This window comes from Vibrio sp. Vb1337 (assembly GCF_033338715.1).
Taxonomy (GTDB): Bacteria; Pseudomonadota; Gammaproteobacteria; order Enterobacterales; family Vibrionaceae; genus Vibrio; species Vibrio alginolyticus.
The window spans coordinates 227,703-312,555 of sequence record NZ_JAWOTD010000004.1 but is presented as its reverse complement, the minus strand read 5'-3'; the positions used below and the strand labels follow the sequence as shown (position 1 = coordinate 312,555).

Sequence of the window (84,853 nt, the reverse complement as noted above, 5' to 3'; positions counted from 1 at the left end):
TATGCGTTGCGTCTAGTGTTTAAGGTGGCATGCGGGAGCATCGGTATTGCGTTGCTCACACCTTAACAGGGCGTTATAAAGATAGAGGAACATGTTAAGTGACAGAAACAATAATGGCTTACCTTGATGCAGGAAACTATGGTTATGTTTTTCTGTTTATTGCTATATCAATCGTCATTAACTTTGAAAAGATTCTTTCTACGTATTCAACCCATAGAAAACGCCGCTTAGATTCATTGGAGCGTTCAGTATCAATTGAAAGTTTAGATGAAAGGCTAAAGCGTCATTTGCATTCGGAGATTGAGATAGAAACTTTTTATCTTACTCATGGTGTGAGAGTTAGCCGTGTACTCTTAAACGGGATGTTAGATCTTAACGAAATCATTGGCACTCGGGTTTCGTTTAAGCACATAATTCGTTGTAGCCGATTACTTCCCAACCTCAAAGATGTTCATAAAGAGAACTTTCAAATTGCTATCGATAAATTTGATAAACTATATGCATATTATAATTTGGGGCTAGGTTTGCCGGGTTTTATTGGAGGGATAATATGGTTTGCTTACAGCATATCTCAAATAGTTACGTCGCCAAATTACCCAAGTTTAATCGTCTCTTGTTTCACGGTATTAGTCAGTTTCGCCATGTTGTTCCAAGGTGCTCCGTATATATCAACCAAAATTATTAATAGAGAGCTGCGTGATTTACCCATGCGTGAGAGCGTTTAGTCATCTTTATAACAAACTGTTTAAGAGTGATTCGCAACGCGTGGCATTTTCACTATGCGTTGGTTTTGGTGTTTAAGGTGGTATGCGGTGGCTTTTGTATTGCGTTGCTCACACCTTAACAGGGCGTTATGTGAATTAGGAGTCGGCATGATAGAGGCTTTGATTGGTTTATCTGGTGTCATTATTGGTGTTCTTACTACAGGTCTAAAAGATTGGATTGTCTTCAAAATGACCTCAAGACAGAGAAAACAGTACTTAGCTACTCGCGTAGTAAGCATGCTAGAAATTTTCGTTGATAACTGTGCTCAGGTCGTTAAGGATGATGGAACTTATCGAGGGCTACCGGATAAAGACGGCTACTATTTACCACAAGTCGAAACTCCAAAGTTTGATCCTCTATCGTTAGAAGTAGATTGGTTGTCTATCAACTCTGAGCTAATGCATCAAATTTTGTACCTCCCGAATGAAATATATGTAGCTAATTCTAAGATTGAAAGCGTTTGGGACTATGTGGCTGAGCCACCCGATTATGCGGAGCTATTTGAAGAGCGACATTATCAGTATTCTTTACTAGCCATTAAAGCAACCAAGCTAATCCAAAATCTTTACAACGAGGCGAAGCTCAAAGAATGCAAAGGTAAATGGGAATGGTTCGAGCCAGAGCTATTCCAAAGTGTTGTGAAAAAAGTGGAACTCGGAAGAGGTCAAAAATTCACATAACAAACTGTTCAAGAGGGATTCGCAACGCGTGGTATTTTTACCATGTGTTGGTTTTAGTGTTTAAGGTGGTTTGCTGCGGCTTCGGTGTTGCGTTGCTCACCCCTTAACAGGGCGTTAGGTGCTTGAAGGAAAATGTAAGTATGGAAATTACTTTTCGGCAGATAAACATTGATGATTTCGAATTATGCGTTGCTGCAAGAAAAGATGCATACTTTTGTAGTTTTGGGCATTACGATGGTTTCGACGACTTCATCAGTGGTTATCGTGAACGAGTCTTAGACCGGTTAGCAACATCAGGATGGTTCTATATCCATATATTTGTGGATGGTCAGTTTGCAGGGCAGTTAGAGTTTCGTAGCTTTTCACCCGAGCCTGAGACTGGCTATGTGCATCTCATTTACTTAAAGCCGATTTTTCGTGGTTCAGGACTCGCTGTAAAATTGCAGGATTATATTGTAAGCACTTTGAGTAAAGCGGGTTGTTTGCGTGCTGTACTTTCAGTAAGCCGAACTAACCATCGAGCTCTCACATTCTATAAGCACCATGGTTGGGAGTTCGTGCGCAAGAATCCCAAGCACGATGAAACAGACTTTTACCAACTTTGGCTACGCACCTAACAAACTGTTCAAGAGGGATTCGCAACGCGTGGCATTTTCATTATGCGTTGGCTTTAGTGATTAAGGTGGTGTGCGGTGGCTTAGGTATTGCGTTGCTCACCCCTTAACAGGGCGTTAGGCGACATGAGACAAACGATAGAGTAGTGATAGTATCTTGGGGTGCATCTAGCTTCAGTTAACGGAAAAGGAACGGGTTAATGAATGGTAAAGCATTTGATAATTGGCAAAATCGCGAAAGAAAGGGTGTTTAAATTGGCTTTTCAGAACCACTTTCGTCACAGCCATTTTGTACATGATTTTTAATGTTATTTTCCTTTATCCATCTTCTGATGCGCCAAGCATTACGATTTTCTTATCGGATAATGCTCTTAATTACTCAATTTACACGATCGGGGTGTTTTTCGCATTTTGGGCTATTTGGCTATACAACGAGTCTTCGTATGAGAAAGAAGTTAAACGTAGAAATGTCGCCTAACAAACTGTTCAAGAGGGATTCGCAACGCGTGGCATTTTTACTATGCGTTGGTTTTGGTGATTAAGGTGGTATGCGCGGCTTTTGTATTGCGTTGCTCACCCCTTAACAGGGCGTTAGGCATCTTTTCGAACCTAAGGGAGTAGGTATGTCGAAATTATTAGTTTACTTAACTGCGCTATTCTTTTTGCTCTACGGAGCTATCTTTGCTGTGTTCCCTGTAGACATGGCAAACTTAATTACAGGCTCAAGCCCCAATTCTACCTCTGCAACTATTGATTTTAGGGCTACGTATAGTGGTGCCCAGTTTGCAATCGGTCTTGCTTTGATACTCGTCCTCAAGATTAAGCAAGATGTCACTTTGGCTTTAGTTATTGTAGCTATTACATTGTTATTTATGGCGTTTGGTCGTCTAATTGGTATCTTGTTTGACGGTCAACCTAATACACTAATGTATGTTTATTTAGTTGCAGAGTTAGTTTTTGGGTTATTAGCTCTATACCTGAGAAAGTCAGAGGCACCGGTAGCCAATGCCTAACAAACTGTTCAAGAGGGATTCGCAACGCTTGGCATTTTTACTATGCGTTGGTTTTAGTGTTTAAGGTGGTATGCGGCGGCTTTTGTATTGCGTTGCTCACCCCTTAACAGGGCGTTAGGCGACATGAGACAAACGATAGACTAGTGGATAGTATCTTGGCGTGAATCTAGCTTCAGTTAACAGAAAAGGAGTGGATTAATGAATGCTAAAGCATTTGATAATTGGCAAAAATCGCGAAAGAAAGGATGTTTAAATTGGCTTTTTAGAACAACTTTCGTCACAGCCATTTTGTACATGATTTTTAATGTTATTTTCCTTTACCCATCTTCTGATGCGGCAAGCATTACGATTTTCTTATCGGATAATGCTCTTAATTACTCAATTTACACGAGCGGGATGTTTTTCGCATTTTTGGTTATCTGGCTATATAACGAATCTTCGTATGAGAAAGAAGTTAAACGTAGAAATGTCGCCTAACAAACTGTTCAAGAGGGATTCGCAACGCGTGGCATTTTCACTATGCGTTGGTTTTAGTGTTTAAGGTGGCATGCGGCGGCATTGGTATTGCGTTGCTCACCCCTTAACAGGGCGTTAGCATACTTTGATAGGAGTTAAGATGACTACGATAGTCGAACAAATTGTTAATCGTGAAATTGACTCGGTCATCGTGTATGAATCTGACCAAGTTATAGCTTTTGCAGATCATGACCCAATCAACTTTGGACATATTTTAATCTGTCCTAAGACTCAATATCGTACTTTCATCGACCTGCCTGAGTCTGTGTTTTTAGAGATCACCGACGTTGCAAGAGATTTATATAAACGTATAGAAGCTAAGTTCAATCCTGATGGTATCGGCTTTATGCAAAATAATGGAGAGGCACCTCATTTCAACGAGCTCGATCACTACCATTTGCATATTTTCCCTAGGTTCCATGGCGACCAGTACGGTTGGGTTAGTAGTGAACTTGGAATTCAAACTATGGATAAACTAAGAGAATCACTTAAAGAACTATGAGCATTGAAAAAATATGCTAACAAATTGTTCAAGAGTGATTCGGCACGCGTGGCATTTTGACTATGCGTTGGTTTTAGTGGTTAAGGTGGTATGCAGAAGCTTCGGTATTGCGTGCCTCACACCTTAACAAGGCGTTAGGCGACGGGCAGGAAGTTCTTTGTTCTCATCTTTTTAGTTCTCTTTGAGCTTTCGTTTTTCTATGTCGGCAATTCAACATTGTCGGCTCAAATCCTTGAATCTCTCTGGCCGTAAAACATGCCAAGGTTTGCGGGTTGCCTCATTGGTTTTCATAGTCGGTTGGTTGTGAATTTCACTGGCTCAAAGTGTGGAAAGGTCAAGTTAATCGAGGTTTTCGTTCTCGCTTTAAGTTTGTAGCTTTCCGTTTCGCCTCCTCAAAAGCAACTTTATTGCTGAAAGTCTGTATTTTGTGGTTGTCGAAACTTCGGCTGAAACATAGTGGCTTATATGGTTCTTGAATCACAAAAAATCAGTGGGTGTTTGGTTGCTTATTTTGTTTCGGGTAATCTGCTTTCAAACAACCTTAAACATTGGTGGGAAACTTCGCCTAACAAGGCGTTTAAGACGGATTCACAACGCTTGGCGATTTCAGTTCAAGTTAGCTTAAGTGTTTAAGGTACAATGGTTTAGGTTTGGTGGTTGGCGTTGTTCACCACTTAACGCGGCGTTAGTACTGAATTGGCATCAAAGGTTAAAAGTTTCTGTGTTTATTGGTTTCTTTTCCTAACGTTACACCTGATCAAATGTGCCTTTCACGTTTGCCCCGGTGGCACTAGATGCGAAGTTTTCGCTTTGATTTCATCGTTTACGGTTTCTAACTTTGGGGGTATTTCTTTGGTGTGGCTTCTTTGGTGTTGGGAAATGTTTGGCAAAAACTGCGTTTCTTTGGCGCAGTTGTTAAAGTCTGAAGACCGAATCCTTTGCTAATTTGAAAACGGTGAAAAAGGGAAGTTTGGCACGTTTTTCTTCTAGCCAACTTTCGTCTTGAGGTCGGTTTTTAGATTGGCAGTTGTCCGTTAGGCTTCTGTGCTTTTAACCACAAGTTTCGTGCTATATTTCAGCATCTTGGCGTGTGCCAAAGACTTTAAGGGCAGCGTACTAACAAACAGTTCAAGTGGGATTCAGCACGCGAGGCATTTTTGGTATGCGTTGATTTTTGTGTTGAAGTGCCATGCAGAAACATCGGTATTGCGTGCTTCACCCCTTAACTGGGCGTTAGAGCGCAGGAGAAGAAATATGAATATGACCGATATAATTGAATACATGTCATATCTTATCGCCGGCATTATTATCGCTCCCTTCGGCTTTATATTGTTTAAAGAATTCATCGGTAAAGATCGTAAGACGGTCACAGATGAAGTGAAATCTACAGTTGGAGACGAATCGAGAAAGTTTCTGGGTGGTAGATATGGTGATGCAGTTGTAGGTCAGTTTGTAGAGTTTAAACTGATAATAGCGATAGGTTTGCCATTAGTTCTATTTCTAGGAATCTCTTCCTTGGTAAATTCTCTTTTGAACGTTCTGTTCAATCTGTGAGTTGCGCTCTAACAAACTGTTTAAGAGTGATTCGCAACGCGTGGCATTTTTGTTATGCGTTGGTTTTAGTGTTTAAGGTGGTATGCGGGAGCTTCGGTATTGCGTTGCTCACACCTTAACAGGGCGTTATATGCTTTCAAAATTTTTGAGCAAAAGGGAGTTTAAAATGATTTTAAATCACGTCTCAGTTGGTGTTTCAAATGTGGCATCTGCTGTGGGTTTTTACGACTCAGTTCTATCCGCTTTATCCATAAAACGTTCTCATTACATCGAAAATGTAGCGGCTGCCTACGGCGAAAATTTTGAATTTTGGGTCGGTTGTCCATGCGAAAATGTGGCATCTTCGGGTAATGGTACTCATATTGCTTTCAATGCGCCGAATCAAGATGCCGTTGACCAGTTTTATGCTACGGCATTGGAGCTTGGCGGTTCGTGTGCAGGCAAGCCAGGTTTACGGCCTGAGTACGGTGAAACTTACTATGCGGCGTTTGTCCGAGATGCTGATGGAAACAAACTAGAAGCAGTCTTTATGTAGTTGAAACTACGCATATAACAAAGCGTTTAAGACGGATTCACAACGCTTGGCAGTTTTGGTTTGATTCAGCTTTAGTGTTTACGGCACTATGGTTTAGGTTAGGTGGTCTGCGTTGCTCACCACTTAACGCGGCGTTAGCTTAAATCATTAACAAGGATGTGTAATGAGAAGTAAAAAATGGATATTTGCAGGTATTTTACTCATTGGTGGACCCTCATTATTGCCATTTAGTTTGGAAGTGATCTCAATAATTGAGCTGTTTGGTCTTTTCGGCTTGTGGACAATTTATTAATCTTACGCCGAATATTTGGTGAATCATCCTCGGTTTCAAAGAGGTCTGCGTTTAGCTACCAGTTGGGACTTTCAGCCTCAAATGTTGTTCTCGCTGAGAGATCTTAGGACATGTCCACAGTTAGTTTTTCATATGCTCCCTATTCAAAGTGTGATGGTCTGGACTTTGAATATTATGTTTTGGGGTAGTGTGGCTTGGTGCTACATAATTTAAGCTAACAAATTGTTCAAGAGGGATTCGCAACGCGTGGCATTTTTACTATGCGTTGGTTTTGGTGATTAAGGTGGTATGCGCGGCTTTTGTATTGCGTTGCTCACCCCTTAACAGGGCGTTAGAACTTTCAAAGGAACATATAGATGGAAGTAAATGAATGTATTTCCTTTATCATGCTTAATGGTTCAAAGGTACTGCTAGAAAAACGCAGTGAGCAAAAGGAAACTGATCCGGGCTTAATCACTATACCGGGTGGTCACATTGAATATGGTGAAACTCAAGTTCAGGCGTTGTTCCGAGAGTTAAATGAAGAGCTCAATGTTATTCCAACGGAATACAAATATTTATGTTCCCTTTACCACCCAACAAAAGAACTGCAGTTGATCCATTATTTCATTGTTACCAGTTGGGCAGGAGACATTACGGGTCACGAGGCTGATGAAGTTAAGTGGTATTCATTGCAGGCGAACCAAGTTGGAATCGCAGCTGACAGTATCGCTTTGAAAGAATTAGAACGGGTTAGTCGTTATATTTGAGTACAGTTCTAACAAAGCGTTCAAGGCGGATTCACAACGCTTGGCACTTTCAGTTCGAATCGGCTTTTGTATTTATGGCACAATGGTTTAGGTTGGGTGGTAGCGTTGCTCACCACTTAACGCGGCGTTATGCATCAGAGGGCTTCATGGAATTTATAGATAGACCTGTAGGCGCAAATCAGGAAGAAATACACAAGTTAGAAACTATATTTCAAATAACTCTTCCTGAAAGTATGTTGAATTGGTGGAGTGTTAGCGATGGCCCTATAGTCTATTTTGGGTTCAAAGAGTTACAGTTCTTTTCTTTGTCGGAGATATACGGCGAAGATATTTATGGGGTAAAGCACGATATGTCTGGCGCAATGCCAATTTGCTTAGATGGTAATGGAAATATTTGCGTGGCCAGAATTGCAGGTGGTGTTATATCTGGCTTTTATGTCGTTGATTCTAGTGATTTAGGTTGGGAACAAGCGAAAATTATAAGCTGTGAATTCTTAAAGTTTGTGAACGATAGTTTTTCACCCGAAGAACGACTAAATGCATAACAAAGCATTTAAGAGTGATTCCCAACGCTTGGCATTTTCAGTTCAAGGTTGGGTTTTGTGTTTACGGTGTAAAGGTTTAGGTTAGGTAGCGGCGTTGCTCACACCTTAATGCGGCGTTATGGCGCAGGGATAGAATCAGCTAAGGGAACTCTATGAGCGAGAAAGTAAAAGTAGCCTTGAACTGGCTCAAAGGTCTTTTGGAATCGGAGAATATCGAGTATCAAATAGTCGGTGGGTTGGCGGCAACGATTCATGGTGGCAGTCGTGAAGTCGCAGACATCGACCTCTATATCCACAATTTAGATGCAAAAAAAGTATTAGCTCACGTTCCACAGTATGTTTCTAAGCCACTTACTCGTTACTCGGAATATGGCTGGGACTTAGAGTATTTTCAGTTAATCTATCGAAATCAAAAAATTGAAATAGGTTTGGCTCAACATACCAAGATCCAATCTTCACTGGATGGTTCGTGGCACCAACTTGAAATCGACTTCTCAAAGTCAGTTGTCAAAAGCTATCAAGGTATTGAATTACAGGTCATTCCGGTTCATCAGTTGGTAGAATATAAGCGAATATTGGGTAGGGAAGTAGACCTCATAGACGTTCAGCAGTTAGCTTCAAGTTCAGCGCCATAACAAAGCATTTAAGGGTGATTCTCAACGCTTGGGATTTTTCATTCCATCGTTGAGTTCAGTGTTTACGGTGGTATGGTTAGGTTCAGTGGTCGCGTTGTTCACACCTTGATGCGGCGTTATGTTTCAATGGAGATTCTGTGTCAAATAGTAAACTAGTTGGTGGGGCGGGAGAGCACTATGTTGCATACGTGCTGTCATGCTTTAATTATGTATCCGCTTTGGTGCGGGAAGGTTCTCCCTCTGTGGACCTACTAGCATCAGATATTGATGGTAATAACACAATCAGTATCCAAGTAAAAACAAGTACATCTGCGCGACGAAAGAGAGGGAGAGGTGAAAACAGACACTGGAATCACTTGGAGTTTACTTTAGGCAAAAAAGCTATTCAGAATTCCAGCGACACATTTTTCTTCTGTTTCGTTGATCTTAAAGGCCTAGACCCGGCTAGTACGCCGGATGTTTACGTTATTCCTTCCACAGTAATTCAAGAGCATTATTCAAGCAGAGATGTCAAAGAAATAAAATGGCTAAGGCTTCATTGGAGTATAGAAAAAATGGAGCCATATAAAAATAATTGGAATCCAATTCGTGCAGTTTTGGAGTCTAAGGCAGTTGAAGCATAACAAATTGTTCAAGAGTGATTCGGCACGCGTGGCATTTTTACTATGCGTTGGTTTTAGTGGTTAAGGCGTTGTCCGTCGGCACTGGTATTGCGTGCCTCACACCTTAACAAGGCGTTATGATTTATCGGAGGTTTCATGAAAAAATCGACATCAAGAAAGCTTGTATCCTCCGGCTTAACTGGGGATAAACCTAATGAGTTGGTTCCTGCTTTTAAAGATCCAGAGTTTTACCTGCTAGAAAACTATGGTGAGAAGCAAAAACTCTCCATTTTGAACATTCGCCGAAGATCTGGCTGCTCGATATCTGAAGCCGTTGAGAAATTTGAGCTCCGAAACAAACCTATCAATAAAGCCAAAAAGAAGAAACGTAAAAAAAGTAAGAAATCTCACAACTCTTCGGGTGAGGTAGGAAACTCAGTTATTACTTCATTGGTTGGGAGAACATCCGCAAGGAATTGGAAAACCGTAAAATAAATCATAACAAAGCATTTAAGAGTGATTCGCAACGCTTGGCAGTTTCGCTTCGCTCAAGTATAGCCAAGCGCTGCTCACACCTTAATGCGGCGTTATGCAACTTTAATTTTAGTTAGGTAAGTAATGGATAAGTTTTTTAATTTTGTTCTTAAACTGATTGAGGCTTTGAAGCCAAAATTTTATAACAAAATCACGTGGTTAATAGTGGTATGTGGTTTGTCGATAATGAGTACTCCTTTGTGGATTACAATAGTTAATGAGATTTTTGAGAAAACACTCGAGTTATCAATAACCAATGATTCCGATACATTGTGGGGTTTTTTGTTATGCTGTCTCGGTTTGGTTTATCATTTGTTAAATACTGGGTTGCATGAAGTTGCATTATCTGTCACATCAAAAGCAGCTCTTGAGAAAAAAGAGCTACATGACAAGTTAATTTTCGAACAACTAAACGATATTGTTGAAGAAGATGCTTTAAATCATATCCTTTCAAATTTAAGAAGTGATCACTCGATTTATAGAAACAGTGACCAAAGTATACGTGACTTTATTGTCAAAGCTACTTCATCAAGTAGCTCTTTTGTATGCAAGGATATTAGTGAAAAGACTGCATTATTGTGTGAAGCACTAACTGAATTTATTTATTTTGTCGATGAACACTTTGATATGTATCCGTATACTCAGCCTCAAGATAATTATCGAATGTGCCTTGCTCCACAGTTAAATTGTGATCGAGCAGGATCTTGGAGTGATAGTGCTGCTTACGGACAATTGGCTGGCGAAATGGAACAGGCGGTAAATGCAGTAAAACTATCATATCAAGTCTGGCGGAAAATCGTAAAAGAAAAATTATACGTGTAAAGTGGCATAACAAAGCATTTAAGAGTGATTCCCAACGCTTAGCATTTTTGATGTCATCGTTGGGTTTTGTGTTTACGGTGGTAAAGTTAGGTTCAGTGGTAGCGTTGCTCACACCTTAATGCGGCGTTATGCTCTCAGGAGGGAGTTGTGTATCTCAGGGAAAAAGATAAAGCTTTGAATAAAGGTGCAATTTTAATCGGCACTATAGGTATTATCGTTATTTCTATTGCTTCAGGAAGCTTATTTGTAGCGCTAGGTTTGAGCTCGATAGCCGCAATTAGCTTATTGTTACAGCAAAAGTTTCCGGATAAAAATGGTCTTTACAGCATCGAGGTTCTAGGTGGGCGTATTACTCTTAAACTGGGAAATAGCGCACTTTGGCATTTGAGTGTATGTGATGTTGAGTCCTATGATACGACTTACTCAAGGGACGGTGCAGTGCTCAAAGAAATTACTTTAAAAACGTTGAACGATAGTTATGTCTTACCAAAACTAGATCGCTTTGAAACTACAGCAGTTTTGGAGCTTGTAAGTCTTTTACAAACCCTAAAAGAACGAGCATAACAAATTGTTCAAGAGTGATTCGGCACGCGTGGCATTTTTACTATGCGTTAGTTTTAGTGTTTAAGGTGGTATGCTGAGGCATCGGTATTGCGTTGCTCACACCTTAACAGGGCGTTAGCTAACAAGGAGATTTGAGTGTGTCGAGGAAATGTTTTCTTTGTTTCATTCTGATTCTATGGAGTAACTTTTCTTATGCCGAAGTTATTTCGTATCCTAACTGTGAGCGAAGTGAAAGTTTAAAAACGCCGATTCAACTCTATTTGTCCGAAAAAGTACTGGCAACTCGAACTAAGGATGCTGTTCACCAAATACTCAACAAATGGGTTAATTATTCGAATGTTGTATTGCGCAACTCATGTGTCCCAATCGAGCGTTATTTAAGTAAAGTTGAGTTTCTCGATGATATTGATGAGACTTGGTTTCAATCTTTAAGTGCAGCGAAAGTATTGCTTACTTTAAGCCTTGGCTACGAACCACCTGAATTGAATAGCAGATCTATACCAAGTTTTGTTGGTGTGGTTTTTGATAGCTATAAAGCTAGTTTTGGCGGGTCTAATTGCGGATTATCAAGCGATTCGGGTAACTTTTTCTTCGCTGCTTTAGATTGCGCAGACTTTGTTATGGAGCATGAAATAGGACACTTAAGCGGGGCTCATCATGATCACGAGTCAATTTTATCCTCTCACTCAACTTTAAATGCTTTTGAGCAAACGACTTATCCTCGGATACAGCCTTTTGCTTATGGTTGGCGCTGCGGTAATTACGGGACGGTAATGTCATTTGCACCCCAAAAGATCCCAGCTTACTCATCTCCAGAGTTATTTGTGGGTGACGTAGCATGTGGTGACCAACGTTTGGGTGATAATGCGCGTGTTATGAGAACATATGTGCTTCAACATATGCGAAAATTTGATTAACTAACAAACAGTTCAAGAGGGATTCGCAACGCGTGGCATTTTCACTATGCGTTGGTTTTTATGTTTAAGGTGGTATGCGGCGGCTTTGGTATTGCGTTGCTCACCCCTTAACAGGGCGTTATGCTCTAGGAGGGAATTTTGCTCAATTTACTGAAGAAAGTGGTGCTAATCAATCTTGTTGCAGCATTGATTATTATTCTCTTAGCTCAGTTTGTCCCCTTCTTTGCTACTACTCAGTCAGTCAACTTTCTGTTCTTCGTTGTTATCGTGAACTGGGTTTTAGCAAAGCTTATGTGGGAAGGTGGCGTATATAGTAAAACAGTGCATATGGATGATTCTAGAACAGATAAAGTTTACAAAATGGTAGAAGGTCATGATTTCGAAGAAGACCAACGAGAGCAGCATAGAATGAACTTCCAGACAGGTTTGGTTTTCTTTATTGCAGGGCTTCCAGCGTTTGTCACTTGCTTAATTCTCCAATTTCTTTGAGTACGAGCATAACCATTTGCCATACCTGCACTTATTGATTGTTTGCTAATTTAGCAAAAGCGCTGGCACGTTTCTGTCCAAAAGTGAGCAGTGCGATGTCGAGTGTGGGTGTACTATTAAGTCACACTGTATAATCAAATCTGTCAGACCGTGTATGAGTTAATACAACTTAGCAAAGACATATCAATCCCCCTTGAACGTTTCGATTGACCTCAAATCTCTCGATAGAATCTTTCTGATACGGCTTTAGTTCGAAATGTCTACACGCTTCGATAAAGCTAGTTAGGGTCGGTGCCTTATGTATAAAGTTGGCGTAGTGGTGCATGGCTTGCTGTACATAGTTCTATAAGGCGCGTGTTCCAGATTCAATTTTTGGTAGCTTCTCTTGGGTTTCCTTTCGCAACTCGAAGAGCGCTAACAAAGGCATTTCTTGTTGCGCCTTACATCACGCTGCTTTCTTCTCAAGTTGTTTGTATTCAACCTTGAGCGCATCAATCAAGAGTTGCTTTCTACTTCTAATAGTTCTTTTGTGCTTCTTTCTTGCGCTTAGGCTTCCATATTCAGCGTTTTGCGCCCAAACCAGTACCAGACAATGAACCTTGGATATAAGCGCCTCTGCGGCCTATATTGAGCGTTAACCAACGCCCGCCAATTGAAACGCTAGTAAAGCCAGGTTTGCCAAAGTTAATTCTTACCAAGCCAAGTAGTCGGAATGATTTGCGGTAAGTAATCTTCGTTTTTCGCATGATCAGATCATTCTCTTTAAAAGCGTATCTGACATATAGAAAACAAGGTAAAAAGCGATAACAAAGCTCAGGGTTCTAGGTAGTTTTAATGCTTCAAACACGTAGGCCATTGCAATGGCAATCAATACGGTTAATCCTATTGCAGGCCAGTTAATCATCTTCATTACTATCATTGTTCGATAAAGGGATTAGTCGTTTAGCCCAATGAGCGCAGTAGAAAACGCGATCGCATCTATCGAGGGTTTTCCATTGTCCTTTGTTGTTAATGTCCACCAGCTAGCGCTTAATGTCATGGTCAATGTCGCACGTTGATTTGCCGCCAACTCAAACAAAAGCTTCACACGTTATAGCTAACCTAGTGGGATGAATACGTTTTATGCCTTAATGTTGCTGCGTAGACCTAAAAAAATGAAGCTGCTACAACCGTGATTGGACACAACAACATAGTCGTCACTGATCATCATTAAAGATCCTAGTAGCATCAATAAAACGAAACTCATCCACAATAGGGAATTCCTGTTCGTCCTTGTGGCACTTGTTTTCACATAGACAAGGTTGGTTCTTATGAAATCCAACCGATACAACTCGTATTAGCTCACTCATCTGGTTAACTCTCTTAGTGTTGTCATTGCCGCTTCTACTTCTTCTTCGTTGGTAGCATTCATTAGGTCGTATGCTGCCTTTTTAATGCGAATCAGTGTGGCTGTTGGTGTTTGGCCGTTCTCCTCTTGAATAAAGATTGAGAGCTGCTGACTAAGATCGCTATCCATGTAATCCAGAAACCGGTGATTGTTCGATCTTTTATGTTTGAAGTAGCCCACGAACGCAGCTGCAAGGTTATGAAGTAGTGAGCGTTTAAGTTCCTCATCGATGTTTTCATCCTCCATTATTTGGCAGTATTTCGCTGCCGTACCAGCGTTTAGTTGATGCACAAGAGCGTGAAGTCGTTTGATTTCATTTTGTTGTTTTTTAATGATTGAGAATGGCCAAATATACATATTTTCTTTTCTCTTGCGCCAGGCCGAGGCTACGCCCTTATGTTGCCAAGCGAACTAGGATTTGAATCATTGGTTATTTGTTTAGCTGACGCTCAGTATTGCGGCGCAGTACCCAATATTGGGAATCTGAGACTGTCATTGCCCAAGCGTTGTAATGCGCGTTAATACGCTCAACTCGGCGGCGCTCTTTGATACGGCGAACTTTCTTGCTTAAGGCTCGGTGGATCGCCCAGGCGGACAGAATGAATATGGTTATTGCGCTAATCCAAAACGCAATAGACATGAATATGCTAAATGCAATGCTCATTTTTCTTCTACTGTGTGTTGGTGGTTTTGTATTCAGATACCGGCTTTCTCATGCTTGAAGCCGCAAGCTTTATATTAGGAGTACTTTATAATCAAAATACAATTAACTACAACATGTGTTCGGATAAATATTAAATCACTGCAACACTACTTAAGCTGTACGCTGCTGACCTTTTCAATGTGTAACAATACATCCATCACATCGCTGTGAGCTTTGAGTAACTTTCTCTTAGCAAGTGTCCATGCCGCCAATTTCCCATGAGCGCTCACACTTACCTTAATGAAATGCTCGCGCTTCTGGTCGTTCTCATCGTACTTGGTGTACCTCGCCACATAGTATTGCTTACCATCAATGGTAGTTAACCGTGGGTCGAGACTTTTCGGCAACCTCGCCAGTAAGTTGAATTGCTTGCGAACGCGATCCCAACAACGCCCCCATAGTTCCTTGCCGATTTGGTTTCGTATTTTGGTTGCCTTGCGTAGTCCTTTCTTTTCACCAATGCGAACAAACCCGACAGAACGACGAATATAACCACCCTCCGGTTTAGGTACACTAACGGCGTAGCAAGTCTTTTTCTTGGTGATAAATCGATAGCCTGTGTTAGATACGAAATAAGCATAAGCGTTACGACACTCTGACACTCTATAACCCTCAAAAAAACAAAACATGCGATTCCTTTCGGTTGGATTTAATTGGCCATTGCTGCCCTTTCTTGGCCAAATGAATAACGTTACAGCGTAACTGTGTGTTCTATATTCCTAATTAATGCGACAGATTGATAGTCTTTAGGTCATCATAGCTGCAACCAAGCACTAGCTTGATTGCCTTTTTACTGAACCCTTGCTTCATTAATTCTCTTACCTTTGGCTTGAGTTCATTCGGAATCGGGGTTCGGGAAAGTTCCTGTTGTCGAAGCTTAAATTCGTTTACTCGCAAGTTCGCGTTCATTAGAGCTTTACACATAATTTCCCCTCCCTTTATTCTGACTTTGGTTTTAATGAAATACCTGTTGTGTACTCTTTCGCTTCATCGTGGAACGTTCTTAAGTAGTGGTCAGTCACAGCAACGCTGGAATGACCGAGCGCATCTTTAATCACTTTCAAAGAGGCTTTCTTTTCAAGCAATAGCATGGCGTACATTTTTCGCATCGAGTGTGTTGATAGCTGGTATGGCAACCTCAACTCCATTGCTATGCGCTTATACGCTCGGTTGATGTACTGGATGCTGATCGCATTGCCCTTTTTGGCCAAGTGGTGATTGGATTGAAACATCAACTCATTATGGCCATTGTGTAGGTAGATACGCTTAATCAGTTCTTCCAGTTCGGCGTTAACGTGGATGGTGATTCGGGCGGCTTCTTTAGCGGCCTTTTCACTCTTACCTCGGGTCATACGGCCTTTGAAGCCTTTAGACTGCACAATGGTAAATGACGACCTAATCACGCCATTTATCATCACATCGCTGAATTTTAGCTTCGAAATGTCGCAATAACGTAAACCTGTACGCACCTCCATTTCAATCATCATCGAGATAAGCGGGTTTATGTCATCCATTAAACGGATGATTTTTTCCAATTCGTCTAAGTCACGTGCAGGGAAAGCAGCCATTAGATCAACTCCACTTCATTAGCATTAACCGTCTTAAACTCACCACCAACGAACACCTGAATTTGCAGGGTTCGAGATAGCAAGCCAAAGCCCAAGAACAAGCCGAGCTCCCCATCGACACACACAAAATCGTGGTGAACAGGTAGGCGGCCAAAGTGGTTAATCATCTTGGTTTGTGCTTGAACACTTTGAGGCTCTTTAATGGTATTGATAGCAAAGCGAAGCTGAGAGCGAATCTTTAGGGCATTGGCACCTTTTCGCGCCTTGCTGATCGTGCCTTGCACACAAGGCAAGCCGTAGAAGTTGCGAATGACAGCGGCGGCTTGCTCTTGGCCTCCACACTCATTAATTAGCTCATCCAGAGAGATAAGAATAAGGTCATGATTACGCTCTTGGATGGCACTGCGTTTGCTCGCCCATTCATCCGAAAGCGACACCAATTCATTTTTTTTAAACATTTTTGCTGATCCTTTTTTGGCAAAACGCCAGTGTTTGCTCGGAACACAATATATTCCAAAGGAATATCTTTTGCAACCATGTTCGGAATACTTCTATTGAAAGTACAAAGAGTTCCAAAAGCGGGCGATTAATCAACTTTTGATAAATAACGCAATAGTGCTCAAAACGCCACCAGCAATAAGCCATTTTTTATCAATATTCCTATGGAATATTTAGGTTCATTCACACAAAATGCCAGGATTAGAAAGCAATCTTAGACATTTTATAAGTTATTGTTTTTATTGGGTTTTATTTCTTTTTGCGTCGATGACCAACGACAAAACATTGGTTAAGTTAGTTTCAGTTCTGTCTAGAACTGAAACTAAAAGAGGTTTTTTTGAAACTCGCCACGACAATTACCCGTCTGTGGCAATATAATGACGGTGTTACGGCGTCACGCGACACGAGCAAACATGCATATCCTCAATTATTATGCGGTATAGGTCACGTTCTCAAAACCTAGCTGCTAGTAACGATATGTTTGCATTATTTTGCATATCTAGACAATCAAAGATCACAGTCTCATAATACTCCGCGAACATCAGCTCGGTTGGCGAGAATCCCCTAAACTCTTTCCAAATCAGAGCTATATACGTATTGGCTATCCAGTCAATTGGCTTAAGAGATATAGATATGCACTGCACGTTGAATCAATTAATTCCAGTCGAAATACTAGATAAATGTGACCTGTCCCTAGATGTATTTAGCAGTTCGTTCCTCGATGACGCGACCGACATTTGCATGATGCATCTTATCCAATCGCATCCGAACGCACTATGTAATTCATCCATTAATCGTGATGACGTATTAAACTTCGTTCGAGATCACTTCTCCGCTTAAAAAGCAACACTTATAACGTTCTTCTGTTCGTTTTTTATTTAATTCCGAACACAAAAACGGTATGCTACGCATCAAGGATAAAGGTAGGGTTTTTCGTTACTCGCATACGCTCAGGGATGGAGTGTAACCTTTATCCTCCAATGTAATTTGGAGCAACCGTTCACCATGATTAATAAAAAAAATACTGAAATTAAAGATTTAAAAGCTATTGATATAGAAACACTTAATCAATTACTTGCAAACAAACAAACGGCAGATGCGCGCCTAAAACGTGCCTTGAAGCACCGCGCGACTTTTTCCGAACAAATAGATGGCAAGGAAGATAGTGGACTATTCAATGATCGCATCGTAGCTGTAGTAAAACGTGGTAATCCGACCACTCGTTTACTTGAGTATATTGAGGCCGCGAAATCAGCCAATAAAGAGCTTTTAGAGCGCGCACCTCAATACTTCAACAGCTCATCTAACTCATTTAAAGAGACGACCGTAATTGAGAACGTCCGTCGCGTTAACATCACAATTAATAAAGCAGCTAGCAGCCAGAAAGTCACTGGTGCACGTCTAGCCAAAAGACTTGAAGCATACCTACGCGACCTCGACCGTAAACTCTCCTACGATCTTCCAGAAGATGAGAAAGAACAGCTCACTAACAATAAAAACACTGCATTGAATGAATTGAAATACTTCAAAGACAATGCAGACGTTGAGTTTAGAAAGCGCGGTCAAGAACACAATGACATTGTCGCTATTATCCATACCTATGATGGCAACAATGGCGGCATTTCTCGCGTAGCTAAAAAGGTTCACGTTAACGCTGGTGGCCTTGTTCTAATTAGGCATCGCTCTTGTAAAGATCACGATGTGCTAGTCACAAACAACACCACTGAGGGACGTTCGATATTCGATGAAGCGAATGCTTTTAAGTCGGTACTGTACCCTAACGCTAATATGTATATAGAAAGCGAAGTTGACGCTATTCGTGAAGCCAGAAAAGAGCTTAGAAGCAAGAACGAAAGCAAAGCACGTTCGCAGTTCGATGGATTAGTGAACTAAGGTTTTAAGCTAAATTATTGTTGTTCCGCTTTGATTGGTGATTTGGTGGCGATATTTAGCGGTATCGCCACCTTTTCATATTACTTTTATATGTTGGCACCAACGGAATTAAGCATCGTCCGATTCAAGCGCTTCCAGTACCCATTGTTCTACGGAACTGCGAGACTCTAGCATGCTCTCTGTTACTTCCATTTCGTGCGGCACATAATCTACCAATTGAGAAAAGCAGTATGTATCCCAACGGTCAGGTGATGGGATGTTCATTTTCTCTTTCATCATCGGTTTTGGCATCATTACCCATTGGCCTGACTCGTTGATTGCACAAGGTATTTTACTGCCTTGTTCTGCCGTCTTGACGTTCTTATCTATCTGCATGCGGCCTTGGTTTATCGCATCCCGAGCCATAACATTGGCATACGCACGCTGGTTAAAGAAACGCTGCTTATCGCTGGTGGAGTGCATCTTCTTACCCCAACGAATGCGCTGTACGCGCCGTCCGTAGCGTTCTAAGCAAGTCGCCGTGTCATAACCTACACCGTCACTATCCACTGCTATCGTGATGTTTGGGTACAAGTCCTCACTACACTCTGCATGGATAATGTCAGCGAACCGAACCGGATCGACCGTGCTTGGTTGTTCAAGCAATTTCACGCTCTTAACGATGCGCTCCATGCGTTGACCCCAAACCTTGCAGATATTGAGTATCGAGCGGTCACGACCATTACCCACGTCCACCAGCGCAGCCCAACCCCAACCATCGGGCATATCGAGGTTGAGCCTTGCGCTTTTGTCCAGTGCATCCCGACTAAGCAGCATGCCAGCAATAGAACTTGGGAACTCCCCACGTACTTTAATCAGGTATTCCGGTGCCTCTCGACCGCCATACTCCAATCGCTTATCGAGGATAAATTCCACGGTTACGAACGGAGATTCCTCGGAGTTAAGCCGGATGGCTCGCCATCGACCACTAGGCTCGGCTAATCGGTGATGCGTATCGTAGAAATAGCCGCTAGGGCGCGTTGGCTGGCTCAATAACAGCATTCGGTTATCTTTCTCGGTCAATGCACCCGCTAACACACCAAAAGCCTTGTCAGAGACACCTGACGCCTCATCGACAATAACAAACAAGTGTTTAGCGTGTTCACCCGCTAGCGCTTCTTCGTTACCAATACGGCACGATTTAGCACTGGTCTGCCAGATACCTTTTGCTGAGTTTTCAAAAAAGGCTGTCTCGGTAATGGTGAAGTATTGCTGTAACCAACCGTGCTTTTGTAAGAGCGTGTTCCAGTTGGATTTTAGGTACTTCCAGACACCGATTTGTACCTGTCTCGCGTTGTTCGCCACCAGCACAACACGCGCATTGGGGAAACAGAGCATGAAAGCAATGATCATGATACTGGTCATGTCTGACTTGCCTGTACCGTGGCCAGAGCTGACAGTCGTTCTCGCACCAATACGCTGAGCACTATCAATGATTTTGCGCTGCTGCCAGCTCGGCTTCTTACCGACTAGCTCAACAGCGAGGCGTTTCCAGTCAAAGCGATACCGCTTAACTAGGGCAGGGTAACGGGGATCTTGTGTTACGCTCTTTATTCGTCTAGCCACCAAGTACCTCGAAGCTGTCTACATCGTCAAACCCCGACACTCCCTCGTTATCGAGGTCATCATAGGCTTGCTCTTTAGCGGCTTCGTTTTGTATTTGGGATGGGGATAGGGTAGGTTCTACGCCGTTCTCTAGGTCTTCGGCTTCTTTGATTCGTCGGTTTACTTCTTCTTTGCGCGCAGGTAGCCAGTTATCTTGCTGCTCAATCTGCTCTAACGTGTAGTCATCAAACAGCTCATCCAGCTCTTGCTCACTGATACCAGTGTCGTCTACTTCTGGCTCTAGATTAGCTAGTTCTACCTTAGCTTCATGCAATAGCGTTGCTGGTGGACGTGCGCCTAACTTCTCGATTTGCTGACACGTCTCTAAGGCTGTCCAGTTGTTCTTAGTGCGCAGAGAAAGCATTTCTATTACTAGGCTGGTTTCTTCCGCTGGCAGTAAGTATGGCATCATCAATTCAGCGTATTCCTGTTTACGCAAATCGATGTAGCGCTTGGCCTCTTGTTTGGCCATCGTGGAAATACTTAATTCCAGTTCACGCAATCTGGTGCCATAGCCAAAGATGAGACGGTCACGCATGGCGTTTATGTCTACTGGCTGGTTTTCGTCATCGAGCGGAATGTCTCCGCTTTCTTCCATTTCATCGATCTCTTTAAGGCGTTTAGCTAACGTCTCATTCATTCGGTAATACTGCGAACGGGCAATAATCAGTTCGTTGCAAACCGAAAGCGGATCGGTATCCATGAGAATATCCATGATTTCGCCAGTAATACCCGCACTACGGGCATAACCACCATGCACAACAGGGCGACCCACTTGAGCACTGGAATACTGCGAAAGTCCCTCAACTGATCGCGGCTTGCGCAGTGATCCAATACCCCCTGTTTTCGCGCGATCGCCTTGCGCACTTTGCGCTTGCGCAGTTGCCCCCGCTTCTTTGGACTTTGATTTATCAGCCCTTTTTTTCTTCTTGTCGTTTTTCGCTTCTTGAAATTTCGCTAATTGCTCATCGTAAAGATCAAATAATCGATCAAACTCGGGCAGCGATCGCATGGAATTAAACTGGCGGCGCAATGTCGCACCGTTCACCCCTTTATCTTTCGCATAAGCGGCCATCGTGAGCGTTGGGTTTTGAGCGCCACGCACGAGAAATTCTTTCAAAAGGGAATGCCAGTCATTGCCCTGACTGGTCTTTTTCGCTTTGATTTTTGGCATAACGGACGGTTGGAACTTGCCGCCCGTTTTGGCTGGCCGTTTTATATATCGCTTAGCGGTGCCGTACTTCAATCCGTTGGCTTCGCAATACTCGGCCAGCGTCAAAGTCGGCTGCTTCTCTAACTGCTCCCAAAACTGCTGTTGGTGAGCCTGATAGTCAATCTTGCCGGACACGGTTAAACCCCATTCATTTTGTTACGTTCGGAATAATACAGAGTTTGAACAGGTAACAACAATACGAACGAGGCCAGTTAAAACAATCATTTGATTGTCAATAAGATTTTAAACACAAAATTTGATAACGCGACATTAAATAGTATTTACAGTAACGATTTTCTCCATATAATCATGGCCAGCTAGTGAGTAACGCTACTCATGTACAATTGATTCTGCGGCACGATATAGTAATTGGCTGCGTTATCTCACTAGCCACCTTTCCCCCATACCCAAGACAACGCGCTACGTGACGAAAGGAATACCCCCTTGAAAGCACCCGAGCGCATCAAATTCAGACACAAAGCCAAAACCAAAGCACGACAAGCCATGTTTAGAACCCGCCAACGGGAAAAGGGATTAGCGCTACTTCAAGTTCGAATTTCACGCCTTGCTCACGCAAAAGCATGCGAACAGAACGGGATTACCCTGACCGAGCTGTATCAGTTGGCCATCAACAACACCGATCCAAACCAACTACCAGAAAAGCACCCCGAAGTAATCGAGGGCGACCTAGTAGGGACACGCCAAATCAGTCCTTGGATTGACCCCGAAGTGGCAAAGACGTTTGAGAAATTGGCCACCAACTACCGCAATCGAACCATAGCGATGAGTGCTATCGTCTATGCGTATTGCGCTCGATGCGAAGCTGAATGAACCGAACTGGACACGCTTGGGGCGCACTGTGCTTTGCGCCCGTTCCTCTCGCCTTAATGGCAGACACAACACCACTGCATTCAATCCTGGCATTTCTTGGTTGCTTAAGCGGTTCGAGCGCACCGGACTGGCTTGAATTTGACAGAATCCCGCACCGAACTTACACCCACATCCTTTCAATATGGCTCGCTGTAACGGCTTATGGCTATCATTTGGCGATAGGGGATACATTCATACCAATTGAGGCGTTAAAAGCCACCAGCACGATTCTAGGTGCGATTCTGTGTGGATTTGGATGTGGTTGTGTGTCGCATTGGCTTGGGGATGTGCTAAACCGCCAACCAGTGCCGATTTTTACCCCGTTTGATAGGTACTGCTTGAATCTGTTCGCCTCGGGAAGCCACCAGCGAATCACATGCGTATTCATTTTCTCGGTAGCATGTATTTTAGTTGGCTTTTTACGGCCCTTGCCATTCCGAATAGACTTGTTGAAAATGGCGCTTTTTACATAAAAAAGGCCACGTTTTACCGTGGCCTTTTGATTTTGAGGAGTTGTCAATAACAGGTAATTCAATAACCAATCAATTGGCCATCTATATTTTGGAGTATCCACGTCCATTTTCTTGCGAGCGAGGCAAATATAGGACACTCAAAACGCCTTTTCAATAGATTGAAACACGACACATAAAAAAGAGCCAGTATTTCTACCAGCTCTTTGACTCTCTTTTGCAAACCTTCTTTGAATCACTCGCCGAAGCTGTACGCTTCACACGAAAACAAGGCAATTATATTGATACTTACCTCGAAAAATCAATAAAAAAGCGCCAATGGAATAACCAAAGACGCTTGAGCACAGTTGTCTAAGATTTTTAAAGGAAAACACGGTCGTCACAATGGCAACTATGTAAATCGCGCACAAATAAATTTATCCGTTCGGAATTATTAGTTCAAGTATTTTTTACCATCACAAACAAAAACAAGTATTACCAATCACCCACTCTGAAGCACGTATGTTATCAATGGCATATTAACTGAGGTATCCTTTACCGCTAATCATAATAAACAGGGAATCCTTATGCCTATTTTTATAGGGATAGCAGCCTTAGTGTTTGTAGGACTGATATTTGGCTTTCACATCCAAGTCTCAACTTCATTTATAAATGTCATTACATCCATAGGCACATTACTTGGTGGGTTTGGAGCTGCATACGCCGCCTATCTGGCGCGTCAGTCTGTTGGGGAATGGCGTGATGAGTTTCACTATAAGAACACCTACAGTCAGCTTTCTGAGTTTGAGAGCATGTTGAAGACTATGCTTGAAGATTTTACTGAGAACTCCCTCTCTAAAGATAGCTTAACGACACTAAGCAACACGGCAGCTTTGCAAATCCCATTAAAAATCTTGCATCCATATCGTGAGCGCTATCAACGCCTACACGAAGACATTCTTAATGGCTTGTCCAGTGAGGGAGCCAGAGCCTTTAAAGAACTGGAATATTCCTCTGTATGCGCAGCTATGAGCAATAGCTTTCTCACTGGCCTATCAAACTACCAACGATTAACGACCCTCGCTAAAGACATTGATGAAAGTGAGCATAACGTCGAAGAAAAGGGGCAACAACTGACTGCTGATATGGCCGAATATCTTAAGGTCTACAAGGACTATCGTCAGCACGTTCAGCGCTACCTTAAGATAGTTAGGGATATTAGAACGTCCCTTTAACTCGATTGGCGCCATGCTCCATAACTGATAGTATCATCTTTCATTTCATTCGAAAGATTAAGGAGTTGGCATGGATAATGATCAATATGAACTAGGCGTAAATAACGGCTTTAGCGACGAGAAAGCTATGTCTGGTTTTCTGATGAGCCAAAGACCCCATAGCTACACCATTGGCTATATGGCTGGTTACGCAATAAATGTCATGAGTATGCAAGGCGGGAGCGCTATTGTTGCCGCTAATGTGTTAGGGGAACTTTCTTGGCAATACAATATCGATATCGAAGAAATAGATGACCACATTCTTGATGAGATTTTTGAGAATGAGGGCGGTTTTACTGACGAATTGCGTAGCGCGTTTGATAAGGGCTTTGACGAGAAATGTGAAGAGCTCGACGACGACGAAGATTAAGCCCACAACTAAGAACAAAGGGCTGACCCTCTTTCGAAGATCAACCCTTTGCCCTCTTTGGGAGCCTGTAGGTTTTACCCTACAACGCTTGCACAACCTTATTAAACAAGCGCACCGTATAGGAAGTCGTATCCGTCACTGTCCTATGGGAATAGTACTAAACCTATTCCGAACACATCACAATATTAGTTTGCATTTAATTTTGTAATTTTTACCCATTTAAAGATTGTTTCTGTCGCTTTTTGCTGGTGGCTTTCTTGAGTGTTTCATAGTAGCCAATCTTTATCAAAAAGAAGTACCAGAGCGCATTAAGAGGCGTGATTTGCCTAAACTGTAGGTCAGCAAACCAGAATCGCTTTTTCAGATGCTTAATGGCCATGTAGGCTAACCATTGGTGTTTGAATCTAAGTACCGTCACTAGGCTCGCTTTCTTCACCTTAAGCGTGAATACATAGGCTCTTGTCTTTCCTGTCTTACTCATTGCTTGCTTTCCCCTCTAACTGGTATCGAAGCGGAGCAGTAAGCCATCCCCAACGTTTATGTCGCCATATGTCGCTAATCGTGGACTGGTGAACGCCATATTCCTCGGCTAGCGTGTGTTGGCATACCTGTTTAGTGAATAACAGCTCGTAGATGCGTAGAACTTCACTAGGGGATAACTTGGATGCGCAGTTCTTTCCTCGGCGGTCTACGTTGTCCTTTACGGCCTTTTCAGCGGGTACACCAGCCTTAAGGCGTCTTAGCACTCTGCGGTAACTGGTGTCGGTAGCGGCGCATAGCTGTCTTGCGGTCATTACCTTGCCTTGGTAGGTCACAAGGTGCTTGGTAGCCTCGGCCAGTAGTTCCTCTCCGGTTCGTAGTCCTTTGTGATACGCGCGATAAAGGGAAGTCATTGGATAGCCAGTTAACTGAGCGAGACGGTACACGCTCATCGATTGACCCTGATATTGAATGCTCATAGTGACTCACTCCCTTAAGCCACTTTAGCGATTTGCTCATAGATACCAGTAAGGTACGTTCTGCCTACCTTACGGTTAAAGCGCATGGATGGTGTTTGTAGACCTTTCTCGGTAAAGAGCACTAATGCACTGCCGAAGTTCACACCTTGCTTTTTGGTGTGTCCATCTGTCTCATAGAACGGGTAACGACCATCCGGCTTGTAAATCATCGTGGCGTAGCCCTCAACCAAGTCCAGCCACCACGTTGTGAGTTCTTCATGTGGTAACAGCATCATGCCGTCACGACCTTTCCTGGCTTGTTCTAGCGCCTTTTCCAGAAACTCAAACTTAAGGTCGAACGGGGGATTGCACCACCAGCCATCTTCCCATTCGCCTTGTAGGCCATCGAACCCAACACAAACAGGGTTTAGGAGCTGAGCGGCCTTGTGTTTTGGCTTAAGGCTTGGGAATCCACTCGGCTGTTCGTTAATCCAGTCAGGAGCCACGTAGAAGCGGTTCACCTTGGCGGTTTGTGGCTCGGCGGCCACATCTAAAACAAACTCTTTTCCGGTATCACGTCGAAAGAGGAATTGAGCATCAAAGAAACAGTCCCAACGAGTCGCCCATTTGTTCTTTGCGCCCTCGACGGTCTTACTTTTGACTAGGTGCGCCATTCTCTGACTTCTCCCCACTCTTGGCCGCTACCGTAATGCGCTCGATGCGTTCTGCGTCCAAATCAATCTTCACTCGCTCTATCTTTGGATAGACCACCAATCCATAAAAGCTGTATGTGCCAATACCGACAACAGCCACCAGCGCTAACACAATGGTTATGGCCAGTAGCCGAACGGAGCCGATAAAGACACGTAGCCCAATTGCCTTGCTATCATTCATGGACGCGTACCATGCCCTTGTAAGCAGAGAACAATACGCTGTGCTCGGTTTTGACACCTAAGCGCTCTTTCGTCGCCGGATTAATGGTTGTGCGTTCACGCTCTATGTGACGGAAACGGCCAAAGCCTCGAATTTGCACCTCACGGCCTTTCGCAATCTCAACCAGAATGTGATTGATCATTGCATCCAGACAATCGCCCACCAGCTCTGCATCATCACCAGTAAGCTTTAAGCCAAGGCGTTTAGAAATGTTTCTTTCAATGTCAGTTCGGTTTAAGCGTGTGCTCATTAATGTGCCCCCTTGATCTCGTTTACCTTGTTTGCCAGCTCATCGCGGAATACATCCGATGCACTAAAAGTCAGCTTGTCTCGCGCAGCTACAATCGCTGGTGCTCCCGTTTTTGGATTACGGCCAGCTCGCGCTTTCTTAAGGCGAGGTGCGAACGTACCGAAACTACTAAGCAATACAGCATTGCCCTCAATCATGGTTTGAGTTGAGATTTCTTCGATAAAGGCATCAAAAACCAGCTCGCATTCTTCACGTAATGCGCCCGTTTCTTTTTTCATTGCTGAGATCAGTTCGTGCTTACCTACGGCTTTTTGTTTAGACACGCTAAGTCCTCTTGAATATCTTTCAGATAAATTCCGTGCTGTTGGCCTAGAAGATTGATGGCGTAAAGAACCAGTTCTTCTCGACTGCTACAGCCAAGTTCTATTTGGAGTCGCCTAATTTGCTCTCGTTGTGTCGCGCTGGCGCGATAGTATTGACGTTTGATGTCAAACCTAGCCATTTTGGCCAGATGACGATTCCAGCGCTGTTGAGGCGTAAAGGCGTCTTTTTTGGGTTTACGTCCTGCCATGCGACGATTATAACCATTCCGAATACGCCGTAAATATTCCGAACACGATTTCTGTTTTTAATACAAAAAAATACCGCCCATATAGGCGGCATTTGTGGAAAGATGATCAAGGATTTGATTAAGCTCGTTTGAACTCCGAAAAGTGGCTGCGCATGCCATCACGAACTTTGAGAGGCGTTTTGCGCAGGTTGGCGCGTGTCGCTGTGTCGTATAAGTATTGTTCCCATTCCCAATAGGACATATCACGTAGTCGGCCTACTGGCTCACCAACACTATTCATGAATATGTAGGTGTTCTTGGCTTGGCCGTTCGGGATTGAGTTGCCATTACCATCCAATATCTCAAAGACACCTCTCGCACCGACAAACGTCACGGTCAGACCATATTGCGCCGCTGTAGCATCAATCATTGCGCTAGTCAGATAAACATTCTCGCCAAAGATTTTAGTACGGAGGATTTCACGACGATATTTCTTAATGTCTCGAACCCATTCGAAGATGACGCAGCGAGTATGTGGTGTTCGAATATTGGTTTTCACTTTGATTAGACCAGCATCGAATAGCATTCTAATCACTCGATAGTTGATCTTCTCTCTTGGTGCAATTGTGTCGCCAGTAGCATCGTAGTCACAAATATGACCACCAGTAAGCCAGCGATACGCTTGAGCGCTACCAAATTCCCCTGCGGGAGCATAGCTTAGCAACAACTTGTCATAGTAAAGGTAATCGCATAGGAAGTTACGGACTACCTTTGTTGCTTCTAACACGTCTAAATCAACTGGCTTTTGGCCAATGCTGTGATATTCACTCGCTAACATGAGATAACTAAGCCCTTTTTATATACTTATGCGGCTAGTCTAGTTTTGTTATCAAATGTTGGCAATTGGAGATAGCTATTAATTTGACAAATGCACTCATCAAACCCCTTGGCCACAACCACGTAATACCCTAGATTTTGGAACATTTTTATCTTTTCCTGTTGTTCCTTACTTGGGCGACCTTTTTCCGTTTTTACCTCCAAAAAGAACCCGTGATACACCCCTCTCGGGATAGGAAAAAATATATCTGGCACACCTTTCTTTTGTCCCTCATAGCTCATCATCGAAGCCGCTTTAGGTGTTCGGTAGCCACCATTAGGGATTGAGAAAACCAGTGGGTAAATGTCCTTGTACTGCGTCTCTAACGTGTAGAACAAACGCACCTGTAACCAGTGTTCGGCCAGTTTCGTGTCGTTAAACTCTTTCGGGCGCTTAATCCCTTGTGCAAGGCGCGTTTTGTGTGGTGAATCCAGTTCCACTTTCTTCTGTGTTGCAGCGCGCGCAACGTCATTGTCTTTCTCAAGAATACGGATAAGCCAAGCTGGTAGTTCCGACTTATCCACCAGCGCGGTATTAGGGACGTTTATCGATACCGGATTGATGATGTGATTAACAGAACGGTTAATCTCGTTAAGTGCTGCATCGATATTGAAGTCGCCACCGTGGCCAGCTTTCACGCCTTTGCTTTTCCACTTCTTGCGCTTAGCGACTTGGTTTGCGAGGAAAGAGTGATCGAATCGTGGTGCCTTGGCCATAACTAGATAAGCCCTTGTGTTACTAAAATCTCTTGTTCCTTACGGCGGTTAAAGTAGGCAAATACCTCGTCCTTGGTGAATTGCTTAGCTACCACTTTGCGGCGGCCACCTTGCGAGAAAACACGCTTAGCAATGTCCTCAGATAGCGTCCAACAAAGTGCGGTTTCGATTTCGGATTCGTCATTGATAGCTCGGTAGGCCGTGATCACCTTGGGTAGCTTGGCGAACGCCTTGCGCTCTGACGATTTCATCACCTTGTGCTTGTTGCGTCTCGGGCACGTAAACAGGGACGACCACACACATTGATGTTGGTGCGAGCCTTGCGCTTTCCATAGCGTTCCAAGTACGTCCCAATAGGTTGAGTCGTCTTGGATAGCTGGCGCACTGCGAACAAAGAAATCGAGCTGATAACACTCAGGAATAGATAACAGGCGGGAAATGATATTGGAGTCGTTAACGTTAGCCACTTTGTACCTCTTTTTTGCCGCCTCACGCTGCTTGGCAAGGCGGCCTAACGTCATCTAAATGTTTCAGCGTGGATACCCCTCCCGAAAGAGGGAGGGGAGGAACGCTGCCCTTTGTGGTTAATTCTATTGTGGTGACGAGGGGATTATACGACAAAGCTTGCTAACTATAAATTCCGAACACAGCATTAAAATCAACGTTTTCACACTTGCCAGATTGCATATAAAAAATTATAGTTAAAAAACGACTTGCAAAACCTATTTTTTCGGAGTTAATCTATTTGGGCACTGGCAAAATCCAGTGTCGAGATTAGCCTCTCGAAACTTACTAGGCGCAAGTCGCCAGCATCCCATCTTGCTGGTTTTTTATTGCGTAAAATCTGCACATCCTAATTATGGTGGGCTGGTTTGGGAGCACTTCGGTGCGCCGTTTCCTAGTAGGCGGTAAGGCTAATCCCGAATCAGCTCACCACCACTGGTTAGCCTCGGTTTTGGTGAGTTAAACATCAACTTACTAGGACAAAAATCATGATTGGTACTTCTACAATCAACATGCGCGCCGCACTTCAAGCTGCGCAAGATTACCTCTCCCAAGATCTAAACGCGCCTGTAGAGCTTCTTTGTCAGATCTACAACGCCTTACAACCTGTCGATTGGAACGACTCACCAGAACAGCATTTTCAAGATTGGCTGCTTTGTGGTGGTGATCTTCGCGTTGATTCAATTCTGGACGCTCAATATCTGTTTTGCTCGGGGTTTGAACTTGCCCTAGAAAAAATGGACTTCCAGACAAATTAAATCGGGAGAGAAAGCCCCGTTTATTGCGGGGCTAACTCAATGAGTTAAGTCAAAAGCGTTTGTAAGACATGAAAGAGATCGCAATCAAACAACGGTTTTATCCAACTGATGAGCAAGCTGAACTTCTAGCAAGAACGTTCGGTTGTGTGCGAACTGTTTACAATAGAATCCTACGTTGGAGAACTGACGCTTATCGTAATGACAAAATTAAGGTGAACTACAGCGCAGCATCAAGCCGATTAACCGAGCTTAAGAAAGATCCGGAGTTAAGCTGGCTTAATGATGTTTCTTGTGTGCCTTTGCAACAATCACTACGTCACCAGCAAGCTGCTTTTAAGAACTTCTTTGAGGGTCGAGCAAAATACCCTGTCGAAAAAAAGAAACGTCACAAACAGTCTGCTGAGTTCACTAAATCTGCATTTAAGTTCCGCGATGGACAGCTATTTATTGCCAAGTCCAAGCAGCCACTTAATATCCATTGGAGTCGTGAACTACCTAGCGAACCAACCACAGTCACAATCTCAAAAGACACCGCAGGCCGATACTTTGTGTCTATGCTATGCCGTTTTGAGCCTAAACCAATGCCTGTAACCGCTAAAACGGTTGGTATTGATTTGGGTTTAAATAACCTGTTCATCACAGATAGCGGTGAGAAAGTCGATAATCCTCGCCACTTCAAACACTACCAAAACAAACTGGCATACCTACAGCGTCAACTCGCCAAGAAAAAGAAAGGCAGTAATAATCGCGCTAAGGTGCGCCAGAAAGTAGCCCGTCTACACGCGAAAATTGCTGATAGTCGATTAGACAACTTACACAAGTTGTCTCGCAAACTGATAAACGAAAACCAAGTTGTTTGTGTTGAATCGCTACAAGTGAAGAACATGCTCCGCAATCCAAAACTAGCAAAACACATCGCTGATGCGAGTTGGGGCGAGTTCGTTCGCCAACTCAAATACAAAGCAGAATGGGCTGGACGAACTATCGTTGAGATAGAACGCTTCTTCCCTAGTTCAAAGCGTTGTAGCTGTTGTGGGTTCGTACACGAATCAATGCCGCTTAATATCCGAAACTGGACTTGTCCAGAATGCAATACGCACCATGATCGTGATATTAACGCAGCGAAGAATATAAAAACCGCTGGACTGGCGGGGTTAGCTTAGGGAGCGACTGGATCGGGGATAGCCTCAAAAGAGGCTATCTAGTGAAAGCGTGTTGAACTAAGAATCCCCTAGCGAATTAGCTAGGGGAGTATGTCAATCGACGCAGTACAATCAGTAAGTCGTCTTGAGTTGCTAACGCTAAATTTTGTTTACTCATCGTTTAAGCCGCCACGTAACTCAGCATCTTGTAATGACGGAACTCGTTCTGGAACGGTATTTCATCGTCAAAGTCCATTGGTGGCTCGCCGTATTGCTGTTGAGATTGATCCCAACCACCCTGTTGCTGTGGTGAATGCTGTGGTTGTTGAGGTTGACCCCAACCGCCTTGTTGCTGCTGGCCACCAGCTCGGTTATTGCCAAGCATTTGCATCACGCCATTAAAGCCTTGAACTACTACCTCTGTGCTGTAACGGTCTTGGCCTTGCTGGTCTTTCCATTTGCGAGTCTGCAATTGACCCTCGATGTAAACTTGTGACCCTTTGCGTAGGAACTCCCCCGACACTTCGGCCAACTTGCCGAACAACACCACTCGATGCCACTCGGTTTTTTCTCGGTTCTCGCCTGACGCTTTATCGCGCCAAGTTTCGGATGTAGCGACCGTGATATTCGCTACTGCGCCGCCATTTGGTAGGTATCGGATTTCGGGATCTGACCCCAAGTTACCAACCAGAATGACCTTGTTAATGCCTCTTGAAGCCATTCGTTATTCTCCGGTATCTCTCTTTACCGCTTCGTCTCTGTTAGAAATCGCATCACCAAAGAACAAATAACCCACGTCTGTACTTGTGTAGACCGCTATCAGTTCTAGGTTTTGCACCCTTGGGTTCACTTCGCCATTCTCGATTTTTCGATAAGTGTCTGGTGATAACCCGATTAACCTGCTCATTTCGAGTATGGTTAAATCTGCATGCCGTCTCGCTCGCTTGACTCGCGCTGCACGTTGCTGTCGATACTCAAGCGATTGGATTCGAGCGGCCTGTTTAGTCTTTGCGTCTCGCATTTTCATAGAAGCTCTCCACTTCACTTGCTAGTCGTTCTTCCTCGGTTGTGGTCGCCTTAATCAAGGCAACGCGATATTCATGTAACCGATTCTTTGACCAATCGAGGCAGAGCTTTTGCCACTTGATAACGGCAACCGGATCGGAAAGGTCGTAACCCGTCCCAAAACAGCTACAGCACTCCCACTTGCTAAATAACGACTTGGTGTAACCTGTGCCATTGCAAGTCGGGCAGCGATCCGGTTTGTCGTCCAATGTCACATCGGCATCTTGTAACCGGTTCGCCAGAGCTTCGCGTTCGTCCGTAAGCTCTATGCCCTCGAATGTATCCAGGATTGATGGTGAGCTTTTGTCTCGCTCTCTTTGCCGTTGTTCCAGTTGAGATCGCTTAATTTCAGAAATTTCCTCACCCACCATTCATTCCGAACACATCAATTTTATACGGAGTATAAGCCCACTTAAAAAACAATGCAAAAAGTATTGATACAAAAACCGAAACGATGTATTTTTGTCTCAGCAAACAGGCAAATAGACTCATATGAGGAATCAGCAAATGTCAGAGAACAACAGCAAAAAAGTTCACGACCAAATCCAAGCAGACGTTAAAGAGTACATGACCAACACCTCGAACAGCGTCTTAGACTTCGCTTTGGCCAATGCAATTAAGAGCGGTCAGAACAACCTATATGACTTGTGTAAAAAGTGGAAAATCCCTGTAGATAAGCTACTTAGCAAGATAAACACTTCTCTTTTCAAAGTGGATGATGATAAAATCCACCTCGCATAGACGGATACGTTTAGCTATCGGGATAAGAGTAATGGAAAGCTTCGGGGAAACTCGAAGCTTTTTTTTGCCTCAATACTTAATCCGAACGTTCAAGAATTTAAGGCATAAAAAAAGCACCTACTCATAGAGCAAGTGCTTACCATTCGGAATACTACCAAAACACCACCAGCAACAAAAAAAACAAAAAACCAACCAAATTAAACAACAATACTGTCGCTTTATAAAATCAAAATAGAAATTAGAAAGCATCAATCGAGAAAGATAGTTTGAACTGATTCATCAAGAAACCTCGTCCGTAAGGTTCTATTAGCACGCATTCCATTTAAAATAGCGGTATAGTGAAAAACAGACGCCTTACGTGACCATGACGCCAGATCGTTTAGCGTCTTATCGACGTCAAATAGTTGAGTTTAATACTGTCAACACTTAGGCTATTTGGAAGAAAAAACACTGTAAAAATAGTAGCTAAACCTATACTTTTGGCCCAATTAGTTTGTACGGAGAAGCATTTTAATTTTTTACAGGATAAGATGGCTTAACAGCAATACATTGAATGCGCTAACCCACCTGCTGGAAGCGGCAACTTTCTTTTGAGGTTGGCATCAAGCAGAAAGGAAAAATGAACATGAATTATTGGATAAAAATCTTGCTCATATCCCGATTCATGTAGAGAAATGAATATTTTTCAAAGCGTTCCTTTATGAGAGGGGAATTATCTGATAACAATGGGACATAAGGACTTGGGAGTTTTCATGCGCCTAAACCTGAAAGAGATAACCAACTCGTTTGGGCGTTTGCAAAATTAGCAAAAAGTCTGGAATACTAGGCACAGCAAGACTTGGAACAAAACGTTCCCCAATAACCTTGATTGTGTGAAGAATATAAAAAAAGGCTGGATTCGAAGAACCCAACCTTTAATTAATTTGGAGGTAATTATGTAATCACCAACCAAGCTCGAAGCAGCTAGAAAGCTTCACTTCGTGCATACGGGCAATCAATGGTGGCCGCCATTAAAAAACCCTTGTGCGTTGTCTTTAACCATAAGCCTTTGGAGAGGTAGATATGGTCAAGTTAGTTGATCTCTTGATTGCTTTAATCAAGTTAGTCACAGCTATAGTGCAAGCACTATTCGGCTAGACAACGTTGTCGCTCTAGAAGTACATTGTTGCTTCTAGAGCACACTTACAACTATCCAATAATTAATATTTCCTGTCAATTCGTGTTTTTGTCAAGAACTCACACAAATGCGATCGCAATTCGGTTCTGCCTGCCAAATTTACCTTTCATCGTCCATCTATCAGTTAGATTGAAAATTGACCTACCACTATTAGTTATAACACGCAGTTGTCTATAGCCAGGATCATTCACTCATCTTAACAACAAAAACTTGTTGTGTATGTGGGAAACTGTGTAAATCTTTGATTTTCCAGTTATCCACATACGCTATAAAGATCTATATTTAACTATATCAATCTATGAGAACTATAGAACTATAAGATCTATAGTAACCGTAACGTATTGATTTTAATTGGTTTTAACTCGTCTAAAGATCTTTTTTTAGGTCTTTAAGTAACAAGATCTAGGTTTAATTGATCATTTATTAGGTGTTTGTGATCTTCTTACAGGCTTTAGTGCTACATAATCTAGGTGAAAGTGATCATATATCAGGTGATTGGATAACAGATTTTAGGTGTTTCTGCTCTTGAATGACATATTTTAGGTGTGTGAGATGGTTGTATAGGAGTCTTGTCCGGTTTTTTCTACTTTCGAGTCAATGATCACGTCGAGTTCACTCCCATATACCTAAAATGTGTCACATAGCTCATTTCAACCTAGAAAATGTCATCTATCGAGCCCTTGACCTAAAACTTGTTAGCTATCAGTAATCGTGTGTATCGGTTAGTTCTGAAAGGGTATCTATCTTTTCCATTAACGACTCTAATTCATGCATTCCATCATCATGCTTTTGTTGCTCTTTTTCTGAGTGTCGCTTTGACAAGCTAGCTTCAACTTTAAGAGCGTGGTCTTCTTTACCCACATAACGGTACGCGATGGCAAGTGATTCTAGTTCAGAGTCGGTGAGTCTGACTTGGTTTTGAAGCCTTTTCAATTCAAGTTGTCGAATTGTCTTAAGAGCATCGTGTTGATTTAGTTCATCAATTGAACCTAGTTTAACCCACCGGAAGAGAAACTTGATTCCAGTAATGGTTCTACCTTTCTTTACAACCTCAAAACCCTTATCACCTTGGCTGCTTTCTAAAAATAGAAGCTCTTTGCTAATCTGAGGGTGTTCAGAAAGTTCTTTAATGCTTTCCCTGATACAACGTTTCATAAATACACTGTTGTTTTTGAAGGAACTTTTATCTTTTTTCAGCTTCCCTGATTCGTCCAAAAGCCCAAATATTCCTTTCAGTTCACTAAGCTTTTGCGCATGCATTTCAAAGCCCTTGTCTTTGAAGCGACTAAGCAGTTCGTACAAGCGCTTAGAATACTCCTTCTTTACCTCAAAGAAATTGCGAGTATTAATCAGAGCAAATCCTTGATTATATTCAATATACTCAGGTTTAAGCATATCGTTAGGAACCATCGTAAGTATGCCGTGTTTATAAGCGATATGTTTAAAAAGAGGTCTATAGTCGAATTCAATATCACCTTTCGGGGTTTCCACCTTTATCCCGATTTTTCGACTAGCTAGGCGGTTTGCTACTGGACTTAAGTTGCTACCGATATGTTTAGACTCAACACCTAACCACTCTGATAATTGATGTGAAGTAAACTCATAGTGTGGTGTGTTCTGCTCCCAATCACTTGGTTTCATATGTGCAATCATCAACGCAAACATATCTGCTTCCCTAGCGGATAGATCTTGACGACTAAAGACCAGTTGATGGCCTTTTTTGATATGTTTCGGGAGGTTATCGCTTACCGCAGGGTAGAAATATTCTTCATCACTCATGCAAATGCACATCCATAAATAACAAGATTTAGGTAATTATGACACATTTTAGGTCACGCATGTATAGAAATACTCACATCAAGCAGTGATTACAGATACCTGACTTGTACTCGCCCAACTGCGTCACGATAGTATTCAACTAAGCCTTGAGACTCTTTCTCGGAAATGGTGTTCATGTACTCTGCTAACATGGTGGCTGTATCACGAACCTTGTTCACGCTAGCTTTCACGGCGCTTGCAGCCTTGTTGTGCCAGCTAGCAATCACAAACTTAAGGTATGACATGAACTTAGGCGCTAAAGGCTGTTGGTGCTTGTTGTACAGCTTGATAACACGACGAGCTCCACTAGCTGATAGGCGGCCTTGCTTAACTGCTAGTTGAAGTTGTTTTACTTCGTCAGCGTCACGTTTGAAGATTTTCAAAAACCAAGAATCAGACGGGATACCGTTATTAATTTTATTTTTACTCTCTGTAGAGAGATCTTTTGTATTTATGCTGCAATTTTTGTTTTTGTCTGATTGCTCGCAAGCCTTGTCAGAACTGGCTTCAAGAGGTTTTTCCACAGAAGACCCCCCTAAATGCAATTTTTGTCTATTACAAAACTTCTCTGCCGCTTGTAGCGCGTATTTGTATGCACCAGTGAACATGTTTTGGATGCCATCAACGCATAGAGTGATGTGACGTTGATTCTGACCTGTTGCATTGTTTGGCTTTGGCTGGCCATAAGCGATCAGGCCAAGCTCTTTTGCGCTTTTGATGTAGTTATCAATAGTGCGCTTTATGATTGGCTTACAACCGTAACGGTGACAGTTCTCGTTGTAGGTGCGCGCTAAGGTATCGCTTGATGCAAAGCAAGTGTGACCATGCTTAAGGATAAAGCTTGAGATAGTTTCTAGTAGGCAAGCAAGCTTACGTTGTGCCAATGGTTTATTGGCTTTGATATTGGAAGCTTGTGTTCTGAATCCTGACTTCCAGTAACGAGGATTCAGCAAAAGAGGTGTAATTTGCATAAAATTCGCTCAAAAAAAGACGCAAAAATTTGCCACCGATCTCTTTGAACGTTATACTTACACCTGCTTCAGTGTGGTGTAAGTAACGCTCGCTGAGATTGATGTTCTAAATCGCTTAAAAACATTCAATCTAAATGAGACTTCTTGGCTGCCAACCTCGTTGTCTCACCTGATTAGGCTTCGGTCTAATTCATTACGGCATAATGACTTTCCTTAAGTTCGTTTGTCGTGACGCTTTAAGTTTGCCGCTTAAAGCTCGATTTCAGTAAGAAAGCCCGCTCGCCAAAGCGGGCTTTTTTATTTTCTGTTGCCCGAAATCGAATCACTTTCTCTCTATCACGGTATCGCCATGATCTAATTACAGAAAAACTCCCCTATTATTGATCGTAAATGGTTGATCAAACAAGTCTATGTATCAAAGCGATTCCGAACAAGGTGCGTTACCATCTGGCGCTAGAGTTTACCAAAAATTTTATCTATTTAAACTCCTTTTGGACGTGTTAATATTCCGAACACACCGAATTTTGTGGATAACTCTGTGATGAAATTTACTCCCCCACCAAGTGCTGAACAGCAATTAGAAACTCAAGTTAACCAATTAAAACAACAATTTAAGCGCCGACAGTTCCCGAAAAAGAACGCCCCAGCGCTACCATTGGATTTGTTAGTAACAATCTCAGGTTGCACCTTTGGTTTGCATAGCCAAAAAGACGGTAGACTCGTTCTAAAGGCCGATAAGGCGATTAACTTTGATAAGGGTGTCAATGTGTTGCGCTCAGTGTCGTATATTGCTGGCGCGCGAGATAGCGTATCTATCGCTGGTTGGGACTGGCGACCAACGCACTTCAAGAAAGATAAACTCTACTTTCGTCCTGTCGCGCCTAGTGATTTATAAAATTCCGAATTGGCCACCAGCATGTTCGATTTAATTGAGTGTTTTTGTACTTAATTACTAATCGCTGGTGGCGCTTTTAAATTGATCAACTTATTGGAATCTTCGTGATGAAGATCCGAAGTTGACGAATTGCTGTTTAATTTGAGGCGCAACACTCACTTTTTGCTCTACTGGAACGTAGCTATTTGTCGGTAAAGTTGCCATTTTTCGGGAACCTAGCGACTCAAACATAGCTCGCACCACTTGATGATCTTCCTTGGTGGCCATGTTGGCGATCGCTTTGCGCTGCGCATCGGTTACATAGATAGGTAAAGAGTCCACAACATCAAGCAGCATCGAGGTTGCCTTAGCGTTTTGCTCTACCTTTTCACGCAACTCTGCATTCACGCTTTCTAGGTACATAAGCTGGTTAGTAAGATCACCAACAAGCTCAATATTGGTCTGTTGAGTCATGTTTGCGTAGATATTACGCGCGGATTTCTCATCAAAACCTTGTTCCTGTAGCGATTCGAGGATCATTTGCTCGCTGTTCGCGCTTTCCATCATCATGGCCGGATGGTCTAGGCTGATATAGTTCGGCTGCAACACGTAGTCCATACCGTGATATGAAGTCGTGATCGATGCCTCGCGTGTATCTTGGCCACCAGTCGCCCAACTCCAACCACCAGCACGGCTATTGTGTAAACCTAAAGCGATACGGCCTGTATCGGTATCTAAAAACTCTTGAGTGTGTTCAACAATACCGTCATCTGAACAGGTGATAGAGACTGTGCGGTTAGATGGCACGTTTTCTACCACAACCGGACGACCATTAATCATGATCACCTCAGTTTCACCGATTGAGAGCTTATTAGCGCGTTGGCGGGATTGATGGCCATAGTAACCATACGCTTCGCCTAGTCGTAGTAGCTCTTGAGTTCGTGGGCTGTTGATCATCGCTTGCACGGCTTTGATGATGTAATTGCGCTTGTTGGCGCTAAGCTTGCGACCGTCATTGAATAGGCTGAAACGGTCGGATACTTGTTTAAGTGCTTTTGCTGTCACTTTCTTTTCTCCATTAATGGCTTTGGATTTCGGTTAGTAGGTCGAGAACTACGTCTCTAACGAATCGTTCCGCTTCGCTTTGGTCAGTCATGCCAATGGATTCCATCATTTTGTCGTTCTTAGCCACTTGAGCCGCGAGCTCGGAAATGACTTCATTGGCCAGCTCGGAATCGAGGCCAACAACGGACGTGTAAAGATGGTTTTTGAGTATCGGAGACTTGCCGATTGGGGATTGCTCGATAAGGTCAAGCACGGTAGTCAGCATGGTTGCGTAGTTCGCTTGCGACTCCATTGCTGCCGACTTCTCTTGCTCGATAGCAGTGTTGAGAGAGTTAAATCGGATCTCGAATGGCATATCGTTGTCATTCCACACCTTGCCGTCTCGGTAGATGGTGTGAATGTCGATAGCGCGCTTAACGAACGCCACCACGGCTGCGCGGATTTGGTTGGCGCGTAGTGCAGATTGAATCGATGTGCGGAAGAAGCCGCCCTCGCCTAGTCCACCAGAAAGAAGATCACCAAACCCAAGCATGGATGGGTCTACGCCAAGCGTTCCGGCTAAGCGTTTAAGGTGAAACATAATGTCTTCGATGTGGGAGATATTCGGGTCAGTGGTAAAGGTATCGATCTGCAAGCCACCTTTAGCGCCGCCCATAAATGGCAATAGCGTGTTGATGACGGTTGGAATGAAACCTAGCTTGCGGGAACGGTCTACCACCTCTTGACGGTCTTGCTTCATCTGGTCAGCGACCATGTTGATGTATTCCGCAGCTCCGGCCGCATCTAAGCCGTCAGTGTTTACCGCTACCATGCGATCGATAAGTGAAGCATTCACACGACTTGCGCCGAGCGCTGCAATGGACTGGCGAAGCATCGACCAAGCCTCAAAACAGGTAAGAAGAATGGATGTGCCGTAGTTCTGCGTCTCGATTGGCATGCGTGAATACGCATCGTCATAAAGTGAGTAGCGCTGGCCAGTGTAGTTAACTGGCGGTATATCCATATCTGGCCGCCAGATTGGCATTTTTAGTGGGATAAGCGCCCAAGGCTCGGCAAGGCGTACCTGTTCGCCGTTCGCTCGGGTTTGTAGATATTCCGCAGTAAATCCCGCTAGCTCGCCCGAACGTTCGTACTCACGAATTTGGTTTGGCAACGTGTAGTAGTTGGCCTCAAAGTGAGTAATACCCACGCCCTCTTTCGTGTATGGGCGAACATAGTTAACCCCATAAACCAGCGTTGAATACGTCCAGTTCATTAGGTTTTCGTTGATTGGAGTTAGCAGCTCTCGGTTAAGACGGCCTACGTACTCGGCGTACTTCTCATCGGTTGGATGAAGATACACAGCCATGCCATTGTCGTTTGATACTGAAAGAGCGTGACCAAGGTGCAGATTGAGCGCGGCATCAATCGTGCTGTCCTCGGCCATTTCCTTGAGTATCGGATATAGCATGAAGCGATCTTTCGGCAGCTTGTGCAGAAAAAAGCGGTCTGAGCTTTTTCGACCGTCATTGGTCAGAGCGCCGTTGCTTTCATCTAATTGGTGTTCGCGATCGTGGAATGGCGATCCCGTGTATCCAGCGCCAGATTCAAAACTTATCCCACTCTCTTTATCGTCATTCTCGTTAAAGAAAGGGAACGCTTGTTTTAAAGCTGCCGCTAGCCCAATTGATGCCTTGTTTTGCGACATGTGCGACCTCGGTAAATTGAGGCGCTTTTTACAGGGATGGGGATGATCTTGGATGATAGCGCATCGCGTCAATGTGACCAATACGCTAATAAATTATTGATTTTCTATGCGTTAATTTTTTTTAGTCAAAGTTCAATTGCTTGCCTTTGAATCTTGGTTACTCACCAAAAACACTAATTTTTATTCTTGATGATAATAGCCGTGTTCGGAATAATTCTCTCGTCCCTAAAAATCTACTTCCTTAGATATTTTAGATTATTCATTAACTTAAATTGATATTGATAGTGGCGTTTTTTTGGGATGGGGAATAGGAAAGGAAAAAGTCGGGCGAAAGCTCGACTTTTTTTTTGGCTTTTATCCAAAGAATAAAAGGCACGTTCAATGAACACTGATTTAACCCGCAGTATTGAACAGGCGACAACAATCGATGAACTGGTACGCCAGTTTGAAGCCTTGCTCGCTGTCGATATTAGCGACACTCCAAAAGGCCACCAGCGCCTTAAGGCTAACCAACTAGCCAAAGATATTCTCGCCAAGTACAACGGCGACTACTCCAACGTTTCACCCGAAGATAAAGCAGCTCTGCGCGACTACACTGGTTTTGGCGGTATCGGTGGCTCCACCAACGAATACTACACGCCTAAATGGCTGGCGAGCGCGACTTGGGATGCAGTTCGTTCCTATGGCTTTACTGGCGGTAGCGTACTTGAACCAAGTTCGGGCGTGGGCGTATTTAGCGAAACCAAACCTAAAGGCACCCTGACTACATCCGTAGAAATGGATCAGACCTCAGCGGCCATCAACCAAATTCTTCACCCCGAAGACCATGTAATCCAATCGGCATTCGAAGCGGTAGCAACTAATCCTGGCATTGGCGACTTTGACCTAGTGATCGGCAACCCGCCTTATGGTGTTCGAGACGCTAGCGCGATGAAAGACAAAGCGTACAAAGACATTAAGTACGCTGATCAGTATTTCGTTTCTCGTTCTATCGATAAAGCGAAAGCTGGTGGCTTGATTGCCCTAGTGCTGCCAACTCGTATTTGTGATGCGAAAAACCTTGAGAAGTGGCGTACACAACTCGCGCTTAAAGCGGAGTTTTTGGGCGCGCACCGACTACCAACGGGCACGTTCTCTGATACGGGCGTAGTGACTGACCTTGTTATCTGGCGCAAACACAGCGACCAAGCGAAAGCACTGATTGATAGCGCCGACCGCGACACGCTGATTGAATCTAACGTACTTTGGGACACTTGGCTCAAAGGTAAGTGGTTCGAGCGCGAGGGTAAGAAATTCATCAACGGCGAACAGACTGTTGAGGGCGTAGGTAAGTTTGCGCGCAAAGTCGTGAAGCGTGGCAACCGTTCTAACGATGATATTAAAGAGTCGTTAATGCGCCGCTTTGACAGTCGCATTGATTGGATGTTACTCGATGAAGCGGTTAGCGAGCCAGTGAGCGCGAAATACTCCGATGGAGACACGATTTTCCGCAATGGCCAGCAGTACGAAATAATTGATGGCGAATGGGAGCTATCTGAAAGCAATGCGAAAACAGGCGTTATCAGTAAGGCGACCTATGGCGTAGATAACACCGATGAGATCGGTTCTATCACCTACTCTACTGAATCGATGCTTAAGCTATCGGCCAGCCAAGCGCTCAAGCTTTTCGAAGATTACGGTTACTTGTGTCATGACGACTTTAAAGCCCTAATGCGCGAGATTGCCAAGCTGCCAAAAGCAAGCCAAGAACACGCTTACAAAGGCATTCTACTTGGCATGAAAGTTCAAACACTTGCAACGCTGGTTGCTGGTAGCCGAACGACATCCAATAGCGACTTGGCCAACATGGCAATGGGCGCGGAGGACTTCCAGACCGAACAATATCGCGTGAAGTTAAGCGGCGAAGTGTTAGAGCTGAACGCACTAATGGGCGGCTCTAAGGTATCGAAGAAAGCGCTAAGCAACTTAAGCGAGAAGTACGTCTCTGCATGGAATTACTACCACTCATCGATCGATTCTAAGGGCAAACTGTCTGACCTACTCAAAGGCGACCTTAAGCGTGAGCTGACCGTTCAATACAGTTCGTCTCGCATTGGTGACGTGTTCCATCTATGTGACCGTGAACTAGGCATAACCACACTGACACTGCATGACGTTCGCACGTATTACACCGCAAGCGGTATCGATGCGATGAGCGATGAGCAGTTGCTTGATTACCTAGCGGACATCGATGAGGTAGCGGTAAACCCTGACGGCACGGTGACGGCATTCCATAAAGCGACGACTGGCCTAGTCGGTAAGCGCATGGATCAGCTGACCGCACAATTAGTATCGACCACCAGCGATACCGTGAAAGCTAACATCATGCGCCAAATTCAAGCCATCGAATCTAAGCGAAACAAGATCTCGATTGCCGATGTGAAGATGAAGCTTACCGATAAGTGGATTCCTAAAAACATCATGCTTGAGTTCCTGCATGACCGTGGCTACACGGAATTTATCTTGGGCGACTTTACCGAGGATAAGGACGGCTTTGAGGATTTCGTACAAAGCGAATCCGGCCAATACCTTACTGGCTACCGTTGGCGTGATGGCGAATGGATTGATGGCCTAACTCGTAATGGCGTGAAAGGTAAAGCAGCGAACAGCGATGAGCGATTTGAGCGTCAAATTGAATCGTACATCAACTATGGTGCGGTTCGTGGCGGTAGTAAGAACGAAGATAAATCACTTATCCGTGAACAAATGCGCCGCCTCGATGATGAGTTTTCCACATGGATTGCATCATCTGACCATTCAGAATACTTGGAACAGGTTTACAACAATACGTTTAACGGTTGGATTAAGCCGGAGTTTGATGACTCACCACTAACGCTAAATGGCGTATCTGGTGCGATTGAGTTCCTACCTTACCAAAACTCAACGATTCGCCGTCACAGTGCAGACGGTAACGGCATTATTGCCTTTGGTACTGGCTTGGGTAAAACGCTCACTGGCCTTGGCCTCGTGCAGCACAACCTAGAAACCAAACGCGCCAACCGTGTGGCCATCGTTGTTCCTAAATCCGTGTTAGAGAACTGGTTCTATGAGTCCGACCTGTTCTTTGGTGAAAGCAATCTATCTGACAAGGTATTTATCGGCCTTGAAGTTCACAAAGACGATGACGGAAAAATCATTCGGGAACCGGTATTAGATGAAACGGGCGAACCGAAGTTAGACAAGAAAGGCGATCCTATCTTGCGCGCCAAACTGACCGTAGACACAAACGGCAAGCGCGTAGCAGAACAGCTCCACCAGCTTACACAGTCAACCGCTCGCATCGTGGTAATGACAAAAGACGTGTACAACCGCATTCCATTGAAGCCGGACACGATTTCGGCCAACGTGCTTGAAATGCGCGATGCTGGTTTGATTGCTGGTTCAAGCAAGCTAGTTAAGGAAGCGGAAAGCCACACAGATCAAGCGAAGAACGCGCGCTTTGAAGCGAAATATGCTGACGATGGTACGGCCAAAAACGAAGAACTACCGTACTTTGAGGACTTGCTGTTCGATTCGGTTATGGTCGATGAGGCGCATGATTTCCGCAACTCGTACAAGGGCGGCTCATACCGAAACAATCTGGCATTTTTGCCTAGCCAAGCGCAAGCCGATCGCGCTATCGATATGCAGCTTAAGAACAACGTCATTAAGGCTCGCAATGACGGTCGAGGCGTTTACTTCCTAACAGCTACGCCAACCGTAAACAGCCCTGTTGATATGTTCAATATGCTGTCCCACATCATTCCGGCAGACACGTTTGCCAAGATGGGGATCTTTGACAGCGACGACTTTATCCGCATGTTTGGTAAGACTGGCGAAGCGCTGGTTACTAAGATTTCGGGCGAAGTTGAACAGCGTGAAGCCCTACTCGGATTCCAAAACCTAGACGCACTTCGAAACATCGTTAACCGCTACATGACGATCGAGGATGCTAAATCCGTTGGTGCCAACGTTCACATTCCTGACCTGATTAGCCAGCAAAGCGTTGTCCAAATGAATGGCGAACAGGAAGCGCTATATGAGGAACTACGCCAGCGCGCTGACGCAATCAGTAATCCAGACAAAGACGAAAACCAAGAGATTGTAGAGCAATACCCTAACGACACGGTTTTCGGCCTAATCCGTAAAATGGACAAGGTAAGTACAGACCTTGATTTGTACTATGAGCGTGTTACTTACCGATTCGCCAAGGACAACAAAAAAGAGGTTGAGGCGGCAGTAGCTAAGCTACCAAATACCGTCACGGTCGCTTTTGAGGATGTGGCACCAGACGGCACGGTTAAGCTAAGCAAAATCCAAGTTAAGGTTGATAAGAGCGTTAAGGTCGAGGGCGATCACTGCGTGGTTCAGCTCCACCAGCAACTTGATGACCGATTCACAAACATTTGTGACAAGGCCAAGTTGAAATTTACGCACCCTGTCTCCCCTAAGTACGCCAAGTTCCTTGAGAACGCGCGCGAGATTTATCTGGCTGGCGGTAAGCAGCTTGTCTTTACCGAAGAAAAAACACAGCACAAGAAAGTCGCGCGAATCATTGCGGATTTTGTTGGTTGCAAGCTGTCTGAAATCGGCATTTTGAACAGCGATACCGTTGCGGGTAAGAAAGGCTCTAAAGCGACTGAGGACGATGAGGAAGCGGGTTTGGAAGCAATGGCCAATGCTTACAACACCTCGAAATACAAATTCATGATCCTCAATAAAAAAGGCGAAGTCGGCATCAACTTGCATCATGGCACAACCGATATTCACCACTTAACGCTACCTTGGACTCCAATGAGTATCACACAGCGTAATGGCCGTGGCGCGCGTGTTGGCTCTAAACAAAACAGCGTGAACGTTCACTACTACACGTCGAAAGGCTCATTCGATGATTTCCGCTTGGCCACAATCCAACGCAAAGCCACTTGGATTGAGACAATGTTCAAAGGTGATGAAAAGTACATTGCGAACGCCGATGCAGACGCAGCCGACGAAACTGCAATCATGCTGGCAGCAAATCCAGAAGAAGCGAAAGCCCGTATCGAAGCGGCTAAGCGTCAAGCTGAGCGCAAGCGCAAATTAGAGGAACGCCGACTAGCAAGTATTAACGTCAGCAAGTACATCAAAGCCACCCAAATGCTTGCTTTGGATGTGAGTACGGTTGAGGGCGAGCTGGCCGAACTACGCGAGAAGTTAGAGCCACTACGCAAAGAGGTGGAAGAAGATCGCCTACGTGCAGAGGGCGAGAAGCGCGGCAGTTGGCAGCACAAAAACTACCAACGCACCAAAGGCAGACTGTTTGCGCTAGAAAGCCAAATCAAAACCTATGAGGCAGCGATCAAAAACCGCGACAAAGCGAGCGATACCATCAAGAAATTGAAACCAGCAATGGAGCTGGCCATCAATGACGGTGTGTTAAAGGATTACCCTGACTTCCTAACTCATCCAGAGTTATACATTGTTCGCAACGGTGTGATTGTGCGTAATGGCTACACCTACAAAGCCGAAGTTAAGAGCCGTTCTTGGAGCGCCGAGTACGATTCAAAAGCAACAATCATGATCACCAACTTCGACCGTAAATCTGGCACGGTGGACGGCTTTATTACTGAAATGGACGGCGAACCAGCGTCACGCAACTATGTCGATCTACCTGTTGAGCGCATCATTGAAATTGCGCCAGTGAATCAGGATAGAGCTGCGCTAGAAGCAAAAGCGCTCCAAGGTGTACCACTAAGTGAAGTCGCTCATACGTTTGACCGTGAGACGTTCTTTGAACTGGTCGCAGAAAAGAAAATGAAAGCCTACGGTAACAGCCGCCGTTGTTTGGTGCGCAATGCTGACGGCTCATTCTCTACGCCGTGGGGATTGGATGTTGAACCAGACCAAACGCTGATTTATCCAGATGCGAGCGATAAAGCGATCGTGAAAGCCCTACTCGACCAAGTAACCAAGCAATTGGAAGATAAAGGTCGCGTGATGTTGGAACACGACATTCTAAGTTTCTTTATCGGTAGCGATTGGGACAAACAGGCGATGGAAAACGGCAACCAAGTGAGCGAACAGGAAGTTGTTGAACTGGTGACACTTGAGATCAAAGCATTCGAGGAAAAATACCCTGAGCTTTATCAAGAAGCGTTACTGAAAGCAGAGACGACTTACAAAACGTCTATCACTTTCCTTAAAGAGCTAGATAACCATCTAACCAATTTGAAATGGACAGGTTACACCAACGCACACGAAGCTCGCCGCCTATCGGCTCGTGAGTTCACTCGTTACACCGATATTCTGACCGAACGCTCTAGCGAATACCGCACAGAGCTGGAAGATAAGCTATTCGCTGACTTCACTAAGCTGGTGGCTAACGACCCTGACCGTGCGAAACGTCTATCACAGATCGCGTACTGGATGACGCAATACAAACCAACGACCGATACTCACCTACTGAAAAAGGTCGATGCGATTTACGGCGAAAACTCACAAGAAACCATGCTTAAGGTATGTGCTGACCTACACGCTATTGGCGAACGTGAGTTCCTATCCGGTGATGGCCTAATCTTCTCGGATGACTGGTCATTGAATCGCATGAAAGGTGCGTATGGTTCGCTATTCACTTATCGGAGCGCACAGCGTGAGGAATTTATCGAGAAGTACCTAAATGCGGATAAGCCGGAAAAGGCCGAGGTTAAAGTGACCGAAACGCAGAAAGTGAAAATCGATAATATCTCTGCCATTAACGTAGAGAGCATCGAGAAGTTTAGCGAACTAATGTCAGGCATTGGCATCGACGTTAAAATGGTGACTTCACCAATTAGCTGGAAGCCTAAGCGCGGTCGCAACCGAAAAGAGATTGTTGTAGAGCCATACGAACGCATTGGTTTGATGGACAACAATGGCCTTAAAGGTTCGCTTAAAGTGATGTTCGCTGGTGACAAGGAAGCTAAGGCCGAGTACGGCGCTGACTTCGCATCAAACGCAAGCAGTGAATTTAATGGCGGCTGGTGGTTTATCTCTGCGAAAGCGGATTTGGAATTGCTAGCGAAATCGCTATTAACCATTCATAACACAATGGCCGAAGCTGCCTAACTCAAATTTTCGCATGCGAAAAGTTCTCGCATGCGAAAACTTTTTGGAGACAACAATGATTACCCAAGTGAAATTGCCTACCGTTGAAGATCTACAGCCCTTACTCGATGAGGCGCTAGAAACAGCACAAAGCAAAGAAGCATTTATCCAAGCTCAAGTAGATGGCATTTACAAAACACTTAAAGCCAATCCGCTCATGTACCGTCACTATGGCGCTTATTGGTGGGCGGTTAAATCGCTCATGGCCAAGCATGGTTATGACCTTGGCAGCGATTCAGAAGTGATCACAGAGCAACACTTCAATTTCGAAGACCCTGCGATTTTGTTGTGTGCTGCGTGGGCGTACCAGCAAGAGCAAGTTGATAAAGGCTACTGGCAAGCAAACCTACATACCTACTACGTCGATGATGAAGAATTTGAATATTCTATCGAGGACGTAAATCTCGAAGCGTGGAGTGTTAACAGCAAATCGATGCGTTAAGTTTTCGCATGCGAAAACTTTTTCTCATATGCCCGTCATTTTTGGCGGGTATTTTTTTGCATGGAATTTGGTAAGAAGTTCTCGCATGCGAAAACTATACGGAATGGGATGCTTTAAAGTTCTCGCATGCGAAAACTTTTGAGATAGAAAAAATAAACCCCGCCACTGAACAAATGGCGGGGATTGCACGTTGAACAGATAAGCTTTGATGCAATCAATCCTACCCCTAATAGTTTTGTTGCCGCCTATCTGTAATTTAATGTATATGAAATAATTTTCATATTCAACAGGTTTTTCAATATTTTTTATTAAAAACAATGAATTATGCAACTAGGTGCTTTTCCCTTCTTATGCCTGTTGACGCTGCTCTTTGTAACCTAGTTAAGTAATAGAATTGTCAAAAAGTTTTCGCATGCGAAAACACATGGAATCAATCTCACAATTTATCTAATGTTCTCGCATGCGAAAACTTGTGCAATCGGTTCTGTTTGTTACTTTTTTTTCTTGTGCTGTTGCTACTGGCAACGTATAGTGTGTGCCTGTTGCCAGTGACAACAATCGAGAGGCATTGATATGGCATCCAAGGAACGATGCGAAAGATTAAATCAATTAGTCCAAAAGGCAGGAAGTACCAGAAAAGCCAAGCAGCTCATTGATGGCGTTAAGGGGGTAAGCCCTTGCCACACTGCTATTTACAAAGCAATGCACGGCGGCGGTACAACTGATTACGTAGTTCAGTGCTATATCGAGGATCTTGAGGTAGCACTGAGCAAACCAAAACAGCAAACAAATTCCACCAGCAAAGGAAATTAATTAATGAGCATTATCATGGCGATTGCCAACCAAAAAGGCGGCGTTGGTAAAACAACTTGTACTTACAACTTTGGCATTAGCATCGCTAGCCAAGGCAACAAATGTCTATTCCTGGACTTTGACCCACAAAACAACTTAGGCGGCTCAATCGCACCGGAAATGGTCGAGAATCCAGAGTACACATCTGCGAGCTGCCTACACAACGCTTACAACCTTTTTGAAAATCCAGTAAAGGCTAAACCTTTCGAAGTCAGCGAAAACGTACACGTTATTGGCGGCGATAAGCGCATGGGTAACATTACTCAATCACAAATCTTAAACGTGGCTGAGTCTATCGACCTTATCAAAGACGACTACGACTATATCTTTATCGACTGTCCACCAGCGGCGAACGCGCTACAGCATGCAGCGCTACTTGTGGCCAGTAAGCTACTTATCATTAGCCAAGCACAAAAAATGTCGATCAAAGGCGTTAATGAGCTGGTTAAGACCTCGCGCCAAATCCGTCGAATGAACCCTGACTTGGAAGTATTAGGCATTGTCCTAAACCTTATCGAAGCCAACATTACAAACGACCAGCGCGAACAGGAAGCGGAACTTCGTAAAGAGTACGGCAACCTAGTTTTTGAAAACAAACTGATTAAAACAACGCGCGTAAGTGAAGCTCTAAACCAAGGCAAAGCACTGATTGAAACCAACCCTAAAGCGGCTGATAAATTCGGCTTTACAGCGGTTTGTGATGAGCTTTGCAAGCGCATGGTAGAGGTGACAGCATGACCAAAAGCTTAAGAGATCGAATCAAGCTTAGCGACCTAGATAATCTCTTGGATGAATCAGCGGTAGAAATCCGCGATGCAGCGAAAGTGCTGGCTATCCCTAAAGACTCTTTGTATTCAGTTGAGCAAGTTCGTGAAGAATTTAACGATGAATCACTACTTGAGTTATGCGAAAGCCTAGAAGAAAACGGCCAAATTCAACCTGTCGTTGTTTACCCGTTCGATGGCAAGGGATACAAAATCCAAGAGGGTGAACGACGTTGGCGCGCCGCTATGTTGAGCGACAAGCTGACTCACGTTGAATGTATTGTCCGTGAAAAGGGCGATATTTTTGGCCAGCTTATTGAAAACATCCAACGTGAAGATTTAACGGCAATCGAGTTGGGTAAGGCGTTTGACCAAGCAAAGAAAAAGCACAATCTGGATAACCGTGGCTTGGCTAAGCGCCTTGGCAAATCAGACGGCTACATTTCGAAATACCTAAATGTGCTTAAAGCCCCTGACTTTGTTTTGGAAGCATTCCAAAAAGGGATTATTGGTGATGTAGAGTCCATCAACGAACTACGCAAAGCAACCGTCGATAACTCTGAGCGCGTTCGTGAAGCGCTGGAAAGCGGCGAGAAGCTAACACGCCAAGATTGTGTAAAACTGCGCACTGGCGAGCTAGATAGCAAGGTGGAAGTTGCACCTCAACCTAGCAAACCAGAGAAAGCAGAAAAGACCGATAAGACACCAGTAAGCAAAAAGCCTACGGCAAACCAAAAGCCTACCAGCATTTGTGTGATGGTTAATGACCGTCATGGTTTGGTGTTCGCATCTGGTAAGCATAGCGACAAGCTAACGGTACTGTTTGATGATGGCGAACTTGAGCAAGTGCCAGTTGGTGAAGCTCAATTAGTGGGGTATCGTGTGTAAAGTTCTCGCATGCGAAAACTTTAAAGCGGGTGGCTAATTAGCTGCCCGTTTTTCGTTAGGACGTAATACCCGCCGTCACGGTAGACACCAACCACATAGTGATCGAGCGGCACGTCTTGCCAGCCAAATAGCCCTAGTTCGTCATCGCAATAAGCGACGATATTCACCAGCTTTACCTTTTGGATATGCAGTAGATAGATATTATCTAGCGCCCCTTTAAATGGCCTGTAGATATACTCGCCATCTTTCCTTAAAGCGGGGATCTCATTCCCTGCGACTGAATGGCCATCGGCAACGCCGTCTTCGTTTATGTCGATTAGCCCGTAGTGATAACGATGCCTGATAGTAAACATCCCCTACTCCCAAATGCAAAAACGCCAGATTCGACAATTAAATCTGGCGTTTTTGTGTCTATAAAGGTTGTATAGGCAATATATGCCAAGAACTATTTTATAGCATGCCTCGAAGCGTTTGCAAGTTCGTCCAGTTGCACACTAGACTCGAACATAAAGCCTGTTTGTACCCCCTCGTTTTCTAGCTCTTGATTTACACGCCCAAGAATATCAATAAGCGATGCACCGCCGCCGCCAAACATATCCCCGAGCGCTTGGCCTTGGTGAAGCAGCTCACTATTGATTGCCTCGGCCATTGCCTTAAATGCCAGTGTCATGCGTTTTGCGCTTCGGTTGTTCGCAGCAATGAATCTCGCCAGCGCTTCGGCCTCGGGATCGTTGTCGCCAAACAAACCGGACTGAGCTAATAGCTCATCGATGTGCTGACCGGAATCTTTGGCCTGTCTTACTAGCTCGGTTGCTTGCACCAGTGAGTCAAGTGCTGACTTAGCGAGGTCAGGTTGTGAGGCGTTAATTTCCACGGCTTCTGCCAGCGTTCCAGACGTGTTTTTATGCACCTCTCCGCTAAGGTATTGCATCTCAACAAACGCGCTTGCTGCGCCGTTTAGCGCGCTCAAAATGTTGCGAATTTCGGGATCGGCTTCCTCGGCTACCAGCTTCACCAACTTCTCGTTTTTGTACGCCTTGGCAAACACGGCATTTTGCATGCGCTCAATCAGTTGCTTGGTTGGTCGGCCATCTTCGGTAAGTAGTCCGGCGGTTGAGTTATCCCCAATTTCAGTTAAGAAACTGTTTATAAATCCTTGGTTAGACTTGGCCAAAAGGTTGCCTGTTTCGCTCGGTTGGAATAGAGCAATCATGCGGTCATCGATGCGCTCTGCGTCAACCCAAGCCGTCTCGGCGGCGCTCATTTGTTGCAAGTCAGAGAGGTTGGAGTCTCGGGCAAACTTAGCACGGTTAACTTTGGTGACACGTTCTCGAACCAACACTGGCTCGCGCATGCTCTCAACTTTCTCCGGTGATAGGTCGAAGCGCTCCGCATTGTCGATTAGGAACTGGCGGTACTTATCAGCCTTACCCTCTCGATACGCCTTGATGATAGCGATGGTTCGACCGTTCCCCGACTCCACCACATTGTCTGTACCGACAATCGGTGCGCCGTGGCTAGATAGTCCAGAATCGGTTAATTGTTGTGGACGCAAATCGTTGGCCATCTTTGAGATCTGCAATTTTGAGGATACGCGAGTACGGTCGCGCGGTTGCAGTTCTTGCGGGAAGTTCGGATTGATTCGACCGTCTAAGTCGTTCGATGGAATAAGGTCGCTGGCTTCCACGACTTTAAAGCCTGTTTCCACTTCGTCGCCTTTTGCTGTCACAACGTAGCTGGTGCGACCTAGCTTGGGTTTTGGATTGTCTGTTGCGTACAGTTGAACAATCTCGGCTAGGTCATTGATGTTTTTCGCCTCTTTGATTTCGGCGCTAATTGATGTGAGTTGGTTCAATTTGACCGCTCCGGTTGGAGTGGCGAGTTTTCGCATGCGAAAACTTTTGGGACAGGGAAAAGGATTAAAGGCTCTTAAGCAATGCGAAAAGCGCCTTGGCGTAGTTATGACGTTCGCTGGCTGCTAGTGCAAGGTTTAAAGATTGCTTGTAGTAATAGTCTGCTCGGATTTTAGTGAAAACATTCATCGTTTTTTCTCAAGTTCTCTGAAAAGTTTTCGCATGCGAAAACTATATCGAACGAGATTCTTTAAAGTTCTCGCATGCGAAAACATCCGTGTCTTTCGCGCTCCATGCAAAAAAGTTCTCGCATGCGAAAACTTAAGCGGCCAGTTTGTCAGGATTGTGCTCGAACCATTCAATCGCTTTTTGCTTGATGCTATCTAGCTCCAAGCCCTCTGAGTGAACGTCTCGCATTACATCAACAAACAGCGATGGCTTGGCTGTATTAAACTCCCCTGCAAGGAATCTCGCAACCAGTTCGCTTTGTTCAACTGGACGTTCGCCATTGTCGCGCCCATTCTGCTCAATGTGCTTAGTGATGGTCTTGATAGCCTTGCTACGGTCAGCGCGCGACCAGCTACCAAAACCACCATTTTTCTTGGCTGAGCCCGCATCGTTTTTCCAGTAGTCCAAACCTCGCGCAATATGCCCTTTGAAGCCAAACTGGAAGTTTTCGCCATCCTTGTAAACAACGTAGTTATCCCCCTTTTCAACCATTTGGTAGTTAGGGAAAAACGCCATTTCGTATTCGTACCAGTTAGGCAGAAGTAGCACTTCATTGAACTTTTCAATCTTATCGGAGCGGCCTAACTTGGAAAATTCTTCTACCGATATTGGCTCATCCGAACTTGATACCGGTTCCTGCTCAACCTTTTGGTTAGCGCCTGTCAGTTTATTAAGAATTTCCACCAGCTCACGGTTCTTTTTGATGCGTTCACCAATCGATAGCTGGCCACTCTTAAGCTCTTTCAACAAACCCGCAGCATCGCGGTTGAGCGTCATTTTTTCTCTTAAGCTTAACACTTGATTCTCTCCGGTTTAGGCCGCCGATGTGGCGGCCTTGGTTGTGATTAGATTTGCGCTTGGATCATGCTTGTGATGTTGCTTAGAGCGGCATCCATCAACGCTTCGTTCTCTGCTATTTGGTCGTTAGCTTCGAAGTGGGCGTAAGCCTGTTCTAGTGCGGTTTGGAACTCATCAACCAATTCCGGCGTAGGTTCACCAGTGAAATCTCGGATTTCCTTTAGTTTCTCTACATGTTCCATTTCTTCGTTATTGCCCTCTGTTTCAGATTGAGGCGCCTCACTACTTAGATTGAACGCTTTCACTAATAGCGCTTCCATTTCCGCTGTATCGTCAAATTCACCGATCAAGTCGTTGCCTTGGTATAGCGCGAACTTGTACTCGCCATCTTTAGCGATCGGATAAATGTCAGCGTGGCTTTCATTTAACCATGAACGGGCGATTAGCGGAGCGTACACGTTCGCTGGCACTGAGCCATTTACTGAGTGGATACCTGCCGCAACACTTGGTTGTACCAATGCGCCTTTTTCGTTGTTGTAGGTATCCGCAGATTGCCAGTCCTTAATCGTCTCAAGTTGAGCTTTCGCTTTTTCGCTTAAGTCGGTCGCTAGAATGTCGAATAGAACGTCTAGGCTGTAAGTGAGTCCGTCCTCATCTTTCGCATTAATCGACTTCACTCGGCCTGTTGGGAAAGTCACTTCCTGCTTACCAAGTTTTAGCTCTAGGTTGGTAAAGGCTTCTAGCTGCTCAAGCGCTTTCGCTTCTTCTTCATCTAGGCTTTCACGGAATGAGGTAACGTCTAATACGTCATCCTCTGCCTGTTCGCCTTGCTGGTGCATTTCAGTTAGAGACGCGAGCTCTACCACTTTGCGCTCTTTACCAAAATCAAAGTCCACGGTTAGGCGGCCACCAAAGAAATTGCGATCGTGGTAATCGGTCATCGTGTCGCTGTTGTTATAGTCGTATTGGCCTACATAAGCGTTAACGAACTCGATCAGCTGATCTACTGCTTCGGTATAACGGCTCATACCGTGTGGCGCTGGCGAGTTAGGGTTATCAATCTCGAACTGTAGGTAAGCTGGATTGTAGAGCATGACGTTTCTTGGCAAGTCAGTCAGCGTTAGGTCTAGTGTGCCGTAGCGAGGCTTGCGTACTGAGATTTTAACATCATTACTGATCTTGCCAGCTTTCTTAAGCTGAGCGATAAAGGCGCGGATTCGCTTAGCGATTTCACCCGTATCTCGAATGCCCTCGCTCTCATAGATTGAGCCAAATGAATATTGAGTTGGGTCTAGTGCGAGAAGTTGTTTTTCTTCCTCGGATGCACCCTTGCTCACTTCATCTGCTGTGTCAGATTCTACGGCGTTCTTAGCACCCAATAGCTCAAGCAGTTTGTTAGCACCGTCAACCGTTAGGTAGCTGCGAGAATTGGTGTTAGCGATAAAGCGTAGCTCTTTACCCTTGTTCGACTTCGCAGAGAAGAAACTGTAGCCAAATGCATTTTCCATTTGGTTCTCTTGTTCTTCGGTTAGCGCAATATCGTTAATCTTGCCGTCAGCGTCCACCTTAGCCAGTAGCTTGTCGGCGTTTTCGCGTAGTGTTGGGCGCGAGTGAAGCGAACCCGAGCCGTTAATGGCCAACGTTGAATACAATGATTCAAAGCCGTTGATTGTGGTGAACATGGCCGGACTGACAGGCTCAAGTGGTGCGCTGTATTCCGTCTCTGCAATTTGCTCAAGCGTTTTGCCGTCTTTAAGCATGTTAAAGATTGCAATAGTGCTTTCTTTCACTGCTTGGTCGTTTAGTTGAGTCGCTTTTTGCTGCGCTGCTGCGCCCTCTAGGCCAGTTTCTAGCACCTTGCCTGTGTACGTATCGATAACGCTAAAATCAGATTGGCCAATAGTGCCTACTGGTGCGTAGCGCTTCTCGCGTGTCGCCTTGAATTGGCCTTTGTGGTTCAAGTCAGGCAATGCAGCAAGGCTAGGGAAGCCACGGCTTTCGTATTCCGCTTCGATAGCTTTTGTGTACCACAATGGCATGACTGAATTATGGATAGCGCGCGCCATCTGTTCATTGTCGATCTGCTCATCGTTATCCAAGTATCTAAAACCATGAATTGCCAGGATGTCTTGGTTGGTAACACTTGCCATTGCATAGTGCTGAGCAAAGAGCTCATCTGAACTTAGTTCGGATAGGTCAGGGTAGATACCGTCATCAATCGCCTTAATGAAGCGCTCAACTTTTTGGTAGTCCTCGCCTTGGTCTGCCATTGCTGGAATGACGGTTTCACCTTTTGCCTTGGTGTAAGCTACGTCTCCCTCATGGTAAACCGTAGTCGCGCTAAACGCTTTTTCTACGTCATCCAGTGCTAACGCTTCGCCATTCTCAAACTTCTCGTATAGGTCGCCACGTAGCGCGCGTAGGTCGAACATTTTCGCCGTTGCACTAAAGAATCCGTCACGGTAGTTCAAGATAGCTTGCAGTAGGTCAGCGCGTTTCGCACGGCGGTTAAATGGAATGCGATGAGCCGTTAGGAAATCAGTGATCTCTTTGCGGTTCTTAAATTGCGCTTCCAGTGACGCTAGGGTTTCACCTTGTAGTGATTCCACTAGGTGCGCTTGTTCTGAAATACGCTTAGCTTGGTCATCCACTTTCTCGCCACGTTTTAGTGTTTTACCAGTACCTAGCGTTAGGTCAGCTAGCATAACAAGACGTTTGCGATCGCTTGGGTTTACTGACTGCATATCCTTAAGTTGGGATAGAGCTGCTTCTTGGAAGCGCATGCGGCCTTGCGTGTGTTCTGCTTGGCGCTGTAATTCAGCATCGCTTTGAACCAGCATTAGGTCTTCGGCAATCTCTTGAATCATGTCCGGCGTCACAAGGTCAATCGATGCGCTCCATAGCTTGTACGCGTTTGGATTTTCCTTGCGGTTCTTCATTTCTGGTTGCTGGCGTAGCTGCTTAGCGAACGCTGCTTTGAAGCCCACTTGTTTTAGGGTATCGAGCGTAGACTGAGGAATTTCATCAACGCCTTTGTCCTCAACCCATTGGTCTAGCGCTTCGGTTGCGATGCGCTCCGCTTCTTCTAGGTCGCCCTCAACCATGCCAAATAGCGGCTCTAGGTCAAAGCTACTTACTAATTCTGGTGGCAGTTTTTGGTCATAAGCGATCGCACCGTGGCGAATGCCATTACCAGCGTCAGCGAATTGCTCTTTAGCCGATTCTGGATCGAGGTACTTAACCACTTGATGTTGTGGCGGCGTCGTACCCAAGCCATAAGGGCGTAGACGTAGGCCATACCAGAATAGGTTATCCGTGGTTTCGTCTTTGTCGTTCGCGTTTGGCTCGTCGCTCTCAATTGGTTGTGGTTCTTCGTTGCTGTCATCGGTATCTTGAAGCAACTTAGATTCGCGATCGTAGTCAGCCAGAATAAGTGATTTAGCAGCTTCCCAACCTTGTAGATCGTCGCCACCAGCAAGCGGTGAACCCTCGCCGTAAGTGACAGCCAAGGTTTGGTTATCGCGCGCGTGGACCATGTACTGGCCAAAGCTATCATCGTCGTTCGCGTCAGGGGATTCGAAGTAGACAAACGGCTCGCTATCTTCGCCTTTATCCATCTTCCAGCCCTTAGCAATGGTCTTGCGACCAATAAGAGCCAATAGCCATTCTTTGCGCTCGATATTTGCTTTTCGTTCCCGTTCTTCGTCTGACAACTGAGGAAAATCGTTTTCAATTGAATCACGGATGTATTCTTTAGCCTCGGCAAGCTCTGATACCGTCATAGCACCTTTATCGAGGTCATAAATCACATCATTGATATACGACTCTGAATAAGTGCTAGGAACGTTTTGATTTGCTGCACCTGCAAACTCTAATGAGTCTTTAAACTCTTGGCTTAGCTGCTTAACAAAGGCATCAAGATCGCCATTGAAAGCACGGTTAATGATGAAGTCGCGTTTCTCTTGCTTAGTCCATGAAGCGTCCCATTGCTCGATCACTTGAGACGAACTACCACCAGCGTTTACATTTGTCGTTGCTGTATTTGCTGCTGGCTTGATAGCAGCAAGCTGTTTGCGTAGTTCTTCTTGGATTTCGTTCTGCGTAGCAATCTGAGTTTCCAAGCGCTTCTCTTTCTTGGCCAGCTCATCGAGCTTTTGTTCCAAGTCGGTAGCTTCTTCGCCTAGTTGCGCAGCTTGTTCATCAAGTTCTTGTGCCTTTTGTTGCGCTTCTTCCAATGCTTTCTTGTCAGCGTCTTTCTTGGCCTTAGCAGCGACAAATTTCTCGCTGTTGTTTTCAAGCAACTGCGCTAGCTTGTTGGTCACTTCCTTAAGGGATAAATCCATGTTGCCCTTTGGTGCGACTACGTGAGTAATATCGCGCGAGTTCATTAGAAAGCGGAACGCGATTAACGTGTCATCTGGATTGATTTTTAGCGGATCGTTATCCGGCGCATGGAACGCAATAGAAATGCTCTGGCCATCTGAAAACGGGATTTTCACCATTTGGACAGCAACCGCACCAGACTTGCGCGGTTTGCCTACTTCAACGGCTTCTACCGATAAAGTAGGGGTTTTACGCTCCAAGTGCTTACCAAATTGCTGAGCACGAAATTCAAGCCTTGAGGCTTTCGATTTGAACGCCTCTAGCATCATTTGTGGCACAGGTTTGCACTGATACAAGTAGGTGTTCTCCAAATCCTCAAGTGACAATGCTTCTAGGATTTGATCGGCGTTTTTACCTTGCAGCACCGCTTCAATCTGCTCCGGCGTGAGTTTCTTGGCCAGATGGTCGATGCGATCCACAATCTTGATTTGATTTTGACTGGTAAACATCATGACTTTGCCGCCTCTAATTGTGCTTCAAGTTCTTTGGTTTCTTGCTTCTCTTGCTCTAATGCAGTTTCGAGATCTGCTATGCGGCGTTGTTCTTCTTCCAACTTAGTGCGAACGCTATCCCGAGCGGCTAGGGCATTGGTGTAATTGGACTGAGCGACTTGTTCAGCCGCTTTGGCTTCTTCAAGTCGCTTAGCAATAGAACGTGTAGCTGGTTGAATGTCTGAGGTGTCTTTAACGGCTTTAGCCGCTTTACGTGCAACTTGCTTGTCAAACTTGCTTTGGTTGCGCTTCATTAGGCGAACCATTTCACGCGCAAGCTCGCGCTCGTTCTTCACGCTAGGGATAGGCTGTTTAGTGCTGTTGAGTGTCATTTGGAAAATATCACCCTCATCACCAATAAACAGCGTCATTGACTGACCATTATCAAAGAATAACTTGGCGCGTTTAACTGTCTCGCCGTCTCGTCTCGTTCTCTTGTTCGAGGCTTCTACGTCTGTAACAGTCGCACCAGCTTGTTTTAACGCAGTGATCAGACTCTTAAGGCCGCGTTCGGTCACGTTGTCAAAATCGACCACCACATAGTTATGTGACTGGTCTAGTGCAAACTTACTGTTGTTACGCAATTTCAAATTCCTCTGAATATGTCGTACAGGTAGGAAAGATTTTGTACAGCGGATTGATTAGGGAACAGGAGCGCTCAATCTTAACGTCCAGAATCCACTCGCCATGCAGCTTTTCCCCCGCTTCGAGTTCGAGTAACTTGCGATCGAACGTCAGGTATTCGCTGTTATGTCCGGCGTGTGAAAAGTCGAGCTTACGTGTGCGAGTAATGACGGCTTTTGGTCGTTTTTTACTGCGCAACGAATAGGTTAAAGTCCCACTCGTTATGGCTCGCTGAGATTGATAACCAAGAACGAATCGAATCACATCGGGATCGTCCATCTGGTTTGCATGCAGTATTTTTACTGCGTTTCGTTTAAGCAAAAATCGGTCAGCAATGGCTAGGCCAATTACTGCAAATTCCATCATTTGCCTTGCCCTCCGGTATTAAAAAATCTCGCTAACATTTGGCTAGCCAGCTTGCGGATAAAGTTGATCGAGTCTGCTCCGTTGTTCGACGCAATGAGGACAAGCGCGCTGGTATAACCAGCCTCCACACCCTCGCTTTCACACAAGTAAGCGACTATCAAACCGACCACCAACGCCAGCGTTAGCTCGGTTAAAAAATCAAGGAATCCACCAGCTAGACGTTGCTCGCGTATGCCTTGGAGATATGACCCAACACCACTGAGGACAGATAGAGCCAGTACGCTAATCGCAAAGCTCTCACCAACAACTGACACTGGCATTAAATCCCCCTTTAGTATATTACCTAGCGAGTGTATTCGGAAAGGTGGCTTTTGCTCAATAGACGGGCGTTACTTACTTTTGAATGGGTATTAAATAGGGCTGTTTTGCGGAAAAAAGTTAGATTTCAAGAGCCTATATAAAAAAGAAGCCTCTCACCCAAAAGGCTGGTGAGAGGCTAATCCAAGCGTTTTGTTGCGCGGCAACGCATACAAAACTTCCAATGAGGATAGTCGAGTCGAATCGATATTTGACGAGGAAGATTATATAAATATTGGTTTTCGCATCAATATGCGCCCATGTTTTCGCAAGCGAAAACTTTAGGGGATGCCATGTTTTAAAGTTCTCGCATGCGAAAACTTTTGCAAAAAAAGGGACAGCATCGTGTCCCTTTGGTTGATGGTTATGGTTTGATGTAGCGGATCGAGAAATGCGAACCCCGAATAGGCGTGGATGCACCTCTGTCTAAGAATTGAATAAGCTCACCGTAGTATAATTTTCCTACCCATCGACAAGTCGTTGGCACGGCATCGAAGTCGTTGGAATCACTTTGAGCCTCCGCTATAATTTTATTGCTTTTGGCGATTGCAGAGTACACAGTCGATGAGTTTGAAGCATTGCGGCGTCGTATCGCAGTCCATTCAATTTCGTAATACCCCTCAACACGAACATCAAAACCAGCAACCGGAGCGTTGTAGTTAATCAAATCAAACGGATCGAGGAAGCATCCTATCCAATTCTTGAACTCCCATGTAATGCCATCTATCGTAAGGTTGCCCTCTCTTAGCCCCGCATTACAGCCCAAGGCAACCTCTCCAGCGCGTGATGAAACACCCGCTAGTTTACTATCAACGTAGTCTTTACGTGCGAGAGAGTTACCAGCCGAGCTCTGAGGCGAACCTGCATATACATTGCCGTCCTTAATGTCTACATAATTACTGCGGCGGTTAGTGTAGAAGCGCATCCGACCCTCTGAGTTAGATAGGATCTGAATACCAGAACGGATATTGGTGCCATCATAGTAAGAGGCTAACGCCCAATGCGCACTTGAACTATCTTTACAGTTAATACTGAATCCCGCACGGCCATTCGTCGCCCATGATGAATCCATAAAACTATTATCCATACGAACGGCATCATTCGAACCAGTCCAAGAACCCGCCGTAAACTCACCATCAGTACGAACCAGTGAGCTACCGAAAAAGATACCAGAAGTAAACTTTCCTAAATCATTGATGCGAAGCCAGTTGCCGTCTGTATTACGAAATGCAGCTCGCCCACCTAATGAAATGCTCTGATTGAGCATTACATCAATCCCTTTAGCAAAGGTGAACGAGGAGTAAGAGTAAAAGCCGCTGGTGGCCTCTGTCTCCATGTGGCACCAAGATGAATTACGAGAACCAATCCAAGTTTTCTTTGTAGAGTAATCAAGCTCTAAACCCTTTCCATCAACAGAGTTAATTGCCCCTAAGTCTTTATTGTAAGACGTATAGCTAGTGACCATTCGCCCTTTGACAATACCCGCTGGCTGGCTTGCCCCCTTATTGCTAACGTATGGCGTTATGGTGTGACTACACATGTATCGAATAAGAATGTTCGTACTGTAGGCACTACGTGTTTTTACATAGATGGCGTAATTGTCACCGCTAGTATTTACCCAACCAAACTCACTAAATGGTAAGCCGCTAGGATGGTCTGTAATAACCTGACCATTTAGACCTTTAGGGTTTCCGTTACTGGCTCTCAGAATCATTTGATGTCGTGACGACTGATAGTGCAAGTCAGTGTTAAAGCCAGCACCACCAAAGAACTCAATAACCGCAGTAGAGCTTGATTGAGGCATCGTTACATTGGCAACCAAACACCAAGAGTTGTCACTACCTAAAGAGGTGCGCACAACCTCTGTACGGTTAAACGCCTCTGTAACGACTTTATTCCCTTGTACTTCGATAGGGACACTGGAACTAAGCTTTGATCGAGTCAGGTCTAACTTGGCGTCCCCTCCATTATGAGCACCACCCACCGCGATTTGAACGTAAGCATCCGACGAATTAGAGCCGTTCGTTAAGTAAACCGCCCGACGATTACCAATCAACCCGTACCCGTCCAGCTTAACTTGCTCGCTCGATGGAACGTTATTACCAGCGCGAGTGCCTTGCACTTCAACACTACGATTCGAAGATACCGACTCTGTAGCGTTTAGGGAGCCGTATAGTGTTGATTCACCACCTTTGCGGATCTTTAATCGACTGGAAACGTCACTTTCTACAACCTCAAAGGTGCCATCGGTTTTCGTTTCAACATGAAAGCGCTTACCTGCATGACCTATGTGCAATTGAGAAACATTGGAACTGCCCTCATCAATGAGTAGGCCACCAGTCAATGTACCGCCTGACAGTTTTAGGTAGCGGCCATCGGCTTGCGCTTGCGTCATCTTTGAGGCTGCAAGGTCATACGCTTTCTTAACGGCACCTGCCGCCGCAAATTTCACATCGCTAGCATCATTAACCGCTGCTGTGAATGCGTAGTTCGGCACGTTTGATAGACCAACTTGAGCTTTCGTAACCTTGTGTGGGTTCGAGTAGTCTGATTTGTGTTGAGCAATGTTGGTTGTAATGGCCGCTACCGCATCTTCTTGATCCATGAGCGCGTCACCAAGCTCTTTGATTGTATCGAGCGCTTCTGCTGGCGCACCACCAATCAAAGCACTAATGCGGTTGTCAGTGTGGGTATTTGCGTTCGTCTCTGCTTGTTCTGCGCGGTCATAAGCTGCGTTACCGCGATTTAAACCCTCGATGCCTTTGTCGTATGCCTGTTTAACAGCACCAGCGGTCGCAAGTTTGCTGTTGGACGCATCTGTTACCGAGCTGGTGGCCGGATAGTTTGGTACGTTACCTAAGCCTACTTGTGCCTTTGTGACTCCGTGCGGGTTCGTTTTATTGCTAGCGTGTTCATCCACTTTTGTTGTGATTTCTTCACGCAATTTTCGAGCTGGACTACCGCCAACTTGAGTCAATTTTTTTAATGCCATTCAGAAATATGCCTTTCTCAATTCAATGACCAGCAACTCCGACAAAGCGCCGGAGCACATCGTTAATGGGGAAGTAGGAAAGGAAAGGTCATGTTTACTTGAAGCCGATAACCGTCACGATGTCGCCAGCTTGTAGCTGTTCACCGAACGTGATTGTGTTACCAGATAGACTCCATACACCTGCGTTCTGCATTACGCCGCAAACGCTTAGAACAAGGATTGCTGAGACTGTACCCGCTGGCAGAGCCACCGTAGTTGATGCAGATTCGACAGTAATATCCACCGTTCGGATCGCGTCTTTGATTGAGGCGCCTAGACTATCCTTGGTGGCATACTTACCGTCAGATTCCGCTTTGGTGTATGACGCGCCGCTAGCTGCTAGACCGCTACGCGCTTGTGAAATGATTTGCGATTTAGTGGTGTTCTCAAGCTTCGCTGCGTTAACGGCAGTTGCGCCAGCGTCTAGTGCGCCCACGTCTTCTGCGGTTAGCTCGACGTTTGCGCTTAGCGCGTGACCGTTGATAGTGCGAGTCTTTGGCACTGCATTCACAACGCGAGAGTCGTTACCCTGCATCACTGTGTTAGCGCTAGTGCCGAAGTTTTTGTTGAATGCTGTTTTTTTCTCAAACGCTGGTTCCGCGCCAACGTCAGTCGCTTCAAGCACTACGTTACCGCGCTGACCATTAACCGACGAAACGGCGTCAGTCGGTGTTAATAGTTCTTGCCAGTTCGCTAGTGTGCTCGCTGGTTGGCGCATAAGAACGAATGATTTACGCAGATCCGAACGGATTGCCATATCACCCTCTTGCGCTGTAAGAGCAAGCATTTCCGCTTCTGACTTAACAGGGAACGTTTCTTTGATAGCGATAGCTGGCAATTGGCCTTGTGGGATCTTACCAGTGCTATCTAGTGTAGCCACACCCTCTGCAACGCCTTTCTTGTTGTTAGGGATGTAGTCGTGCGTGTGGCTTGCTGGCGCTGCGCCCACATCTGAGTGAGTCAGAGTCACATCGCCCGTTAGTGGTTTGTTATTGATAGTGCGAGAAGTTGGGACAAGATTGGAGCGCGCTTCACTGACAACTTGTGCCTTGGTTTTCCCCTCTAGTTTTGATGAGTCTGTTGCGCGAGCGCCCGCTGGTAATGCACCAACGTCTTGCGCTGAAAGATCAGAAACAAGACGGTTGATGCGAGTTAATTTGTTTTGTGTAGCCATAAAAAATCCAATTTCGTTGTTAGTAAAAAGGGCATTTATGGGGAATAGGGCTAGGGGAATTTGAAAACTGATTAGCCGACCAAGGTGATCTCCGTTCCTGCTGCAATTTCGTCAACAAACTGGATAACATCACCGTCCGGTGAGATGGTGTAAGCAATATCTCTTGATTGCTGCACACCCTGTAGGAACACCAGCTTAATCGCGCGTTCTTCAAAGACTGGTGGAACAGTGAAAGTATTCGACGTACTAGCGAAGTGGCTATGGAATACTTCCATAGGCGCGCCAGCGATACCGCTGTTTATGATGGCTTCAAGGTTATCGATATGCTCTTGAAGCTCGGCAATGATAGAGCTTGAGCTTAGTGATGGGACACCTAGAGTAATCACCACTTCATCACCCGTTTCAAGTGGTTCGGCTACTTCAACCTCATTAGTGTCTTTCAAGAATTGCCAAGCACTGTCTTTGGTCTGCACGATACCTTGGATAGACAATGAATCTACTTCCGGCACTTCGTAAGGCAATGCGATTTTTGTTTCGCCACCAGACGCAATGTACGGCCAATGTTCAACCGACTTGTTGTATGCAGTAGCAGCTTTGTCGTGAACCAACTTGATGGCTCTCGCAGTGGCATAAAGCTGATCGTTATCTACGTTTATCTGACTGGTTGCGTCCCAGTTGTTTACCAAGCTAAGGCCAACTTGCGCTTTGGTTACATGGTGCGGGTTTTCACGGTCTGCGTAGTGCGCATTGGCTTCGGCGCGCATCGCATATTGCTTATGTGGATCGGGATGTGAAACGTGACCTTGTAGGTCATAACCGCCTTGTTCACGATCATCAAAGTTAAGGTGTTCACTTTTGAGTTGGGTAACGCCATCTGGCACGGTAGCGCGACACAATATCAAATGATGATCTTCAACCGCTTCCTGCGGAAGCACCTTAATTTCGGACGCTTCAATGTCTGACGCTAAATCGACTTGTTTTGTCTTTACGCCAAACTTATAGAACGCTTCGAGCACCACATAAGAAGTGGCACCAGCCGGAATCTCCACATCAACATCGTGTTGTTGTCGAACGGTTAACACATAGTCGTCGCGCTCAACTAACGCCACGCCAAATTGTTCACCACTACTCACACGCAGTTTCATTCCACCAGCCGGAGCACATTCAAAACCACGGAAAATACCAGCGCGAACGATGCCGTAAAACTTACGGTTTAGGCTGTTACTGGCCAGTGGTTCTAGGTACTGCGTATCGGTGATAAGCGGTAGCGCTTGCCAGTCCGTTAGCAGTGGCGGGATGATGATCGTTTCTTCGAAGTTTGGGCGACTCATTAGGCACCTACCTGCGCCAATTGAGCGCTATCCGTGCGAGCCGTGTTAATCACGATTTCTATCGACAGACCACGGTCAGAGTAGATCCAAACTGGTTGAGTGACAGCCACTAGAATCAGACCGCCGCTCGCATCTTTCACGCCGACGCAAGAGAACTGGTATTGTTCATCTTCTGCTAGCGTACCCGCTGGCAAGTTTGCCGTGATGACGATATTGCCGTTCACATAGGCGTAGTTCGCCTTAGAACGGTAAAACACGTTTTCAACGGTTGTCTTATCCAGTGGGATAGGCATGCAGCTAGGCTTGCCCTCAATTTCTTGGATAAGGTCAAAACCCCATTCAAGATCGCCAAATTGGAAATAAGGCTCAGTACCATTGGTAGGCAACGACGACAAGGCGCGTTCGTCGTAATAACGGTTAAGCAGTTCACACTGCGATAGGACTACTTTTTGTGTAAGCACCTTTACGACCTCGTATAAGTCGTGGCGCTTTAATGGGACGGGGAATAGGAATAGGGTTAATAGTACCGTCTATCAATGGAGATCGCATCTAAGGGGATCGCATCCATTCTAGGTGTACCATACATAGGGCTAACAGGGCGTTCTTCCTGTGTCGTCGTTCCAGTCTGAACGAAATCCTGTTTATAGCTCGGTGTTGATTCTATATCGGTCGTGGTCTGTTTTCCAACCGTAACATGGTCAGAATAGTTAGGTATTTCCACCATATCCATGACTTCAAATTCAATAGAATACAATTGGCCATCTAAAACAATTCGTAATGGGATAAGAGGATGCACCACTCGCTTAATCTTCGCTTCGAATGCTCGAATGGCTTCCTCGGTAATGCCGTCCTCACCTGCAATGTCGTTCAAAGGGATGCGAATAGCACCGCGACTGGTCAGGAAAAAGTCGCTCGGGTTTAGTCCGTTTTGCAGCTCCAACTCTGACTCGGGAACTAAGAACGTGCCGTATGGAAATCGCTCTTGGTCTACTGGCGCGTAGATTCGTTCCCACTTAACACGTAACCCTTTAAATTCACGCGCGAGCGTTGAGATAAGTGGATAAATGGTCTTTTTAAAGTGAATTTCGTCCTTACGCTGCATCACAACGTGTGGCAAGTCCTCATCGGCCACTTCGCCTAGTGGGAAGATTTTTCGCAGCTCTTTAATGTCTTCTAGCAGCGATTCTTTGTCCATTTCGTACAGTGAAGAACGCGCTTTAAGCTTTTCAATGTATGACTCTACGTGAGTTTCAATTGACTCTGCGATCACGCTTGCTAAATCTACCCAAGCGGTTTCCTTTTGACGCGCCTTGGTTAGCTGGCCAGATAGCCATTTTCTGAAGTCTCCAAATGCCATGTTTTTCGCCTTATTGGTGTAAAAGTTTTCGCATGCGAAAACTATATGGTATGTTGTATTTTAAAGTTCTCGCATGCGAAAACATCCGTGTCTTTCTTGCTCCGTGCGAAAACTTCTATGAGTAATCGAAGTTCAGTTGAATGGTTGACGCATTCACATCTAAATAGTGGTAAGTATCAATCGGGATGCGGTCAAGAATCCCAACGACTTCAACCTCAAACTCTTTAATACCCAAAGTCACGTTGAGCTCTTGGATGACATCCCAAATTTGGTTTTTGGTAATGCGCTCATTGCGACTTGTCTGTTTGCCAAATTTCTCATCTAACGCATCGGCCAGTACCTTTGTCGCCCATTCTGGATTTGAACTTGGGTAAAGCTTACCTTTGACCGTCACGGTAAATGGCACGTCCTTACGCTCCACCAGCTTATAGCGCTCGTTATAGCCCTCTCGGCCAGCGAATAGAACTTGGATTTCCTGATTCAAAGTCTCGTCGGTTTTATCGGCAGAGTAAGCACAAATAAAGATCGTATTGATGTTGCGAACGTCCGGCGTTCCTGTGAGTTTTTCCTGCTCCGCTTCACCCCAAATCGACAACCAAGTAACACCAGAAATATTGCGCTTAACAAAGGTCATGTAATCCGAGTCCCACGCTATCTGCTCGTCATAGATTGGCGAGTAAAGGGCGTTGTTTCGGATTGATTCAATGTCTTCTGGTTCTGCACCGCCGATGATGCTGGTGGACGTTTTGATTGAGAGTTGGTCTTTATAGGCGCTTTGAATCCCCATATCGATAAGCTCTAAAGGCTGCGCATCGAGTAGGGTAGTCACACCATTAGTCAGCCATAGCTCAAACTCAATTACATCACCTGTCGCTGGCGCGCGACCGTTATTGTTGTTACCAAAACGAACGCCTAGCTGGTCGGTTGGCTTGTAATACTCCATGTAGGCTTTGGATTTGCCGTCCGTATTACGAAACTTAAAGACGTGCGTCCATTCTTCTCCGTTCACGCGCACGATGATGTTATGAATACGCTTAGTCAGCTCTTGAGGGAACGCCACGGCCAACCAGTTTTTTCCTTCATCGACCGTGTAGGTCATCTTGGACACTTCGAACTGTTGAACCTCTACTGCGGCGTTTTCTTGCGGCATAAGATCAATGGCTTCCATTAGCGTATAGCGCAATTGATTGTCAGCCACGCATTGGCTGTATTTCGGCAAGGTAACGCGCTTTGTTCCAGTATTGGTCACTAGCGCACGGCCTTTCGATGGCGCTGCTTTTCGCCCTACATAGCCCTCAGTTTCAGCACCCGCCAAAATGGAGGTGCGTTTAGTGGCTAGCGTTAGGTAGGATTCTTGCAATGCACGGCTACTGATTGCTGCCATGCGTTCAACAATCTTGGCCACAAATAAGCAAAGGTAGTCAACGAACTGCGAACCAATATGACGCGACCACCAGCTTGAACCAGCAATCGCCTCGTTAAAGGTCTTTTTGACTTCTTCTAACTTGCTCAAAACGTAATACCTCTCTCCAACGTTTGACCGTTCACAACGATCGTCAATTTGTAGGCATCGATACCGTTCACGCTTGGCTCTACGGCAATGCCTTGAACCACCGCGTCTTTCACGTCAATTGGGAGGGTTAATAGGATTGAGTTTTCGATAGCTGCTGCTGTGGTTTCGTTTATTGGTTCATGCTTGTATGCCCCTAATCTGTTGCCCCATTTTGGAGCGCCCCAAACTTGGCCTTGAGGTGTATCGAGCCATTCAGAGACGCGCGCAACGATCGCGTGTTTCTCATCGGCTACTTTTACACCGTCAATATCGACCCGTAGTAAGTAATCAATTTCTTGGCTCATCTATTACTCCATATCAGCGCTTTGACGCTGTAACGAACGGTCATCAAAGTTGAGAGGAATAGAGCCGCTAGCCTTAGTGGCTGACGCTGGCTTGTCTTTGCTTGAGCTGCCGCTAGGCGCTGCAAAGATAGTGGTCGGTTTGTTGTTATCACTGCCGCTAACCGCGCGCCCAATGGCATCCAGTGAATGTTTGCTAAGTTCCACGGTTTGAGGCTTGCCGCTCTCTTTGAGGTCTTTCATTGCTGCCTGTGCTTGCAGCTCGCTAACTCGCTCATTGCGTTGAATGGATGATTGAGTCGCAACCGTCTTATTCGAGGTGTTTTCGGTGTCCACTTTCACCACGGATTGAGTGTCCGTTTTCTGGTTACTTAGCTCGGTATTGATGGATGATTCATGGCTGGCTGTGGTCACGCTGTTGGTTTGCGTGTTGTTTGCAGCCTTGGTTAGTGCGGCTACGGCCTCAGCCTCTTTACGGCGTTTGATCTCCGCATCGACGGCGGCCACTTGTTCAGCTTTCTTATCTGGCGAGTAAACTTGGCCAAGCTCGGGATGCTCGACCATGCCGGACATATCCATGCCTGTTTCGTTAGCCACTTGCACACGTTTGTCCTGGCTAATACGTTTTTCTCTTTCTACAGCTAAGTAAGCTTCTTTGTAGCTAATCCCTTGCTCGCTGGCCTTTTGCGATACCTCTTGAGAGGTCACTTGAATTGAGTTTTTCGCATCAAGTTCGCGCATGGTTTGGCTGTCATTGGACGCTTTAGCAGTGTGGTAGGCTTCGGCGCTTTTAAGGTGTTCTTCTGTCTCTGATTGAGCTCTTTCACTCTTAGAGTGATTGGTCTCGCTTTCGAATTTAGAACTCTTAGCCGTTGTTTCTCCCTCGATCTCGCCGCCAAACAGCTTGTAAATGCCCTTGGCCATATCACCAGAATCAAAGGTTAATGCTTCCTTAGCACCATCAAAACCGAACGCCCCAAGCGCCGAACCAAGCAAACCAGCACCGCCACTGACTAGGCCACCCAAATCGAGCGCGTTTGCCAATGCCATTGAGCTTTTCTGGCCAGTTGTCGCTTCTTGGCCATCTTTGAGATTGAACGTCTCTTTTTGTTTGTCTTGGTCAGTGAATCCGCTAAACGCATCGTAGGCCATTAATGCCGGAGCAAGGAAAGGGATCGCCTTGCCAGCAACAGAGCCGATTTTAGACATACCTTTAAAGGCGGCACCCGCCATCGATACGCCCTTGTTGGCCACGTTCGAGGCTTTGCTGCCAATGCCTGACATAACCGATTTAACTCGGCCACGCTTACCGTCAGCTTTACGACCACGGCGGCGTTCAAACATATCGCCAGCTAGGTCTAATAGGCCACCTTGGCCATCGTTCGCCACTGCATTGGTTGCCGAAATCAGATCGTCGAGCTTATCTAGTACATCATCGAATTGGCGTTCACGATCAGCACTCGATTCATGGAGCACTTCAAGCATGTTTGCTCGGTAGCTCTGTTCTTTGGTGCTTTCGATCTCACTAGCTGTGCTTATCCGGCTAGAATCACTCCCAACAAGATTGACAGGCACGTTACCCCTAGCACCATCACGGTTAGGTCGATCACTAGACGTAATTTGCGTTGAATGGCTTGTCTCGAACGAATCTTTTGTCGCTGATAATTGTTCATGGCTAACTGTCTCTATGGCTGTGACGGCCTGACTATTTGCCTCTGGCGCTTGCTTGCCTCGGGTAAAGAGTCGGCCTAGTTTCGATTCTTTTAGCTTGTCTTTGGTTGAGGTGGCTTTTTCAGTCACATCATCCAATGCTTCTTTAGCGTCTTGCCCCAAGTGATAAAGCTCTTTAGCGGAGTAGAAGAACGAACCACCAGTCGCAGCGCCAGCCGCATCGGTCGCGTCGTTTTCTTCCTGTAGGAACTCTTTCACGTTATTGATGGCCAGTTGCTTAAGGCTGGTGGCCATCTTGGCAAAAACGTTCTGGCTTTCCTTTTCCGTGTCGGTTTGCTTTTCAATTTGGCGCTCTAATGCGGTTTGCTGTGCGTTCTTGTAAGCCGATTGCTCTTGCTTACTCGCATAGCGACCATCGGAGCGTCGAAGCTTGCCGTTAGCGTCTTCCCAATAGCCCTCAAACTCTGCCAGTGCGTCAGAGACTGCCTTTTCTAACTTCTCTGGCACATCATCAAGGATTGAGGTATCCAAACGTTCAGAATTGGATTCTGGCGCTTCTACATTCACGACAACAGGCGCTTGTTTTACTGGCTCGCGCGCGTCCTCGCTTTTCAGCGTGTCAGCAATCGACTTTACGCCACTTACAGAGCTGCTTTGCTCGATCGCTTTGGCGTCCGGCTTGGCTTGTGTTTCTGCTGACTGACTAGGCGCAAATGACAACTCAATTTCACCTGTACGCTTGGTCTTGGTTGCACTTGGTTTAGGTGTGCCGCTTGATTGTTGTTTTAATTCTTTTTGTGGATTAACACTCGGAATGGTAGAGACGTTAAGAGAGGCATTGGAAACGCCCTTAGTTACCGCCTTTTCGATGCCCTTTGTATCCACTGCAAGGACGGCCTTTTGTTGGCTCGTTGGTAGAGTCTTGCCATCGAGTTTGTGACTAATCTCAGATAGCACGGTCAGCTCTTTGTCACTGGCTCGCTTCACTGCATCAACAACCAGTGAAAGATCAACCTCTTGTTGGTTTCTGTCCATTTTTCACCTTGTCTTGGAGCGCTTTATCTAGGCTTATGGCCATCGTTTGAGGTGTTTTGAATACCGCATCGATAGGCTGGCCACCGTAGATCGTTAAGTTCTCAATCAGTACGTTCCAACCAACGTAATCAAAACGTTGTAATGAAGTCGTTATGCCGAAAGGGTAAGAGCAACGTTCGAGTTGCTTCACCTCCTTGCTCGATAACTTTCTGGCACTGCGGAATGGTGGCGACTAGGTAGTAACGCCCCTCGTCGTACTTGGTGAGCAATCCGTGACGCGCATTGCGTAGGCACTTTTCAACCTTGGCAAAGGCCACACGAAATTCCGTGTTGAGGTACATCGATTTCAATAGGTCGATTTTCCACACTAGGGCATCGTCTTGGTCTTTGGGTTGATCTTCGAACGTTAGGCAGTAGGCCAGCTCAGTGAGCGCCATGTGATTCGCTTGCTGCTTCCATTCAGCGCTGTCCGGTTCGTACTGGTCGCGCTCATTGCGAATGTTCTCAAGTTGCTCCGCTTCGTAACCGGTTAGTGGTTTCACGTTCGCTAGGTATGACTTGCCTTTCACGCTTAAGGTGATCTCTTGTTTTGGCAATCCATTGAGCGCTTTGGCCGATTCCATTAGCTCGCCCATATTGAGATCGAGATAGTGAGTTTCTTTGCAGTGCTCGCACTCATAGCTAAAGGGAATAGTGCCTAGCTCGCTGGTGGACATAAAAATCCACCACAATGCTGCGCGGCGATCTTCACCAGTCCATAGGCCGCTATCACTCATAGGGCGCTTACTGGTGTCTTGCATGTGGTTCAGATAGCGAGTTGTATTGGCTTCCTCTTGGTACTCGTTGAGGTCGCAGAACAATAGAGCGTCTTCCACGGTTGGGACTCGAAACTCAATCACTTCTGAAATGTTACTTGGTAGTGGAAATGATGGAATGTGCATTACAGTACCTTGTTACCTACAGACATAAATTTTTGGAGAATGAGCGGGAATGACTGGATCTGGTTGCCGTTTTCGCGTGAAAACATCACGTTGCCAATCTTGGTAGGAAAGACTTGATAGCTCTTATAGAGTGACTTTTTGCCGTCCTCATTGAGCCCGAATATGTTGATTTTGAACACGTACTCTTTGGGGATGTTGAGTGTGCCGTCTTGGTTTCTGACTTTCTTGATTCGGCTTTCAAACCATTTAGAAACAGTCAGGTTTTGGTCATCACGAACCGTTAGCGTGATTTCGCCAACACTGCTGTATGTAGGCAGCGCAATAGAGCCCGAACCGACTTGGAATGAATCCGCATCGATAGAGCCAGCACCAAAATCAATATCCTTTACGTAAATATCAAAGTCCGTTGGCGCGTCCGGCGAGTCGACTTCTACCGCCCATTGCCAGCCTTGCAGCCACGGTTTATTCATAAAGTTATTGGTCGCGCGTTTGGCGAGCTGCATGTATGGATTCATGGCCACCTCGCTTAGAGCAACGATACTGGTGGAACAATGGCACGGTTCGCGCGCATTGAGTTTTCAATCTCAGCTTTACGTGCGGCTAGATCAGGTTCGGCAGCAATATCGGTCACATCCAACTTGCCAGCGATGGCAATACGGCGTTGACGCTCTGCGTTCGGGATAGTGATCAGTACTTCCAGATAATCGCCAAGCAAGCTAATGCACGGCGTTGGAAGCTGGAACGAATCAAACGGCTCATTGAGTACGTTTTGCATGTACATCAATGTCAGTGGGAATGTTTCTGCGCCTGTTAATTTCAGTTCAAGAACGTTGCCCCAAACCTCGCTACGCACATAACGGCCACGGTCATCTTTGACCACCAGCCTTGCAGCAAAGTCGGACGGTAATTCAAACTGATTGCTATCGGCTAAGTCGCTTTGTTGGATGCGGATTTTAGTGGTAAATCCGGCAATCTCTTGGTACTTGGCCAGCGCTTTACGCAGTAGGCTTAACAGCGCCTTTTCGTCGTCGTGGAGCAAGATAGGGAATCTCGCTTTCACGTCTTCGAGTAGTTCAATCGGTGTCATGGCCGCTCCGGTAGTGGCGGCGCATTTTGAGATAGGGGATAGGCTTGGTGAATCTTAACTCAAACCAATAAGACGCGCGATTCAAACTTTGTGATTGGTCACTGGTATAAAATCTTGATAGCTTGGGATAGCAACAAAGGGAGCAACCAAAATGCGAAGAACAAAGCACGAACCTGTAGGCGTTGGCACCATCTTAAAAACAGAATTTCTCGACCCGTTATCGATCAGTGAAAGCAAGCTTGCTAATGCGCTTGGTATCGATAAAAGCGCTGTAGACGGCTTAATAAACGGAGACATTACCATCACACCACTCATTGCGGCCAAGCTGGCCATTGCGCTAGGGACTACGCCCGATTTTTGGTTGAACATCCAACACGCTGTTGATGTTTGGCAAAGTCGCCGTGCCATTGAAACTATTCAGCAAAGCATTACACCCCTTACAACTACCAGATAGATAAGCGATTGACTCCCGCTGTCTGTGTGTAATACTGGACTCATTAAACATTTTCAAAAAGTTTCACGGCATGAGCGAAAAGATTGCAGGGGTTAGCCTCCCACCAGCAAAACCTACTGATTTTATTAAAGTAGTAGAGCTAATCGACAAGCTAGACCCAATTAAATACGGGTTTGATAGTAGCGGAAATTACTTGCACTGGAATGACTTCCAGTACCGTTCAAAAGAGTTTAAAGGCGACCAAAAGAGCTACGCTTGGCATGCCCTAAAAATTAGACGTGGCCTTAACGACATTTCGCTTGTTGATGAAAATGGCAATCCGTTCCAGCTTAGTGCCGCCAGTCTCGACGCTAAGCTATTCCGCATCGATAAACAGCTTAAACTAGAAGATTTGCCGCTATCTGCTCAAGACAAAAAGGCACACCTAGTGAAAAGCGTGATTATGGAAGAAGCCATTAGCAGTGCTCAATTGGAGGGAGCGGCCACAACGCGCAAGGTGGCCAAGGAAATGCTTGAAACAGAACGTGAGCCTAAAGATGACTCCGAACGGATGATTATCAATAACTGGCGTTTGATCATGATGGCCGATGAACTTAAGGATGTAGAGCTCACACCAGAATTGATTAGCGGGTTTAATGGCATCGCCACCGATGGAGTGTTAGAGAATGAGCACGTTGCTGGCCAATACAGAACGGATGCAGTCATGGTTAGAGACGTGGCCACTGGCGATATTATTCATGAAGCGCCAGAACATGAGCACGTTTTGAAGCTCATCGAGCAACTATGTGACTTCGCCAACACCGACCATACCACCAGCACCAATTTTATTAACCCAATCGTTAAGGCTTGTATTCTGCACTTCATGATTGGCTACATTCACCCATTCATGGACGGCAACGGGAGAACGGCTAGGGCGCTTTTCTACTGGTTTATCCTTAAGCATGGTTATGAGAACTTTAAGTACGTCTCGATCTCTGCGCCACTTAAGAGCGCGCCAACCAAGTACGTTAGAAGCTACGTTTACACCGAAACGGACGACAATGACTTAACGCACTTTGTGGACTACCAGCTAACGGTCATCATCAATGCGATTGAGCGCTTTAACGAGTACATCAAATCTAAGATTGAAGATACGAGAGAGGTGCGCGAGCTGCTAGGCGAGTCCAAGCTTAAGAGCGTGTTGAAACTGCCGCACATTGTAATTCTGGCCAAGGGATTAGAAACAGCCGGACGTGTCTTTTCTGTTAAGGAAATCCAGTCTGATTTTGACGTGTCTCATACCTCTGCGCGCAAGTATCTTGAGAAGCTGGTGGAGCTGAAATTGCTGTTCAAATCAAAGGATGGCAACGAGAATACCTACATTGCACCAGCCGACTTGAAAGATAGGCTAACCAAAGCTTAAGAGCATCAAAAAAGCCGCCAAACTGGCGGCCTTTTTGTAGGGAATAGAATAGGACTGGTTGGCGATTAGAAATCTACCCAGTTGTATTGCAGTGTGATAGCTGGCTTAACAAGTGCTGCTGAATCTTCTGTCGATAGGTCGATCACGTCTGAACGTACTTTTACGTGCTCCAAACGGAATCGATGCGAGGTTGCACCCTTACCCTTAGTTGATTCAGGCGTAGACTCGATAACGACAGTGACCATTTTCTTTTCACGAACGATCTCACGTAGCATTTCTAGCACTGTACCTGTGATCGTTTCTACACACGTCACCGCGATTTCGCCTTTGTTCTCAAGCGCACCATTTTGGATGTAGCCCAAGCCCATTTGGCCAAAATCTTCTACGTCTGCACGACCCATTGCTGGAAACTGAGTAGAACGTACCAAAACGCTAAGATTAGGGTATTCTTCGATTTTCATCTCGAACTCTGTACCCATCATCTTTTCGCCAGCTTGGACGTTCTTAGTGAATTTCTGTTTTAAGAAATTCATATCGCCTTTTGCGTTAAATGCTCCGGCCATAATTACACCTATTCTATTGGAAGTGATTCGGAATCTGTGACTGATTAATCATTTGCTTAGGAGCGGCGGTAATAGTTACCGTGTTGTAAGCGAAATTCCCGTCTCGCGTCTTAGGTGCGTTAATGTCATAACTCACCTCGCTAATACGCATGGGTAGATTGAGCGCTTTGCCAATCTTGAATCGCGCATCACTTGGAACACGGCCACCAAGGCCATCGGAACTGACTGGAACAGTATTTTGGAGCTCGGGACTTATCATCTGAGCCAGGTATTTAATGGGATCATTGACCTCTGATTTGGCATTGGTGAACGCGACAAATTTCAGCGTTGCTGTGATTTCTGGCGGTTCGTTTCCTTGCCAAACTTGCTGACTGTTCCATAGTGTTTTACTCGTCTTATCCGACACGGTTTGCGCGACTGAGGACGTTTTATCTAGGGCATTGATGTTACCCACGGAATCGCCCTCAAACGGCGCTTCCCATATCGCTCTAAAGGCAAGCTGACACTCATCAGTCATGTAACCAATGACCGTAACCTCTTGACCGCCTATGACTTGTGTAATGGCGCATTTATTGTGGATAGACACGCCATCATCATTAGGTACGCCGACAATTACAGCCATTGCTTACCCTTACTTGTCCATACCGCGAGAATCGCGCATGCGGTTAGACTTTTTGCGAGCTGCTTTAGCCGCTGAGCTGTGAGCTTTCGCGCGCGCTTTCTTAAGTGCTGCTTTTTGTGCTGCACTCATACGGCGCTTACGGCGATTCGTTTTGATGTAAGTTACCTTGCCATCACGGATCACTTTCTTAAGCGCTTCAAGCATCATGGATTCACGAACGGCGAACTCTGCAATCGCTTCGTCTGAGTCCACGTTGTCTAGGCCACGCTCTAGGGATTCAAAGATGCGATCTGCTGCTTCTGGATCTTCCAGTGCTTCTAGCATGTCGCCCTCTTTTGGCTGGCCAACTTGAGCAATGAACTCGCTAGCCGCTTCCTGTAGCGATTCGTATAGTGCTGCTTGGCCATCGGTTAGCTCGGTATCGTCATCGCCACCAGCCATGCCAAATAGCATTGCGTCTAGGTTGTCGATTGAGCTGTCACCACCGTTAACCCACTGAACACAAGCCGCTGCTGCGTCTTGGCGAGCCATGATGGTTGATGCACGATTGATGGATTCAAGAAGTTGGTCTTCTGTTACAGACTCAAAAAATGCAGTTTCAGTTTGTTCCTGCTCGGCCACTTGTGGCATCACAAATGGGCGAGCAAGAACAGAACCCTCAGAAAACATTGATTTCATTCTATTCTTGCTCTTATGTTGATTAACGGATTAGTACAGGTTCACCAAGGATTCGACGCGCAGAGCCAGTTGGACAGAACGACCAAGTGACTTTCCAGTAGTCGATTTCGACTTGCTTGATTTCCAGTGTCCAAGCGCTTTCGCCGTCTTGATCTGGATTACGAGGTGTCACTAGCGCACCAACGGCTTCATAGCCCTCTAGGATGCTGGCCATACCGTCAGTTAGACCCTCAAGCGTTGCACCGTCAGGTTGGTGTTTTAGGCGATTACCTAGTGCGTAGAAGTCGCGTGAGATAGCGTCAGCAATAGACACGACTTGCTCAAAACGTAGGTAGTTTTCAGCCGCAGATGACGTTAGAGAGTCATCAATGAACAGGTTGCCGTTTTCGTCTGTGCCTAGTTTGTTTAGACGTGCCTTGTACATTTCTTGGTAGTTAGGCTCGCCAGCACCTTGGATTGGTTTTAGGCCAGTACGCTGAATAACAGCACGTTCAACACCTGCTGGTGTGTAGTGCCAACCGCCGACTGGAGAGGTCTTAGCAACGCCAAGCGCTTTAGCTGCAAAGCCGATACCCGAGCCGCCCCATACCGCCATGTTGCCGTAGAAACGACACTTAGCTTGGTAAGGGATATGCACGAATGAAGCGCGATGGTTGTTGAAGTTCAGACCTTTTTTGAACTCCAATGCCGCTTCGTGCGTTAGGCGAGGATCAATATCGAAGTAGCCAGAAATGCGTTTGTCTTTACAGATTTGCGCTAGGTCAGTGATTACCGCAGTGTCGTAGCAGCCCAAACCACAAACGTAGTTGTAGCTGTAAACGGTAGTGCGTAGTGCTTTCACTGCTTTCTGGTAGTCGTCAGCCGTAATGTCGCTAATATTGCCGTTGGTCGCGCCAGTGAATTTGGTTTTCGCAATTGCAGTAACTTCGCGTTTCGCTGTTTCTGCATCAATGCGACAAGTTAGGTACTGCGAACGTTCTTCAAGAACAGTCTCGATAAACGCAGCGCTACCCATTTGGTCTACTGCTGTAGGCTCTAGGGATACAACCCATTCTTCTAGCACTACAGAGCCACCAGCCGCCTGTTCTTCCTCTAGGGTAAGAGTGAACATGCCAGCGCCGTAAGTCGCTTCGTCTGCTTTCGCAAGCGTGATAGAGCGGTTATCGGATTGCGCACCGTCTTTGATAGCGATCGCTAAAAATTCGCCATCTTCAAGTGACAGGTCAGCCGAGTAGTTGATCGCTTCGTTAGTGATCGTCACTTCGTCTGCTGGTTTGGTTAGCTTGATAGCTGGATAGGTTGCCGTTTTTGGTACGACACGAACCACAAGGCCATTACCGCCGCGCAAGGCTTCATCAAGAACGCGCATGCCGTCAGCCAATTTGCCAAGGCTTGAGTGGTAAGGCTTACCTAGCTTGTCTAGGAAGTTAGCCGCCGTTACCGGAATCACTTCGAACGGCTTACCTTTTTGAGACACAATCACACCGCCAAACACTAGCTGGTTAGAGCCAGTGCCTTGCTTAGTTGTCGAGTCAGCGTTAATTGGCGAAACCGCAACTTGTGAGACGTTATCCATTGAAAATTCAATCTTACTCATTCTCTGTCTCTTTCAGCGTTAGATCCTGTGCTGCAAGCTGGTCTACAATTTCTTGCAAACCCGCTTGAGCAATACCTTTCACCGCAATCACGTTGTCTTTCGTCATTTCGGTTAGTTGCTCAACCGTTGTCACACCGTGGTTAATCAGTGCTTTTTCAACGCTTGCACTAAGCTCAAGCGCGGATAGCGCTGTGCCGTCATCGCTGGTGGCTGTGTCTGGTTGCTTTTGAACTTCTGGTAAAACCGTTGGCTCAAGGCGAACCGAAACGAGGCCGTTTGGATAGGCCGCTTCCACTTCGTGTTTGAAGCGGTTCACGTTGAAAACTGAGAGAGGGAAATCTTTGGCCAGTGGCGGCATAACGCGACCCTGAACAGTGATTTCCTTTGGTGTGTGGTTGGTGATTAAAACGATCGTTTCTTTCATCGAATCCCCCAAGAGCGGCAGCCCGTAAGACTGCCGCTTACTTGCCTTATGCCGCTGCTGCTACAGGAGCTTCATCGATAAGTTTCACGCGGTAGAAGTAGTCTTCTCCGTCGAATGGATGGATTTCGCCGTAGGCCAGTTCGTATAGCGTGTTAGACGCTACTAGCCCTTTACCGATTGGATGCGTGTACATGGTTGCTGCGATTGCATCACCTGCTACGTAGCCCGCTTCTGAGTGAGAAGAACCGCGACCGTAACAAAGCATGTCGTTCGTACCGATAACTACCGGACACTCGAATACTTTCCACATGCCGAACAACTTACCTGCGTAGTGGATAGCGTTTTTCTGTTGGTAATTAGCCGGAGCTACGAAATATGGAGCACCAAGAGACTTAAGGATTGTTGACGCGCCAGTACCAGCAAAGATACCTGTCATGCCAGTTGTGCGAGTCGCTTGTAGGATCTTCGTAGAAACGTTTAGAAGAACTTCGTTTAGACGTTCACGATGTAGACGCCAATCTTCACCAGCCGCTACGTAGATATTGAATGTTTCTTCGCGCGTACAAGCAAAGTCCATATCTACTAGATGGCGAGTCGCTTTTTCCGATGCCAATGTGTTGCGCATGTGGCTCATCTGTAGAGATTTCAGATCTTGGCCAAACTCGCGTTGCATTGTGAACATCGCTTGAATAGTCGCGTCTGCTGCGATTGCGTTTTGACGTGGGCGCAGTATACGAGAGTCCATATCATGGTCGATCGTTGGGATAAGGTCAGGGCGTCTTTCAATGTCTACTTCGAACTCGATGTGCAGAACCGTCCCTGCTGGTAGGGCTGATGTTGGAGTGACGGTAACTTTGCCTTTTGCATGGTCTATCTGACAGTTAATAACCATACCATTGTGAGTACCTGTCATTATTTGACTACCGTTGCTGTCTAGGTCGCGAGCCACACGTTTATGGTTAATAAATAGGGAAACAGATGTCTTCGTGAATGGGATTTCAAACTTGGTGTGTTGTAGGTCAGTCTTAGAGTCAAAGACGTGAGTTGTCTTAGTGCCGTCTGGTTGCTGTTCAGAGACAAACTTGTAGCGCTGACGCATAGACGAGTATTGGCCAACCGTTGCTTGGTCGATTTCAGTACCCGCTGCGAAGTCACCAAAGTTTGAGCCAGTGCGGCGGTAAACTTTGAAGATCTCAACTTCGTTCGCACCCGCTGGGATCATGGTTACAGCGTCAAGTGTTGCTGTCTCAAGAAGAACAGGAAGCACTAGGCCAACCATCTTCGCACGGATTTCAACACCCTCAGATGTTGATAGAGATTGACCGATCGACTCAAGCATCATTGCGCCTGTTGAGCCATCACGCTTAGCACCCTCTAGCATCATCATGTTACGCATAGTTGCGTGAGCTGATGCCATTAGCTCATCGCTAGGTAGGTGGCCGTAAGTATTTTCGTATTCACGCACCGCAGACTGCATGCCTGATACGATGCTAACCGCTGTTTCTTGAGACACTGACTCGAACATAGGCTCATTCGCAATGGCTGACAAAATAGCCGCGCCACGAGAATTGTCGTCAGTTAGAAACATGCCTGTTTGTGAATCGAATTGGGATTCGATACACAGATTACGCATTGCTTGAGCGCCTAAATGAATCGCCTCAATGCGTTTGTTGAAGTTAGAACGTTTATCTGCCATGTAAATAAACCTTAGTTATTAATTGAGTGTGTTCGGAATCGTTAAGCCGCAGAAAAGCGGTAAAAATTCGCTCAATTTCGGATAGTAATTAAGATTTATTGCGAAAAAAACAGGGGTAAACTTGCATTTAAATTATTGTTACATAATGAATTTGTGTCTTTTTTTGCGCTTTTGTGGGAATGGTAACGACAGGGGATTTCTATGTCGTTGATCGTGTGTTTTTGTTGAGAGAAAAGGGGATAGGAAAGGGCATCTAAAAAAAATTTAAAAAATTTTCAGTTGTTATAGGGTTCCTGCCAAAAAGCCGAACACGTTGCTTAGTAGCTCTTGTGTGTCAGTCTCTAAGCTTGGAAGCTCAACCCCATAGAAAACGGCCAAAAAGTCACGAACAATGAGTTGATAAATGACCACCAGCGCGATGCTCCACATCATAGCGGCGCGTCCAGTACGTACCAATGTGTTAGAGCTGGCCGCTTCAAGCTCTGCCAGTTTGTAGGCAAACTCTTTGCGTTCTTCGTCACTGGTAAACACACGATCACCAAACTCGGTCAGTTCGTGGATAATGCCACCTACTTTCTCGCTGGTGGCGCTCTTAAATAGACTACTTGTAAACACTTTTGCTAGTCCCATCATTAGTTGCTCTCTTTAATGTGTTCTGCGAACGCTTCTGCCAGTGCTACGGCTAGCTTTTCGCGCAGTTCCAATCCCTTTTGTAACGACTCGTCGTTAGACAAAAAGAACGGCTCCAAAATCACGGCTGGCATTTTGGTTTTCATCAAGAAACGCCAACCGCGAGTATCAGTACCAGTGTTCGAGATAGGCTTAAGGCCACGATCACGCTGTCCGATAAGTCCAGCCACCGCTTTTTGTAGGCGCAGAGCGAGTGCTTGGCTCTTTGCTGACTTATGCCAATGCAATGTCTCTGAGCCTTGAACGTCCTTATTTGCCACGCTGTTACAATGTAACTCGATGGCATAGTCAGCGCTTGAATCGTTCACATCACCGATCATCCGTGAGTAGGTGTCTCGATACATGATCACTGGAAGAATGTCTCGCTTATGTAGCTCGGTGGCCAATAAGCTGGCTAGGGGATGATTGTAGCTATACTCATTCATTCCGAATGTTTCATTGTAAGCGCCACCATCTTTAAAGCTGTGGCCAACAACAATGCATACTTTTTTCATTTTATAAATTCCTAAACTTAGTTTGACTAATATGTAGTTAGGTATTAACTATGTTCGGAATAGGAAATATATTTTATTTACCAGCTCGGCATCCCAATCGGCTGGTGTCAACTAACGTTGAAACTTCATTTTTATCCTTTGTAATAGCTTCTTGCGCCGCGAACACTTACCTCGCGGCTTTTTTTGCCTGCAATTCAGAAAAAAACCAGCGCGAACGCTGGCTTTGCTTGGATTATGGTCGGTTTTGAACGGGCTCTATCTTGTTTGATTTGAAGTAATCAAGAACAGGATTAACTCGATAGGGTTCTACGTGGAAGCTGGCCATCACCTGATCTTTACGCATCAAGTAAAACTGATTTCCGCTGTATCGCACCGCATCAAATATCACGTTCATTCTGCACCCATCGTACATGTATTCTCCCTCAACACTGAGGCTTTTGCGTATCACAAAGGATAGTCGCGCCTTGGTGGATTTAAGCTCGTTTCGAGCTCTAAATAGGTTAATTGCTAGTACGATGATAAGCGACATTAATCCGCATAGTTCATATGCGTTTAAATAAACTGAATAACTCATTTTGTCTTTTTTCTAGTGCGAATAGGAAAGGGATTAGCAACAAAAGCATTCTACAGTCAAAATACCTCTGCTGTCGCATCTTTGATGCTCGTTTTTTTCGTCTGGTTGCTACAAATGGTAAATGAAATCGCCTTAGTGAAGTAGCCTAACGCTAAGGTGCGTTCCTCTTTCGACGCAATGATCATTGCGTCAATCACCGCGCTTGAGCTGGTCACGCCACCAGCAAGGGGAGCCATGATCTCGTTTAGCGCATTCGCTTGGCTTTCTAGTTCCGGCGGCAAGTCTGGTGGCGGTAAGGTTGCACCGTTATCTGACTCACTGCCGCTTGTTGGTGGCGTTAATGCAGTATTGATTTGCGCCATAAGAGATACGGCTGCATCCACATGGCCAGAAAGACCATTGATCACTGCCTCAAGCGCTTTCAGTTCTTCCTTGCTGGTAATTGGCAAGATACTCGGAGCGGGTACGTTGTCCTCTGTACCATCAACCTTGTGTTTGATGTTCACACCAATAGACACTTGTTCGAGGTCGGTTGGATCGGTGATCAACACTAGGTGCTCATTCCATTGCGTTAACGTGGCCACCGTTGCGCTCACTGAGTCATTCAAACCCTTAAGCGTTACCACTAACTGCGATGCGCGTTGGTAGTCCTCAATATCCTCGCTCACGCAGCCTGATAGCTTCCCTGACAAGCTTTCACACTTTACCTTAAGGGATTTACCTCGGGTAAGGTTTTCCGCTTCCTTAAGGCCGCCTACGTCTAAAAACTGGCGAAACTGTTCGATTTGCTCTTGTCTGTTTAACATCAAATTGCCTCAATCAATCGTCATCAAGTCGTTACCGTTTACCAGCGTAGCGCCACACCCAAGGGCATCGCCTACCACGGCGACCGGAACGCCATTAATAGTTAGTTTTGAACTACCAGTAATAACGCCTACGTGCGGCGGGTTATCTGGTTTTACGTGCATGACGGATATATCACCCGTCCCTAATACATTGATTCCATTCACGGTCAGTAGTGGTTGGCCAGAAACAAAAACACCTGGACTAAAGCCACCATGACCACTATCCACACTCCCTACAATTCCTACGGCTGGCATAGTGCATTACCCTAATGTAAATGGAGCTGCGGCAGCCTTAACAGCGAATTGGCCACCAGCATCGATATTGACGTTACCACTCGCTTTAATGGTCACTTCATTGCCCTCTAGGTTGGCTTTACCGGAGGCTTTTACGGTTGCATTACCACCCGCTTCGATGTTCGCATCGCCTTTCACTTTGACAGTTAGTGCGCCTCCGATTTGCTCCAATGTGTTCCCTGTTGAGCTGCGAAACGCATTGCCCTCGACGTGGATAACACATTGGCCATCTGGTGTGATTTCAATGGCCGTGCCGCTTTGGGTATGCGTTACTGAGTAGCCGCCTTGATGCGTGATGAGCTCGCGCAAACCAAATCGCACAAAGAGCGCATCTTTGCGGTCATAGGCTGGTGGCTCGGGTTCACCCTCGGCTCGTTTAGGCTGATAGGCTTCTCCGTTCACCTCGCTTGGTAGGTACGACTTATAGTTAGGCGCGTAGTAAAGCGATCCGGTAATACGGGGATAACGGGTATCGCCATTACGAGGAAAATCCACCCAAACCAGATCCCCTTTTTCCACTGGCACTGCATGGCCACCACTCGGTTTTGCACCTAATGGCAGTAGAAACTCGGCAAAAGGTAAATCCTTATCGGGGATTGCATTCCAATAACCAAGCAAGCGAACGGATACCATGTACAAGCCTTTCGGATGGACGGTATTTACCACTTCGGCCTGATAGCTACCAAACAAGCGGTTAGTGACGTTGGTGCGTGTTCTGTTCTCTGACGAATCGCTCATAGGTTTCTGACTCCCAACTCGATACGACACTGATACCGGTTCCCATGTTGGCAATGGGCGACACGGTTCATGATTTGTTTCTCTGGCATGGACTCATCCAGCTCGGTAGCGGGTAGCCATTTATGGAATAGCACTGAGCACACTGAAAGAGGCGTAAAGGCAGTATTTCCGGTAAGTTCCACATCCAAAATAGGGATGATGGCCATGTGTTGATTATTCAGCGCCTTGGCTTGTGGAACGCTAACCATAACCATAGCGCCCGAACGTTTACCGCCTTGGAAGCCCTCGACGGTATCCCAAGAGGCATAGTTACGGTTAAGAACGCGCTCAAACAGGGCTTCCTCTCCGATAATGGAGTAGTTTGCAATGCTGTGCTCTGCTTCCTCTGGATTCGACTGTTCCAGCTTGAATTGCTCGCTCATATCCATGTTCTTGAGCGACTTAAAGTGCATAACACCACGGCAGATAAACGCCACTGAGCCGTAATCTCTGGCCATTGTTCGAATTAAGCGAGACTTAGTACCACCAGCATTTAAATGGTACGTAGCGCCACGCTCAAAGCTGTCACATTCGATTTTTAGCTCGGGTAACAGCTCGGCCAGAATGTCTTTAGGCTGCACTTCAACAAAGAATCGAGGCGTTGTGACTGGCTCTTTAAGTAGGTGCGCATCCTTTTGGAATGCTTGAACGGTAAGCATACCGTTAGCGCTGGTGGACTTGGCCACAATGAATTTTTCAATCCAAACCTGATCGCCTCGCTCGTTCACATCGGCCATCGTGACCTCGATCTCTGAACCGCGCTTAATCCCGTAGTCATCCCGATAAACGGCAGCCTGATCCATGATTTCCATA

The 84,853-nt window shown here is 45.5% G+C and carries 90 protein-coding genes (1 of these 90 running past the window's edge); 33 read left to right on the top strand and 57 right to left on the bottom strand.

What is annotated here, in order from left to right:
• The first annotated feature begins 98 nt into the window (after window positions 1-98).
• The 17 genes from R7E42_RS07070 to R7E42_RS06975 all read left to right on the top strand — a co-directional run bounded on the left by R7E42_RS07070 (window position 99) and on the right by R7E42_RS06975 (window position 12,328).
• A complete protein-coding gene (locus R7E42_RS07070) occupies window positions 99-725 on the top strand; it encodes a hypothetical protein (RefSeq protein ID WP_025510797.1) in 627 nt (208 codons plus the stop codon).
• Between the two features lie 147 nt (window positions 726-872).
• Window positions 873-1,445, top strand: a complete 573-nt coding sequence (locus R7E42_RS07060) for a hypothetical protein (RefSeq protein WP_213964699.1) — start codon at window positions 873-875, stop codon at window positions 1,443-1,445.
• 140 nt (window positions 1,446-1,585) lie between these two features.
• Window positions 1,586-2,062, top strand: coding sequence for a GNAT family N-acetyltransferase (locus R7E42_RS07055; protein WP_318070783.1), 477 nt, complete (start codon window positions 1,586-1,588; stop codon window positions 2,060-2,062).
• A 620-nt stretch (window positions 2,063-2,682) separates the two neighbouring features.
• Window positions 2,683-3,072 (top strand): DUF4345 domain-containing protein, encoded by a 390-nt coding sequence (locus R7E42_RS07050; protein ID WP_318072540.1) that lies wholly within the window; start codon window positions 2,683-2,685, stop codon window positions 3,070-3,072.
• A 198-nt stretch (window positions 3,073-3,270) separates the two neighbouring features.
• A complete protein-coding gene (locus R7E42_RS07040) occupies window positions 3,271-3,549 on the top strand; it encodes a hypothetical protein (RefSeq protein ID WP_256903402.1) in 279 nt (92 codons plus the stop codon).
• Window positions 3,550-3,688: 139 nt separating this feature from the next.
• Window positions 3,689-4,090 carry an HIT family protein gene (locus tag R7E42_RS07035; protein ID WP_017636213.1) on the top strand — a complete coding sequence of 134 codons (402 nt, stop codon included), beginning with the start codon at window positions 3,689-3,691 and terminating at the stop codon, window positions 4,088-4,090.
• A 1,254-nt stretch (window positions 4,091-5,344) separates the two neighbouring features.
• A complete protein-coding gene (locus tag R7E42_RS07025; protein WP_206225585.1) occupies window positions 5,345-5,644 on the top strand; it encodes a hypothetical protein in 300 nt (99 codons plus the stop codon).
• A gap of 166 nt (window positions 5,645-5,810) precedes the next feature.
• Complete coding sequence (locus R7E42_RS07020) at window positions 5,811-6,179, top strand: VOC family protein (protein WP_318072539.1); 369 nt, start codon at window positions 5,811-5,813, stop codon at window positions 6,177-6,179.
• Between the two features lie 648 nt (window positions 6,180-6,827).
• Entirely contained in the window at window positions 6,828-7,220 is a 393-nt protein-coding gene (locus R7E42_RS07015) for an NUDIX hydrolase (protein ID WP_262638272.1), read from the top strand.
• Between the two features lie 146 nt (window positions 7,221-7,366).
• Window positions 7,367-7,765: an SMI1/KNR4 family protein gene (locus R7E42_RS07010; protein ID WP_062730552.1), complete on the top strand. Its 399-nt coding sequence runs from the start codon at window positions 7,367-7,369 to the stop codon at window positions 7,763-7,765.
• 152 nt (window positions 7,766-7,917) lie between these two features.
• Window positions 7,918-8,400, top strand: a complete 483-nt coding sequence (locus tag R7E42_RS07005; RefSeq protein ID WP_151514943.1) for a MazG-related protein — start codon at window positions 7,918-7,920, stop codon at window positions 8,398-8,400.
• 137 nt (window positions 8,401-8,537) lie between these two features.
• Complete coding sequence (locus R7E42_RS07000; RefSeq protein ID WP_025794347.1) at window positions 8,538-9,023, top strand: hypothetical protein; 486 nt, start codon at window positions 8,538-8,540, stop codon at window positions 9,021-9,023.
• A gap of 135 nt (window positions 9,024-9,158) precedes the next feature.
• Complete coding sequence (locus tag R7E42_RS06995; RefSeq protein WP_318072538.1) at window positions 9,159-9,497, top strand: hypothetical protein; 339 nt, start codon at window positions 9,159-9,161, stop codon at window positions 9,495-9,497.
• Window positions 9,498-9,620: 123 nt separating this feature from the next.
• Window positions 9,621-10,358, top strand: a complete 738-nt coding sequence (locus tag R7E42_RS06990; RefSeq protein WP_318072537.1) for a hypothetical protein — start codon at window positions 9,621-9,623, stop codon at window positions 10,356-10,358.
• A 147-nt stretch (window positions 10,359-10,505) separates the two neighbouring features.
• Window positions 10,506-10,922, top strand: coding sequence for a hypothetical protein (locus R7E42_RS06985; RefSeq protein WP_318072536.1), 417 nt, complete (start codon window positions 10,506-10,508; stop codon window positions 10,920-10,922).
• A gap of 137 nt (window positions 10,923-11,059) precedes the next feature.
• The gene (locus tag R7E42_RS06980) at window positions 11,060-11,839 is read left to right on the top strand and encodes a hypothetical protein (RefSeq protein WP_318072535.1); all 780 of its coding nucleotides are present in this window, start codon (window positions 11,060-11,062) and stop codon (window positions 11,837-11,839) included.
• A gap of 138 nt (window positions 11,840-11,977) precedes the next feature.
• Window positions 11,978-12,328 carry a hypothetical protein gene (locus R7E42_RS06975; protein WP_318072534.1) on the top strand — a complete coding sequence of 117 codons (351 nt, stop codon included), beginning with the start codon at window positions 11,978-11,980 and terminating at the stop codon, window positions 12,326-12,328.
• A 560-nt stretch (window positions 12,329-12,888) separates the two neighbouring features.
• Here R7E42_RS06975 and R7E42_RS06970 read toward each other — a convergent pair.
• From R7E42_RS06970 to R7E42_RS06940, 7 genes are all read right to left on the bottom strand, one after another.
• Window positions 12,889-13,074, bottom strand: coding sequence for a DUF4236 domain-containing protein (locus R7E42_RS06970; RefSeq protein WP_318072533.1), 186 nt, complete (start codon window positions 13,072-13,074; stop codon window positions 12,889-12,891).
• Between the two features lie 188 nt (window positions 13,075-13,262).
• A complete protein-coding gene (locus tag R7E42_RS06965) occupies window positions 13,263-13,415 on the bottom strand; it encodes a hypothetical protein (protein ID WP_318072532.1) in 153 nt (50 codons plus the stop codon).
• Between the two features lie 258 nt (window positions 13,416-13,673).
• Complete coding sequence (locus tag R7E42_RS06960) at window positions 13,674-14,072, bottom strand: hypothetical protein (RefSeq protein WP_176311806.1); 399 nt, start codon at window positions 14,070-14,072, stop codon at window positions 13,674-13,676.
• Between the two features lie 73 nt (window positions 14,073-14,145).
• Window positions 14,146-14,379, bottom strand: a complete 234-nt coding sequence (locus tag R7E42_RS06955) for a hypothetical protein (RefSeq protein ID WP_318072531.1) — start codon at window positions 14,377-14,379, stop codon at window positions 14,146-14,148.
• A gap of 146 nt (window positions 14,380-14,525) precedes the next feature.
• Window positions 14,526-15,047 (bottom strand): Fe3+-citrate ABC transporter substrate-binding protein, encoded by a 522-nt coding sequence (locus R7E42_RS06950; protein WP_212668980.1) that lies wholly within the window; start codon window positions 15,045-15,047, stop codon window positions 14,526-14,528.
• A gap of 309 nt (window positions 15,048-15,356) precedes the next feature.
• Window positions 15,357-15,986 (bottom strand): tyrosine-type recombinase/integrase, encoded by a 630-nt coding sequence (locus R7E42_RS06945; protein ID WP_318072530.1) that lies wholly within the window; start codon window positions 15,984-15,986, stop codon window positions 15,357-15,359.
• The gene (locus R7E42_RS06940) at window positions 15,986-16,444 is read right to left on the bottom strand and encodes a hypothetical protein (RefSeq protein ID WP_213986484.1); all 459 of its coding nucleotides are present in this window, start codon (window positions 16,442-16,444) and stop codon (window positions 15,986-15,988) included. The genes R7E42_RS06945 and R7E42_RS06940 overlap by 1 nt, the downstream gene beginning before the upstream one ends.
• A 1,045-nt stretch (window positions 16,445-17,489) precedes the next feature.
• On the opposite strand from R7E42_RS06940, the gene R7E42_RS06935 reads away from it, so the two are divergent.
• Window positions 17,490-18,377, top strand: a complete 888-nt coding sequence (locus R7E42_RS06935) for a hypothetical protein (RefSeq protein WP_318072529.1) — start codon at window positions 17,490-17,492, stop codon at window positions 18,375-18,377.
• 108 nt (window positions 18,378-18,485) lie between these two features.
• Here R7E42_RS06935 and R7E42_RS06930 read toward each other — a convergent pair whose 3' ends face one another.
• Complete coding sequence (locus R7E42_RS06930; RefSeq protein ID WP_318072528.1) at window positions 18,486-19,982, bottom strand: terminase; 1,497 nt, start codon at window positions 19,980-19,982, stop codon at window positions 18,486-18,488.
• Entirely contained in the window at window positions 19,975-21,369 is a 1,395-nt protein-coding gene (locus R7E42_RS06925; RefSeq protein ID WP_318072527.1) for a hypothetical protein, read from the bottom strand. The genes R7E42_RS06930 and R7E42_RS06925 overlap by 8 nt, the downstream gene beginning before the upstream one ends.
• A gap of 309 nt (window positions 21,370-21,678) precedes the next feature.
• Between R7E42_RS06925 and R7E42_RS06920 the strand changes: the two genes are divergently transcribed.
• From R7E42_RS06920 to R7E42_RS06905, 4 genes are all read left to right on the top strand, one after another.
• Window positions 21,679-22,065, top strand: a complete 387-nt coding sequence (locus R7E42_RS06920) for a hypothetical protein (protein WP_318072526.1) — start codon at window positions 21,679-21,681, stop codon at window positions 22,063-22,065.
• Entirely contained in the window at window positions 22,062-22,577 is a 516-nt protein-coding gene (locus tag R7E42_RS06915; protein ID WP_318072525.1) for a metal-dependent hydrolase, read from the top strand. Before R7E42_RS06920 ends, R7E42_RS06915 begins: the two co-directional genes overlap by 4 nt.
• A 563-nt stretch (window positions 22,578-23,140) precedes the next feature.
• Window positions 23,141-23,788, top strand: a complete 648-nt coding sequence (locus tag R7E42_RS06910) for a hypothetical protein (RefSeq protein WP_318072524.1) — start codon at window positions 23,141-23,143, stop codon at window positions 23,786-23,788.
• A gap of 70 nt (window positions 23,789-23,858) precedes the next feature.
• Window positions 23,859-24,197, top strand: coding sequence for a hypothetical protein (locus R7E42_RS06905; RefSeq protein ID WP_318072523.1), 339 nt, complete (start codon window positions 23,859-23,861; stop codon window positions 24,195-24,197).
• A 211-nt stretch (window positions 24,198-24,408) separates the two neighbouring features.
• Here R7E42_RS06905 and R7E42_RS06900 read toward each other — a convergent pair whose 3' ends face one another.
• The 10 genes from R7E42_RS06900 to R7E42_RS06855 form a co-directional block, all read right to left on the bottom strand.
• Window positions 24,409-24,678 carry a hypothetical protein gene (locus tag R7E42_RS06900; protein ID WP_318072522.1) on the bottom strand — a complete coding sequence of 90 codons (270 nt, stop codon included), beginning with the start codon at window positions 24,676-24,678 and terminating at the stop codon, window positions 24,409-24,411.
• A complete protein-coding gene (locus tag R7E42_RS06895; RefSeq protein WP_318072521.1) occupies window positions 24,671-25,156 on the bottom strand; it encodes a hypothetical protein in 486 nt (161 codons plus the stop codon). Before R7E42_RS06895 ends, R7E42_RS06900 begins: the two co-directional genes overlap by 8 nt.
• Before the next feature lie 14 nt (window positions 25,157-25,170).
• Complete coding sequence (locus R7E42_RS06890; protein ID WP_318072520.1) at window positions 25,171-25,809, bottom strand: DNA N-6-adenine-methyltransferase; 639 nt, start codon at window positions 25,807-25,809, stop codon at window positions 25,171-25,173.
• Window positions 25,787-26,029, bottom strand: a complete 243-nt coding sequence (locus R7E42_RS06885) for a hypothetical protein (protein WP_017634081.1) — start codon at window positions 26,027-26,029, stop codon at window positions 25,787-25,789. The genes R7E42_RS06890 and R7E42_RS06885 overlap by 23 nt, the downstream gene beginning before the upstream one ends.
• On the bottom strand, window positions 26,022-26,318 hold the full coding sequence (locus R7E42_RS06880) for an HU family DNA-binding protein (RefSeq protein ID WP_158159308.1): 297 nt from the start codon (window positions 26,316-26,318) through the stop codon (window positions 26,022-26,024). Before R7E42_RS06880 ends, R7E42_RS06885 begins: the two co-directional genes overlap by 8 nt.
• Entirely contained in the window at window positions 26,318-26,641 is a 324-nt protein-coding gene (locus tag R7E42_RS06875) for an HU family DNA-binding protein (protein ID WP_262645291.1), read from the bottom strand. Before R7E42_RS06875 ends, R7E42_RS06880 begins: the two co-directional genes overlap by 1 nt.
• Entirely contained in the window at window positions 26,620-26,889 is a 270-nt protein-coding gene (locus R7E42_RS06870) for a hypothetical protein (protein WP_318072519.1), read from the bottom strand. The genes R7E42_RS06875 and R7E42_RS06870 overlap by 22 nt, the downstream gene beginning before the upstream one ends.
• Window positions 26,890-27,007: 118 nt before the next feature.
• Entirely contained in the window at window positions 27,008-27,706 is a 699-nt protein-coding gene (locus tag R7E42_RS06865; protein ID WP_318072518.1) for a hypothetical protein, read from the bottom strand.
• Window positions 27,707-27,732: 26 nt separating this feature from the next.
• Window positions 27,733-28,461, bottom strand: coding sequence for a VRR-NUC domain-containing protein (locus R7E42_RS06860; RefSeq protein WP_213962056.1), 729 nt, complete (start codon window positions 28,459-28,461; stop codon window positions 27,733-27,735).
• Window positions 28,462-28,463: 2 nt separating this feature from the next.
• Window positions 28,464-28,928 carry a hypothetical protein gene (locus tag R7E42_RS06855; RefSeq protein ID WP_258480295.1) on the bottom strand — a complete coding sequence of 155 codons (465 nt, stop codon included), beginning with the start codon at window positions 28,926-28,928 and terminating at the stop codon, window positions 28,464-28,466.
• A gap of 525 nt (window positions 28,929-29,453) precedes the next feature.
• Between R7E42_RS06855 and R7E42_RS06850 the strand changes: the two genes are divergently transcribed.
• Window positions 29,454-29,723, top strand: a complete 270-nt coding sequence (locus R7E42_RS06850; RefSeq protein WP_024703886.1) for a hypothetical protein — start codon at window positions 29,454-29,456, stop codon at window positions 29,721-29,723.
• 68 nt (window positions 29,724-29,791) lie between these two features.
• Window positions 29,792-30,886 carry an RNA-guided endonuclease InsQ/TnpB family protein gene (locus R7E42_RS06845; RefSeq protein WP_213868156.1) on the top strand — a complete coding sequence of 365 codons (1,095 nt, stop codon included), beginning with the start codon at window positions 29,792-29,794 and terminating at the stop codon, window positions 30,884-30,886.
• 160 nt (window positions 30,887-31,046) lie between these two features.
• Here the strand turns inward: R7E42_RS06845 and R7E42_RS06840 are convergent, their stop codons facing one another.
• Genes R7E42_RS06840 through R7E42_RS06830 form a run of 3 tightly spaced genes read right to left on the bottom strand, consistent with a single transcriptional unit; the run spans window position 31,047 to window position 32,301 of the window.
• Window positions 31,047-31,586 (bottom strand): single-stranded DNA-binding protein, encoded by a 540-nt coding sequence (locus R7E42_RS06840; RefSeq protein WP_213868157.1) that lies wholly within the window; start codon window positions 31,584-31,586, stop codon window positions 31,047-31,049.
• 3 nt (window positions 31,587-31,589) lie between these two features.
• On the bottom strand, window positions 31,590-31,892 hold the full coding sequence (locus R7E42_RS06835) for a helix-turn-helix transcriptional regulator (protein ID WP_318072517.1): 303 nt from the start codon (window positions 31,890-31,892) through the stop codon (window positions 31,590-31,592).
• Window positions 31,867-32,301 (bottom strand): hypothetical protein, encoded by a 435-nt coding sequence (locus R7E42_RS06830; protein WP_318072516.1) that lies wholly within the window; start codon window positions 32,299-32,301, stop codon window positions 31,867-31,869. The genes R7E42_RS06835 and R7E42_RS06830 overlap by 26 nt, the downstream gene beginning before the upstream one ends.
• A 136-nt stretch (window positions 32,302-32,437) precedes the next feature.
• On the opposite strand from R7E42_RS06830, the gene R7E42_RS06825 reads away from it, so the two are divergent.
• A complete protein-coding gene (locus R7E42_RS06825; RefSeq protein WP_206954369.1) occupies window positions 32,438-32,671 on the top strand; it encodes a hypothetical protein in 234 nt (77 codons plus the stop codon).
• Between the two features lie 1,879 nt (window positions 32,672-34,550).
• Here the strand turns inward: R7E42_RS06825 and R7E42_RS06820 are convergent.
• Both R7E42_RS06820 and R7E42_RS06815 read right to left on the bottom strand, forming a co-directional pair.
• The gene (locus tag R7E42_RS06820) at window positions 34,551-35,627 is read right to left on the bottom strand and encodes a replication initiation protein (RefSeq protein ID WP_213907389.1); all 1,077 of its coding nucleotides are present in this window, start codon (window positions 35,625-35,627) and stop codon (window positions 34,551-34,553) included.
• 89 nt (window positions 35,628-35,716) lie between these two features.
• Window positions 35,717-36,637: a hypothetical protein gene (locus R7E42_RS06815; RefSeq protein ID WP_318072515.1), complete on the bottom strand. Its 921-nt coding sequence runs from the start codon at window positions 36,635-36,637 to the stop codon at window positions 35,717-35,719.
• A 541-nt stretch (window positions 36,638-37,178) separates the two neighbouring features.
• Here R7E42_RS06815 and R7E42_RS06810 point away from each other — a divergent pair.
• The gene (locus tag R7E42_RS06810) at window positions 37,179-37,532 is read left to right on the top strand and encodes a hypothetical protein (protein WP_318072514.1); all 354 of its coding nucleotides are present in this window, start codon (window positions 37,179-37,181) and stop codon (window positions 37,530-37,532) included.
• Window positions 37,533-37,622: 90 nt separating this feature from the next.
• On the opposite strand, the gene R7E42_RS06805 is transcribed toward R7E42_RS06810, so the two are convergent.
• Together R7E42_RS06805 and R7E42_RS06800 are read right to left on the bottom strand one after the other, a co-directional pair.
• Window positions 37,623-38,576: a hypothetical protein gene (locus R7E42_RS06805; protein WP_318072513.1), complete on the bottom strand. Its 954-nt coding sequence runs from the start codon at window positions 38,574-38,576 to the stop codon at window positions 37,623-37,625.
• Between the two features lie 13 nt (window positions 38,577-38,589).
• Complete coding sequence (locus R7E42_RS06800; RefSeq protein ID WP_318072512.1) at window positions 38,590-40,263, bottom strand: portal protein; 1,674 nt, start codon at window positions 40,261-40,263, stop codon at window positions 38,590-38,592.
• 381 nt (window positions 40,264-40,644) lie between these two features.
• On the opposite strand from R7E42_RS06800, the gene R7E42_RS06795 reads away from it, so the two are divergent.
• From R7E42_RS06795 to R7E42_RS06775, 5 genes are all read left to right on the top strand, one after another.
• A complete protein-coding gene (locus tag R7E42_RS06795) occupies window positions 40,645-47,364 on the top strand; it encodes an SNF2-related protein (RefSeq protein WP_318072511.1) in 6,720 nt (2,239 codons plus the stop codon).
• Between the two features lie 55 nt (window positions 47,365-47,419).
• A complete protein-coding gene (locus R7E42_RS06790; protein WP_054579116.1) occupies window positions 47,420-47,845 on the top strand; it encodes a hypothetical protein in 426 nt (141 codons plus the stop codon).
• Window positions 47,846-48,418: 573 nt separating this feature from the next.
• The gene (locus R7E42_RS06785) at window positions 48,419-48,658 is read left to right on the top strand and encodes a hypothetical protein (protein WP_017634062.1); all 240 of its coding nucleotides are present in this window, start codon (window positions 48,419-48,421) and stop codon (window positions 48,656-48,658) included.
• A gap of 3 nt (window positions 48,659-48,661) precedes the next feature.
• Window positions 48,662-49,435 carry a ParA family protein gene (locus R7E42_RS06780; RefSeq protein WP_054579117.1) on the top strand — a complete coding sequence of 258 codons (774 nt, stop codon included), beginning with the start codon at window positions 48,662-48,664 and terminating at the stop codon, window positions 49,433-49,435.
• On the top strand, window positions 49,432-50,349 hold the full coding sequence (locus tag R7E42_RS06775; RefSeq protein WP_064369753.1) for a ParB/RepB/Spo0J family partition protein: 918 nt from the start codon (window positions 49,432-49,434) through the stop codon (window positions 50,347-50,349). The genes R7E42_RS06780 and R7E42_RS06775 overlap by 4 nt, the downstream gene beginning before the upstream one ends.
• 20 nt (window positions 50,350-50,369) lie before the next feature.
• Here R7E42_RS06775 and R7E42_RS06770 read toward each other — a convergent pair whose 3' ends face one another.
• The 18 genes from R7E42_RS06770 to R7E42_RS06685 all read right to left on the bottom strand — a co-directional run bounded on the left by R7E42_RS06770 (window position 50,370) and on the right by R7E42_RS06685 (window position 72,930).
• Window positions 50,370-50,702: a hypothetical protein gene (locus tag R7E42_RS06770; protein WP_017634059.1), complete on the bottom strand. Its 333-nt coding sequence runs from the start codon at window positions 50,700-50,702 to the stop codon at window positions 50,370-50,372.
• A gap of 92 nt (window positions 50,703-50,794) precedes the next feature.
• Entirely contained in the window at window positions 50,795-52,240 is a 1,446-nt protein-coding gene (locus tag R7E42_RS06765; protein ID WP_318072510.1) for a hypothetical protein, read from the bottom strand.
• 283 nt (window positions 52,241-52,523) lie between these two features.
• On the bottom strand, window positions 52,524-53,207 hold the full coding sequence (locus R7E42_RS06760) for a hypothetical protein (protein WP_318072509.1): 684 nt from the start codon (window positions 53,205-53,207) through the stop codon (window positions 52,524-52,526).
• 68 nt (window positions 53,208-53,275) lie between these two features.
• Window positions 53,276-58,063, bottom strand: a complete 4,788-nt coding sequence (locus R7E42_RS06755) for a hypothetical protein (RefSeq protein ID WP_318072508.1) — start codon at window positions 58,061-58,063, stop codon at window positions 53,276-53,278.
• Window positions 58,060-58,686: a hypothetical protein gene (locus R7E42_RS06750; protein ID WP_033905426.1), complete on the bottom strand. Its 627-nt coding sequence runs from the start codon at window positions 58,684-58,686 to the stop codon at window positions 58,060-58,062. The genes R7E42_RS06755 and R7E42_RS06750 overlap by 4 nt, the downstream gene beginning before the upstream one ends.
• Window positions 58,679-59,092, bottom strand: coding sequence for a hypothetical protein (locus R7E42_RS06745; protein ID WP_136976912.1), 414 nt, complete (start codon window positions 59,090-59,092; stop codon window positions 58,679-58,681). Before R7E42_RS06745 ends, R7E42_RS06750 begins: the two co-directional genes overlap by 8 nt.
• The gene (locus R7E42_RS06740; RefSeq protein ID WP_017634052.1) at window positions 59,089-59,412 is read right to left on the bottom strand and encodes a hypothetical protein; all 324 of its coding nucleotides are present in this window, start codon (window positions 59,410-59,412) and stop codon (window positions 59,089-59,091) included. Before R7E42_RS06740 ends, R7E42_RS06745 begins: the two co-directional genes overlap by 4 nt.
• Window positions 59,413-59,813: 401 nt before the next feature.
• Window positions 59,814-62,441, bottom strand: coding sequence for a hypothetical protein (locus tag R7E42_RS06735; RefSeq protein ID WP_318072507.1), 2,628 nt, complete (start codon window positions 62,439-62,441; stop codon window positions 59,814-59,816).
• Between the two features lie 94 nt (window positions 62,442-62,535).
• A complete protein-coding gene (locus tag R7E42_RS06730; protein WP_158159322.1) occupies window positions 62,536-63,654 on the bottom strand; it encodes a hypothetical protein in 1,119 nt (372 codons plus the stop codon).
• Window positions 63,655-63,725: 71 nt separating this feature from the next.
• The gene (locus R7E42_RS06725; RefSeq protein WP_318072506.1) at window positions 63,726-64,985 is read right to left on the bottom strand and encodes a hypothetical protein; all 1,260 of its coding nucleotides are present in this window, start codon (window positions 64,983-64,985) and stop codon (window positions 63,726-63,728) included.
• Window positions 64,985-65,446, bottom strand: a complete 462-nt coding sequence (locus R7E42_RS06720) for a hypothetical protein (RefSeq protein WP_033905433.1) — start codon at window positions 65,444-65,446, stop codon at window positions 64,985-64,987. Before R7E42_RS06720 ends, R7E42_RS06725 begins: the two co-directional genes overlap by 1 nt.
• A gap of 56 nt (window positions 65,447-65,502) precedes the next feature.
• Complete coding sequence (locus tag R7E42_RS06715; RefSeq protein ID WP_318072505.1) at window positions 65,503-66,342, bottom strand: phage tail protein; 840 nt, start codon at window positions 66,340-66,342, stop codon at window positions 65,503-65,505.
• A gap of 115 nt (window positions 66,343-66,457) precedes the next feature.
• The gene (locus tag R7E42_RS06710; RefSeq protein WP_318072504.1) at window positions 66,458-67,855 is read right to left on the bottom strand and encodes a hypothetical protein; all 1,398 of its coding nucleotides are present in this window, start codon (window positions 67,853-67,855) and stop codon (window positions 66,458-66,460) included.
• Window positions 67,852-68,199 (bottom strand): hypothetical protein, encoded by a 348-nt coding sequence (locus R7E42_RS06705; RefSeq protein ID WP_033905435.1) that lies wholly within the window; start codon window positions 68,197-68,199, stop codon window positions 67,852-67,854. The genes R7E42_RS06710 and R7E42_RS06705 overlap by 4 nt, the downstream gene beginning before the upstream one ends.
• Window positions 68,200-68,202: 3 nt before the next feature.
• Window positions 68,203-70,902, bottom strand: coding sequence for a hypothetical protein (locus tag R7E42_RS06700; RefSeq protein ID WP_318072503.1), 2,700 nt, complete (start codon window positions 70,900-70,902; stop codon window positions 68,203-68,205).
• Window positions 70,903-71,030: 128 nt separating this feature from the next.
• Window positions 71,031-71,843: a hypothetical protein gene (locus tag R7E42_RS06695; RefSeq protein WP_033905439.1), complete on the bottom strand. Its 813-nt coding sequence runs from the start codon at window positions 71,841-71,843 to the stop codon at window positions 71,031-71,033.
• Window positions 71,843-72,358: a hypothetical protein gene (locus R7E42_RS06690; RefSeq protein ID WP_318072502.1), complete on the bottom strand. Its 516-nt coding sequence runs from the start codon at window positions 72,356-72,358 to the stop codon at window positions 71,843-71,845. Before R7E42_RS06690 ends, R7E42_RS06695 begins: the two co-directional genes overlap by 1 nt.
• An 11-nt stretch (window positions 72,359-72,369) precedes the next feature.
• Window positions 72,370-72,930, bottom strand: coding sequence for a hypothetical protein (locus tag R7E42_RS06685; RefSeq protein ID WP_318072501.1), 561 nt, complete (start codon window positions 72,928-72,930; stop codon window positions 72,370-72,372).
• 151 nt (window positions 72,931-73,081) lie between these two features.
• Here R7E42_RS06685 and R7E42_RS06680 point away from each other — a divergent pair, with 151 nt between their 5' ends.
• Window positions 73,082-73,384 carry a HigA family addiction module antitoxin gene (locus tag R7E42_RS06680; RefSeq protein ID WP_318072500.1) on the top strand — a complete coding sequence of 101 codons (303 nt, stop codon included), beginning with the start codon at window positions 73,082-73,084 and terminating at the stop codon, window positions 73,382-73,384.
• Between the two features lie 70 nt (window positions 73,385-73,454).
• A complete protein-coding gene (locus R7E42_RS06675; protein ID WP_318072499.1) occupies window positions 73,455-74,786 on the top strand; it encodes a Fic family protein in 1,332 nt (443 codons plus the stop codon).
• Between the two features lie 65 nt (window positions 74,787-74,851).
• Here the strand turns inward: R7E42_RS06675 and R7E42_RS06670 are convergent, their stop codons facing one another.
• The 13 genes from R7E42_RS06670 to R7E42_RS06610 all read right to left on the bottom strand — a co-directional run.
• On the bottom strand, window positions 74,852-75,349 hold the full coding sequence (locus R7E42_RS06670; protein ID WP_042522736.1) for a hypothetical protein: 498 nt from the start codon (window positions 75,347-75,349) through the stop codon (window positions 74,852-74,854).
• A 13-nt stretch (window positions 75,350-75,362) separates the two neighbouring features.
• Window positions 75,363-75,971, bottom strand: a complete 609-nt coding sequence (locus R7E42_RS06665) for a hypothetical protein (protein WP_017635635.1) — start codon at window positions 75,969-75,971, stop codon at window positions 75,363-75,365.
• Between the two features lie 9 nt (window positions 75,972-75,980).
• Window positions 75,981-76,649: a hypothetical protein gene (locus tag R7E42_RS06660; RefSeq protein ID WP_049879884.1), complete on the bottom strand. Its 669-nt coding sequence runs from the start codon at window positions 76,647-76,649 to the stop codon at window positions 75,981-75,983.
• 22 nt (window positions 76,650-76,671) lie between these two features.
• Window positions 76,672-78,246 (bottom strand): hypothetical protein, encoded by a 1,575-nt coding sequence (locus tag R7E42_RS06655; RefSeq protein WP_318072498.1) that lies wholly within the window; start codon window positions 78,244-78,246, stop codon window positions 76,672-76,674.
• Window positions 78,239-78,670, bottom strand: coding sequence for a DNA-directed RNA polymerase subunit alpha C-terminal domain-containing protein (locus R7E42_RS06650; RefSeq protein ID WP_318072497.1), 432 nt, complete (start codon window positions 78,668-78,670; stop codon window positions 78,239-78,241). The genes R7E42_RS06655 and R7E42_RS06650 overlap by 8 nt, the downstream gene beginning before the upstream one ends.
• A 46-nt stretch (window positions 78,671-78,716) precedes the next feature.
• Entirely contained in the window at window positions 78,717-80,366 is a 1,650-nt protein-coding gene (locus tag R7E42_RS06645) for a hypothetical protein (RefSeq protein ID WP_318072496.1), read from the bottom strand.
• A 282-nt stretch (window positions 80,367-80,648) separates the two neighbouring features.
• Window positions 80,649-80,999, bottom strand: coding sequence for a hypothetical protein (locus tag R7E42_RS06640; RefSeq protein WP_042522741.1), 351 nt, complete (start codon window positions 80,997-80,999; stop codon window positions 80,649-80,651).
• A complete protein-coding gene (locus R7E42_RS06635; protein WP_318072495.1) occupies window positions 80,999-81,550 on the bottom strand; it encodes an N-acetylmuramoyl-L-alanine amidase in 552 nt (183 codons plus the stop codon). Before R7E42_RS06635 ends, R7E42_RS06640 begins: the two co-directional genes overlap by 1 nt.
• A gap of 232 nt (window positions 81,551-81,782) precedes the next feature.
• Window positions 81,783-81,944, bottom strand: a complete 162-nt coding sequence (locus tag R7E42_RS06630; RefSeq protein ID WP_155396901.1) for a hypothetical protein — start codon at window positions 81,942-81,944, stop codon at window positions 81,783-81,785.
• A gap of 236 nt (window positions 81,945-82,180) precedes the next feature.
• The gene (locus tag R7E42_RS06625; protein ID WP_318072494.1) at window positions 82,181-82,930 is read right to left on the bottom strand and encodes a hypothetical protein; all 750 of its coding nucleotides are present in this window, start codon (window positions 82,928-82,930) and stop codon (window positions 82,181-82,183) included.
• A 9-nt stretch (window positions 82,931-82,939) separates the two neighbouring features.
• Window positions 82,940-83,224 (bottom strand): PAAR domain-containing protein, encoded by a 285-nt coding sequence (locus tag R7E42_RS06620; protein WP_318072493.1) that lies wholly within the window; start codon window positions 83,222-83,224, stop codon window positions 82,940-82,942.
• Window positions 83,225-83,230: 6 nt separating this feature from the next.
• Entirely contained in the window at window positions 83,231-84,001 is a 771-nt protein-coding gene (locus tag R7E42_RS06615) for a hypothetical protein (protein WP_318072492.1), read from the bottom strand.
• Window positions 83,998-84,853 carry the 3' portion of a hypothetical protein gene (locus tag R7E42_RS06610; protein WP_318072491.1) on the bottom strand. 122 nt of this gene lie beyond the right edge of the window, so only the last 856 of its 978 coding nucleotides appear in the window; its start codon lies beyond the right edge, outside the window — the gene reads right to left on this strand; its stop codon occupies window positions 83,998-84,000. Before R7E42_RS06610 ends, R7E42_RS06615 begins: the two co-directional genes overlap by 4 nt.

Bases quoted from the DNA above. Each gene is read 5' to 3' on its own strand.
- R7E42_RS07060 (WP_213964699.1), top strand. From the start codon at position 873: ATGATAGAGGCTTTGATTGGTTTATCTGGTGTCATTATTGGTGTTCTT.
- R7E42_RS07055 (WP_318070783.1), top strand. From the start codon at position 1,586: ATGGAAATTACTTTTCGGCAGATAAACATTGATGATTTCGAATTATGC.
- R7E42_RS07050 (WP_318072540.1), top strand. From the start codon at position 2,683: ATGTCGAAATTATTAGTTTACTTAACTGCGCTATTCTTTTTGCTCTAC.
- R7E42_RS07040 (WP_256903402.1), top strand. From the start codon at position 3,271: ATGAATGCTAAAGCATTTGATAATTGGCAAAAATCGCGAAAGAAAGGA.
- R7E42_RS07035 (WP_017636213.1), top strand. From the start codon at position 3,689: ATGACTACGATAGTCGAACAAATTGTTAATCGTGAAATTGACTCGGTC.
- R7E42_RS07025 (WP_206225585.1), top strand. From the start codon at position 5,345: ATGAATATGACCGATATAATTGAATACATGTCATATCTTATCGCCGGC.
- R7E42_RS07020 (WP_318072539.1), top strand. From the start codon at position 5,811: ATGATTTTAAATCACGTCTCAGTTGGTGTTTCAAATGTGGCATCTGCT.
- R7E42_RS07015 (WP_262638272.1), top strand. From the start codon at position 6,828: ATGGAAGTAAATGAATGTATTTCCTTTATCATGCTTAATGGTTCAAAG.
- R7E42_RS07010 (WP_062730552.1), top strand. From the start codon at position 7,367: ATGGAATTTATAGATAGACCTGTAGGCGCAAATCAGGAAGAAATACAC.
- R7E42_RS07005 (WP_151514943.1), top strand. From the start codon at position 7,918: ATGAGCGAGAAAGTAAAAGTAGCCTTGAACTGGCTCAAAGGTCTTTTG.
- R7E42_RS06995 (WP_318072538.1), top strand. From the start codon at position 9,159: ATGAAAAAATCGACATCAAGAAAGCTTGTATCCTCCGGCTTAACTGGG.
- R7E42_RS06990 (WP_318072537.1), top strand. From the start codon at position 9,621: ATGGATAAGTTTTTTAATTTTGTTCTTAAACTGATTGAGGCTTTGAAG.
- R7E42_RS06970 (WP_318072533.1), bottom strand. From the start codon at position 13,074: ATGCGAAAAACGAAGATTACTTACCGCAAATCATTCCGACTACTTGGC.
- R7E42_RS06960 (WP_176311806.1), bottom strand. From the start codon at position 14,072: ATGTATATTTGGCCATTCTCAATCATTAAAAAACAACAAAATGAAATC.
- R7E42_RS06955 (WP_318072531.1), bottom strand. From the start codon at position 14,379: ATGAGCATTGCATTTAGCATATTCATGTCTATTGCGTTTTGGATTAGC.
- R7E42_RS06950 (WP_212668980.1), bottom strand. From the start codon at position 15,047: ATGTTTTGTTTTTTTGAGGGTTATAGAGTGTCAGAGTGTCGTAACGCT.
- R7E42_RS06945 (WP_318072530.1), bottom strand. From the start codon at position 15,986: ATGGCTGCTTTCCCTGCACGTGACTTAGACGAATTGGAAAAAATCATC.
- R7E42_RS06940 (WP_213986484.1), bottom strand. From the start codon at position 16,444: ATGTTTAAAAAAAATGAATTGGTGTCGCTTTCGGATGAATGGGCGAGC.
- R7E42_RS06935 (WP_318072529.1), top strand. From the start codon at position 17,490: ATGATTAATAAAAAAAATACTGAAATTAAAGATTTAAAAGCTATTGAT.
- R7E42_RS06915 (WP_318072525.1), top strand. From the start codon at position 22,062: ATGAACCGAACTGGACACGCTTGGGGCGCACTGTGCTTTGCGCCCGTT.
- R7E42_RS06910 (WP_318072524.1), top strand. From the start codon at position 23,141: ATGCCTATTTTTATAGGGATAGCAGCCTTAGTGTTTGTAGGACTGATA.
- R7E42_RS06905 (WP_318072523.1), top strand. From the start codon at position 23,859: ATGGATAATGATCAATATGAACTAGGCGTAAATAACGGCTTTAGCGAC.
- R7E42_RS06900 (WP_318072522.1), bottom strand. From the start codon at position 24,678: ATGAGTAAGACAGGAAAGACAAGAGCCTATGTATTCACGCTTAAGGTG.
- R7E42_RS06895 (WP_318072521.1), bottom strand. From the start codon at position 25,156: ATGAGCATTCAATATCAGGGTCAATCGATGAGCGTGTACCGTCTCGCT.
- R7E42_RS06890 (WP_318072520.1), bottom strand. From the start codon at position 25,809: ATGGCGCACCTAGTCAAAAGTAAGACCGTCGAGGGCGCAAAGAACAAA.
- R7E42_RS06885 (WP_017634081.1), bottom strand. From the start codon at position 26,029: ATGAATGATAGCAAGGCAATTGGGCTACGTGTCTTTATCGGCTCCGTT.
- R7E42_RS06880 (WP_158159308.1), bottom strand. From the start codon at position 26,318: ATGAGCACACGCTTAAACCGAACTGACATTGAAAGAAACATTTCTAAA.
- R7E42_RS06870 (WP_318072519.1), bottom strand. From the start codon at position 26,889: ATGGCAGGACGTAAACCCAAAAAAGACGCCTTTACGCCTCAACAGCGC.
- R7E42_RS06865 (WP_318072518.1), bottom strand. From the start codon at position 27,706: ATGTTAGCGAGTGAATATCACAGCATTGGCCAAAAGCCAGTTGATTTA.
- R7E42_RS06860 (WP_213962056.1), bottom strand. From the start codon at position 28,461: ATGGCCAAGGCACCACGATTCGATCACTCTTTCCTCGCAAACCAAGTC.
- R7E42_RS06850 (WP_024703886.1), top strand. From the start codon at position 29,454: ATGATTGGTACTTCTACAATCAACATGCGCGCCGCACTTCAAGCTGCG.
- R7E42_RS06845 (WP_213868156.1), top strand. From the start codon at position 29,792: ATGAAAGAGATCGCAATCAAACAACGGTTTTATCCAACTGATGAGCAA.
- R7E42_RS06840 (WP_213868157.1), bottom strand. From the start codon at position 31,586: ATGGCTTCAAGAGGCATTAACAAGGTCATTCTGGTTGGTAACTTGGGG.
- R7E42_RS06835 (WP_318072517.1), bottom strand. From the start codon at position 31,892: ATGAAAATGCGAGACGCAAAGACTAAACAGGCCGCTCGAATCCAATCG.
- R7E42_RS06830 (WP_318072516.1), bottom strand. From the start codon at position 32,301: ATGGTGGGTGAGGAAATTTCTGAAATTAAGCGATCTCAACTGGAACAA.
- R7E42_RS06825 (WP_206954369.1), top strand. From the start codon at position 32,438: ATGTCAGAGAACAACAGCAAAAAAGTTCACGACCAAATCCAAGCAGAC.
- R7E42_RS06820 (WP_213907389.1), bottom strand. From the start codon at position 35,627: ATGAGTGATGAAGAATATTTCTACCCTGCGGTAAGCGATAACCTCCCG.
- R7E42_RS06815 (WP_318072515.1), bottom strand. From the start codon at position 36,637: ATGCAAATTACACCTCTTTTGCTGAATCCTCGTTACTGGAAGTCAGGA.
- R7E42_RS06810 (WP_318072514.1), top strand. From the start codon at position 37,179: ATGAAATTTACTCCCCCACCAAGTGCTGAACAGCAATTAGAAACTCAA.
- R7E42_RS06800 (WP_318072512.1), bottom strand. From the start codon at position 40,263: ATGTCGCAAAACAAGGCATCAATTGGGCTAGCGGCAGCTTTAAAACAA.
- R7E42_RS06795 (WP_318072511.1), top strand. From the start codon at position 40,645: ATGAACACTGATTTAACCCGCAGTATTGAACAGGCGACAACAATCGAT.
- R7E42_RS06790 (WP_054579116.1), top strand. From the start codon at position 47,420: ATGATTACCCAAGTGAAATTGCCTACCGTTGAAGATCTACAGCCCTTA.
- R7E42_RS06785 (WP_017634062.1), top strand. From the start codon at position 48,419: ATGGCATCCAAGGAACGATGCGAAAGATTAAATCAATTAGTCCAAAAG.
- R7E42_RS06780 (WP_054579117.1), top strand. From the start codon at position 48,662: ATGAGCATTATCATGGCGATTGCCAACCAAAAAGGCGGCGTTGGTAAA.
- R7E42_RS06775 (WP_064369753.1), top strand. From the start codon at position 49,432: ATGACCAAAAGCTTAAGAGATCGAATCAAGCTTAGCGACCTAGATAAT.
- R7E42_RS06770 (WP_017634059.1), bottom strand. From the start codon at position 50,702: ATGTTTACTATCAGGCATCGTTATCACTACGGGCTAATCGACATAAAC.
- R7E42_RS06765 (WP_318072510.1), bottom strand. From the start codon at position 52,240: ATGCGAAAACTCGCCACTCCAACCGGAGCGGTCAAATTGAACCAACTC.
- R7E42_RS06760 (WP_318072509.1), bottom strand. From the start codon at position 53,207: ATGACGCTCAACCGCGATGCTGCGGGTTTGTTGAAAGAGCTTAAGAGT.
- R7E42_RS06755 (WP_318072508.1), bottom strand. From the start codon at position 58,063: ATGATGTTTACCAGTCAAAATCAAATCAAGATTGTGGATCGCATCGAC.
- R7E42_RS06745 (WP_136976912.1), bottom strand. From the start codon at position 59,092: ATGATGGAATTTGCAGTAATTGGCCTAGCCATTGCTGACCGATTTTTG.
- R7E42_RS06740 (WP_017634052.1), bottom strand. From the start codon at position 59,412: ATGCCAGTGTCAGTTGTTGGTGAGAGCTTTGCGATTAGCGTACTGGCT.
- R7E42_RS06735 (WP_318072507.1), bottom strand. From the start codon at position 62,441: ATGGCATTAAAAAAATTGACTCAAGTTGGCGGTAGTCCAGCTCGAAAA.
- R7E42_RS06730 (WP_158159322.1), bottom strand. From the start codon at position 63,654: ATGGCTACACAAAACAAATTAACTCGCATCAACCGTCTTGTTTCTGAT.
- R7E42_RS06725 (WP_318072506.1), bottom strand. From the start codon at position 64,985: ATGAGTCGCCCAAACTTCGAAGAAACGATCATCATCCCGCCACTGCTA.
- R7E42_RS06715 (WP_318072505.1), bottom strand. From the start codon at position 66,342: ATGGCATTTGGAGACTTCAGAAAATGGCTATCTGGCCAGCTAACCAAG.
- R7E42_RS06705 (WP_033905435.1), bottom strand. From the start codon at position 68,199: ATGAGCCAAGAAATTGATTACTTACTACGGGTCGATATTGACGGTGTA.
- R7E42_RS06700 (WP_318072503.1), bottom strand. From the start codon at position 70,902: ATGGACAGAAACCAACAAGAGGTTGATCTTTCACTGGTTGTTGATGCA.
- R7E42_RS06695 (WP_033905439.1), bottom strand. From the start codon at position 71,843: ATGCACATTCCATCATTTCCACTACCAAGTAACATTTCAGAAGTGATT.
- R7E42_RS06690 (WP_318072502.1), bottom strand. From the start codon at position 72,358: ATGAATCCATACATGCAGCTCGCCAAACGCGCGACCAATAACTTTATG.
- R7E42_RS06685 (WP_318072501.1), bottom strand. From the start codon at position 72,930: ATGACACCGATTGAACTACTCGAAGACGTGAAAGCGAGATTCCCTATC.
- R7E42_RS06680 (WP_318072500.1), top strand. From the start codon at position 73,082: ATGCGAAGAACAAAGCACGAACCTGTAGGCGTTGGCACCATCTTAAAA.
- R7E42_RS06675 (WP_318072499.1), top strand. From the start codon at position 73,455: ATGAGCGAAAAGATTGCAGGGGTTAGCCTCCCACCAGCAAAACCTACT.
- R7E42_RS06670 (WP_042522736.1), bottom strand. From the start codon at position 75,349: ATGGCCGGAGCATTTAACGCAAAAGGCGATATGAATTTCTTAAAACAG.
- R7E42_RS06665 (WP_017635635.1), bottom strand. From the start codon at position 75,971: ATGGCTGTAATTGTCGGCGTACCTAATGATGATGGCGTGTCTATCCAC.
- R7E42_RS06660 (WP_049879884.1), bottom strand. From the start codon at position 76,649: ATGAAATCAATGTTTTCTGAGGGTTCTGTTCTTGCTCGCCCATTTGTG.
- R7E42_RS06655 (WP_318072498.1), bottom strand. From the start codon at position 78,246: ATGAGTAAGATTGAATTTTCAATGGATAACGTCTCACAAGTTGCGGTT.
- R7E42_RS06650 (WP_318072497.1), bottom strand. From the start codon at position 78,670: ATGAAAGAAACGATCGTTTTAATCACCAACCACACACCAAAGGAAATC.
- R7E42_RS06645 (WP_318072496.1), bottom strand. From the start codon at position 80,366: ATGGCAGATAAACGTTCTAACTTCAACAAACGCATTGAGGCGATTCAT.
- R7E42_RS06640 (WP_042522741.1), bottom strand. From the start codon at position 80,999: ATGATGGGACTAGCAAAAGTGTTTACAAGTAGTCTATTTAAGAGCGCC.
- R7E42_RS06635 (WP_318072495.1), bottom strand. From the start codon at position 81,550: ATGAAAAAAGTATGCATTGTTGTTGGCCACAGCTTTAAAGATGGTGGC.
- R7E42_RS06630 (WP_155396901.1), bottom strand. From the start codon at position 81,944: ATGAACGTGATATTTGATGCGGTGCGATACAGCGGAAATCAGTTTTAC.
- R7E42_RS06625 (WP_318072494.1), bottom strand. From the start codon at position 82,930: ATGTTAAACAGACAAGAGCAAATCGAACAGTTTCGCCAGTTTTTAGAC.
- R7E42_RS06620 (WP_318072493.1), bottom strand. From the start codon at position 83,224: ATGCCAGCCGTAGGAATTGTAGGGAGTGTGGATAGTGGTCATGGTGGC.
- R7E42_RS06615 (WP_318072492.1), bottom strand. From the start codon at position 84,001: ATGAGCGATTCGTCAGAGAACAGAACACGCACCAACGTCACTAACCGC.